This window comes from Streptomyces sp. NPDC091376 (genome assembly GCF_044757085.1).
Lineage (GTDB): Bacteria > Actinomycetota > Actinomycetes > Streptomycetales > Streptomycetaceae > Streptomyces > Streptomyces pratisoli.
Map to the genome: position 1 here is coordinate 83,896 of NZ_JBIVUF010000017.1, position 98,068 is coordinate 181,963.

Annotated in this window: 88 protein-coding genes, 2 tRNA genes, 1 pseudogene and 1 riboswitch (1 of these 92 cut by a window edge); of the genes and pseudogenes, 56 read left to right on the forward strand and 35 right to left on the reverse strand. The window is 71.1% G+C overall.

The genetic code is table 11. The annotated features are described in order from the left end of the window. The 4 genes from ACIQMR_RS30250 to moeZ all read left to right on the forward strand — a co-directional run. Nucleotides 1–1,079, forward strand: the 3' portion of a protein-coding gene (locus ACIQMR_RS30250; RefSeq protein ID WP_401393866.1) for a hypothetical protein. The gene continues 157 nt to the left of window position 1, outside the view; 1,079 of the gene's 1,236 nt are visible here — the last part of the coding sequence; the start codon falls outside the window, past its left edge; its stop codon occupies nt 1,077–1,079. 139 nt (nt 1,080–1,218) lie between these two features. Continuing rightward, on the forward strand, nt 1,219–2,190 hold the full coding sequence (locus ACIQMR_RS30255) for an NAD-dependent epimerase/dehydratase family protein (RefSeq protein WP_385479529.1): 972 nt from the start codon (nt 1,219–1,221) through the stop codon (nt 2,188–2,190). Next, nucleotides 2,178–2,933, forward strand: a complete 756-nt coding sequence (locus ACIQMR_RS30260) for a spherulation-specific family 4 protein (protein ID WP_401393869.1) — start codon at nt 2,178–2,180, stop codon at nt 2,931–2,933. The genes ACIQMR_RS30255 and ACIQMR_RS30260 overlap by 13 nt, the downstream gene beginning before the upstream one ends. A gap of 64 nt (nt 2,934–2,997) precedes the next feature. Further along, nucleotides 2,998–4,176: an adenylyltransferase/sulfurtransferase MoeZ gene (gene moeZ / locus ACIQMR_RS30265; protein ID WP_401393871.1), complete on the forward strand. Its 1,179-nt coding sequence runs from the start codon at nt 2,998–3,000 to the stop codon at nt 4,174–4,176. A 94-nt stretch (nt 4,177–4,270) separates the two neighbouring features. On the opposite strand, the gene ACIQMR_RS30270 is transcribed toward moeZ, so the two are convergent. The 3 genes from ACIQMR_RS30270 to ACIQMR_RS30280 form a co-directional block, all read right to left on the reverse strand. After that, nucleotides 4,271–5,815, reverse strand: a complete 1,545-nt coding sequence (locus ACIQMR_RS30270) for an alpha/beta hydrolase (protein WP_401393874.1) — start codon at nt 5,813–5,815, stop codon at nt 4,271–4,273. 95 nt (nt 5,816–5,910) lie between these two features. Beyond that, nucleotides 5,911–7,554: an alpha/beta hydrolase gene (locus ACIQMR_RS30275; protein WP_401393877.1), complete on the reverse strand. Its 1,644-nt coding sequence runs from the start codon at nt 7,552–7,554 to the stop codon at nt 5,911–5,913. A 117-nt stretch (nt 7,555–7,671) separates the two neighbouring features. After that, complete coding sequence (locus ACIQMR_RS30280) at nt 7,672–10,263, reverse strand: lysylphosphatidylglycerol synthase domain-containing protein (RefSeq protein ID WP_401394063.1); 2,592 nt, start codon at nt 10,261–10,263, stop codon at nt 7,672–7,674. Nucleotides 10,264–10,760: 497 nt separating this feature from the next. Between ACIQMR_RS30280 and ACIQMR_RS30285 the strand changes: the two genes are divergently transcribed. The 7 genes from ACIQMR_RS30285 to ACIQMR_RS30315 all read left to right on the forward strand — a co-directional run bounded on the left by ACIQMR_RS30285 (nt 10,761) and on the right by ACIQMR_RS30315 (nt 23,049). After that, on the forward strand, nt 10,761–11,135 hold the full coding sequence (locus tag ACIQMR_RS30285; RefSeq protein WP_401393879.1) for an MGMT family protein: 375 nt from the start codon (nt 10,761–10,763) through the stop codon (nt 11,133–11,135). 254 nt (nt 11,136–11,389) lie between these two features. Then, on the forward strand, nt 11,390–15,031 hold the full coding sequence (locus ACIQMR_RS30290) for an ATP-dependent helicase (RefSeq protein ID WP_401393882.1): 3,642 nt from the start codon (nt 11,390–11,392) through the stop codon (nt 15,029–15,031). A gap of 157 nt (nt 15,032–15,188) precedes the next feature. Continuing rightward, nucleotides 15,189–15,974 carry a hypothetical protein gene (locus tag ACIQMR_RS30295; protein ID WP_401393885.1) on the forward strand — a complete coding sequence of 262 codons (786 nt, stop codon included), beginning with the start codon at nt 15,189–15,191 and terminating at the stop codon, nt 15,972–15,974. A 71-nt stretch (nt 15,975–16,045) separates the two neighbouring features. Next, complete coding sequence (locus tag ACIQMR_RS30300) at nt 16,046–19,675, forward strand: UvrD-helicase domain-containing protein (protein ID WP_401393888.1); 3,630 nt, start codon at nt 16,046–16,048, stop codon at nt 19,673–19,675. Between the two features lie 10 nt (nt 19,676–19,685). Next, on the forward strand, nt 19,686–21,083 hold the full coding sequence (locus ACIQMR_RS30305) for a dipeptidase (RefSeq protein ID WP_401393891.1): 1,398 nt from the start codon (nt 19,686–19,688) through the stop codon (nt 21,081–21,083). A gap of 90 nt (nt 21,084–21,173) precedes the next feature. Next, nucleotides 21,174–22,121 carry an NAD(+) diphosphatase gene (gene nudC / locus ACIQMR_RS30310; RefSeq protein WP_401393893.1) on the forward strand — a complete coding sequence of 316 codons (948 nt, stop codon included), beginning with the start codon at nt 21,174–21,176 and terminating at the stop codon, nt 22,119–22,121. A 148-nt stretch (nt 22,122–22,269) separates the two neighbouring features. Next, nucleotides 22,270–23,049: an oxidoreductase gene (locus tag ACIQMR_RS30315; RefSeq protein ID WP_401393896.1), complete on the forward strand. Its 780-nt coding sequence runs from the start codon at nt 22,270–22,272 to the stop codon at nt 23,047–23,049. Between the two features lie 121 nt (nt 23,050–23,170). Here ACIQMR_RS30315 and ACIQMR_RS30320 read toward each other — a convergent pair whose 3' ends face one another. After that, a complete protein-coding gene (locus tag ACIQMR_RS30320; protein WP_266384426.1) occupies nt 23,171–23,428 on the reverse strand; it encodes a mycoredoxin in 258 nt (85 codons plus the stop codon). Between the two features lie 163 nt (nt 23,429–23,591). Between ACIQMR_RS30320 and ACIQMR_RS30325 the strand changes: the two genes are divergently transcribed. From ACIQMR_RS30325 to ACIQMR_RS30345, 5 genes are all read left to right on the forward strand, one after another. Then, on the forward strand, nt 23,592–25,769 hold the full coding sequence (locus ACIQMR_RS30325; protein ID WP_401393899.1) for an ATP-dependent DNA helicase UvrD2: 2,178 nt from the start codon (nt 23,592–23,594) through the stop codon (nt 25,767–25,769). A 165-nt stretch (nt 25,770–25,934) separates the two neighbouring features. Further along, on the forward strand, nt 25,935–26,267 hold the full coding sequence (locus ACIQMR_RS30330; RefSeq protein ID WP_401393902.1) for a hypothetical protein: 333 nt from the start codon (nt 25,935–25,937) through the stop codon (nt 26,265–26,267). Between the two features lie 170 nt (nt 26,268–26,437). Continuing rightward, nucleotides 26,438–26,806, forward strand: a complete 369-nt coding sequence (locus ACIQMR_RS30335) for a WhiB family transcriptional regulator (RefSeq protein ID WP_362957428.1) — start codon at nt 26,438–26,440, stop codon at nt 26,804–26,806. Beyond that, nucleotides 26,803–27,162 (forward strand): hypothetical protein, encoded by a 360-nt coding sequence (locus ACIQMR_RS30340; RefSeq protein WP_401393905.1) that lies wholly within the window; start codon nt 26,803–26,805, stop codon nt 27,160–27,162. Before ACIQMR_RS30335 ends, ACIQMR_RS30340 begins: the two co-directional genes overlap by 4 nt. A gap of 116 nt (nt 27,163–27,278) precedes the next feature. Beyond that, on the forward strand, nt 27,279–27,476 hold the full coding sequence (locus ACIQMR_RS30345) for a hypothetical protein (RefSeq protein ID WP_401393908.1): 198 nt from the start codon (nt 27,279–27,281) through the stop codon (nt 27,474–27,476). A gap of 10 nt (nt 27,477–27,486) precedes the next feature. Here ACIQMR_RS30345 and ACIQMR_RS30350 read toward each other — a convergent pair whose 3' ends face one another. Continuing rightward, nucleotides 27,487–28,860: an ABC1 kinase family protein gene (locus ACIQMR_RS30350; protein WP_401393911.1), complete on the reverse strand. Its 1,374-nt coding sequence runs from the start codon at nt 28,858–28,860 to the stop codon at nt 27,487–27,489. Beyond that, nucleotides 28,853–30,070 carry a ThiF family adenylyltransferase gene (locus tag ACIQMR_RS30355; protein WP_401393914.1) on the reverse strand — a complete coding sequence of 406 codons (1,218 nt, stop codon included), beginning with the start codon at nt 30,068–30,070 and terminating at the stop codon, nt 28,853–28,855. Before ACIQMR_RS30355 ends, ACIQMR_RS30350 begins: the two co-directional genes overlap by 8 nt. Before the next feature lie 235 nt (nt 30,071–30,305). Between ACIQMR_RS30355 and ACIQMR_RS30360 the strand changes: the two genes are divergently transcribed. From ACIQMR_RS30360 to ACIQMR_RS30375, 4 genes are all read left to right on the forward strand, one after another. Next, nucleotides 30,306–30,902 (forward strand): M48 family metallopeptidase, encoded by a 597-nt coding sequence (locus tag ACIQMR_RS30360; protein WP_401393917.1) that lies wholly within the window; start codon nt 30,306–30,308, stop codon nt 30,900–30,902. A gap of 113 nt (nt 30,903–31,015) precedes the next feature. Then, the gene (locus tag ACIQMR_RS30365) at nt 31,016–32,626 is read left to right on the forward strand and encodes a TerD family protein (protein WP_401393920.1); all 1,611 of its coding nucleotides are present in this window, start codon (nt 31,016–31,018) and stop codon (nt 32,624–32,626) included. Between the two features lie 13 nt (nt 32,627–32,639). Continuing rightward, nucleotides 32,640–33,320, forward strand: a complete 681-nt coding sequence (locus ACIQMR_RS30370) for an AIM24 family protein (RefSeq protein ID WP_401393922.1) — start codon at nt 32,640–32,642, stop codon at nt 33,318–33,320. Between the two features lie 19 nt (nt 33,321–33,339). Further along, nucleotides 33,340–34,095 carry an AIM24 family protein gene (locus ACIQMR_RS30375; RefSeq protein ID WP_266382745.1) on the forward strand — a complete coding sequence of 252 codons (756 nt, stop codon included), beginning with the start codon at nt 33,340–33,342 and terminating at the stop codon, nt 34,093–34,095. A gap of 91 nt (nt 34,096–34,186) precedes the next feature. Here ACIQMR_RS30375 and ACIQMR_RS30380 read toward each other — a convergent pair whose 3' ends face one another. Further along, the gene (locus ACIQMR_RS30380) at nt 34,187–34,729 is read right to left on the reverse strand and encodes an NUDIX hydrolase (protein ID WP_401393925.1); all 543 of its coding nucleotides are present in this window, start codon (nt 34,727–34,729) and stop codon (nt 34,187–34,189) included. Further along, on the reverse strand, nt 34,726–36,147 hold the full coding sequence (locus tag ACIQMR_RS30385) for a zinc-dependent metalloprotease (protein ID WP_401393928.1): 1,422 nt from the start codon (nt 36,145–36,147) through the stop codon (nt 34,726–34,728). Before ACIQMR_RS30385 ends, ACIQMR_RS30380 begins: the two co-directional genes overlap by 4 nt. A 222-nt stretch (nt 36,148–36,369) precedes the next feature. Between ACIQMR_RS30385 and ACIQMR_RS30390 the strand changes: the two genes are divergently transcribed. From ACIQMR_RS30390 to ACIQMR_RS30405, 4 genes are all read left to right on the forward strand, one after another. Beyond that, nucleotides 36,370–37,482: an SDR family oxidoreductase gene (locus ACIQMR_RS30390; protein WP_401393931.1), complete on the forward strand. Its 1,113-nt coding sequence runs from the start codon at nt 36,370–36,372 to the stop codon at nt 37,480–37,482. A gap of 78 nt (nt 37,483–37,560) precedes the next feature. Then, complete coding sequence (locus tag ACIQMR_RS30395) at nt 37,561–38,022, forward strand: molybdenum cofactor biosynthesis protein MoaE (protein WP_401393934.1); 462 nt, start codon at nt 37,561–37,563, stop codon at nt 38,020–38,022. Nucleotides 38,023–38,172: 150 nt separating this feature from the next. Beyond that, nucleotides 38,173–38,343: a hypothetical protein gene (locus tag ACIQMR_RS30400; protein ID WP_401393936.1), complete on the forward strand. Its 171-nt coding sequence runs from the start codon at nt 38,173–38,175 to the stop codon at nt 38,341–38,343. Nucleotides 38,344–38,416: 73 nt separating this feature from the next. Next, the gene (locus ACIQMR_RS30405) at nt 38,417–39,505 is read left to right on the forward strand and encodes a PDZ domain-containing protein (RefSeq protein ID WP_401393939.1); all 1,089 of its coding nucleotides are present in this window, start codon (nt 38,417–38,419) and stop codon (nt 39,503–39,505) included. Nucleotides 39,506–39,597: 92 nt separating this feature from the next. On the opposite strand, the gene ACIQMR_RS30410 is transcribed toward ACIQMR_RS30405, so the two are convergent. After that, nucleotides 39,598–40,155, reverse strand: a complete 558-nt coding sequence (locus tag ACIQMR_RS30410; protein ID WP_401393942.1) for a PPA1309 family protein — start codon at nt 40,153–40,155, stop codon at nt 39,598–39,600. Nucleotides 40,156–40,355: 200 nt separating this feature from the next. Here ACIQMR_RS30410 and ACIQMR_RS30415 point away from each other — a divergent pair, with 200 nt between their 5' ends. The 4 genes from ACIQMR_RS30415 to ACIQMR_RS30430 all read left to right on the forward strand — a co-directional run bounded on the left by ACIQMR_RS30415 (nt 40,356) and on the right by ACIQMR_RS30430 (nt 45,821). Continuing rightward, complete coding sequence (locus tag ACIQMR_RS30415; protein ID WP_401394066.1) at nt 40,356–43,235, forward strand: UPF0182 family protein; 2,880 nt, start codon at nt 40,356–40,358, stop codon at nt 43,233–43,235. 58 nt (nt 43,236–43,293) lie between these two features. Continuing rightward, nucleotides 43,294–43,367, forward strand: a tRNA-Met gene (locus tag ACIQMR_RS30420). A 215-nt stretch (nt 43,368–43,582) separates the two neighbouring features. Continuing rightward, nucleotides 43,583–45,625 carry a sel1 repeat family protein gene (locus ACIQMR_RS30425; protein ID WP_401393945.1) on the forward strand — a complete coding sequence of 681 codons (2,043 nt, stop codon included), beginning with the start codon at nt 43,583–43,585 and terminating at the stop codon, nt 45,623–45,625. A 119-nt stretch (nt 45,626–45,744) separates the two neighbouring features. Then, nucleotides 45,745–45,821, forward strand: a tRNA-Met gene (locus tag ACIQMR_RS30430). 116 nt (nt 45,822–45,937) lie between these two features. Here the strand turns inward: ACIQMR_RS30430 and ACIQMR_RS30435 are convergent. Beyond that, entirely contained in the window at nt 45,938–46,354 is a 417-nt protein-coding gene (locus tag ACIQMR_RS30435) for a Fur family transcriptional regulator (protein ID WP_401393948.1), read from the reverse strand. A 126-nt stretch (nt 46,355–46,480) separates the two neighbouring features. Here ACIQMR_RS30435 and ACIQMR_RS30440 point away from each other — a divergent pair, with 126 nt between their 5' ends. Beyond that, on the forward strand, nt 46,481–47,959 hold the full coding sequence (locus ACIQMR_RS30440) for a catalase (RefSeq protein WP_385479566.1): 1,479 nt from the start codon (nt 46,481–46,483) through the stop codon (nt 47,957–47,959). Nucleotides 47,960–48,107: 148 nt separating this feature from the next. On the opposite strand, the gene ACIQMR_RS30445 is transcribed toward ACIQMR_RS30440, so the two are convergent. Continuing rightward, complete coding sequence (locus ACIQMR_RS30445) at nt 48,108–48,515, reverse strand: cyclic nucleotide-binding/CBS domain-containing protein (RefSeq protein ID WP_401393951.1); 408 nt, start codon at nt 48,513–48,515, stop codon at nt 48,108–48,110. 207 nt (nt 48,516–48,722) lie between these two features. Continuing rightward, nucleotides 48,723–49,523 (reverse strand): histidinol-phosphatase, encoded by an 801-nt coding sequence (gene hisN / locus ACIQMR_RS30450; RefSeq protein ID WP_266382782.1) that lies wholly within the window; start codon nt 49,521–49,523, stop codon nt 48,723–48,725. Between the two features lie 146 nt (nt 49,524–49,669). Between hisN and ACIQMR_RS30455 the strand changes: the two genes are divergently transcribed. Beyond that, complete coding sequence (locus ACIQMR_RS30455; RefSeq protein ID WP_401393954.1) at nt 49,670–50,296, forward strand: TetR/AcrR family transcriptional regulator; 627 nt, start codon at nt 49,670–49,672, stop codon at nt 50,294–50,296. Here ACIQMR_RS30455 and ACIQMR_RS30460 read toward each other — a convergent pair. From ACIQMR_RS30460 to ACIQMR_RS30475, 4 genes are all read right to left on the reverse strand, one after another. Then, entirely contained in the window at nt 50,262–50,585 is a 324-nt protein-coding gene (locus ACIQMR_RS30460) for a multidrug efflux SMR transporter (protein WP_266382788.1), read from the reverse strand. The genes ACIQMR_RS30455 and ACIQMR_RS30460 overlap by 35 nt on opposite strands. Before the next feature lie 115 nt (nt 50,586–50,700). Then, nucleotides 50,701–51,711 carry a ribosome small subunit-dependent GTPase A gene (gene rsgA, locus ACIQMR_RS30465; RefSeq protein WP_401393958.1) on the reverse strand — a complete coding sequence of 337 codons (1,011 nt, stop codon included), beginning with the start codon at nt 51,709–51,711 and terminating at the stop codon, nt 50,701–50,703. 15 nt (nt 51,712–51,726) lie between these two features. Beyond that, a complete protein-coding gene (gene aroA, locus ACIQMR_RS30470; protein ID WP_266382794.1) occupies nt 51,727–53,067 on the reverse strand; it encodes a 3-phosphoshikimate 1-carboxyvinyltransferase in 1,341 nt (446 codons plus the stop codon). Between the two features lie 68 nt (nt 53,068–53,135). Beyond that, on the reverse strand, nt 53,136–53,828 hold the full coding sequence (locus ACIQMR_RS30475) for a M50 family metallopeptidase (protein ID WP_401393961.1): 693 nt from the start codon (nt 53,826–53,828) through the stop codon (nt 53,136–53,138). 48 nt (nt 53,829–53,876) lie between these two features. Between ACIQMR_RS30475 and ACIQMR_RS30480 the strand changes: the two genes are divergently transcribed. From ACIQMR_RS30480 to ACIQMR_RS30520, 9 genes are all read left to right on the forward strand, one after another. Then, nucleotides 53,877–54,692, forward strand: a complete 816-nt coding sequence (locus ACIQMR_RS30480; protein WP_401393964.1) for an SOS response-associated peptidase — start codon at nt 53,877–53,879, stop codon at nt 54,690–54,692. 34 nt (nt 54,693–54,726) lie between these two features. Beyond that, the gene (locus tag ACIQMR_RS30485; protein WP_401393967.1) at nt 54,727–55,362 is read left to right on the forward strand and encodes an alpha/beta family hydrolase; all 636 of its coding nucleotides are present in this window, start codon (nt 54,727–54,729) and stop codon (nt 55,360–55,362) included. Nucleotides 55,363–55,717: 355 nt separating this feature from the next. After that, nucleotides 55,718–56,365, forward strand: a complete 648-nt coding sequence (locus tag ACIQMR_RS30490; RefSeq protein WP_385479579.1) for a sigma-70 family RNA polymerase sigma factor — start codon at nt 55,718–55,720, stop codon at nt 56,363–56,365. Then, entirely contained in the window at nt 56,362–56,679 is a 318-nt protein-coding gene (gene rsrA, locus ACIQMR_RS30495) for a mycothiol system anti-sigma-R factor (RefSeq protein ID WP_401393970.1), read from the forward strand. The genes ACIQMR_RS30490 and rsrA overlap by 4 nt, the downstream gene beginning before the upstream one ends. Before the next feature lie 257 nt (nt 56,680–56,936). After that, the gene (locus ACIQMR_RS30500) at nt 56,937–58,322 is read left to right on the forward strand and encodes an HD-GYP domain-containing protein (protein WP_401393973.1); all 1,386 of its coding nucleotides are present in this window, start codon (nt 56,937–56,939) and stop codon (nt 58,320–58,322) included. Then, a complete protein-coding gene (locus tag ACIQMR_RS30505; RefSeq protein WP_401393975.1) occupies nt 58,319–59,569 on the forward strand; it encodes an HD-GYP domain-containing protein in 1,251 nt (416 codons plus the stop codon). Before ACIQMR_RS30500 ends, ACIQMR_RS30505 begins: the two co-directional genes overlap by 4 nt. A 132-nt stretch (nt 59,570–59,701) precedes the next feature. Then, on the forward strand, nt 59,702–60,706 hold the full coding sequence (locus ACIQMR_RS30510) for a tetratricopeptide repeat protein (RefSeq protein ID WP_401394069.1): 1,005 nt from the start codon (nt 59,702–59,704) through the stop codon (nt 60,704–60,706). Nucleotides 60,707–60,772: 66 nt separating this feature from the next. Then, nucleotides 60,773–61,402 carry a peptide deformylase gene (def, locus tag ACIQMR_RS30515; RefSeq protein WP_401393978.1) on the forward strand — a complete coding sequence of 210 codons (630 nt, stop codon included), beginning with the start codon at nt 60,773–60,775 and terminating at the stop codon, nt 61,400–61,402. 198 nt (nt 61,403–61,600) lie between these two features. Continuing rightward, nucleotides 61,601–62,338 carry a D-Ala-D-Ala carboxypeptidase family metallohydrolase gene (locus ACIQMR_RS30520; protein WP_401393981.1) on the forward strand — a complete coding sequence of 246 codons (738 nt, stop codon included), beginning with the start codon at nt 61,601–61,603 and terminating at the stop codon, nt 62,336–62,338. Between the two features lie 77 nt (nt 62,339–62,415). Here the strand turns inward: ACIQMR_RS30520 and ACIQMR_RS30525 are convergent, their stop codons facing one another. The 5 genes from ACIQMR_RS30525 to ACIQMR_RS30545 form a co-directional block, all read right to left on the reverse strand. After that, nucleotides 62,416–63,429, reverse strand: a complete 1,014-nt coding sequence (locus ACIQMR_RS30525; protein WP_401393983.1) for a ribonucleotide-diphosphate reductase subunit beta — start codon at nt 63,427–63,429, stop codon at nt 62,416–62,418. A 58-nt stretch (nt 63,430–63,487) separates the two neighbouring features. Next, nucleotides 63,488–65,842 carry a ribonucleoside-diphosphate reductase subunit alpha gene (locus ACIQMR_RS30530; RefSeq protein WP_401393985.1) on the reverse strand — a complete coding sequence of 785 codons (2,355 nt, stop codon included), beginning with the start codon at nt 65,840–65,842 and terminating at the stop codon, nt 63,488–63,490. Between the two features lie 151 nt (nt 65,843–65,993). Next, nucleotides 65,994–66,081, reverse strand: a riboswitch (cobalamin riboswitch). A gap of 281 nt (nt 66,082–66,362) precedes the next feature. Beyond that, nucleotides 66,363–66,569 (reverse strand): YbdD/YjiX family protein, encoded by a 207-nt coding sequence (locus ACIQMR_RS30535; RefSeq protein ID WP_401393987.1) that lies wholly within the window; start codon nt 66,567–66,569, stop codon nt 66,363–66,365. Nucleotides 66,570–66,583: 14 nt separating this feature from the next. Beyond that, nucleotides 66,584–68,779: a carbon starvation CstA family protein gene (locus ACIQMR_RS30540; RefSeq protein WP_401393989.1), complete on the reverse strand. Its 2,196-nt coding sequence runs from the start codon at nt 68,777–68,779 to the stop codon at nt 66,584–66,586. A 200-nt stretch (nt 68,780–68,979) separates the two neighbouring features. After that, nucleotides 68,980–69,747: a GntR family transcriptional regulator gene (locus ACIQMR_RS30545; protein ID WP_266384437.1), complete on the reverse strand. Its 768-nt coding sequence runs from the start codon at nt 69,745–69,747 to the stop codon at nt 68,980–68,982. Nucleotides 69,748–70,034: 287 nt separating this feature from the next. Here ACIQMR_RS30545 and ACIQMR_RS30550 point away from each other — a divergent pair, with 287 nt between their 5' ends. The 4 genes from ACIQMR_RS30550 to ACIQMR_RS30565 all read left to right on the forward strand — a co-directional run bounded on the left by ACIQMR_RS30550 (nt 70,035) and on the right by ACIQMR_RS30565 (nt 74,742). After that, the gene (locus ACIQMR_RS30550) at nt 70,035–71,318 is read left to right on the forward strand and encodes an extracellular solute-binding protein (RefSeq protein ID WP_401393992.1); all 1,284 of its coding nucleotides are present in this window, start codon (nt 70,035–70,037) and stop codon (nt 71,316–71,318) included. A gap of 72 nt (nt 71,319–71,390) precedes the next feature. Beyond that, nucleotides 71,391–72,392: a carbohydrate ABC transporter permease gene (locus ACIQMR_RS30555; RefSeq protein ID WP_401393994.1), complete on the forward strand. Its 1,002-nt coding sequence runs from the start codon at nt 71,391–71,393 to the stop codon at nt 72,390–72,392. Beyond that, nucleotides 72,389–73,222: a carbohydrate ABC transporter permease gene (locus ACIQMR_RS30560; protein WP_401393997.1), complete on the forward strand. Its 834-nt coding sequence runs from the start codon at nt 72,389–72,391 to the stop codon at nt 73,220–73,222. Before ACIQMR_RS30555 ends, ACIQMR_RS30560 begins: the two co-directional genes overlap by 4 nt. An 8-nt stretch (nt 73,223–73,230) precedes the next feature. Beyond that, complete coding sequence (locus tag ACIQMR_RS30565) at nt 73,231–74,742, forward strand: glycoside hydrolase family 3 protein (protein ID WP_401394000.1); 1,512 nt, start codon at nt 73,231–73,233, stop codon at nt 74,740–74,742. 220 nt (nt 74,743–74,962) lie between these two features. Here ACIQMR_RS30565 and nagB read toward each other — a convergent pair whose 3' ends face one another. Then, nucleotides 74,963–75,748, reverse strand: coding sequence for a glucosamine-6-phosphate deaminase (nagB, locus tag ACIQMR_RS30570; RefSeq protein WP_401394073.1), 786 nt, complete (start codon nt 75,746–75,748; stop codon nt 74,963–74,965). 151 nt (nt 75,749–75,899) lie between these two features. On the opposite strand from nagB, the gene ACIQMR_RS30575 reads away from it, so the two are divergent. Continuing rightward, nucleotides 75,900–76,979, forward strand: a complete 1,080-nt coding sequence (locus ACIQMR_RS30575; RefSeq protein WP_401394003.1) for an SIS domain-containing protein — start codon at nt 75,900–75,902, stop codon at nt 76,977–76,979. Nucleotides 76,980–77,332: 353 nt separating this feature from the next. Further along, nucleotides 77,333–78,799, forward strand: coding sequence for a sensor histidine kinase (locus tag ACIQMR_RS30580; protein WP_401394076.1), 1,467 nt, complete (start codon nt 77,333–77,335; stop codon nt 78,797–78,799). A gap of 147 nt (nt 78,800–78,946) precedes the next feature. Here the strand turns inward: ACIQMR_RS30580 and ACIQMR_RS30585 are convergent, their stop codons facing one another. Next, nucleotides 78,947–79,204 (reverse strand): WhiB family transcriptional regulator, encoded by a 258-nt coding sequence (locus ACIQMR_RS30585; RefSeq protein ID WP_003953983.1) that lies wholly within the window; start codon nt 79,202–79,204, stop codon nt 78,947–78,949. A gap of 317 nt (nt 79,205–79,521) precedes the next feature. After that, nucleotides 79,522–80,490 carry a diacylglycerol/lipid kinase family protein gene (locus ACIQMR_RS30590; protein WP_401394006.1) on the reverse strand — a complete coding sequence of 323 codons (969 nt, stop codon included), beginning with the start codon at nt 80,488–80,490 and terminating at the stop codon, nt 79,522–79,524. Nucleotides 80,491–80,561: 71 nt separating this feature from the next. Here ACIQMR_RS30590 and ACIQMR_RS30595 point away from each other — a divergent pair, with 71 nt between their 5' ends. After that, on the forward strand, nt 80,562–80,996 hold the full coding sequence (locus ACIQMR_RS30595; RefSeq protein WP_401394009.1) for a hypothetical protein: 435 nt from the start codon (nt 80,562–80,564) through the stop codon (nt 80,994–80,996). A 32-nt stretch (nt 80,997–81,028) separates the two neighbouring features. Here ACIQMR_RS30595 and ACIQMR_RS30600 read toward each other — a convergent pair whose 3' ends face one another. From ACIQMR_RS30600 to ACIQMR_RS30610, 3 genes are all read right to left on the reverse strand, one after another. Then, the gene (locus ACIQMR_RS30600) at nt 81,029–82,048 is read right to left on the reverse strand and encodes an RNA polymerase sigma factor SigF (protein ID WP_401394012.1); all 1,020 of its coding nucleotides are present in this window, start codon (nt 82,046–82,048) and stop codon (nt 81,029–81,031) included. Further along, nucleotides 82,045–82,458, reverse strand: a complete 414-nt coding sequence (locus ACIQMR_RS30605) for an anti-sigma regulatory factor (RefSeq protein ID WP_254375657.1) — start codon at nt 82,456–82,458, stop codon at nt 82,045–82,047. The genes ACIQMR_RS30600 and ACIQMR_RS30605 overlap by 4 nt, the downstream gene beginning before the upstream one ends. Before the next feature lie 242 nt (nt 82,459–82,700). Next, complete coding sequence (locus ACIQMR_RS30610; protein ID WP_401394015.1) at nt 82,701–82,961, reverse strand: UBP-type zinc finger domain-containing protein; 261 nt, start codon at nt 82,959–82,961, stop codon at nt 82,701–82,703. A gap of 43 nt (nt 82,962–83,004) precedes the next feature. Here ACIQMR_RS30610 and ACIQMR_RS30615 point away from each other — a divergent pair, with 43 nt between their 5' ends. Continuing rightward, nucleotides 83,005–84,603, forward strand: a complete 1,599-nt coding sequence (locus ACIQMR_RS30615; protein ID WP_401394018.1) for a Na+/H+ antiporter — start codon at nt 83,005–83,007, stop codon at nt 84,601–84,603. Here the strand turns inward: ACIQMR_RS30615 and ACIQMR_RS30620 are convergent. Together ACIQMR_RS30620 and ACIQMR_RS30625 are read right to left on the reverse strand one after the other, a co-directional pair. After that, nucleotides 84,582–85,499 (reverse strand): 1-aminocyclopropane-1-carboxylate deaminase/D-cysteine desulfhydrase, encoded by a 918-nt coding sequence (locus ACIQMR_RS30620; protein ID WP_401394021.1) that lies wholly within the window; start codon nt 85,497–85,499, stop codon nt 84,582–84,584. The two genes, ACIQMR_RS30615 and ACIQMR_RS30620, sit on opposite strands and share 22 nt — an antisense overlap. 29 nt (nt 85,500–85,528) lie before the next feature. Continuing rightward, complete coding sequence (locus ACIQMR_RS30625) at nt 85,529–86,119, reverse strand: N-acetylmuramoyl-L-alanine amidase (RefSeq protein ID WP_401394023.1); 591 nt, start codon at nt 86,117–86,119, stop codon at nt 85,529–85,531. 239 nt (nt 86,120–86,358) lie between these two features. On the opposite strand from ACIQMR_RS30625, the gene ACIQMR_RS30630 reads away from it, so the two are divergent. The 6 genes from ACIQMR_RS30630 (at nt 86,359) to ACIQMR_RS30655 (ending at nt 91,383) form a co-directional block, all read left to right on the forward strand. Continuing rightward, on the forward strand, nt 86,359–87,774 hold the full coding sequence (locus tag ACIQMR_RS30630; RefSeq protein ID WP_401394026.1) for a family 2B encapsulin nanocompartment shell protein: 1,416 nt from the start codon (nt 86,359–86,361) through the stop codon (nt 87,772–87,774). Between the two features lie 102 nt (nt 87,775–87,876). Then, entirely contained in the window at nt 87,877–88,920 is a 1,044-nt protein-coding gene (locus tag ACIQMR_RS30635) for a family 2 encapsulin nanocompartment cargo protein polyprenyl transferase (RefSeq protein WP_401394079.1), read from the forward strand. Between the two features lie 197 nt (nt 88,921–89,117). Next, nucleotides 89,118–89,726, forward strand: coding sequence for a GNAT family N-acetyltransferase (locus ACIQMR_RS30640; protein ID WP_401394029.1), 609 nt, complete (start codon nt 89,118–89,120; stop codon nt 89,724–89,726). A gap of 149 nt (nt 89,727–89,875) precedes the next feature. Then, nucleotides 89,876–90,460: a dihydrofolate reductase family protein gene (locus ACIQMR_RS30645; protein WP_401394032.1), complete on the forward strand. Its 585-nt coding sequence runs from the start codon at nt 89,876–89,878 to the stop codon at nt 90,458–90,460. A gap of 112 nt (nt 90,461–90,572) precedes the next feature. Further along, nucleotides 90,573–90,851, forward strand: a complete 279-nt coding sequence (locus tag ACIQMR_RS30650) for a hypothetical protein (RefSeq protein ID WP_401394035.1) — start codon at nt 90,573–90,575, stop codon at nt 90,849–90,851. Between the two features lie 85 nt (nt 90,852–90,936). Beyond that, nucleotides 90,937–91,383 (forward strand): DUF6304 family protein, encoded by a 447-nt coding sequence (locus ACIQMR_RS30655; protein ID WP_401394037.1) that lies wholly within the window; start codon nt 90,937–90,939, stop codon nt 91,381–91,383. Nucleotides 91,384–91,396: 13 nt separating this feature from the next. Here the strand turns inward: ACIQMR_RS30655 and ACIQMR_RS30660 are convergent, their stop codons facing one another. Next, nucleotides 91,397–92,137 (reverse strand): hypothetical protein, encoded by a 741-nt coding sequence (locus ACIQMR_RS30660; RefSeq protein ID WP_401394040.1) that lies wholly within the window; start codon nt 92,135–92,137, stop codon nt 91,397–91,399. An 88-nt stretch (nt 92,138–92,225) separates the two neighbouring features. Further along, nucleotides 92,226–92,906, reverse strand: coding sequence for a snapalysin (gene snpA / locus ACIQMR_RS30665; RefSeq protein ID WP_401394043.1), 681 nt, complete (start codon nt 92,904–92,906; stop codon nt 92,226–92,228). 194 nt (nt 92,907–93,100) lie between these two features. Between snpA and ACIQMR_RS30670 the strand changes: the two genes are divergently transcribed. Further along, on the forward strand, nt 93,101–94,069 hold the full coding sequence (locus ACIQMR_RS30670; protein ID WP_401394046.1) for a LysR family transcriptional regulator: 969 nt from the start codon (nt 93,101–93,103) through the stop codon (nt 94,067–94,069). A gap of 144 nt (nt 94,070–94,213) precedes the next feature. On the opposite strand, the gene ACIQMR_RS30675 is transcribed toward ACIQMR_RS30670, so the two are convergent. Next, nucleotides 94,214–95,284 (reverse strand): amidohydrolase family protein, encoded by a 1,071-nt coding sequence (locus ACIQMR_RS30675; RefSeq protein WP_401394049.1) that lies wholly within the window; start codon nt 95,282–95,284, stop codon nt 94,214–94,216. Nucleotides 95,285–95,533: 249 nt separating this feature from the next. Beyond that, on the reverse strand, nt 95,534–95,929 hold the full coding sequence (sodN, locus tag ACIQMR_RS30680) for a superoxide dismutase, Ni (RefSeq protein ID WP_093652587.1): 396 nt from the start codon (nt 95,927–95,929) through the stop codon (nt 95,534–95,536). Between the two features lie 150 nt (nt 95,930–96,079). On the opposite strand from sodN, the gene sodX reads away from it, so the two are divergent. After that, nucleotides 96,080–96,499, forward strand: a complete 420-nt coding sequence (sodX, locus tag ACIQMR_RS30685) for a nickel-type superoxide dismutase maturation protease (RefSeq protein ID WP_401394053.1) — start codon at nt 96,080–96,082, stop codon at nt 96,497–96,499. Here the strand turns inward: sodX and ACIQMR_RS30690 are convergent. Next, on the reverse strand, nt 96,403–97,032 hold the full coding sequence (locus ACIQMR_RS30690; RefSeq protein ID WP_401394056.1) for a CGNR zinc finger domain-containing protein: 630 nt from the start codon (nt 97,030–97,032) through the stop codon (nt 96,403–96,405). The genes sodX and ACIQMR_RS30690 overlap by 97 nt on opposite strands. A gap of 91 nt (nt 97,033–97,123) precedes the next feature. Between ACIQMR_RS30690 and ACIQMR_RS30695 the strand changes: the two genes are divergently transcribed. After that, entirely contained in the window at nt 97,124–97,891 is a 768-nt protein-coding gene (locus ACIQMR_RS30695; protein ID WP_401394059.1) for a class I SAM-dependent methyltransferase, read from the forward strand. A 78-nt stretch (nt 97,892–97,969) separates the two neighbouring features. Here ACIQMR_RS30695 and ACIQMR_RS30700 read toward each other — a convergent pair. Beyond that, nucleotides 97,970–98,068, reverse strand: a pseudogene (locus ACIQMR_RS30700) (ectoine/hydroxyectoine ABC transporter ATP-binding protein EhuA); the annotation flags it as partial.

Here is a 98,068-nt window from a genome sequence, read left to right on the forward strand (position 1 = left end):
CCGCGTCCGCCGGGTCCGGGCGTGACCGGAACAAGGCAGGGCGCCGCGGCCCCGCCGACCCGGTGAAGGCGCTCATACACCGCCACCGCGAACTGTGCGAACGAGCCGTCGACCCCCTGGAGATCGCCGCCGGGCTGGAGGCCCACGGCGTCACCGACCGCACCGCCGCCAGGTTCCGGCACCGCGATGTCTTCTCGCTCGCCGAGGAGTTGTACGCCCGGGTGCCCCGCGGCGAGGCGAGCCCGCGGCCCGCCGCGGACGAGACGCCCGCCGAGCGCCCCGCGCACACCGCGGCCGTGCTGCTGCCGGGCGCCGTGGCCGTCCTCGCCGCAGCGGGCCTGCGGTTCACCGACGGAGGCGCGTGGATCGCGGTGGGCGCCGTCGGCGCGACAGGGCTCGCCCTGGCGCTGGCGTGGAGCCTGCGGCGCGGGCCCCTTCGCGCCCCGGGGCGCACCGTGCCCGCCGCACGCCCTCTGGTGTGCTGGCTGGTGGCGTACGCGCTCCTCGGCGACGGGCTGCTGACCCAGCTCCTCGGCGGCGGCCCCGAAGGCCCCTGGCCCCTGACGCCCGGCCCGCTCGTGGGCCTCGCCCTCGCCGTCGCCCCCGCGGCCTGGAGCGCCGGGTTCTTCTCCGCACGGGCCCGGCGCAGGCTCGACGGCAGCCGGGGACTCGAGGAGTTCGCCGCCGGCGCACGCCCCCTGCTGTTCGCGAGCGTCGCGCTCCACGCCGGCGCCCTCACCGGTCTGCTCGTGCTGACGTCCCTGCTGCTGCCCGTGGCACTCGCCCCGGCCGTCGCCCTCGGACTGCTGCTCTTCCTCGCCCGGCTGCTCACCGTGCACGGCTTCCCCCACGCCGCGGCGGCCGGCCTGGCCGCCGCCTGCGCCGGCGAAGCACTCGCCCTGGCCACCGTCGTCGGCGGCCGCCTCCCCGGCTGCGGCTTCCTCGCCCGGCCCGTCGAGGCCGTGGTCACCCACTGGGGCGTCGCCGCAGTGCCCGCCCTCTTCTGCGGCGCCGCCGCGCTCGGGCTGCTGGTCCATGCGGCGGCAGCGCTCTCCCGGGCCTCGGCCCACACCACATGACGCCCCCACGCGCCCCCCACACGCACCCGCGGAGCCGACGCCGCGGGCGTACCCACCACAGCCCCATCCCATCGAGGAGACGAACGACAATGACCCCGCACCACCCAGCACCGGCCCGTCGGCCCCGAGGAGCCGCGCGATGAGGGTGCTGCTGCTCGGAGCCAATGGCTTCCTCGGCCGGTTCGTCGCCGACCGGTTGCTGGCCGACCCGGCCGTGCACCTCACCGCGTTGGGGCGCGGCGACGACGCCGACGTACGGTTCGACCTCGCGGGCGGCAGCCCCGGAGCCCTCACGCGGTTCCTGGACGCCGTCCATCCCGGAGTGGTGATCAACTGCGCCGGTGCCACCCGCGGTGGCGCCCGCGACCTCACCCGGCACAACACCGTGGCCGTCGCCACCGTGTGCGAGGCCCTGCGCCGCAGCGGCTGCGAGGCCCGGCTCGTCCAGGTCGGCTGCGCCTCCGAGTACGGGCCCTCGCAGCCCGGCTCGTCGACCGCCGAGGACGCCGTGCCCCGCCCCGGAGGCCCGTACGGGGTCTCCAAGCTCGCCGCGACGGAGCTGGTGCTCGGCTCGGGACTGGACGCCGTCGTGCTGCGGGTCTTCTCGCCCGTCGGCCCCGGCACCCCCGCCGGATCGCCGCTGGGCCGGCTCGCCGAGGCCATGCGCCGTGCCATGCAGTCCGGCGACGCCGAGCTGAAGCTCAGCGGCCTCGGGGTCCAGCGCGACTTCGTCGACGTACGGGACGTGGCGCGCGCGGTGCACGCCGCCTCGCTCTCCGCCGCCCAGGGCGTTGTCAACATCGGCACCGGCCGCGCGGTCCGGCTGCGTGACGCCGCCGCCGTACTCGCCAGGGTCGCCGGCTACGCGGGCGCGCTCCATGAACTCGACAGCTCCCCGGTCCGCCCCGGCCACCCGGTCATCGGCGCCCCCCGCGGCCCCGAGTCCCTCACCGAGCAGCTGGGCGCCACGCCGTACCCGTACCCCGACGGCTGCGGCAGCTGGCAGCAGGCCGACGTACGCACTGCCCGGGACCGGCTCGGCTGGCGGCCCCGGATCAACCTGGAGGAGTCCCTCGCGGACATCTGGATGGAGGCGGCATGCCGCATCTGATCAGCACGGACCTCGCACTCTCCGCCACGGGCGCCGACCGGCTCGGCTTCGGTGTCCCCGGCTACGCCCACCCCCTGCTCGCCCCGGTCGAATGGGCCGAGCTGACCCGGCCGGGCACTTCGCTGCACTGGGCCGTCCTCAATGTCGCGAACGGACCCGGCAGCCGGCCCGACCCGCACTGTCTCGAAGCGGCGGGCAGGCTCACCAACGCCGGTGTCCGGGTGCTGGGCCACATCGATCTGGCGCACGGCACCCGCACCTTCGGCGAGATCGTCTCCGACGCCCACCGCTACCTGGACTGGTACAAGGTCGGGGGGTTCCTGCTGGACAACTGCCCGGTCGAGCGCGAGGACCTGCACCACGTACGGCGCGCCACGGCCACGCTGGAGGCCGTCCTGGACGGCGGTCACCTCGTCCTGGGGCACGGCAGCCACCCCTATCCCGGGTACGCGGAAGTGGCCGACCAGCTCGTCACCTTCTCCGGGCACTGGACCGACTACCGCTGGTCCCAGGTGGCGGAGTGGACCGCCGACCTTCCGCCCGAGCGCTTCGCGCACTTCGTGTACGGAGTGCCGCGGACGCATCTGGACGAGGCGATGCGGATCGCCCGCTGGCAGGGAGCGGGAACGATCTTCTTCACCGACCGCAAGGGAAGAGGGCCGGGGCAAAGCGGAGCATTCGACGCGTTGCCCGGCTACTGGGACGAAATCGTCTCGCGGATTGGACCGGGTGTCTCGGAATGAGAAGGCGCGTGGCAGTGTTACAGCGAGAACACCCGTACTGACGTAACCCACCAACGGAGTCCCCGTGTCGCTGCCACCCCTGGTCGAGCCGGCTGCCGAGCTCACCGTAGACGAGGTCCGCAGGTACTCCCGCCACCTGATCATCCCGGATGTCGGGATGGACGGGCAGAAGCGGCTGAAGAACGCCAAGGTGCTCTGTGTGGGCGCCGGTGGCCTCGGCTCGCCGGCGCTGATGTACCTGGCCGCGGCCGGTGTCGGCACCCTCGGCATCGTGGAGTTCGACGAGGTCGACGAGTCGAACCTGCAGCGGCAGATCATCCACAGCCAGTCGGACATCGGCCGCTCCAAGGCCGAGTCCGCGCGTGACAGCGTCAAGGGCATCAACCCGTACGTCAACGTGGTCCTTCACGAAGAGCGGCTCGAGGCCGAGAACGTGATGGACATCTTCAGCCAGTACGACCTCATCGTCGACGGCACGGACAACTTCGCCACCCGCTACCTGGTGAACGACGCGTGCGTGCTGCTGAACAAGCCCTATGTGTGGGGCTCGATCTACCGGTTCGACGGCCAGGCGTCCGTCTTCTGGTCCGAGCACGGTCCCTGCTACCGCTGCCTGTACCCGGAGCCCCCGCCGCCCGGCATGGTCCCCTCCTGCGCCGAGGGCGGCGTGCTGGGCGTGCTCTGCGCCTCCATCGGCTCCATCCAGGTCAACGAGGCCATCAAGCTGCTCGCCGGCATCGGGGACCCGCTGGTCGGGCGACTGATGATCTACGACGCCCTGGAGATGCAGTACCGCCAGGTCAAGGTCCGCAAGGACCCGAACTGCGCGGTCTGCGGTGAGAACCCGACCGTCACCGAGCTCATCGACTACGAGGCCTTCTGCGGCGTCGTGTCCGAGGAGGCACAGGAGGCGGCCCTCGGCTCGACGATCACTCCCAAGCAGCTCAAGGAGTGGATCGACGACGGAGAGAGCATCGACATCATCGATGTCCGTGAGCCCAACGAGTACGAGATCGTCTCCATCCCGGGCGCCCGGCTGATCCCGAAGAACGAGTTCCTGATGGGCAACGCCCTCCAGGGCCTGCCGCAGGACAAGAAGATCGTCCTGCACTGCAAGACAGGTGTCCGCAGTGCGGAAGTCCTTGCCGTGCTCAAGTCGGCGGGCTTCGCGGACGCGGTGCACGTCGGCGGTGGAGTGATCGGCTGGGTCAACCAGATCGAACCGGACAAGCCGGTCTACTAGACCCGCAGCGCTTCGGAAGCAGGGGCCGGCCCGGCAGGGGCCGGCCCCTTCGCGTACGCCCGCGAAGAGGCGCGCACCGCGTGCCGGAGCGGATCTAACCGCACGTCCCGCCGTCCGCCGGAACCTTGCCGTCCAGCAGGTAGTCGTCCACGATCTTCGCGACGCACGTGTTGGACGGGCTGTAACCGCCGTGGCCCTCGCCCTTGTTGGTGAGCAGGATGCCGACGCCCTTGCCGAGGGCGTCCGCCATGCGGCGTGCCCCCTCGTACGGCGTCGCCGGGTCGCCGGTCGTGCCCACGACCAGGATCGGCCCCGCGCCCTTCGCGCTCGCGTCGGTCGTGTCCCGCTCTCCGGGCACCGGCCACTGCGCGCACCAGCCCGCCGTGTCCCAGGCCAGGAACGGGCCGAACACCGGGGATATCTTGCTGAACTGCGGCAGCAGCGCCTTCGCCTGCGCAGGCGTCGGGCGCTGTTTGGTGTCCGCACAGGAGATGGCCCGCTGCGAGTGGCTCTGCGTGCCGTAACTGCCGCTCTCGGTGCGGTCGTTGTAGGCATCGGCCAGGGCCAGCAGCTTGCTGCCGCGGCCACGCCGCTCCGCCTCCTCGAGGCCCTCGGTGAGATCGGGCCACATGCTCTCCGAGTAGAGCGACAGGACGATGCCGGTGAGCGCGAGGCTCTGATTCAGCTCACGGTCGTCGTCGGCGGGCAACGGCTTCCTGTCGATCCGCGCCAGCAGCGCCGCTATGCGCGCTGTGCCTGCCGCGGGGTCCTCACCTCTGCTCTTGAGGTAGTTGTCCAGGGCGCGCTGGAAGCCGGTGGTCTGGTTGCGCGCGTGACCGAACGCGTCCGCCGTCGGATCGACCACCGCGTCCAGCACCGTCCGCCCCACGTTGCCCGGGAACAGATGGGCGTAGGTGCCGCCGAGCTGCGTGCCGTACGAGATGCCGAAGTAGTTGAGCTTGCGGTCGCCCAGGACATGGCGGACGAGGTCCATGTCACGTGCGGCGTTCGCCGTGCCGACGTGTGCGAGGAGCTTGCCGGCGCGTTGCTCGCAGCCCTGCCCGAAGTCCTTGGCGTCCGCGAAGTAGGCCGCTTCCTCGGCGGTGGTGTCGGGGGTGAGATCGACCCGGGTCGCGGCATCCTCCATGCCCGCGTCGTTGCGGCAGATGACGCCCGAACTCAACGACACCCCCCGGGGGTCGAAACTGACGAGGTCGTAGCGGGAGTTGAGCTTCTCGTACTCCACGGAGGCGCGGGGGAGCGTACCGACGCCGGAGGCGCCGGGGCCGCCGAAGTTGAACAGCAGGGAGCCGAGGCGCTTGCCCTTGCCCTGTGCCGGGCGGCGGATCAGCGCGATGGAGATCGTCTCGCCGTCCGGGGCGCCGTAGTCGAGCGGCACCTTCACCGAGGCGCAGGTCCAGCCGTCCTCGCCCTCGCAGGGCTTCCAGTCGGGCCGCTGCTTCGCGAGCGCGTCGGGCAGCCCCTGCGCGGCGTCGCCCTTCTGCACCGGAGTGGCCGGCGGTGTGTCCCCGCCCTTGCCGCCCGCCTCTGGACCGCCGCCCGTGGCACAGGCCGTCAGCGCCCCGCCGGCCAGTGCCAGCGCGACGGCTGCCGCCACCGACCTCGTACGCAAGGACATCCCGGCCCCCCTGGAGAATCAACCGACCCGTTCCACTGATCCGCCATCCTAGGTGCCGCAACCGACAGTGACTCCGGGCCCCTGTGGAAGCGCGGCTACCGGCAGACGGTCCCGGCGGCCGGAACCTTTCCTTCCAGGAGGTACTGGTCCACCGCGCTCTGCACACAGGTGCTTCCGCCGTTGTAGGCGCCGTGCCCCTCGCCCTCGTACGTCAGCTCGATGCCGACGCCCTTGCCGAGTTCCTCCGCCATCGCCTTGGCGCCCGCGTACGGGGTCGCCGGATCCCCGGTGTTGCCGATCACGACGATCGGGGCCGCCCCCGGCGCGCTGACATCGGGCGTCTCCCACTCTCCGGCCACGGGCCACTGGCTGCAGCCCAGCAGGCCCCAGCCGAGGTAGTCGCCGAAGACCGGCGAGGTCTTGCGGAACTCGGGGAGCTGGGCCTTCGTCTGCTCCAGCGTGTACCTCTCCTTGAAGTCGACGCAGTTGATCGCCGCGTTGGCCGCCTGGAGGTTGCTGTACTGGCCCTCCCTGTTGCGGCCGTTCATCGCGTCGGACAGGGCGAGGAGCAGCGCGCCGTTGCCGCCGTCGGCCTCGTCGAGTCCCTGCTCCAGCAGCGGCCAGTACTCCTTCGAGTAGAGGGCCTGGGCGATGCCGTTGGTCGCCTGGGTCTGGGTGAGCATGCGGTCGCCCATCCCGGGGATCGGCTTCTTCTCCAGCCGGTTCTGGAGATCGATGATGAAGTCCTGGATCTCCTCGGGTGTGCTGCCCGGCAGCTGGCAGGCGTCGCCGCGCGCGATGCAGTCCTTGGCGAAGTTGGTGAGCGCAAGCTGGAAGCCCCTGGCCTGGCCGAGCGAGCCCTCCTCGGAGCTGCTGGTGGGGTCGACCACGGCGTCGAAGACGGCCCGTCCCACGTTCTTCGGGAACAGGTGCGCGTAGACGCCGCCGAGTTCCGTGCCGTAGGAGATGCCGAAGTAGTGGAGTTTGTCGTCGCCGAGGACCTGGCGCATCAGGTCCATGTCCCGGGCGGCGTTGACGGTGCCGACGTGCGGCAGGTCCACGCCCGAGTTCTCCTCGCAGCCGGAGTCGTAGGTACGGAGGTTGTCGGTGTACGCCTTCTCCTCCGCGGGGGTGTCCGGGGTGGCGTCCTGGGCGTAGTACGTGTCGAGCTCCCGGTCGCCGAGGCATTCCACGGGCTGGCTGCGGCCGACCCCGCGCGGGTCGAAGCTCACCAGGTCGTAGCGGGCGCGCAGCTTCTCGAAGTCGCCCGCCGCGGCGGGCAGGGTGCTGACGCCGGAGCCGCCGGGACCGCCGAAGTTGAAGATCAGCGAGCCGATCCGCCGGGCCTGGTCACGGGCCTTCGCCCGGATGAGGGCCAGTTCGATGGTGTCCCCGTCCGGCTGCGCGTAGTCGCGCGGCACTTCCATGAACGAGCACTCCCACTTGGTGCCGCCGGGCAGCGGCGAGGGAGCGGTGCCGCCGCCCTCCGCCTCCGAAGGGGCCGGGCACGGCTGCCAGTCCAGGGTCTGGGCGCCGAGGTCCCGGTCCCGTTCCTCGCCGCCGCTGTCGGCGTCGCCGTGGGAGCAGCCGGCGGTGACGAGGATCATGGAGGCGGTCGCGGCGGCGAGTACGGTGCCGGCGCGCCGGACGACGCCGCCGCGGCGCCACACGGCGTCTCGGCCGTCGTCGTCGCCCGCGGCGGTGCTGCCCTCGGGGCGGCCGGTGGGGGAGGTCGGCATGACCCCATCCTGCGGCGCGGCGCTGCGGTCCGCCTGTCGGCGGCGGACCGGACGGGTGAACGGCGCCCCGGACCTGCGGGACCGCCGGTCACGGGCGCCGTCGCGGAAGGACGCTTGCTACAGGGACCCCTTGCGGGTGAGCTGGTTGAAGCACACCCACCCCGGCAGCACCGGCAGCCACAGCGTCATCAGCCGGTACAGCAGCACGGCCGGAGCCGCGACCTCGAACGGCAGACCCACCGCGAGCAGACCGAACGTCAGCGCGCTCTCGACCGCGCCCACACCACCCGGCGTCGGCGCCGCCGACCCGAGCGCGTTGCCCGCCAGGAAGACGACGGCGATGCTGGCGTAGCTGAGCTGCTGGTTGCCGTTGTCGAAGGCCCGGATGGACGCGTCCAGACACATCACGAACGCACCGGTCAGCAGCAGCATCCCGCCGATGCCCGTGACCAGCTTCACCGGGCGCTGGAGCACGTCCAGCATGCGCGGCACCACCCCGACGAACAGCGACCTGAGCCGCGTCGCCACGAACTTCCGCATGAACGGAATGGCGGTCACCACCAGCACCAGGACCGCCACGGTCAGCAGGCCCGCGATGACCGTCCTCGACGGCGTGAGCGACGACGTCTTCTCCGTACCCGTGAGGTAGCCGAAGGACAGCAGCAGCAGGATGTGCGCGCCGAGACCGAAGAGCTGGGAGGCCCCGACGCTCGCCACGGCCAGTCCGGGCCGGACACCGGAGCGCTGGAGGAAGCGGGTGTTCAGCGCGACACCGCCGACCGCCGCCGGGGCGACGATCTTCACGAACGATCCGGCGATCTGCGCGACGACGGTCCGCACGAAGGACACCCGCTCCGGCACGAAGCCCAGCAGGCTCATCGCGGCCGCGAGGTAGCTCAGCGCCGAGAAGAGAACGGCGGCGGCGACCCAGCCCCAGTGGGCCTGCATGACCACGCTGAGATCGGTCTTGGAGAGCTGCGACAGCAGGAAGTAGGCGGCGAAGGCTCCGGCGATCAGACTGACCAGGGTGCGGGGCCTGATCCGTTCGAGCCGGGCCGGCTCGACCGGTGCCTGCGGCCGGATCAGCAGTATCTGGTGCCGGATCTGGGCGAGCAGATCCTCCTCGCGGGCCTCGTCGAGCGCCTCGTCCATGGCCCGCTTCTCGGCCTGCTTCTCCGCGCGCACGGACTTGCGGGCCGCCTTCCTGTCGGCCGCGGCGCCGGTGACGGTCTCCTCCGCCCTCGCCTGCCTGGTCGATTCCGTGGCCGCCAGCACCGCCTCGCGCTCGCGCTGCGAACGCTCCCGGGCGAGCCGTCGCAGCGTCGCCCGGGTGGAGCGGCTGAGCGCGATCGGCTGGAGCAGCGGAAGACAGTCCGCGACCGCGTCGGGACCCAGCACGTCGACCGCCGCGGCCACCGCGCGCTGGGCCCCCACCCGCAGGCCCAGGGTGGTCAGCAGCTGTGCGATGTCCATCCGCAGCACCACGTCACCGGCCGCGATCTCGCCACCGCGCAGATCGGTCAGCACGACGGTGCCGGAACGATCCACCAGAATCGCGTCCCCGGTGAGCCTGCGGTGGGCGATACGGCGCGACTGCAGCGCCCGCATCTGCCGGAACGCCCCGTGGACCACGTCGTCGGTGATCTCCTCGTCCGCCATGGAGTCCAGGGAGCGGCCCCCGAGGTGCTCGTACACGAGCATGACGGCGTCCGGTCCGAGCTCGGACGTGGCGATCAGCCTGGGCGCGTTGGCGCCGGCGGCGATCGCCGCGTACGCGAGCAGCGCCTCCTGCTCAAGGGCCTGGCGCAGCGACTGGATGGAACGGCGCGTGGTGATGCCTCGCAGCGTCAGCCTGCGCCACACCCGGTAGAAGTAGCCGTGCGCCTGCTGTTCACGGTCGACGACGGTGACGTCGAGCGGAGGGCCGTCCTCCAGGGTGACGAGGTAGCGGCGGCCGCGATCGCCCTGGTCGGCCGAGTCCGGTACGTCCTCGGCCCGCATCGCGGTGACCGGGCGGAAACCGACGTGGCGCAGGCCCGCCAGGAGGGTCTGGCCGGTCGGCCGTACATTAGGGGAGCCGACGGCGTAGAGCGTGCCGTAGGCGACGGTCCAGCCGATCAGCACGGTCAGGACGATCGAGAAGGGTGTGGTGTAGCCGGCGACGAGCATCGCGAAGGCGTCGAGCAGCAGCACGCCCCACAGCGCGACGCGCCAGCGGGGCCGTCTCGCCATGCCGACCGCGGTCATGTAGGCGATCACGGGGGCGAGGTAGCCGTGGACGGGGTCCGTGAGGCCGCCGCCCGCGGCGGGCTGGGTCAGCGCGTCCTGGATCTGGCCCGGCGCGGCCTTGGCGACCCAGAGGTCGGTGGCGAGGGTGACTCCGTGGGCCAGCACGGCGGCGAGGACGCCGTCCGCGATCCGCAGTCCGTCCCGTTTGATCAGCCGCTCGATGGCGAAGGCGACGGGGACCAGCAGGACGGCGATGCTGGACATCAGGCCGGCGACCTTGACCAGCAGGTCGGGGGCCTGGCCGGTGCCCTTGGAGATGTCCGATTCGAGACCGGTCGTGGTGCCATGGGCGAAGGCGGCGAGGGCGAGGACGACGGCGATCGCCAGGGTGCCGGTGAGCAGCCGGGTCAGGTCGGAGGGGCGGTGGACACGGGCGGGGAGGAGGGGCTCGTCCCTGGAGACGCGGTCGATGTGGGCCACGTCGTCTTCTCCGCCGTCGCAGGCTCCCTCGCCGTGCCGCCGGTCACGCTCTCCGTGCCGGTGCCCGGTGTCCGCGTGGCCGTGCTCGGGGTCCGCCTGCTCGGGGTCCGCCTGCTCGGGGTCCGCCTGCTCGGGGTTCGCCTGCCGGTGCTCGGTGTCCTCGGCGTCCTTGGGGTGCGAGGGGGCGGCGGGCGCCGTGCGATCCGGGTGATCCGAACGCTCACTGTGCGGTTCGGCGGCTTCCGGGCGTGACTCGGAGCCGGAGGTGCTCGCCGCCGCGGCGGGCTGCACGCCCAGTTCGTTCGTCGTGTCCGTCTCTTCTTGATCTCGTATCACCAGTCACCGCCCGGACGATGGTGGCACGGCGAACCGGCGGAGGGTGGCATCAGGGTGCGACGCGGGAGTGCATGGTGTACACGATGCACCTCTTTGTCCAGATGTGTCCCTTGAGTGGCTCTCGCGGTCCGCTGTCCGTGCCATGGTGCAAGATGGGCCGGATGAGCGAGGAAGTGCCGGAACTGCCGGAGTACGCGGAGCGGGTGCTCGAAGTCGCCGAGCACATCCCGCCGGGCCGGGTCATGACGTACGGGGACGTCGCGGAGTGGCTCGGTGAGGGCGGGCCGCGCCAGGTCGGCCGGGTGATGGCGCTCTACGGAGGAGCGGTTCCGTGGTGGCGCGTGGTCCGCTCGGACGGCGTGCTGCTCTCCGGCCACGAACTGAGCGCGCTGCAGCACTACCGCACGGAGGGCACCCCGCTGCGGCAGGCTCCGCGCGGCGCCGAGGACCATGTGCCGCGCCTCGACATGAGGCGGGCACGCTGGGACGGCGGCGCGCCCGCGGCGGCCACGACGGACGGAAGGGCTCACACCTGACAGCTTCCGCCATTCGGCGGTGCGATGAGTCGTCCGGGACTCGCTCGCGGCTTCCGGCCCGGTCCTGAGCGGACCGTCTGCGACGCGGTCGCCCGCGGGCGTAGCGTCGTCACCAACGCCGGCGGCGCCCTCCGCGCCACCGGCTCCGTCGACCACCGGCCGTCCAGGCAGCCACCGTCGTCCCGGCCGTCCGCGCCTTCGCGCCGGCCCCGTCGTCACCACCGTCAGCACACCCACCAGGACCGGCGATCCACGTGAGCTCCTCCTCTTCCACCGGGCGAACCCCGCACCGACGGGTACGGCAAGGGGCTTCCCCGCGCCCGCAGGAGCACAGGGGGAGGATCCCGGGCGCGTACCGACTGGTGCGTACCTCGCCGGGCCCGGTGGATCCCCCTCTCCTGGACGCGTCCCAGCGCGCGGTGGTTGACCATGAACACGGGCCGCTTCTCGTGCTCGCGGGGCCCGGGACGGGGAAGACCACGACGCTGGTGGAGGCGGTGGCGTCACGGATCGCGCGCGGCGCGGATCCGGAGCGGCTCCTGGTGCTGACCTTCAGCCGCAAGGCGGCGGTCGAGCTGCGCGACCGTACGGCGGTGCGGCTCGGCGGCGCCCGGGCGCCGCAGGCCACCACCTTCCACTCGTTCTGCTACGCCCTGGTCCGCGCGCACCAGGACGCGGATCTGTTCGCCGAGCCTCTGCGGCTGCTGTCCGGTCCCGAGCAGGACGTGGCGGTACGCGACCTGCTGGCGGGCCAGCTCGACCTGGAACGGGAAGGCCGCGCGGCGGCGGGCTGGCCCGCCGAGCTGCGGGCCTGCCTGACCACACGCGGCTTCGCGGACGAGGTACGCGCCGTACTCGCCCGGAGCCGTGAGCTGGGCCTCGGCCCGGACGCGCTGGCGGCCTTCGCCAGGCGTACCGGACGGCCCGACTGGAAGGCGGCCGCGGCGTTCCTCGCCGAGTATCTGGACGTCCTGGACCTGCAGGGCGTCCTCGACTACGCCGAACTCGTCCACCGCGCCGCGCTCCTCGCCGAAGGGCCGGGGACGGGGGAGCGGCTCGCCGAGCGGTACGACGCCGTCTTCGTCGACGAGTACCAGGACACCGACCCGGCCCAGGTCCGGCTGCTGCGGGCACTGGCCGGGGGCGGCCGCACGCTGGTCGCCTTCGGCGACCCCGATCAGTCGATCTACACGTTCCGAGGCGCCGATGTGAACGGCATCCTCGACTTCCCGGGAACCTTCCGCCGCGCCGACGGGCGCCCGTCCCCGGTCGCGGTCCTCACGACGTCCCGCCGCTCGGGGGCCGAGCTGCTGTCCGCGACCCGCGTGCTCACCCGGCGCATGCCGCTGACCCGGCTGCCCTCGGACAAGGTCCGCGCGCACCGGGAGCTGGCCGCGGTCCGCGCGGGCGGCCGCGTCGAGGCGTACACGTACCCCACCGCTTCCACGGAACTCGACAACATCGCGGACATCCTCCGCCGCGCCCACCTGGAGGAGGGCGTCCCGTGGAACGAGATGGCGGTCCTCGTCCGCGCGGGCAACCGCAGCCTCCCCGCGACCCGCCGCGCCCTCACCTCGGCCGGCGTACCGGTCGAGGCGGACGGCGACGACATCCCCCTGCGTCACGAGCCGGCGGTCACACCCCTGCTGACCGCACTCCGCGTGGCCGCCACGCCGACGGCGCCGGCCGCTGCGGGGGACGGTGCCGGATCCGGCGGGCAGCCGGTGGCCGCGGGGGATGGTGCCGGATCCGCCGGGCAGTCGACGGCCGCGGGGGATGGTGCCGGATCCGCCGGGCAGCCGGTGGCCGTGGTGGATGGTGCCGGGCAGTCGGTGGCCGCGGGGGACGCCCCCGGTTCGGCGGGGCAGCCACCCGAGGAAGGGCAGCACGCGGGTTCCGCCGGGCAGCCGGTGGACGCGGCGGTGCCGGAGCCGTCGCCGACCGTGGAGCCCACGGGCCCGACCGCCCCAGGTGCCGTGGGGTCCGCCCCCCGGACTCCCGGGGGCGCACCGGAGCAGGAGACCCAGCTCGGTCCCGACACCGCCATCGCCCTGCTCACCTCTCCCCTCGGCGGCATGGACACGGCCGACCTACGGCGTCTCGGACGCGCCCTCCGCGACGAGGAGCGGGCCGCGGGCAACCGCGTGCCGCCACCCTCGGACGTGCTCATCGCCCGCGCTCTCGCCGAACCCGAGCGGTTCACCGCCCACGACCCCGCCTACGCCCGCGGTGCCCAGCGGCTGGGCGTGCTGCTGCGCAAGGCGCGCGAGCTCCTCGACGGCGGGGGGACCGCGGAGGAGGCACTCTGGGAGCTGTGGACCGGCACCCCCTGGCCGCAGCGCCTGGAGCGGGCCGCCCTCCGCGGTGGCGCGGCCGGCCGCAACGCCGACCGCGACCTCGACGCCGTCTGCGCCCTGTTCGACACCGCCGCCCGCGCGGAGGAGCGCACCGGCGGCCGCGGCGCCCTCAACTTCCTGGAGGAGCTGGAGGCCCAGGACATCGCCGCCGACACCCTCAGCCGCCGCCCCGAACGCCCGGCCGCCGTCCGCCTGATGACCGCCCACCGGTCCAAGGGCCTCGAATGGGGCCTCGTCGTGGTCGCCGGCGTGCAGGAAGGGCTCTGGCCCGACCTTCGCCGCCGCGGCTCCCTCCTCGAAGCCGACCGCATCGGCCACGACGGGCTCGCCGAACCCCTCACCCCGGGCGCGCTCCTCGCCGAGGAACGCCGACTGTTCTACGTCGCCGCGACCCGTGCCCGGGACCGCCTCGTCGTCACCGCCGTCAAGGCACCCGCCGACGACGGTGACCAGCCCTCCCGTTTCCTCACCGAACTCGGCGTCGAGACGCGCGACGTCACCGGCCGCCCACGCCGCCCGCTCGCCGTGGCACCCCTCGTCGCGGAACTGCGCGCCACCACGGTCGACCCCGACGCCTCCGCCGCGCTCCGCGACGCCGCCGCCCGCCGGCTCGCCCGGCTCGCCGCGCTCACCGACGACGAGGGCCAGTCCCTCGTGCCCGCCGCCCACCCCTCCCGCTGGTGGGGCCTGTACGACCCGACGCACAGCGGTGTGCCCCTCCGCGACCGCGACCACCCCGTCACCCTCTCCGGCAGCGCCCTCGACCAGCTCGCCAACACCTGCGCGCTCCAGTGGTTCCTGGGACGCGAGGTCAAGGCGGACGCTCCCGCCACGGCCGCCCAGGGCTTCGGCAATGTCGTCCACGTCCTCGCCGACGAGGTCGCCTCCGGCCGTACCCCCGCCGATCTCGACGTCCTCATGGAACGTCTCGACTCGGTCTGGGACGCGCTCGCCTTCGACGCCCCCTGGAAGTCCCAGCAGGAGAAGGGGCAGGCGCGCGTGGCGCTCGAACGCTTCCTCCGCTGGCACGTCATGGACCGCGGCGGCCGCACGCCCGCCGCGACCGAGCACGACTTCGACGTGACCCTCGAAGCGGGCGCCTACGAAGTACGGATCCGCGGCTCCATGGACCGCGTCGAACAGGACGAGCAGGGCCGCGCGTACGTCGTCGACTTCAAGACCGGCAAGCAGGCGCCGACCAGGGACGAGGTCGCGCACCACCCCCAGCTCGCCGTCTACCAGCTCGCCGTCCGCGAGGGCGCCGTCGACGAGGTCTTCGACGGCCGCCGCCCGGCTCCCGGCGGCGCCGAACTCGTCCAGCTGCGCCGGCCCGCCCCTCAGAAGGAGGGCGGGGAGAGCCTCCCGCGCGTCCAGTCGCAGGAGCCGCTCAGCGGCGAATGGGTCGGCGAGCTGCTCGCCACGGCCGCGGGCCGCGTCCTCGACGAACGCTTCACACCGAGCACCGGATCGCAGTGCGACCACTGCGCGTTCCGCTCCTCGTGCAGTGCCCGGCCCGAGGGGCGTCACGTCGTCGAATGACGGCGGACACGTCGTCGGACGACGGCGGACCGGCCGAGGAGAGCACCGCTTCGCCATATGGCGTGAATCACGCTCTTGCCGTGCATCCATTCGGGTGCTTGGTGAGTCCCACGGTCGGCATAAGCGAGAGATAAAGCTCAGAGGAAATGGGGACACGGTGACCAACCGGAAGATTCTGGTCACGGCGGTGCTGTGCGCGACCGTCGCCGTCGGTCTGACTGCCTGTGGTGGCGAGAAGGACAAGGGCGGCGCCGACAAGCCGGCGAGTTCCGCCCCGTCGCCCAAGGCGCCGGTGGACCCGTTCGCGGGCCTCACGGCGGACCAGATCGCCGACAAGTCGCTGGACATCACCAAGGCCGCCGACTCCGTCAAGGTCAAGGGTCTCGACTCCTCGGAGAAGGACCCGATGGAGTTCGACCTCGCCATCTCCGAGAAGGGGGACTGCGGGGGCACCATGGGCTCCAAGGGCGCCAAGGCGGAGATGCGCAAGGTAGGCGGCCCCATGTACATGAAGGGCGACGACAAGTTCTGGGAGCAGTCGCTCAAGGAGGACGGCTCCTCGGCCGAGGAGATCGCCGCCGTGAAGGAGCTGTTCAAGGGCCGCTGGATCAAGATCCCCGCCGAGGAGGTCGACAAGGAGGAGATGGGCGTCCTGTGTGACTTCGACGCCCTCCTGGAACCTGCGGACAGTGCCAAGACCGGCCTTACCAAGGGCGCGGACGCGGATGTCGACGGCAAGAAGGCCGTCGTCCTGACCAAGAAGGACGGCGCCGAGACGTTCACCTTCTACGTGGCCAAGGAAGGCGAGCCCTACCTGCTGAAGTTCACCAGCGAGGGCGGCAAGGAGCCCAAGTCGGCGGCCTTCTCCGACTTCAACGCCCCCATCACGGTGACGGTTCCGCCCGCCGACCAGGTCGTCGACCCCTCGAAGCTGGGCGGCTGACCCCGCGGGCCGGCACGGACGGGGACCACGGGCGGCAGGCGCTGTCAGCGGTCCCCGTTAGCCTCTCTGGGGTGTCCGCACGCATCACCGACCCCGAGCAGCTCAAGGAGCTCCTCGGCATCCCGTTCACCCCGGAGCAGACGGCCTGCATCACCGCACCGCCCGCCCCGCAGGTCATCGTCGCCGGAGCCGGTTCGGGCAAGACGACGGTGATGGCCGCACGAGTGGTGTGGCTCGTGGGCACCGGGCGGGTCGCCCCCGAGCAGGTCCTCGGTCTGACCTTCACCAACAAGGCCGCCGGAGAGCTCGCCGAGCGCGTCCGAACGGCCCTGGTACGGGCCGGAGTCACCGACCCGGACACGATCGACCCCGACAACCCGCCGGGCGAGCCCCGAATCTCGACCTACCACGCCTTCGCCGGACAGCTCCTCACCGACCACGGCCTGCGCATCGGCCTGGAGCCGACCGCGCGGCTCCTCGCCGACGCCACCCGCTTCCAGCTCGCCGCGCGAACGCTGCGCGAGGCCCCGGGGCCGTACCCCGCGCTGACCAAATCGTTCCCCACCCTGGTCAGCGAACTGCTCGCGCTCGACGCCGAGCTGGCCGAGCATCTCGTGGCCCCCGAGGACCTGCTCGCCCACGACTCCGGGCTCCTGCGCACCCTGGAGTCCGCCAAGCTCACCAACGCGGATCTGAGGAAGGTCCCCGAGGCCGCGGCCGCCCGCCGTGAGCTGCTCGACCTCGTCGTCCGCTACCGCGCGGCCAAACGCTCGCGCGACCTCCTCGACTTCGGCGACCAGATCGCCCTCTCCGCGGAGCTCGCGCGCACCCGCCCCGAGGTGGGCCGCATCCTGCGCGACGAGTTCCGGGTGGTCCTGCTCGACGAGTACCAGGACACGTCCGTGGCCCAGCGGCTCCTGCTGTCAGGACTGTTCGGCGGGGGCAGTGGCCATCCCGTCACCGCCGTCGGCGACCCCTGCCAGGCGATCTACGGCTGGCGCGGCGCGTCCGTGGCCAACCTGGACGACTTCCCCGACCACTTCCCCTACGCGGACGGCGGCCCCGCCACCCGCTACTCGCTCAGCGAGAACCGGCGCAGCGGCGGCCGCCTCCTCGGCCTCGCGAACGGCCTCGCCGAACCCCTGCGCGCACGGCACGAAGGCGTCGAGGCCCTGCGCCCCGCGCCGGGCGCCGAGCGCGACGGCTCCGTACGGATCGCGCTGCTGCCCACCCACGCCGAGGAGATCGAGTGGCTCGCCGACTCGATCGCCCATCTCGTCCGCACCGGCAAGGAGCCGGGCGAGATCGCGGTCCTGTGCCGTACGGCGGGGGACTTCGCGGGGATCCAGGGCGCCCTCGTGGCCCGGGACATCCCGGTCGAGGTCGTCGGGCTCTCCGGGCTGCTCCATCTCCCCGAGGTCGCCGACCTGGTCGCCGTCTGCGAAGTCCTCCAGGACCCGGGCGCCAACGCCTCGCTCGTGCGGCTCCTCACCGGACCGCGCTGGCGCATCGGCGCCCGCGACCTGGCCCTGCTGGGGCGCCGCGCCCGTCTCCTCGTCCACCGCGCCAAGGACGACGGGGCGGATCCAGACGAGCGGCTCGCCGCGGCCGTCGAAGGCACCGACCCGGCCGAGGTGATCTCGCTCGCCGACGCGCTCGACACCTTCCTGGAGCAGGCCGGAGCGGACGACGGGCTGCCGTTCTCCGCCGAGGCCCGGATCCGCTTCGCCCGCCTCGCCACCGAACTGCGCGAGCTGCGGCGCTCGCTCGCCGACCCGCTGATGGACGTACTCCACCGCGTCCTGGGCGCCACCGGCCTGGACGTGGAGCTGTCCGCCTCACCGCACGCCCTGGCCGCCCGCCGCCGTGAGACGCTCGCCAACTTCCTGGACATCGCGGCCTCCTTCGCCTCGCTGGACGGCGAGGCGACCCTGCTCGCCTTCCTCGGCTTCCTGCGCACGGCCGCGCAGTACGAGAAGGGCCTCGACAACGCCCTGCCCGGTGGGGAGAACACGGTGAAGGTGCTCACCGCCCACAAGTCCAAGGGACTGGAATGGGACGTCGTCGCGGTCCCCGGACTGGTCGCCGACCAGTTCCCCAGCACCCGCTCCCGGGAATCCTGGACCTCCCAGGCGAAGGTCCTGCCCCATGTGCTGCGCGGTGACGCCGACACCCTCCCGGACGTCACCTCCTGGGACGCCAGGGGCCTCAAGGCGTTCAAGGAGGACATGAGGGACCATCAGCACACGGAGGAGCTCCGACTGGGCTATGTGACCTTCACCCGCCCGCGCTCCCTCCTCCTCGGCTCGGCCCACTGGTGGGGTCCCACCCAGAAGCGCCGCCGCGGCCCCTCCGCCTTCCTGCACGCCCTGTACGACCACTGCGCGGCGGGTTACGGCGAGATCGAGGCCTGGACCGAGGAGCCGGAGGAGGACGCGGAGAACCCGGCCCTCCAGGAGAAGGCGGCCGAGCAGGCCTGGCCGCTGCCCCTTGACCCGGCGGCGCTGGCCCGCCGCCGCGCGGCCGCCGACCTGGTGCTCGCGCACCTGGACTCCGCCGCGGCGCAGGCGCCGGGCCGGCTGCACGAGCCGGAGCGACGGGGCGACGGGGAGCGGTTGCACGAGCCGGAGCCGTCGCACGAGCCGGAGCCGTCGCACGAGCCGGAGCCGCCCCTGGACGATCTCTGGCCGGAGGACGAACAGGCGTGGGCGGACGAGCAGGCGGCCTGGTCGGAGGAAGAGACGTGGGCGGGCGAAGAGCCGTGGGAGACCGAGCCGGCCTCCGGTGTGGACCATCCTGACGCCGAGGACGCCGAGGACGCCGAGGACGCCGAGGACGCCGAGGACGCCGAGGACGCCGAGGACGCCGAGGACGCCGTGGACGGTGCAGGCGCGTTCGCGCGGTCCGGTGAGGCCGGTGCCCGGCCCCGCCTGCCCGCGCAGCGCGCCGAGCCCCTCGCGCCCGAGGACGCCAGGGCCATCGCCTCCTGGGACCGCGATCTCGAAGCCCTCGCCGGAGAGCTCCGCCGTGTCCGCGCGTCCGTGCGCGACGTGCCCGTACCGGCGTCGCTGTCCGCCTCCCAGCTGCTGCGGCTCGCCGCCGACCCGGACGGCTTCGCGCAGGAACTGGCGCGCCCCATGCCCCGCCCGCCGCAGCGGGCCGCCCGCCGTGGCACCCGCTTCCACGCCTGGGTCGAGTCGCGCTTCGAGGAGCTGCCGCTGCCCATGCTGGGGCCCGACGAGCTGCCCGGGGGCGATCCGGACGAGGCGGGGATCGCCGACGAGCGCGACCTCGCCGTGCTCAAGGAGGCCTTCGAGCGCACCCCGTACGCCCACCGCGTCCCCTACCGGCTCGAGGCGCCCGTCCAGCTCACCCTCGCGGGCCGCGTCATCAGGGGCCGTATCGACGCCGTCTATCGCGACGAGGCCACGGGGGCGTTCGAGATCGTGGACTGGAAGACCAGTCGTGCGCGCGACGCGGACCCGCTCCAGCTCGCCGTCTACCGCCTCGCATGGGCCGAGCAGCACGGCCTCCCGCCCGATTCCGTCGCCGCCGCCTTCGTCTACGTGCGCACAGGAGAGGTCGTCCGCCCCGACGGCCTGCCCGGCAGGGCGGCCCTGGAGCGCGTTCTCCTGGCGGACCGCGTGCCCGAGCCGGTCCCCGACCGGGCGGCCGGAGGACCCGCCCCCGGAGCCGGATAGGCTCAAGGCCATGAGCGTCACCCCGGACAACGCCGTCCGTACGTACCTGGAGCAACATCGCGAGGGCTTCCTCGACGACCTCGCGCAGTGGCTGCGCATCCCGTCGGTCTCCGCCCAGCCCGAGCACGACGCGGACGTACGGCGCAGTGCGGAATGGCTTGCTGCGAAGCTCAAGGAGACCGGTTTCCCGACCACCGAGATCTGGCCGACCGACGGCGCGCCGGCGGTCTTCGCCGAATGGCCGTCGGCCGACCCGGACGCTCCCACCGTGCTCGTCTACGGCCACCACGACGTGCAGCCGGCAGCGCTCGCGGACGGCTGGCACACCGATCCGTTCGAGCCGGTCGTCAAGGACGGCCGGATGTACGGCCGCGGCGCCGCCGACGACAAGGGCCAGGTCCTCTTCCACACCCTCGGGGTGCGGGCCCATCTCGCCGCCACCGGCCGCACGACGCCCGCCGTCAGTCTGAAGCTCCTGGTCGAGGGCGAGGAGGAGTCCGGCTCGCCGCACTTCCGCGACCTCGTCGAGCGGCACCGGGACCGCCTCAGCGCCGACGCCGTCATCGTCTCCGACACCGGCATGTGGTCCGAGACGACCCCCACCGTCTGCACCGGCATGCGCGGCCTCGCCGACTGCGAGATCGAGCTGTACGGACCGGACCAGGACATCCACTCCGGCTCCTTCGGCGGGGCGGTTCCCAACCCGGCCACCGTCGCCGCCCGGATCGTCGCGGCGCTGCACGACGAGCACGAGCGAGTCACCGTCCCCGGGTTCTACGACGGTGTCACCGAGCTGACGGCGGCCGAGCGCGAGCTCCTCGCCGAGCTGCCGTTCGACGAGGCGGAGTGGCTGCGTACGGCCAAGTCGTACGGGACGTCCGGCGAGGCCGGACACTCCACCCTGGAACGCATCTGGGCCCGCCCGACCGCCGAGGTCAACGGCATCGGCGGCGGCTACCAGGGGCCCGGAGGCAAGACGATCATCCCGTCCTCCGCCCTGCTGAAGCTCTCCTTCCGGCTGGTCGCGGGCCAGGACCCGGACCGGATCGAGGAAGCGGTCCGCGGCTGGGTCGCCTCCCTGATCCCCGTGGGCATCCGCCACGAGATCACCTTCGGCGCGGCGACCCGGCCCTGCCTCACCCCGCTGGACCACCCCGCCCTGCAGGCGGTCACCCGGTCGATGAGCCGCGCCTTCGACGGGCAGAAGATCCGCTTCACCCGTGAGGGCGGCTCGGGACCCGCCGCCGACCTCCAGGACGTACTCGACGCACCCGTGCTGTTCCTGGGCATCTCCGTACCCTCCGACGGGTGGCACGCGCCCAACGAGAAGATCGAGCTGGCGCTGCTGCTCAAGGGCGTCGAAACCGCCGCCTACCTGTGGGGCGACCTGGCCGGCGCCCTCCACTGACAGACAGCCGGTACTGACAGACAACCGCCACTGACAGACATCCGGTCCATCCGCAGACAACCGGTCATCCCGGGGGAGTGGGAAGCACCTGTGAGCACCTTCGACCATGTCGCCGACGGCCGTCCCATCGGCCTCACCGCGCCGAGCGGCATCGACCGCGCCGCGCACCACCGACTCGACGAGGCATGGCTGGCGGCGGCGTGGAGCCACCCGTCGACCCGGGTGTTCGTCGTCTCGGAGGGACAGGTACTGATCGACGACACCCCCGACGGCCGTACCGAACTCGTGATGACGCCGGCCTTCGAGGCTCCTGTCACCGAGACCCACCGGTACTTCCTGGGCACCGACGAGGACGGCGTCAGCTACTTCGCCCTCCAGAAGGACGCCCTGCCCGGACGCATGGACCAGTCCGCCCGCCCCGCCGGGCTGCGCGAGGCCGGACTGCTGCTGTCCCCGCGCGACGCGGGACTCATGGTCCACGCGGTCGCCCTGGAGAACTGGCAGCGGCTCCACCGCTTCTGCTCCCGCTGCGGTGAGCGCACCGTCATCGCGGCCGCCGGTCACATCCGCCGCTGCCCGGCCTGCGGCGCCGAGCACTACCCGCGGACCGACCCCGCCGTGATCATGCTCGTCACGGACGAGGACGACCGCGCCCTGCTCGGCCGGCAGGTCCACTGGCCGGAAGGCCGCTTCTCCACGCTCGCCGGCTTCGTCGAACCGGGCGAGTCCATCGAGCAGTCCGTGATCCGCGAGGTGTACGAGGAGGCGGGCGTCACGGTCGGCGAGGTCGAGTACGTCGCCAGCCAGCCCTGGCCCTTCCCGTACAGCCTGATGCTGGGCTTCATGGCACGCGCCACCTCGTCCGAGATCACCGTGGACGGCGAGGAGATCCACGAGGCCCGCTGGTTCTCCCGGGAGGACCTGCGGGTGGCCTTCGAGTCCGGCGAGGTGCTGCCTCCGTACGGGATCTCGATCGCGGCCCGTCTCATCGAGCTCTGGTACGGAAAGCCCCTGCCGAAGCCGGGTTCGCTCGCCTGACGTCCTCGCGTCCTGAGCCCTGCCCACCTGGGTCGGCCGGTGTTCCCCGGCGGGCGGTGACGCGCCGCGCGGTGCAGTGTGTGGAGAGCGGCACACGGTGCCCTGCTGTGCCGCACGGCCGTGGCGCAGCAGAGACGGGAGACACGGTATGGATCTCGGACTGGAAGGACGCGTGGCGCTGGTCACCGGCGCGAGCCGGGGGATCGGGCTCGCGATCGTGCAGGCCCTGACCGACGAAGGCGTGCAGGTGGTGGCCGCGGCACGGCACTCCTCCGACGAACTCGACGCGCTCATCGGCACCGGCCGGGTGCGGCTGGTGCGGGTGGACCTGGGCGGCGCCGGGGCTGCGGATCTGCTGGTCGATGCGGCCGGGGACCGGATCGACATCCTCGTGAACAACGTGGGATCGGCGCCCGCCCGCCCCGGCGGCTTCCTCAGCGTCACCGACGAGGAGTGGGAGGCGGCCTTCAACCTCAATCTGTTCGCCGCCGTGCGCGTCACCCGCCGGGTCCTGCCGCTGATGCTGGTCCGGGGCAGCGGCTCGGTCGTCAACATCGGCTCGATCAACGCGGTGTTCCCCGACCCGCATGTGATCGACTACTGCGCCGCCAAGGCCGCTCTCGCGAACTTCTCCAAGGCCGTGTCCAAGGAGGTGGGCGGTCGCGGAATCCGGGTGAACACCGTCAGCCCCGGACCTGTCGAGACCGATCTGTGGCTGGGCGGCGAGGGAGTCGCTGCCACCGTGTCGGAGGCGACCGGGGCGACTCCGGAAGAGGTCGTCGCCCGGGCCGCCGGGGTCGCGGTCACCGGCCGGTTCTCCAAGCCGTCCGAGGTCGCGGACGCGGTGCTGCTGCTGGCGAGCGACCGGTCGGGCAACATCACCGGATCGGACATCACCGTCGACGGCGGTTTCGTCAGCACCTGGTAGGCGCACGGGCCGTCCGACGCGGCCCCTGGAACGACGCCGCCCCTGGAACGGCGCGGCCCCTGGAACGACGCCGCCCCCACCGGTACTCGACCGGAGGGGGCGCAGCGCAGAGGGGGGTGCGTCAGATGGCCAGGGCCTGCTTCACCTGGGCCAGGCTGGGGTTCGTCATGACGATGTTCTCGCCACCGTTCGGCGGAACCACGAGTACGGTCGGCACGGTCTGGTTGCCGTTGTTCGCCTTCTCGACGAACGCCGCGGACTGCGGGTCCTCCTCGATGTTGACCTCGACGTACGAGATGCCCTCGCGGTCGAGCTGGCTCTTCAGCCGACGGCAGTACCCGCACCAGGTCGTGCTGTACATCGTCAGGGATCCCTGCATGTTCTTCTCCCGCTCCTCTGAGCTCGTGGGGTGGGTGCCCCATGGGGTGTGCCAGTAGTCGAACGTACGCGACCCGTCCCCCATTCCCGTATTGGTACGACCAATCCTGTCCCCCTGTGGACAACCGTGCCGGTGATCTCGCGGGACCTGGCAGCATGGCGGGGTGACAGCAGCAACGCACTCCACTCTCTTCCCTCAGGTCCCCGAGTCGGCGGACGCGGTGCTCGCCGGGCTCGACCCCGAGCAGCGCGAGGTCGCGACCGCCCTGACCGGCCCGGTGTGTGTCCTGGCGGGCGCCGGTACGGGCAAGACGCGTGCGATCACCCATCGCATCGCCTACGGAGTGCGGGCCGGGATACTCCAGCCGTCGAGTGTGCTGGCCGTCACCTTCACCAACCGCGCCGCGGGAGAGATGCGCGGCCGGCTGCGCCAGCTCGGCGCGGGCGGAGTGCAGGCCCGCACCTTCCACTCGGCAGCGCTGCGCCAGCTCCAGTACTTCTGGCCGAAAGCCGTCGGCGGTGAGCTGCCGAGGCTGCTGGAGCGCAAGATCCAGCTGGTCGCCGAGGCCGGAGCGCGCTGCCGGATCCGGCTCGACCGCAATGAGCTCAGGGACGTGACCAGCGAGATCGAATGGGCCAAGGTCACCCAGACCGTTCCTGCCGACTATCCCGCGGCCGTCGCCAAGTCCCTCCGCGACGCCCCCCGCGACCCGTCGGAGATCGGCCAGATCTATGCGCTGTACGAGCAGCTGAAGCGCGATCGCTCGGTGATCGATTTCGAGGACGTCCTCCTGCTCACGGTCGGCATCCTCCAGGACCGCCACGACATCGCCGACCAGATCCGCCGCCAGTACCAGCACTTCGTGGTGGACGAGTACCAGGACGTGTCGCCGCTCCAGCAGCGGCTGCTGGAGCTCTGGCTCGGCGACCGGGACAGCCTGTGCGTCGTCGGCGACGCCAGCCAGACGATCTACTCCTTCACCGGGGCCACCCCGGACCATCTGCTCAGCTTCCGCGCCCGCCATCCCCACGCGACCGTGGTGAAGCTCGTCCGCGACTACCGCTCGACCCCGCAGGTCGTCCACCTCGCCAACGGTCTGCTGGGTCAGGCCAGGGGCCGTGCCGCCGAGCACCGGCTCGAGCTGATCTCGCAGCGCGACCCCGGCCCCGAGCCGGTCTACACGGAGTACGGGGACGAGCCCGCCGAGGCCGAGGGCACGGCCCGGCGCATCCGCGATCTGATCGCCGCGGGTGTCCCGGCCGGCGAGATCGCCGTCCTGTACCGGGTCAACGCGCAGTCCGAGGTGTACGAGCAGGCGCTCGCCGACGCGGGCGTGTCCTACCAGCTGCGTGGCGCCGAGCGGTTCTTCGAGCGTGCCGAGGTACGGGAAGCGGGCGTCGCGCTGCGCGGTGCCGCCCGGGCCGGGGGGAACGACGCCCTGCTGGACGACGCGGACGACCTGCCGTCCCAGGTCCGGGCGGTCCTGTCCACGAAGGGCTGGACCACCGAACCTCCGGCCGGCTCCGGTGCCGTGCGGGACCGCTGGGAATCCCTGGCCTCGCTCGTCCGGCTCGCCGAGGACTTCGCACGCGTCAAGCCGGAGGCGGGCCTGGCCGATCTCGTCACCGAGCTCGACGAGCGCGCGGCCGCCCAGCACGCCCCGACCGTCCAGGGCGTCACCCTCGCCTCGCTCCACTCCGCGAAGGGCCTGGAGTGGGACGCCGTGTTCCTGGTCGGTCTGACCGAGGGCATGATGCCGATCACCTACGCCAAGACCGACGAGCAGGTGGAGGAGGAGCGCCGGCTCCTCTACGTCGGGGTCACCCGCGCCCGGCTCCATCTGTCCCTCTCGTGGGCGCTGTCCCGTTCGCCCGGCGGCCGTGCCTCCCGCCGCCCCACGCGCTTCCTGAACGGGCTGCGGCCCGGCTCGGCCGCCCACGGCACCCGAACGGCGGGCGGTGGCGGCGGGATCGAGCGCGGAGGTGCAGGCGGCCGGCGCAAGCGGCGTGGGCCCGTGCTGTGCCGGGTGTGCGGCAAGACGCTCACCGACGCCGGCGAGATGAAACTGATGCGCTGTGAGGACTGCCCCTCCGACATGGACGAGGCGCTGTACGAGCGGCTGCGCGAGTGGCGCTCCGAGCAGGCCAGGGAGCTGGGCCAGCCGGCGTACTGCGTCTTCACCGACAAGACCCTGATGGCGATCGCCGAGACCGTGCCCGACAGCGAGGGGGAGCTCGCCGGGATCTCCGGCGTCGGCGGCCGCAAGCTGGAGCGTTTCGGCGCCGATGTCCTGGCCATCTGCGCAGGCCAGGAGCTTGGTGAGGGCGATGAGGACGACTGATACAAACTCGTCGAGAAAATAGTTTGCGCCCGCCCCAGTCATCCCCATAGGTTCTTAACCACGGGAACGGCGGCTTCTCCGAAGCCCTGTTGTCGTGCTGTACTTATCCGAATACGCGTGATCGGCCCCGGCCGGTCCCAGAGACGCCGAGAGGAGGCGATTCCAGTGATCAGCATCAACACAAGCTTCGTCCGCAACACCGTCAAAATGACCGATCGCTCGGTCGTCTCCGCCTGCTCGCTCGGCCTCTCCGGTTCGGCGTTCATTGGCACCGGTCTGTCTGGCTTCGCAGCCCTGCGTCCGGTCTCTCTCCCTGCGGGCCTGCCCGTCCGGGAGCGCAATGAGCGACCGACCAAGGCACTGGAAGCAGGAGTAGTGGCGGCAGAGGCCAAGGCCTATGCCCTCGCGGCGACCGGTGCCGGAACCCAGCAGCAGACGACGCAGCACCACACGATGTGGGCCTTCCGTGGGCTCGAACCCTGGAGTGATCCAGCCTGATCCAGGATCAGGCCGGCGCCTTCAGGGCCGCGGAACCCCACCAGGGATCCGCGGCCCTTCTGTTTTCCCCGATGAGGAAACGGAGCGAAGGGGCCTCGGGACCAGCAAGACCCGGTACCAGCCGAAGCCCGGTCAACAGACCGGACCGACCAGACGAGGAAGACACCACCGTGCAACTCGAAGCGCACGCCCCGTCCGTACCGCCTTCCGAAACGATCCCCCCGCCCGGCCTCACGGAGGACTCCACCTTGACCCCGCTCACGGCGCTGACCGCGCTCGACGACGCCATCGAGAACCTCGGCGTACCCGTCCCCTGCCGCTCCTACGACCCGGAGGTCTTCTTCGCCGAGTCGCCGGCCGATGTCGAGTACGCCAAGTCCCTCTGCCGCACCTGCCCGCTGGTCGAGGCCTGCCTCGCCGGGGCGAAGGAGCGGCGTGAGCCCTGGGGTGTCTGGGGTGGCGAGCTCTTCATCCAGGGTGTCGTCGTCGCCCGGAAGCGGCCGCGTGGCCGCCCGCGCAAGAACCCGGTCGCGGCATGACCGAGATCTCCTGGGGGACGACCCCCAAGCTCCCGAAGCACGCGGGAACCATTGACCGCCCCCACACGCACGATCCCCAGAAGCAGGCCCCGATGACCTCTTCCGCCGCTGAGCCCTCCGGCTCCGCCACACCAGCTGTCACCACCATCGGCGCGAACGCCTCGCGTCAGAACAGGACCCGTGAAATGCAACTCATCCCAGAAGCCCTGGCTCGTGCGCATATGCACGAGCGCCTGCGGGAAGCCGACGTGGAGCGCCAGGCCATGAGCCTGGCCACCGCTCGGCGGATGCAGCGGCGTGCCGAGCGCGCGTCGATGCGCGCCCGCCGTGCGCTGGCCATGGCCGTCATGCAGTAGCCGACGACTGTTGGCCGCAGACCACAACAGTGCCTCTCGCGGGGGCCGGTCCGAAGGGACCGGCCCCCGCGGTGCGTTGTCCTGCCGTACATCACCCACGGGGTTATCGTCACGAGGTGGACCAGCAGACTCATCACCCTGCCCCGCCGGGTGCCGAGAACGTCGTGTGTTCCCGGTGCGGTGCGGTCGCCGAGGGCACTCCGCCGACCTGGACCTGCTCCGTGGAGAACGGCCGCCGCCACTACTTCTGCGAGGAGTGCGCGCGGGCCAACATCAGGGCCATCGAAGGCCGGCTCGACTCGTCCTGGTGGTGACGGCCGGGCGTCAGGCCTCCACCGCCACGCCGTCCGCGTCGGCGAGGAAGCCGGGCACCCAGGACTCCAGTTCGTGGCGGAGCCGCACCGTCGCGTTCAGCTGGCACAGCACACCTATCGTGCTCAGCGTCACCCGATGGATCAGCAGATAGGCCGGCGGCAGATTGAGCTGCTTGCCCAACTGGTGTGCCGGAGAGCGAGGGTCCGCGATCCGCGCCGCCTGGGCCCGCATCCAGCCGCGGGTGAACGTGAACCGGTCGGCCTGCGCGGGCTCGATGATCGGCAGCAGATACTCCAGCACCGCATCCGGGTCGAGGTCGATCGACTCCTTGACGAAGCCCTCCTCGCACAGCACCCCGTACACCTCTTCGGCCCGGCCCTCCAGTGTCATCCGGAGCGAGTCACCGATCGTCCTGGGCAGTCCGCCGGGAAGCCGGTCGACGGTGCCGAAGTCCAGCACCCCCAGCCGCCACTCACCGGGATCCTCCCCGCCCTCCGCCGCGCCGGGGGCGGGGAGCAGCCGGAAGTTCCCCGGGTGGGGGTCCGCGTGCAGCAGCCCCGTGCGCGCGGGACCGGAGAACAGGAAACGCGCCAGCAGCTGCCCCGCACGGTCCCGCTGCTCCTGCGTGCCGTCGCTGATCACCTCGGCCAGCGGTATCCCGTCGATCCACTCGCTGACCAGCACCTGGTCGGCCTGGTGCACCACATCGGGCACCAGCACATCGGGGTCGTCGGCGAACTCCGCGGCGTGCTCCCGCTGGGCCCGGGCCTCCAGCGAATAGTCCAGCTCCTCCGACACGCGGTCGCGGAGCTCGGTGATCAGCGGTTTGATGTCCATCCCCGGGATCAGCGGCCCCAACAGCCTGGCGAAGCGGCTCAGCTGGGACAGGTCCGACAGCAGTGCCTCCCCGGCGCCCGGGTACTGGACCTTCACCGCGACCTCGCGTCCGTCGTGCCAGACGGCACGGTGGACCTGGCCGATGGACGCGGCCGCCGCGGGTTTGTCCTCGAACTCCAGGAAGAGCTCCCGCCAGTCCTCGCCGAGCCGCTCCGCCAGCGCTTCGTGCACCGTACGCGTCGGCATCGGGGGAGCGGCGTCCTGGAGCTTGGTCAACGCGGCCCGGTAGGGGCCGGCCACCTCCTCGGGCAGGGCGGACTCGAAGACGGACATGGCCTGCCCGAACTTCATCGCACCACCCTTCAGCTCACCCAGCACCTTGAACAGCTGCTCCGCCGTGCGCTGTTGCAGCTCGCGAGCCACGATCTCCGCGGACTTGCCGCCGATCCGCTTGCCCAGGCCCCAGGTGGCACGGCCGGCGAAGCTCAGTGGCAGAGCGGCCAACTTGGCGGTACGGGTGACCGCCTTCCGGGGAAGATCAGACATGCGCCCCTCCAAATCCCAGCCGCCGTGCCGCGTCTGCGTTGTGGCATTGCTCCGTCGACGCCGTTACCCCGGCCATTGTGTCGTGCGGCGTCCCGGCCTTCGAGGCGCGCTCCCCCTGAGTCTGCCCAGCGGCCCCACAAGAACAGTCGCGATGTGCCCTGAAGTGCTCCGATCGCCAGTCGAGCAGCGGCGACGACACTTCCCAGCGCGCTCCGGTACTCGCCGGCAGTTCGCCGTCCAGGAAGGACAGCGCATGCGCCGCGGCCGTACCGGCGACCGCGGTGGCCAGTGAGAGATCGCAGGCTGCCGGGCCCGTGGCGCGGCGCCCCGGCGTGCTCCACTGCGCCATCATCCGCGGCCACACCGGATCGCGGTCCGCCCGGTGGAGCGCCAGGCAGCCCGCGCAGGCCGTGCCGCCGGGCAGCACCAGCGGTCCCACCACACCGGTCGCCTCGACAACGCCCGCATAGAGATGGGGTGTTCCGGTGGTCACCCAGTCCTCGGCCGCCCCAGGATCGGGGGCGTACGCCGCGAGACCGTCCCGTGGAGCGACGATCACCAGCGTGAGAGGGGGCTCGACCGGCGGCGGGCTCCCGGCGGTCCGCCGCACCGCCCGGCCCGGGGCGGACTGCAGCACCAGCTGCCGGGCGGCCGCCGCCCTGCGCTCACCGACCGCCTTCGCCGGCAGCCCACCGGGTGCCACGTCCCACGGCTCCACACGCCCTCCGTCCAGCACCTCGATCTCGCCCACCCCCGCGGCGGACAGTGCGGCCGCGAGCGCCGCCCCGACCCGGCCCGCGCCCCGGACCTGGACCCGTATGGCGCTGCGGGCCGCCAACCGCCCCATCCCGCCGCCCGGTTCGGGGTGGACGACGGAGAGCGACGCGAGGTCGGAGCGCAGGCGGTCGAACGCCCCCGTCCGCTTGCGCAACGCGTCCGCCGCCGGACCGCCGCCCGTCGCGTCGTCCACCAGACCCGCTTTCGCCAGCCGGCCGAGCAGCGCGTCCACCTGGCCGTCGGGCAGCCCTATGGCCCGGGCCTCGTCGCGGAGCCGGGGCAGACCCCGGGTCCCGTCGAAGAGCGACAGCAGACATCCGGTCGCCGTGTCCACCGGCCCCATCACCACGGCATGAGCCGCTGTCGTCCCGAACTGCACATGGCGCAGGTCCCGCCAGGCCTGCCGCAGCGCAGGCTTCACCACCGGATGCATGCTCGCCCCCGTTCGCACGGCGTTTCTTCCGTGTTCGTTCCTGGTCCACCCGTCGGTCGTGCGGGTGGATCGCTCTGTCACGGCATCAGAATGCACGGACCCGGCGGCGAGTGCGGAAAGTTATCCACAGCCTTGGGGCATTAGTCGTTCTTATTGGTGCACGCCGTCGAGTGGATCAAGGTAGAACCGCCTCGGAGGCGGGACTTCTCCCATGGGCAGCGGGTAACGTCGGGGCGTGTCCGCCGACCGACCGCACAGCGCCGAAAGCCAGCAGCGCAGCGTGATCAGACATTCGCCCCGCCCCTCCGCGACGAGCGCGGTCGAGGTCCGCCGAAGTGCCCGGCGCCGCAGAACGGTCTCCGCGTACCGGGAAGGTGACCGCACCATCGTTCTCATCCCGGCCCGGATGTCCGAGGCGGAGGAGCGGCGCTGGGTGACGGTCATGCTCGACAAGCTCGCCGCGCAGGAGAGCAAGCGGACTCTCGGTGACGCGGAACTGGCGGAGCGCGCGGAGCGTTTGTCCGAGCAGTACTTCGACGGCCGGGCCAGACCGACGTCGGTGCGCTGGGTGACGAATCAGAACACCCGCTGGGGGTCGTGCACTCCGGCTGAGGGCAGCATCCGTCTCTCGCACCGTCTGCAGGGCATGCCTGAGTACGTCGTCGACTACGTGCTCGTCCACGAGCTGGCCCACCTGCTCGTACCGGGTCACGGGCCGCGCTTCTGGCGGCTGCTGGAGGCGTATCCGCGCACCGAGCGGGCCCGTGGGTACCTCGAAGGAGTGGTCGCCGTGGAGCGGCTTCCGCACCTGCCGACCGCGCGCGGTGAGTGACTTCTTCTGATCCTGTACCGAATGTGTACCGGCTTGGCTCGATGTCACCGATAACGGTTAGCCTGGCGCGACGCAGTCAGATTTTTCGTCGGGATGGGGGACGGTCGTTACGCATGGCCAGGGAATTCCAACGAGGCCACAAGGCCAAGATCAGTGACCTGACACCGGGGACCGACCTGTACGTGGGCGTGCAGATCGCCGCTCCCGGGCTGACCTTCGACATCAGCTGCTTCGCCCTCGACGCGAACGAGCAGCTCTCGGACGACCGCTATTTCATCTTCTTCAACCAGCCGAAATCGCCGGAGGAGTCCATTCAGCTCCTCGGTGCGCAGGCCGGTGACACCGAGTCGTTCCGTGTCACGCTCGATCGCGTGCCGGCGCACATCCACAAGCTGTCTTTCACCGCGACGGTCGACGGTGCGGGCCAGATGTCGCAGATCGGCCCCGGGTACATCCGGATCGTCGCCGGCGGCGAGGAGGTCGTCCGGTACGCCTTCACGGGCTCGGAGTTCTCCACGGAACGTGCCGTGATGCTCGGCGACTTCTACCTCAAGGACGTGTGGCGGTTCGCCGCCGTCGGCCAGGGCTTCGACGGCGGCCTCGACGCGCTGCTGAAGAACTTCGGCGGAGAGGTGGCCGAGGAGGAGCCTGCCCCGCAGCAGGGCGTGCCCGGGTTCGCCCCGCCGGCCGCCGCCGCTCCCGCACCGGCCCCCGCGTTCGGTGCCCCCGCAGCGCCTCCGGCTGCGGTCCCTCCGCAGGTGCCTCAAGCTCCGCAGCCCGCCCCCGCGTTCGGGGCGCCCCCCGCGCCTGCCCCTGCGCCGGCGCCCGCGCAGGTCGACCCGCAGATTCACGCGGCGCCGACCATCGCCGCCCCGATAACGCCTCCCGGCGGGACGGTGCCGCCTCCGGCGCCGCCGTCCCCGTACGGCCAGCCGCCGCCGCAGTTCGGGCAGGTCCCGGGCCAGCAGTCGCCGGGCGCTCCCGCCCCCTTCGGCCAGCAGCCCGCCCCGTACGGTCAGCCGGGCATGCCGCAGGGAGTCCCCCAGGGCGCCCCGCAGGCCGGCGCGGGTCTCCAGGCAGCCCTCCAGCCGTACAAGGAACTGCCCACCGGCCAGCGGTGGACCCCGCAGAACCAGCAGCTGATGCGCGTCGACCTGGGTATGGGCGGCACACCGGTGCTGGCCCGTCAGGGCAGCATGGTGATGTACCAGGGCAAGGTCGACTTCGGCTACAAGAGCGCCGGCTTCTCCGGCCGGATCGTCGGCAACGCCACGGGCCAGGAGATGCAGCTGATGCGCTGCACGGGCCGCGGCCAGGTGTTCCTCGCCGAGAACGGCGCACATCTGCACCCCATCGAGCTCCAGGGCGACGGAATCTGCGTCTCCGCTGAGAACGTCCTGGCGTTCGACGAGTCGCTGCAGCACGAGGTCCGCCGTATCGAGGGCCACGGCATTCCCGGCGGCGCCCTGTTCACGATGCAGTTCCAGGGCACCGGCACCGTCGTGGTCAAGACCCACGGCATCCCGGTGGTCCTGCCGGTCACACCCACCACCTTCGCCGACTCCAACGCCATCGTGGCCTGGTCGTCCGCGTCCCAGGTGATCCTCTCCAGCCAGGTACGGCTGCGCCGCAACGCGTACCCCGGCCACAGCGGAGAGACCGTGAATCTGCAGTTCCGGGGCGCCCCCGGCAACTTCATCGTCGTCCAGCCCTACGAGGTCTGAGGGAGCCCGGAAAGTGAATCAGCAACTCGCGGGCTACGCCCCGACCCCCGTCGTGGCCCGGATGGAGAACCACGGCCGCACGATGCTCAAGGTGGCCATGACCAGCGGCCAGGACCTGTACGCGCGTACGGGCTCGATGGTCGCCTACGAAGGCTTCGTTCAGTACGAGCCCAATCCGCCGGCCGTTCGGCAGATCGCCTCCCAGTGGGTCACCGGCGAGGGCGCGCCCATCATGAAGTGCTCCGGCGACGGGCTGCTCTACCTCGCCGACTACGGCGCCGACGTCGTCGTCATCAACCTCAACAACGACTCCCTGTCCGTCAACAGCACCAACCTCCTCGCCTTCGACGCGCACCTCCAGTGGGGCGTCGAGCGGGTCAAGGGACTCGCCAAGTTCGCCGGGCAGGGCCTGTGGAACGTCGAGGTCGCGGGCACCGGATGGGTCGCGCTGACCTCGCGCGGCACGCCCATCGTCGTCGACTGCGGCCGCGGGGAGGACGAGACCTACGTCGACCCGGACGCCCTCGTCGCCTGGTCGCCGAACCTGAAGGTGAAGGGCAAGCGCAGCTTCAAGGCCTCCTCCCTCATCGGGCGGGGCAGCGGAGAGGCGTACCAGATGGCCTTCTCGGGCCAGGGCATCGTCGTCGTACAGCCGAGCGAGGACAGCACCGACCGTCTGCGGATCCGGGGCTGAGGGGGAGCGAGAACACACCATGCAGAGCCCGCTTTTCAGTCACGCGGAACAGCAGTCCCAGGAGCGGTACGCCGTACAGAACCCGCAGCTCCTGCGGGTCGCGCTCACCGGGCACGACGACGTCCTCGCCCGCAAGGGCGCGATGGTCGCCTATCAGGGGCTGATCGACTTCGACGGTGAGTACCAGACGAGCGGTCAGCGCCGCGCCCGCGCCCGCACCGGCGAGGGTCTCGACCTGATGCGCTGCTCCGGCCAGGGCACGGTCTACTTCGCCAACCTCGCGCAGTACGTGCACGTGGTGGACGTCGACCAGGACGGTATGACCGTCGACAGTGCCTATGTGCTGGCGCTGGACTCCGCGCTGCACACCGAAGTCATCGCCGTGGACAGCCAGTACGGAATCTCCGGTTCCGGCAAGTACCAGCTCAACATCTCCGGGCGGGGCAAGGTCGCCTTGATGACCTCGGGCCAGCCGCTGATGATGCAGGTCACGCCCGACAAGTACGTCAATGTGGACGCCGACGCGATCGTCGCCTGGTCGTCCTCGCTGCGGGTGCAGATGCAGGCCCAGACGCACTCCACGGGCGTCTGGCGGCGCCGGGGCAACACGGGAGAGGGCTGGGAACTGAGCTTCCTCGGTCAGGGCTTCGCGCTGGTCCAGCCCAGTGAGGTCCTTCCCCCGCAGAACGCGCAGGTCGGCCAGGGAGCGCGGGCCCAGTACGGCATGGGCCAGCACGGCTCCCACGCCCAGAACCAGAACAACGTCTGGAGCTGAGCGCGAAGCAGGCTGTGCGAGAAGCCGGTTGTGCAGGGGCGGACGCCCATGAGCGTCCGCCCCTCACACACAAGGCGCTCCCCGGATCGCGCTACAGCCGCGCGCGGGTCCGCTCCAGCAGCCGCACCACCGACGCGTCGGCGACATCGGCCACCTCGGCATAGCCGAACCAGCGCAGGTCCAGTGACTCGTCGCTCATCGCCGGGGCCGCGTCCGGCGCCGCCAGAGCGGCGTACTGCACATCGAGATGCCAGTGGCACGGCGCCGGGATCGCATGCCTGTCCAGCGTCACCGGGCCGCCCGGAAGCAGCGTGAGTCCGTCGATGCCGGACTCCTCTGTGGCCTCGCGCAGCGCCGCGTCGGCGAGCGTGGCGTCCCCCTGCTCGCAGTGGCCGCCCATCTGCAGCCACATGCCCAGCTTTCTGTGCAGGGTCAGCAGCACCCGGTCGCGAGAGGGGTCGACGACCAGCGCGCTGGCCGTCAGATGCCCGGCCTCGCAGGCCTTCCACATGCCGTCGGGGTACGCCGCCAGATGGCCGAGGTAGGTCTGGCGCAACTCCTCCTGGCCCTCGCGTCCCTCCCGGACGCCCTCGTACTCCTTCAGTACCCGGACGGCGTCGTCGTACAGGCTCACTTGTCGGTGTCGTCCTTGCCGTTCTGGTCACGGCCCTCGGCCGCCTCGCCGAGCATCTTGTCCAGCTCGGAGAAGTCGAGGTGCTCACGGTGGACGAAGCCGTCCGGGTCGTCGAGATCGGAGGCGGTCGGCAGCATGTCCGGGTGCTCCCACAGACCGTCGCGCCCGTCCAGACCGCGCGCGTCGGTGAGCGACGCCCACAGCCGGGAGGCGTCCCGCAGCCGGCGCGGACGCAGCTGGAGGCCGATGAGCGTAGCGAAGGTCTGCTCGGCGGGACCGCCCGAGGCACGGCGCCGGCGGAGGGTCTCGCGCAGGGCGTCCGCGGACGTCAGCCTGTTCTTCGCGGCATCGTGCACCACGGCGTCCACCCAGCCCTCGACCAGCGCGAGCGCGGTCTCCAGCCGGGCGAGCGCCGCCTTCTGCTCCGCGGTCTCCTCGGGCTGGAACATGCCCTGCTGGAGCGCCTCCTGCAGCTGCTCGGGGTGCGTCGGGTCGAACTGGCCGACCACGTCCTCCAGCTTGGTCGTGTCGACCTTGATCCCGCGTGCGTACCCCTCGACCGCGCCGAAGAGATGCGAGCGCAGCCAGGGCACATGCGCGAAGAGCCGCTGATGGGCGGCCTCGCGCAGGGCCAGATACAGCCGGACCTCGTCCTTGGCGACACCCAGGTCCTTGCCGAACGCCTCGACGTTCAGCGGAAGGAGCGCGGCCTTGCCTGCCGGGCCCAGCGGCAGCCCGATGTCGGTCGAACCGACGACCTCACCCGCCAGCACGCCGATGGCCTGCCCGATCTGCTGGCCGAACATGGCGCCGCCCATGGAGCGCATCATGCCGATCAGCGGGCCCGCCATGGCCTGCATCTCCTCGGGCAGCACATCGCCCATCGCCACGCCCACGCGCTCGGCGACCGGGTCGACGAGCTGCTGCCAGGCCGGGAGGGTCGCCTCGACCCACTCCGCGCGGCTCCACGCCACGGACGTACCGGCACCGGAGGGCAGGGACGTCGCACCGTCCAGCCACAGGTCGGCCAGGCGCACGGCCTCCTCGACCGCGGCACGCTCGGCCGGACCGATGCTCGCGTCCTTCGTGCCGTCCTGGGTGCCCTGGGAAACCGTCTGGCGGGCGATCTGCTTCGCCATGTCCCAGTTCACCGGGCCGCCCTCATAGCTCAGCATCTGCCCGAGCTGCTGGAAGGCCGCTCCGAGATCGGTCGGGTTCAGCGAACCGAACATCGCGGCGAACGGATTGTCCGCCCCGCCCGCCCCGGCGCCCGGGAACCCGTACCCGAAGGGGTTTGCCGGGCCGCCCTGGCCGCCGCCGGAACCCTGCCCACCTCCGGCGGGGTCCTTCTTCTTGCCCTCGTCGCCGTTCTCCGGCTCCTCCGGCGGAAGGCCGAATCCGAATGGGGTGTCACTCACGGGTTTCCTCGGCTCGTAGGGCCACCGGCTTTCCGCCGGCGGCGACTGCCCGACTACACCACCAGCCTAAGCGGCGCCCGGCTGGCCGCGGCGGCGTCGACATGTCGGGTCCGGACATGGGCTCGATGCTTCACTGGCTCATGGCCTGCGGCAGGATGGACGCCACCTGGTACGTACGCGTTCATCCGCGCCCGTACTGAAGACAACCGCTGGAGACGCCCGGTGAGTTCCCCAGATCCGCAGGTTCGCGCAGCGCGAAACCATTCGGCCCCGGCCGCGGGGCGCGGCCCCGTCGTCGCGGTGACCGGCGCCGCCTCCGGCGTCGGCGACCTGCTGACCAGGCGCCTCGTCGCCTCGGACGAGATCAGACAGGTCATCGCCGTCGACGAGCGCCGCGGCGAGGTTCCCGAGGCGCACTGGCACATTCTGGACGTGCGCGACCCCGCGATCGCGGAGAAGCTCCGCGGCGCCGACGTCGTCGTGCACCTGGCGCTCGACCTCGACCTGGAGACCGATGGGGCCGCCCGGACCGCGTACAACGTGCGCGGCACCCAGACCGTGCTCACCGCGGCCGCCGCCGCGGGCGTCCACCGGGTCGTCCTGTGCACCTCGGCGATGGTCTACGGAGCGCTGCCGGACAACGACATCCCGCTCTCCGAGGACGCGGAACTGCGCGCCACCGCCGAGGCCACCGGCGTCGGCGACCTGCTGGAGATCGAGCGCCTGGGCCGGCGGGCGCCCCGGGCCCACCCCGGGCTCAACGTCACGGTGGTCAGGCCCGCCATCCTGGTCGGCGGTACGGACACGGCTCTCACCCGCTACTTCGAGTCGCCGCGGCTGCTCGTCGTCGCCGGATCCCGCCCCACCTGGCAGTTCTGCCATGTCGAGGACTTGGTGAGCGCCCTGGAGTACGCAGCCCTGGAGAAGGTCGACGGCGAGTTCGCGGTCGGCTGCGACGGCTGGCTGGAGCAGGAGGAGGTCGAGGAGCTCAGCGGCATCCGCCGCATGGAGCTGCCCTCCGCCGTCGCCCTCGGGGCGGCGGCGCGGCTGCACCGGATCGGTCTCACCCCGTCCCCGGCGGGGGACCTCGCGTACACGATGCACCCGTGGGTCGTCAGCGTGGGCAGGCTGCACGACGCCGGGTGGCGGCCGCAGTGGACCAACGAAGAGGTGCTTGCCGCGCTGCTCGAAGAGGTCGAGGGCCGGCACACCGTCGCGGGCCGTCGTCTCGGACGCAAGGACGCGACCGCCGCCGCGGGCGCCGCGGGCGCGACCGTGGCCCTGCTCGGCACGGCCGCGCTCGTACGCCGTGCCCGTAAGCGCCGGGGCCTGTAGGACGCTCCAACCGCCGCGGTGTCCGCCCGGTCGAAAGCGCTATTCCTCGTCGTCGGTGGCGTACGGCACGATGGGGCCATGGCACGCATGAACGACCACCCCGGTGAGCAGCCCGCAGCGGACCCGATCCGGCTGCTGGCGATCCGTGACACCCCTCTCTCCGTCGATGAGGTGTTCGGCGCCGTCGGCGACTCCGCGGCCGGGGGCACGGCGCTCTTCGTGGGCACGGTGCGCGATCACGACGGCGGCGCGGACGTCGACGCGCTCGGCTATTCGTGCCACCCCTCCGCCGAGGCGGAGCTGCGTCGTGTCGCGGAGAAGGTCGCCGCGCAGTTTCCGGTGCGAGCCCTCGCGGCCGTCCACCGTGTGGGTGACCTGGAGGTCGGGGATCTGGCGGTGGTCGTCGCCGTTTCGTGCCCGCACCGGGGGGAGGCGTTCGAGGCCTGCCGGAAGCTGATCGACGACCTGAAGCACGAGGTCCCGATCTGGAAGCACCAGACGTTCTCGGACGGTACGGAGGAGTGGGTCGGCGCCTGCTGAGTGGCGCAGTGAGCCCGCACCCGGACGGTGGCCCATGGCCCGATTTGCGTAACCGCCCCCCTGGCACCAGCGTTGAAGCGGCGAATGGTTAATCTGCTGATCGGTCAGCTGCACGAGCAGTTGTCCAGCTCATGGGGTTGGGAGGTCGTGATGGCGGCACTCGCTTGGTTGCTGATTCCGTTCTTCGCTGCCATCGGCGCGGCGATATGGGGAAGCTGGGCCTCACGTAACCGAACCACGGGAGACGTCGCCGAGCTCGCCGGCTACGCGCGATTCCGCGACGCGATGGAGAAGTCCCACTCCGGTACGGACCCCGTCTGACCGCCCGCTGCACCGCCCCCGTACGGACCGGCCCGGCAGGTGCACTCACAGGCCGGTCCCGTACTGTCGTTCCATGCCACGCCGCACAGCGACGATGCTCGCCTCCACCTTGGTCCTCATTGTGCTGCTCTGCGTGGGCGTGTTCCTGACCCCGCCCTATTCCGAGATGTCGCCCGGGCCGACCGTGAACACCCTCGGTGACTCCGGCGGCGAGCCGGTGCTCCAGATCTCCGGCCGCAAGACCTACCCGACGACCGGTCACCTCAATATGACGACGGTCCGGGTCACCGGCGCGGAGTACCGGATGAACCTGGCGGAGGTCGTCTACGGCTGGCTGGCTCATGACAACGTCGTGGTGCCGCACGAGACCCTCTATCCGGACGGCAAGACGGAACAGCAGTCCAACCAGGAGAACGCCGAGGAGTTCAGCCAGTCCCAGGAGAGCGCCAAGGTCGCCGCCCTGCGCGAGCTGGGGATCCCGGTGAAGTCGCGGGTCGTCGTCTCCTCGATCCGCAAGGAGAGCCCCGCGCAGGGGGCGCTGCACGCCGGCGACGTGATCAAGGCCGTCGACGGCACGCCGGTGGACAAGCCGGACGATGTCTCCAAGGCCGTCGTCAAGCACGCCCCCGGTTCGAAGGTGAACTTCACCATCGTGCCGGCGAAGGAGGCGGCAGCGGCGGAGAAGGCCGGCAAGGAAGTCTCCGGTGGCAAGGACGTGCAGGTCGGCACCGTCAGGTCGGAGGAGGCCAAGCGGACCGTCGTGGGCATCACGGCCGGGACGGACCACACCTTCCCCTTCCACATCGACATCAAGCTCGCCGACGTGGGCGGCCCCAGCGCCGGACTGATGTTCGCGCTCGGCATCGTCGACAAGCTCACCCCGGGCGATCTGACGGGCGGCAAGTTCGTCGCGGGCACCGGCACCATCGACGACCAGGGCGTCGTCGGGCCGATCGGCGGGATCGAGATGAAGCTCGTCGGCGCGCGGAAGGCGGGAGCGGAGTACTTCCTGACGCCCAGCGACAACTGCGCGTCCGCGGCCTCCGATATCCCCGAGGGGCTGACCCTGGTCAGGGTCAAGACCATCGACGACGCCACGAAGGCGCTGGAGAAGATCCGCAGCGGAAAGACCGCGGGACTGCCCAGCTGCTCCAAGAGCTGAAACCGGCAGGGCAGGTTTCCCGCAGCTGACAGGATTCCCGCGACGGAGGGGCGCACCGCGACGGCGGAGCGCCCCCTTTCCGTCGCCGGTCGCTAGGCCTCGAACGTCGCGGAGAGCGCTTCCGCCAGCCCCGGCACCAGGTCGGAGCCGGTGAGCACCTCGGTCGGGGAGTCCTTCTCCCGCAGGCGCAGTGCCGACTCGCGCGCGCCGTCGCGGAGTACGGCGACCGTCATCCGGACCTCCTGCCGGCCCGGGTGGGCGGCGACCCACTTGGCCAGGCCGGGCTCGTCGAGGCCCTCGGGGACGGACGCCTCCGCGGACGGCGGCAGCATCAGCCGCTCGACGGTCAGCGCACAGCCCGCCACCGCGTCGGGCCAGGCGATCGTGCCGAGGAACTCGTCCAGCGGGGTGCCGGACGGGATCTCGTCCTGCTCGACCGGGGTGAGCGGAGCGCCCGCGTCCCCTTCGTCGAGACCGAGCTGGGCGGCGAGGCCCGGCTCCTGGGTGCGCAGCTGCGCGGTGTCGACGAGGGCGAAGAGCCGGGCCGGCTGGTCCCAGCCGAGGCCGGACGCGTACTCGTCGATTTCGAGCACTGCTCGTGTGAGCGGGCTCGCGGCCATCGGAGGGCCGCCGGGGGAAACGTTGGACATGCTCAACATCCTGCCTCCTTCGGCCCCGAAGTCGGGAACTAGGTAAAGCCTCAGTAAGTTGCATGAGTGGGCTCTACGATCGCGTGGACCCACCGAACACGCGCCGGACGCCTGCAGGACGCTTGTACGACGCGTGGACAACGCTTTACCCGACGCTTTACACGACCGCGAACTTCGAGGGGCGCACGTTGGCTTTCCAGATGCCGGACCGCGGCGGAGGCCCGACCGGGCCACGGATCAGAGTGGGTCGGCCGTCCCGGCGCGTCCGGACGCTGCTGATGACACTCGGCGTGCTGGCCGTGCTCGCCATGGCCTTTGTCATGTTCGCCGGGTTCTGGACCGACTGGCTCTGGTACCGCTCGGTCAAGTACTCGTCGGTGTTCACCACGACCCTGTGGACCAAGATCGGTCTGTTCGCGGTCTTCGGCCTGCTGATGGCGGGCGCGGTGGGGCTGAACATCTGGCTGGCGCACCGGCTGCGGCCGCCGCTCAGCGCGATGTCGCTGGAGCAGCAGAGCCTCGACCGGTACCGGATGGGCATCGCCCCGTACAAGAAGTGGGTGCTCCTCGGGATCACCGCGCTGGTCGGGCTGATCGCCGGAGCCTCCGCGTCCTCCCAGTGGCGCACCTGGCTGATGTGGGTCAACGGAGTGCCGTTCGGCCAGAAGGACCCGCAGTTCCAGATGGACGTGGCCTTCTACGCGTTCGATCTGCCCTGGTACCGGTTCCTGCTCGGCTTCGGCTTCGCCGCCGCCGTGCTCTCGCTGATCGCCGCCGCGCTCACCCACTATCTGTACGGCGGGCTGCGCGTCACCAGCCCGGGCGCCCGGGCGACCGCCGCGGCCACCGGCCATCTGTCCGTGCTGCTCGGCATCTTCGTCGCGCTCAAGGCCGTTGCCTACTGGCTCGACCGGTACGGCCTGGCCGTGAAGTCCAGTGACTTCAAGGCGGCCGGAAACTGGACGGGCCTGCGCTACGTCGACGCGAACGCGTATCTGCCGGCCAAGACCATCCTCTTCTGCATCGCGGTCATCTGCGCCGTGCTGTTCTTCGCGACGCTGTGGCGGCGCACCTGGCAGCTGCCCGTGATCGGCTTCGGCCTGATGGTGCTGTCGGCGATCCTCATCGGCGGGCTGTACCCGGCGATCGTGCAGAAGTTCCAGGTCCAGCCGAACGAGCAGGCCAAGGAAGCGCCGTACATCCAGAAGAACATCGACGCGACGCGCGAGGCCTACGGCATCGCGGCGGCCAAGGCGGAGGACTACCCGGGCAAGGGCGACCCGAAGCGCAAGGCGCAGCAGCGCGAGGACGCCACCACGGCCGCCAGCTACCGGGTCGTCGACTCCAATGTGGTCTCGCCCGCGTTCCAGCAGCTCCAGCAGGAGCGGAAGTACTACCAGTTCCCCGCGACCCTGGACGTCGACCGGTACACCGGGCCGGACGGAAAGCCGCAGGACACGGTCATCGGTCTGCGCGAGCTCAACATCAAGGGCATCCCCAAGCGCAACTGGATCAACGACCACTTCACCTACACCCACGGCTACGGAGCGATCGCGGCCAAGGGCACGAGCGTGATCGACGATCCCGACAAGGGCACGGTCGGCGCTCCCGACTTCACCGAGTCCGGTCTGCCCACCACCGGCCAGCTCGGCAGGTACGAGCAGCGGATCTACTACGGCGAGAAGACCGAGCAGTACTCGATCGTGGGCGGCCCGCAGAAGGAGCTCGACTACGAGAAGAACGGTGAGGAGACCACCAGCTACAAGGGCAAGAGCGGGGTCAACCTCTCCAACGCGTTCAACAGGGCCGCGTACGCGGTGTCGTTCAGCGAGCCGCAGATCCTCTACTCGGGAGCGATCGGCGAGGGCTCGCGGATCCTGTACAACCGCACGCCCAAGGAGCGCGTCGAGGCGGTGGCCCCCTGGCTCACCATCGACGGCGACGCCTACCCGGCGGTGGTCGACGGCCGCATCAAGTGGATCGTCGACGCCTACACCACGACGAACGGGTACCCCTACGCATCCCGTACGACGCTGGGGGACACCACGGCCGACTCGCTGACCGACAGCCAGCGGGCCGTGGTCGCGCAGCAGAACCAGGTCAACTACATCCGCAACTCGGTGAAGGCCACCGTCGACGCCTACGACGGCACGGTCGACCTGTACCAGTGGGACACCAAGGATCCGGTTCTGAAGACCTGGATGAAGGCCTTCCCCGGCACGGTCAAGGAGAAGAGCGAGATCGAGCCGGGGCTGCTGGCCCATCTCCGCTACCCGCAGGACATGTTCAAGGTCCAGCGGGAGCTGCTCACGCGGTACCACGTGACGGACCCCGAGCAGTTCTACAGCGGCAGTGACGCCTGGCAGGTCCCGGACGACCCGACGCAGAAGGACGGCAGCGCGGTTCCGCCGTACTACCTGAGCCTGAAGATGCCGGGCGAGAAGGACCAGAAGTTCTCGCTGACGACGACGTTCACGCCCAGCGGGCGGCCCAACCTCGGTGCGTTCATGGCGATCGACGCCGATGCGACCGGCAAGGGCTACGGCACGATCAGGCTGTTGAGAGTCACCTCGACCGTGCAGGGCCCCTCGCAGGTGCAGAGCGAGCTCAACAGTGTGCCGGAGGTCGCGACGTTCGTCCGCGACCTCAGAGGCACCGACTCGGAGATCGACTACGGCAATCTGCTCACGGTGCCGCTGGACGGCGGGTTCCTCTACATCGAGCCGGTCTACGCACGAGGCGGCGCGGCGAACTACCCGCTGCTGAAGAAGGTGGCCGTGTCCTACGGCGGCAAGCCGGTCTTCAAGGACAGCCTGGCGGAGGCGCTGAACGCGGTGTTCGGGGTGGACGGGGCACAGCCGCCCACGACGACTCCACCACCGCCGACCGACACGCCACAGCCGCCGGCGACGGGCAGCGCGGCGCTGAAGCAGGCCATCGCGGACGCCCAGAAGGCGTACGACGAGGGTCAGGCGGCGCTCAAGAAGAACGACTGGGCGGCGTACGGCAAGGCGCAGGCGGATCTCCAGGCGGCGCTCGAGCGAGCCGCCGCGGCACAGCCGGGGACGCCGAGCGGCTGACCCGAGGGCCCGCTGAGCTGGGTCCACTCCGCACCGTGGTACTGTAGGTACACAACGGCGCGGGGTGGAGCAGCTCGGTAGCTCGCTGGGCTCATAACCCAGAGGTCGCAGGTTCAAATCCTGTCCCCGCTACTGAAGTCGAGGGCCCGGATCCTTTTGGATCCGGGCCCTCGACGTATGTCATGGACCGGCGCGTCCGAAGTGTGTGCCGAACGGGGCGAGTTGAGTCCGGCGTGTTGGGGTGAGACGTGTTTGACTTATCTCTCTGTGGGCATGTCGACAAAACGCTGAAGTGACCTCACTGGCTGCGATATACCAGGTGTACGCGGGTTGCAGGTGGTGCGACGATGGAATTTATGGGGGACAGGGCAACTCTGTTGGAGACAGGGCGGTTTGTGCACGAACACGCCGGTACCGCGGTGGCCGCGGTGGGCGTGGCCGCCGTGATGGCCGTCGACGCCGTGGATCCGCTCGAGTCCCTGACTCCTGTGGAGCCCATGGCCGCTTCTGATTCGGAGGCGGAGACCGAGGCCAGGCACCGTCGCGCGGCCGAGACCGGGGATGTCGCGTCCATCAGCGCCCTCGGTGCGATGCTGCTGCGCCGCGGCGACCTCGATGGTGCGGAGCCGCATCTGCGCACGGCCACCGCCGAGGGCGACCGGGCCGCCGCGAACAATCTGGGTGTGCTGCTGCACCAGCGCGGTTACGCCGACGAGGCGGCCGGCTGGTGGCGTATCGCCGCCGTCGCCGGCTCCGCCGCCGCGGCGCACGCGCTCGGCCGGCACTTCCGGGAGCGCGGCGACGAGCCCGCCGCCGAGTACTGGCTGCGCCAGTCCGCCGAGCAGGGCCATGCGCTCGGTGCGTACGCGCTGGCCGACCTGCTGGAGCACCGCAGCGAGCCGGGTGCGGAGCGCTGGCTTCGCGCGGCCGCCGAACAGGGCCATCGCGAGGCCGCCTACCGTCTGGCCCGTGCGCTGGAGCGGCAGGCGCTCACCACGGACGTAGCAGCGGACAGGGACAGGGACAGGACCAGGGACACGGATGCGGACGCCGGTTCCGGCGCTGTGGCCGTGGTCCGGGACGACGACAGCCATGCGGCGGGGAGTGCGGCATCGGATCCGTCCGGCGGTCCGGACGCGTCCGAGGCGGTCGCCGGGAGTGGGACGGCCGGAGCACCGGGAGCGCTGCGGGAGACCGAGCAGTGGTACCGGCAGGCCGCCGCGCGCGGGCACCGGCGGGCCGCGCTGCATCTCGGCGGCATCCTCGAGCGGAGGGGCGAGCTGAAGGAGGCCGCGCGCTGGTACCTCACGTCCGCGAAGGACGGAGAGGCACGCGCCGCGTGTGCGCTGGGATTCCTGCTGAGGGACGCGGGCGACGAGGAGAGCGCCGCCGTGTGGTGGCTCCGGGCCGCCCAGGACGGCGATGGCAACGCTGCCAACGCGCTGGGCGCACTGCACGCCGCACGCGGTGAGCAGCAGTCCGCGGAGCGCTGGTACCGCACCGCCATGGACGCGGGCGACGTCAACGGTGCGTACAACCTGGGTCTGCTCTGCGCGGCCCAGGGCCGTACGAGCCAGGCCGAGCAGTGGTACCGCCGTGCCGCCTACGCCGGGCACCGCGAGGCCGCCAACGCGCTCGCCGTACTGCTGCTGCAGGCCGGGGACGCGACGGGCGCCGAGCCCTGGTTCTCCAAGGCCGCGGAGTCGGGGAGCGTGGACGCCGCGTTCAACCTCGGCATCCTGTACGCGGGCCGGGACGACGACCGTACGGCCCTGCGCTGGTACGAGCGCGCCGCCGCCGCCGGACACACCGAGGCCGCCCTCCAGGTCGGCATGGCCAGTCTGCGCGACGGGGACGAGCAGAGCGCCGAGCGCCATCTGCGGTGCGCGGCGGGCGGCGGCAGTGCCGAGGCCGCGTTCAGGCTCGCGACGCTGCTGGACGCCCGTCAGCCGCTGCCGGGCCCGCCGGCGCTCGGTGAGCCCGTGGGCGAGAAGACCGAGTGCGAGGAGTGGTACGAGCGTGCGGCCGAGCAGGGGCACCGGCGTGCCCAGGTGCGCGTCGGCATGCTCGCGGCGGCTCGCGGTGACATCGCCGACGCGGCCCGCTGGTACCGGGAGGCCGCCGACGCGGGCAGCCGTAACGGTGCGTTCAACCTCGGGCTGCTGCTCGCCCGCGAGGGCAACGAGCGTGAGGCCGCCCTGTGGTGGACCCGCGCCGCACGGGCCGGTCACGGCCGCGCGGCGCTACGGCTCGCGCTGCTCGCCGCGCGCCGCGGCGAGCTCACCGAGGGTCAGCGCTGGTGTGCCCGCGCCGTGGAGCTGGGGCCCGCCGAGGTCGCCAAGCGGGCCGAGGCGCTGCGGGAGGCGCTGCACCAGGAACTCACGGCGTGAGCGGACGGCCGGCGTGCGGCGATCGGGACGGCGATCGGGACGGTGAACGGGTGGGCGAACAGGGGAACGGTTACTGATTTGCTCTGGTCAGCGCGGTGACGTACTGTTGGGTTCACCGACGCGGGGTGGAGCAGCTCGGTAGCTCGCTGGGCTCATAACCCAGAGGTCGCAGGTTCAAATCCTGTCCCCGCTACCACGTACTCAGGGCCCGGATCCCATGGATCCGGGCCCTGAGTCCTTTTGTCGACGTTGTCGGCGGCCCGTGCCGCCGAGGTGCGCGCTGCCGAGAGGCGCGCGCGAGGCGCCCGAAAGCTAGGCGCTCGCGCAGTCCGGGCACAGGCCCCGGTACGTGACCTCGACGTCGGAGATCGTGAAGCCGAAGCGCTCCGTCGCTGGAAGGTCCGAGAGCGGATTGCCGGTCGGGTGGACGTCGCGGATCGAGCCGCAGCGGGCGCAGACCAGGTGCTGGTGCGGCTGGTGGGCATTCGGGTCGTAGCGCTTGGCGCGACGGTCCGTGGACACCTCCAGGACCTCGCCCAGCGAGACCAGCTCACCCAGCGTGTTGTACACCGTTGCCCGGGAGATCTCGGGCAGCCGCTCAACGGCGCGTGCGTGCACCTCGTCGGCGGTCAGATGGACGTGCTCACCGTCGAGAACTTCGGCCACGACGCGCCGCTGCGCGGTCATACGCCAGCCGCGTCCGCGCAGTCGTTCCAACAGGTCGCTCATACGTATCAGCCTAACAGCAGGGGACGTCTGTTCCGAACGGGTGTGAGTTTGGAAGCTAGCTTGACTTAGACAATGTCTATCGTAGGATCTGGAACGGCATTGGCCAAAGGACAGGACTTGCACGCAATGAGGCAGGATTCGCAGGAGGCGCACGTGACGCAGGGACCGCTCACCACGGAGGCCGGCGCGCCGGTCGCCGACAACCAGAACAGCGAGACCGCGGGCGTCGGCGGGCCGGTGCTGGTCCAGGACCAGCTGCTGCTGGAGAAGCTCGCGCACTTCAACCGTGAGCGCATCCCGGAGCGCGTCGTCCACGCGCGTGGTGCGGGCGCCTACGGCACGTTCACCGTGACCGCGGACGTCACCAGGTACACCCGTGCGAAGTTCCTCTCCGAGGTCGGCAAGCAGACCGAGACGTTCCTGCGCTTCTCCACCGTCGCGGGCAACCTCGGTGCGGCCGACGCGGTGCGCGACCCCCGCGGCTGGGCGCTGAAGTTCTACACCGAGGAGGGCAACTACGACCTCGTCGGCAACAACACCCCGGTGTTCTTCATCAAGGACGCCATCAAGTTCCCGGACTTCATCCACACGCAGAAGCGCGACCCGTACACGGGCAGCCAGGAAGCGGACAACGTGTGGGACTTCTGGGGCCTGAGCCCCGAGTCGACCCACCAGGTGACCTGGCTCTTCGGTGACCGCGGCATCCCCGCCTCGTACCGCCACATGAACGGCTACGGCTCGCACACGTACCAGTGGAACAACGAGGCCGGCGAGGTCTTCTGGGTCAAGTACCACTTCAAGACCGACCAGGGCATCGAGAACCTCACCCAGGCCGAGGCCAACAGGCTCGCGGGCGAGGACCCGGACAGCCACCAGCGCGATCTGCGCGAGTCCATCGAGCGCGGTGACTTCCCGTCCTGGACCGTGCAGGTCCAGATCATGCCGGCGGCCGAGGCGGCGAACTACCGCTTCAACCCGTTCGACCTCACCAAGGTGTGGCCGCACGAGGACTATCCGCCGATCGAGATCGGCAAGCTGGAGCTCAACCGCAATCCGGAGAACGTCTTCGCCGAGGTCGAGCAGTCGATCTTCAGCCCCGCCCACTTCGTGCCGGGCATCGGCCCCTCCCCGGACAAGATGCTCCAGGGCCGTCTCTTCGCGTACGGCGACGCCCACCGCTACCGCGTCGGCATCAACGCCGACCACCTGCCGGTGAACCGCCCGCACGCCACCGAGGCGCGCACCAACTCCCGTGACGGCTTCCTCTACGACGGCCGCCACAAGGGCGCGAAGAACTACGAGCCGAACAGCTTCGGCGGACCGTTCCAGACGGACAGGCCCCTGTGGCAGCCGACGGCCGTCGCCGGCGCCACCGGTGACCACGCGGCCCCGTCGCACTCCGAGGACAGCGATTTCGTCCAGGCGGGCAACTTGTACCGCCTGATGTCCGAGGACGAGAAGGGCCGTCTGATCGAGAACCTGGCGGGCTTCATCGCCAAGGTCTCCCGCGACGACATCGCCGAGCGTGCCGTCGACAACTTCCGTCGGGCCGACGGTGACTTCGGCAAGCGGCTGGAGGCCGCGGTCCAGGCCCTGCGCGGCTGACAACCAGCACTGGATCGCTTGCCGTAAGAGGGAGGGCCGGATCTCCGCGGAGGAGATCCGGCCCTCTCGCATGCGCGCGGTCGGCGGTCGGCGGTCGGCGGTCGGTGATCGGCGGTTGGCGTCGCGGTCGGTCGGGGTCCGGTCGGGATCAGCCCGCGAGCGTCGTCGCCGCGGCCGGGTGCCGGGCAGGCGCCCAGCAGCGGATGATGTCGCGTACGGAGACGATGCCGACGGGTCCGTGGGCGTCGAGCACGATGAGGTGGCGGAAGCCGCCGTGCGTCATGGCCTCGGCGGCCTCCTCCAGCGTCCAGGCCGGTGCGGCGAAGACGACGTCGGTGGTGGTGTGGGTGCCTGCCGTCTCACGATCCGGGTCCTGGCCCGCGCCGAGAGAGTTCAGGATGTCGCGCTCGGTGAGGATGCCGAGACCGCTGGTGTCGGGGTCGAGGACGACGGCCGCCCCGACCCGGCGCGCGGCCATCAGCCGGGCGGCCTGCCGGAGGGTGTGTGCGGGCCCGATGGTGAGGACCACCGTGCTCATGGCGTCACGGACGAGCATGGATGGAGCCACCTCCTTGGTGAACCGTTCAACGAGAACTGATTCACAAGTTCACAAGTGGGGGGACTCTCAGAGTCGCAGTGATTCCGGAAGCCAACAAGAGGGGGCGCGTCGTCCTTTGACGCACTCCGGGGGCACGCCCCCGGAGTGCGTCACCAGGAACAAGCAGGCCACCGAGCTGACGCGCAGGTCACGCGCCAGGCGGCTTCAGTAGCGCTGGTTGAGATAGCCCAGCAGTTCCTCGTGCAGCAGTCCGTTCGACGCCGCCGCGTTGCCGCTGTGCGGCCCCGGCGTCCCGTCGAGGCCGGTGAAGCTGCCGCCCGCCTCCTGCACGATGATCGCGTTCGCAGCCATGTCCCAGAGGGACAGCTCCGGCTCCGCGCAGATGTCCACCGAACCCTCGGCGACCATCATGTACGGCCAGAAGTCTCCGTACGCGCGGGTGCGCCAGACCTCACGCGTCAGGTCCAGGAAGCCGTCGAGCCGACCCCGCTCCTCCCAGCCGCTCAGGGACGAGTACGCGAACGAGGCGTCGGACAGCTGCTCGACCTTCGAGACGTTCATCCGGGTCGCGGAGGACAGGCTGCGGCCCGTGTACGCGCCCGCCCCCTTCGCCGCCCACCAGCGGCGGCCCAGTGCCGGAGCGGACACGACGCCCACGACCGGCTGGTAGCCGCCTTCGCCGGCCTCCATCAGGGAGATCAGCGTCGCCCAGACCGGCACCCCGCGGACGTAGTTCTTCGTGCCGTCGATCGGGTCGATGACCCAGCGCCGCGGGCCCGTGCCCTCGATGCCGTATTCCTCGCCCAGGATCGCGTCCCGCGGCCTGGCGCGCTGGAGCTGGGACCGGATCAGCTCCTCGGACGCCTTGTCGGCCTCGCTCACCGGAGTCATGTCCGGTTTGGTCTCGACCTTGAGATCGAGTGCCTTGAACCGGCCCATCGTCGCCGCGTCGGCGGCGTCCGCGAGGACATGGGCGAGACGCAGATCATCGTGATAACCGGCCATGGTCGCACTCTATCGCCGGGTGTCGCGGCGAAAGCCTGCGGCCCTGGCACCCCAGGCCGGCGCAGGCGGTATTGACAGCGGGTGCCCGGCCGTCAACTCTGAGCGAAGAGCCGCTGGGCCGCGAAGGCCCCGCCCGGGAGGCCCCGATGCCCACAGCGCGAGAAGCCCTGCTGAACGCCGCTCTCACCGCTCTCTCCGGTCTGCCCTGGTCCGGGATCCGCATGGTCGACGTCGCGTCGGCCGCCGGGGTCTCCCGGCAGACGCTCTACAACGAGTTCGGCAGCAAGGACGGCCTCGCCCGCGCGCTCGTGCGGCGCGAGGCCGACGCGTATCTCCACGGCGTGGACCGGATCCTCGCCGAGCAGACCGGCATCGCCGAGCAGTTGGTGTCGCTCGCCGAGTGGACCGTGGGCGAAGCCCGTGCCCGCCCGCTGCTGCGTGCGCTGCTCACCGGCGCGTGGGGTGAGCGGCTGCCCGCCCCCCGGCCCGCGCGACCGTCCGTCGCCGGAGCCGCGGTCCCGGCCCAGCGGCGCGCGGACGCGGGGCACCCGGCACCGGCCGAGCTGGTCGCGGCGGTACGGGACCGCTCGCTCGCGGTGCTGGGGCAGGCCGGCGTACGTCGTGCCGAGGAGGAGGCCGTCCTGCTCGCCCATCGCTGCGAGCTGGCCGTGCGGCTGGCGCTCTCCTGTGTGGTCGCGCCGGCGCCCGAAGGAGTCGGTCAGCTGGTCCGGACCGCGCTCAGTGCGCCGGGCTCGAGAGCTGCAGGCCGATGACGCCGGCGATCACGAGGCCGATCGAGACGATCTTCAGGGTCGAGGCCACCTCGCCGAGGAAGATCATTCCGTAGATCGCGGTGCCCGACGCTCCGATGCCCGTCCACACCGCGTACGCCGGACCGACGTCGAGCTTGCGCAGGGACAGCGTCAGCAGCCCGAAGCTGCTCATGGCGAAGGCGGCGAACGCGATGGTCGGCCAGAGACGGGTGAAGCCGTGCGACAGCTTCAGACAGATCGCGAACCCCGTCTCCAGAAGTCCGGCGACGACTACGAGCAGCCACGCCATGTCAGTGCCTCCCGCGTCGCCAGTTCCGCGCCCAGTGACTGATTCAGTGACTGCTTCGTCTCGCTTGGTGCGATTATGCACTTACCAACCGTGGTCGCCCGCAAACGTGCGCGGCTCAGTCGCCTTCGCGTCGCTCGCGCGTCGCCAGCAGCCGTCTCAACGAGTACAGACGCGCGGGATCGGCGTGTCCCTGAGCGACCCACTCGTCCAGCGCGCAATCCGGCTCGTCGTGCGAACAGGCACGCGGACAGCCCTCCGTACCCGGCTGCAGATCCGGGAAGGCGTTGATGACCCGGGACGGGTCGACATGATGCAGCCCGAAGGACCGCACGCCCGGCGTGTCGATCACCCAGCCGCCGGTGCCCGCCAGCGGCAGCGCCAGCGCCGAGGTGGTCGTGTGCCGGCCGCGGCCCGTGACCGCGTTGACCACCCCGGTGCTCCGTCGGCGCTCCTCCGGCACCAGCGCGTTGACCAGCGTCGTCTTTCCGACGCCCGAGTGGCCGACGAAGGCGGTGATCCGGCCTCCGATGTGCTCACGCACCCGCTCGGCGGCCTCGCCGTCGTACAGCTCGTCCCGCGACGTGACGACATACGGGATGTCCAGCGCGCCGTACAGCTCCAGCAGCGCCGACGGCGGCGCCAGGTCCGACTTGGTCAGCACCAGCAGCGGCTCCAGACCGCCGTCGAACGCCGCGACCAGGCAGCGGTCGATCAACCGCGGGCGCGGCTCCGGGTCGGCGAGCGCCGTCACGATGGCGAGCTGGTCGGCGTTGGCGACGACGACGCGCTCGTAGGGATCGTCGTCGTCGGCCGTGCGGCGCAGGACGGAGGTGCGCTTGCCGATCCGGACGATGCGGGCCAGCGTGTCCTTCCTGCCGGACAGATCGCCGACCAGTTCGACCCGGTCGCCCACCACGGCAGCCTTGCGGCCCAGCTCACGGGCCTTCATCGCGAGGACCGTACGGTCCTCGACGAGACAGGTGAGGCGGCCGCGGTCCACGGTGAGGACCATGCCCTCGGCCGCGTCCTCGTGCTTCGGGCGGATGCTCGTACGCGGCCGGTTGCCCTTGGGGTTCGGGCGCTGGCGGATGTCGTCCTCGTCGGTGTGCTTGCCGTAGCGGCGCATGTCGTGCCGTCCCGCTCAGTTGCCCGTGAGCATGTCGGTCCACATCCTCGGGAAGTCGGGCAGGGTCTTGGCGGTCGTCGCCACGTTCTCGATCTCCACACCGGGCACGGCGAGGCCGAGGATCGAGCCGGCCGTGGCCATCCGGTGGTCGTCGTACGTGTGGAACACCCCGCCGTGCAGCGGGCGCGGCCGGATGTGCAGCCCGTCCTCGGTCTCGGTGACATCGCCGCCGAGCTCGTTGATCTCCTTGGTGAGCGCGGCGAGGCGGTCGGTCTCGTGGAGCCGCAGATGCGCGACACCGCGCAGCGTCGAGGGGGAGTCGGCCAGGGCGGCCACCGCGGCGATGCCCGGGGTCAGCTCGCCGACCTCGCCCAGGTCGACGTCGATTCCGTGGATACGGCCCGTGCCGGTGAACGTCAGACCGGCGTCGGTGAGCTCACAGGAACCGCCCATCTCGGTGAAGATCTCGCGCAGCGCGTCACCGGGCTGGGTGGTGCGCTCGGGCCAGTCGGGGACGGTGACCCGGCCGCCGGTCACCAGCGCGGCCGCCAGGAACGGCTGGGCGTTGGACAGATCCGGTTCGACGGTCAGATCGCGGCCCAGCAGCGCACCGCTGCGCACCCGCCAGACATCGCGCTCACCGCCGGTCTCCGGCTCGTCCACCTGCGCCCCGACCGTACGGAGCATGTCGACGGTCATGCGGATGTGCGGCATCGACGGCAGGCGGGAGCCCACATGCCGCACCTCCACACCCTGGTTGAAGCGCGGCGCCGAGAGCAGCAGGGCGGACACGAACTGCGACGACGAGGAGGCGTCGATCTCGACCGGTCCGCCGTCGAGGGCCCCGCCGCCGTGCACGGTCATCGGGAGCGCACCCCGGCCGTCGTCGTCGATCCGGGCGCCCAGCGCACGCAGCGCGTTGATCACGCCGCCGAGGGGACGCTCGTACGACCGGGGGTCGCCGTCGAAGCGGATGGGGCCGTCGGCGAGCGCCGCGACCGGCGGGAGGAAGCGCATCACCGTGCCGGCGTTGCCGACGTCGACCGTGGCGGGGCCGTGCAGTCCGGCCGGGATGATCCGCCAGGCCTCGCCGCTGTCGGGGCCGCCGGTGGCGGTGGAGCTGGAGGAGATCTGCTCCTCGATGCCGACGCCCATGGCCCGCAGGGCCTCCGCCATGAGCAGGGTGTCGCGGGAGCGCAGGGGGCGGCGCAGCCAGCCGGGCTCGGCGGCCAGCGCGGCCAGTACGAGCGCGCGGTTGGTGACGGATTTCGACCCGGGAACGGTGACCGTCGCATCGACGGGCCCGCTCGCGTGCGGGGCGGGCCAGAGGGCGGGGTGCACGGGGGTCTCGGTCATGGCCTTCACTTTAGTGGGCCCATGGGGCCGCAGCCGTTCCCCGACCGGTCACGGAGCACCCCGACCGGTCACAGACCGAGCAGCCAGCGGCCTCCGCCGATCAACGAGCACAGCGACACGGCATGGAAGAGGAAGAACCACATCGCGGGCGGCACATGGGTCAGTCGCGCCAGCTGGTCCGCGTCCGAGTCGGGTGCGCCACCGTGGCGCCGCTTGGCCTGCAGCTCGAAGGCCGGGCGGACGCCGCCGAGCAGCAGGAACCACACCGCCGCGTACGCGAACGCCGCCTGCACGGCCGGCTCGGTCAGCCAGGACACCAACAGGAACGCGGCACCTGTGAGGATCACGGTGAGTGCCCCGTACAGGTTGCGGATCATCACCAGCATCGCGATCAGCAGGGCCGTCGCCACCCAGAGCAGCAGCGTGATGCGGTGCGCGGCCAGCAGCCAGGCGCCGCCGAGGCCGAGCAGGGGCGGCGCGGTGTAGCCGGCGGCCGCCGTGAGGATCATGCCGAGGCCGGTCGGCTTTCCGCGGCTGACGGTCAGCCCGCTGGTGTCGGAGTGCAGCCGGATGCCCTGCAGCCGGCGACCGGTGACCAGGGCGATGAGGCCGTGACCGCCCTCGTGGGCGATGGTGATCGCGTTGCGGGACAGCCGCCACAGCGCGTGCGGGACGACCGCGACGAGGGCGAGCGCGGCCGTGACTATGACCAGCCACTGCTCGGGCGCGGGCTGGGTGCCGAAGACTTCGGGTGTGACCATGTCCGGGGTGGCTCCTCGGGAGGCGCGGGGTCTGGCAGTGTGGCACTTATGTGCGGACGGTATGCAGCGAGTCGTAGGCCCGAGGACCTCACCGGACTCTTCCACGTGGAGAAGTGGGAGCCGACGGAGACCCTGGCCCCCGACTGGAACGTGGCCCCGACGAAAGAGGTCTACGCGGTACTGGAGCGTCCTGTGAAGGACGCTGACGACCGTCGTCCGGTTCGCCAGCTGCGGAAACTCAAGTGGGGACTCGTCCCGTCCTTCGCGAAGACGCCCGAAGGCGGGGCCCGGATGATCAACGCCCGTGCGGAGACCGTCCACGAGAAGCCCTCGTTCCGCCGCCCCTTCGTCGCCAGGCGCTGCATCCTGCCCGCCGACGGCTACTACGAGTGGGTCACCGGCGCCGACGAGCGGGAGCTGGAGGTGCAGGGCAGGAAGAAGCGGCCCCGCAAGCAGCCGTACTTCGTCACACCGGCCGACGGCTCGGTCTTCGCGATGGCCGGGCTCTACGAGTTCTGGCGCGACCGGACCCTGCCCGACGACCACCCCCAGTCCTGGTGGGTGACCTGCTCGGTGATCACGACGGAGGCGGAGAGCAGCCCGCTGGCGGTGGCGCCCGCCGAGGGGCCGCATACGCTGGCCGACATCCATCCGCGGATGCCGCTGATGCTCAACGAGGACCGCTGGGACGCCTGGCTGGACCCGGCCCGCACCGATACGGACGAGCTGCGTGCGCTGCTGGCGCCGCCGCCGCCCGGGCTGATGCGCGCGTACCCCGTGGGCACCGCGGTCTCGAACGTCCGCAACAACGGGCCCGAGCTGCTGGAGGAGCTGGCGGCCCCCGAGGTCGGCACGCTGTTCTGAGACTTCGGGGCCGGCTGATGTGACACTGCTGTACGTGACACAGAGCGAGATCATCGCGACACCCGCCGGGGACGCCCGCATCACCTGGCACCCGGCCACGGCCGGGGCCCGGCTCGTGCTGGCGGTCAGCCACGGCGCGGGCGGCGGCATCGGCGCCCGCGACCTGCAGGCACTCGCCGCCGAGCTGCCCGCCGCCGGGGTGACGGTGGCTCTCGTGGAACAGCCCTGGCGGGTGGCCGGCAAGCAGGTGGCACCCGCGCCGAAGACCCTGGACATCGGCTGGCGGGCCCTGTGGCCGGCCCTGGAGAAGAAGGGGCTGCCCGTCGTCGCGGGCGGGCGCAGCGCTGGGGCCCGCGTGGCCTGCCGCACCGCCCGCGAGCTGGGCGCCCGCGCCGTGCTCGCGCTCAGCTTCCCGCTCCACCCGCCCGGGAAGCCGGAGAAGTCCCGCGCCGAGGAGCTGCTCGGCGCGGGCGTGCCCGTCCTCGTCGTCCAGGGAGGCAACGACCCGTTCGGGAAGCCGGCGGAGTTTCCCGGGGGCGAGTACGAGCTGATCGAGGTGGACTCCGCCGACCACGGGCTCTCCGTGCCCAAGCGAGCGGCACTGAGCCAGGAGGAGGCCCTGGCCGCCGTGGTCGACGGCGTACGGAAGTGGATCACCGCGCTCGTCTGACGCCGCCGGGCACGGCACCGCACCGGGCGCCGCACCCGCCACCGAACCCCGGGCAATCCCGGGCACCGCACCCGCCGACCCCAGGTGTCGCACCCGTCACCCCGGTAACGGCCGCGCGGGGAATAGGAGAGGGCGGGTCTTCTGTTGTGGGTGGCGTCAGTACAGGAAGCGTGGAGAGGGAGTCCAGCGCATGGGTTCGACCATCTGCCCGAGCAGGTCGCAGGCCGCCGACCTCGAGTGGACCGTGCTGTCCGCGCCGAAGGCGGCCACGATTCGGGCGGCGGGCGGAGCGGTTGGTCGTCTATCCTCCGATTCGAGCGGGTCCGGTCTCGGCCCCGCCACAGCGTTGGAGGAGGTGGGTCCGGTCACTGGGACCGACGACGGCCGTACCGAAGAGACGGCCGGCGAGCGCAACGCACGCTTCGAGCGGGACGCTCTCGGCTACCTCGACCAGATGTACTCGGCCGCGCTGCGCATGACGCGCAATCCGGCCGACGCCGAGGATCTCGTACAGGAGACGTACGCGAAGGCCTACGGTTCGTTCCACCAGTTCCGCGAGGGCACGAACCTCAAGGCGTGGATGTACCGCATCCTCACGAACACCTTCATCAACTCGTACCGCAAGAAGCAGCGCGAGCCCCAGCGCAGTGCCGCCGAGGAGATCGAGGACTGGCAGCTCGCCCGCGCCGAGTCGCACATGTCGACCGGTCTGCGTTCCGCCGAGTCCCAGGCGCTCGACCATCTGCCCGACTCGGACGTGAAGGAAGCCCTGCAGGCGATCCCCGAGGAGTTCCGCATCGCCGTCTATCTCGCCGATGTAGAGGGCTTTGCCTACAAGGAGATCGCGGACATCATGGGGACACCCATCGGTACGGTGATGTCCCGACTGCACCGGGGCCGCCGCCAGCTGCGCGGCATGCTCGAGGACTACGCCCGCGATCGCGGACTCGTTCCCGCGGGCGCCGGGGAGTCGACGAACGATCGGAAAGGCGCGGGCTCATGAGCTGCGGAGAGCCGCACGAGACTGACTGCGCAGAGGTGCTCGACCATCTTTACGAGTTCCTCGACCGCGAGATGCCCGACGCCGACTGCACGAAGTTCGAGGTGCACTTCGAGGAGTGCTCCCCGTGCCTCGAGAAGTACGGCCTGGAGCAGGCGGTGAAGAAGCTCGTCAAGCGCTGCTGCGGCCATGACGACGTACCGGTGGATCTGCGCGCCAAGGTCATGGGACGGATCGAGCTGATCAGGGCCGGTGAGACCGTGCCCGACCACGATGTGACAGCGGGCCCGGCCGACGCGCCGAGTCCCGCGGAGTAGTCCGGCTCCGCCGGGGGACACGACTCCGCCGGCACGACGGACGAAGGGGCGGGCCCGCCCGGGCCACGCCCCTTCGCCGTACCCGGGCACGCCCTTCGCCGTACCGAGCGCCGTGCCCGGGCACGTCCTTCGCCGGTCCCCCGCACATCACGCTCGTGTCACCCGATGGTGCTAATCGGCCGCTTCCGAACCTCCGGACCCGGCCAACTCGCTAGCCTTGCGCTCGATTTGGGGGCGGCCTAGGAGGCTGAGAGCGGGTGAAAGGCATTCCCGGAACGGCGCGCGTGTACATCGGGTGCGCCGTGGTGGGCGCCGGAGCGTGTGCTCTCCCTGCCGTGCGCCCCGGGGCGGGTACGCCGTGGAGCGCCGTCGCGCTGCTCGCCGGGCTGTACGCAGTCTGCGAGGCGCCCGCGCGCTGTCCCTTCCCCGGGCGGCTGCCCGGCCGGTCCGCACCCATCGGCGCCGGATCGTTCTTCCCCGTGCTGCTCGCCGCCGCGCTGCTGCTGCCGCCCGCGGCCGCCGCGCTGGCCGCGGTACCGGGGGCACTGTTCGCCCACGTCGAGCAGCGTCCACGCGGCGTCCGGCGCGTCTGGCGGGCGGCCCAGCTCGCCCTGGCCGCCTGCGCCGCGTCCCGTGCGGCCGTACTGTTCGATGGCCCCGCCGCGCTGAGCACCCCCGACTTCCCCTACGCCCTGCTGCCCGCGACCGCCGCCGCACTGACGTTCTGCCTCGTCGTGACCGCGCTCGACGGAGCCATCCTCGCCGGCGCCGAACGCGTCCCCTTACGGTCGGCCTGGCGCGGAACGCTGCTGCGCTCGCTCGGCCCGCATGTCGTGCACGGGCTGGCCGGGCTGATGATGGCGGTGCTGTGGCGCAGCCCCTACGGCCCGGTGTCCGCACTCTTCGTCCTGCTGCCGATGTACATCTCCAGCTGGGTCTTCGCGCAGTACCACCGCGAGCAGGGCGCCCACCGGTCCACCATCCGCGCCCTGGTGCAGGCCGTCGACATCAAGGACAGGTACACCCGCGGGCACAGCGAGCGGGTGGGCCGGGCGTCCGTGCTGATCGCCCGCGAGCTGGGCATGGCGCAGGAGCGCCTCGAAGTGCTGCGCTTCGCCGGGATCCTCCACGACGTCGGCAAGCTGGGCGTGCCCACGCGCGTGCTGCGCAAGGACGGCCCGCTCACGCCGGAGGAGCGCCGGATCATCGAGCTGCACCCGGAGTACGGGCACGAGATGGTCCGCGGCATCGGCTTCCTCGGCGAGGCCAGGGCAGCGATCCTGCACCACCACGAACGCCTCGACGGCAGCGGCTACCCGTACGGCCTCGTGGGCCGCCAGATCCCCGAGTTCGCCCGGGTCGTCGCCGTCGCCGACGCCTTCGACGCCATGACCTCGACCCGGTCGTACAGCAGGGCGCGGCCCGTCGCCACCGCCGTCGAGGAGCTCAAACGCTGCGCCGGCACGCAGTTCGACCCCCGGATGGTCCGTGCCCTCGTCCGTGCCCTCGACCGCCACGGCTGGGAGACCAGCGTCACCGCCGACGAACCCGCCGTACCCGCCCAGCCGCGCCGCGAGCGGCCCGCCGCCCCGGCGGTCCCCACGACGGCGCCGGCGCCGGCACGGCACAGGCGGGGCGGATGAGACCGAGGGCGCCGGCCGTCGTCACGGCCGTGTACGCCGCCGCCGCCGTGCTCACCGCGGCCGGGCTCGGCCGGACCGCCTGGACCGGGATCGAGGACCCGGGGATCGCGCTCGCGTTCGGGGTCCTCATCGCCGTCGGGGAGCTGGCCCGCGGGGGCGCGCTGCCCGGAGAGCGGGAACCCGCGCCTCTCGGGTCGGCCGGAGCACTCGCGTACGCGCTGCTCGGCGAAAGCGGCGGGCGGCCCACCACCCATGGTGTCCTCCAGGTCGTCGCGGTCGTCACCGCGGCCGCCCTCGTCGGCGCCGTACCGCACATCGCCCGGGGCCGCGGGCCCGCCCTCGACCATGTGGCACGCAGGGTGCTCACCGTCGCCTTCGCCGCGGTCTGCTTCCAGCCGCTCTACAACTCCGGTGCGCTGGCCGACCATCTCGGCAGGGGGCCGTACCACGCCCTCTACCTGCTGCTCCTGCTGCTCCTCACCGCGCTCTGCGACGCCGTGCTCGCCGCGCTGATGCTCCGCGCCCGTACGCGGCACCCCTACGGTCCGCTGTTGCGCGACGAACTGCGCACGTTGCCCGGCATAGGCTCCGCCGTCTGCGCCACCGGTGCCGTGATGGCGCTCGGCACCGCCGTCGCCGGGCTCTGGGCACTGCCCGTCTTCTGCCTGCCGCTGCTGCTCAGCCAGCTGTCGTTCCGGCGGTACGCGGCGGTCCGCACCACCTACCGGCAGACCATCGCCTCACTCGCCCGGGCGACCGAGATCGCCGGCTACACCCCTCACGGGCACGCCCACAGGGTGGCCGCGCTGAGCACGGCCGTCGGCCGTGAGCTGGGGCTCTCCGGGCCCGAGCTGACCGTTCTGGAGTACGCGGCGCTGATGCACGACATCGGGCAGCTCTCGCTCGTCGACCCGGTCCCGGAAGGCGCCACCGCCCTGCTGCCGGTCGTGGAACAGCGAAGGATCGCTCTCCTGGGCGGTGCCGTCGTCCGTCAGACGGGGGTTCCCGCGGCCGTCGCCGTGGTCGTCGAGCGCCAGGCCGACCCCTACCGGGAACAGCCGCTGCCCGCCCGGATTGTCCGTACCGTCAACGCGTACGACGATCTCACCGGTGAAAGTGCGGGGAGCGCTCTGGCCGCCCTGGAGCAGCTCCGCCTCGGTACCGCCCGCGACTACCAGCCGGAAGTCGTGGAATCCCTGGCCCGCGTCCTGTCGCGTGGTGGTCTCGGTCCCGCCCAGGCTGGGTAACCCATGGGTAATGAGCGGCCGTCCGACCGGGCATGGTTGGATGCGAAAGAAGGACCACTGAGAGATATAGACACACAGACACTCAGACAAGTGTCCGGGGGCAATGACCCGAGCGACCGGCAGGCGGGAATCGTGAGGATCTTCGGGAAGGTACGGCATCGGCCCTCCGCCTCTTGGCGGCAGGCCACCGACCGCGCGTTCACGCTGATCGGCGACGGCCGGTACGAGGACGCGGGCGCGCTGCTCACGCGCGCGGCGGACCTGGAGCCCTGGCTCTCCGAGTCCTGGTTCAACCTGGCGCTGCTGCACAAGTTCCGGCACGACTGGGAGCAGGCGCGCGCCGCGGGCCTGCGGGCCGTCGCGCTGCTGGACAAGGAGACCGGCGCTCCCGACTGGTGGAACGTCGGGATCGCGGCGACCGCCCTGCAGGACTGGCCGCTGGCCCGCCGTGCCTGGCAGGCGTACGGGCTGAAGGTGCCCGGAGGCCCGCGTGCCGCGGGCGGCGGAGGGGCCTCGGCGGGCGTCGAGCCCGTCGGGATGGAGCTGGGCAGTGCCGCCGTACGCCTGTCGCCGGAGGGCGAGGCCGAGGTCGTATGGGGCCGCAGGCTCGACCCGGCGCGCATGGAGGTCCTGTCCATTCCGCTGCCGTCGTCCGGCCGACGCTGGGGCGAGGTCGTCCTGCACGACGGGGTGCCGCACGGCGAGCGGACCACGGCCGCGGGCCACAGCTTCCCCGTCTTCGACGAGATCGAGCTGTGGGCGCCCTCGCCCGTCCCCACCTGGGTGGTGCTGCTTGAGGCCGCCACGGAGGACGACCGGGACGCGCTGGAGCAGCTGGCCGCCGACGCCGGGTTCGCCGCCGAGGACTGGTCCTCGTCGGTGCGGCTGCTGTGCCGGGCCTGTTCCGAGAGCCGGATGCCGAGCGCAGAGGGCGACGGGGAGCACCTGGACCCGCACGACCACAGCGAGCCGGGCCACCCGGGGCCACTCGGCCACCGCACGGCCGGGGATCTGTGGGTGCCGGAGCGTGAGTGCGGTATCGCGGCGCCGGCCGCGCTGGTCCGGGGGCTGCTCGACGGCTGGGTGGCGGACAGTCCGGACAGCCGTGAGTGGCGGGATCTCGAGGAAGTCTGCTGACCACTCCGGCGGGGGCCGTAGGCTGTACGGGTCACCGGGACGGTTTTGAGGAAGGCTTACGGCGGAATGGCGCAGCAGGAGACGGACGAGCAGATCAACGACGGCTTCGTCGTCGACACGGAGGACTGCGAGGAGCGTGAGCGGGCCTACCGCGAGCGTGGCACGGCCCGTCCCATCACCGTCGTCGGCAACCCCGTGCTCCACAAGGAGTGCAAGGACGTCACCGAGTTCGGCGACGGGCTCGCGGCGCTGATCGACGACATGTTCGCCAGCCAGCGGGCGGCCGAGGGTGTGGGCCTGGCCGCCAACCAGATTGGCGTGGACCTGAAGGTCTTCGTCTACGACTGCCCCGACGACGAGGGCGTCCGTCACACGGGCGTCGTCTGCAACCCGGTGCTGCAGGAGCTGCCGCCGGAGCGCCGCGTCCTCGACGACTCCAACGAGGGCTGCCTGTCGGTCCCGACGGCCTACGCGTCGCTGGCCCGCCCCGACTACGCCGAGGTGCACGGCCAGGACGCCGAGGGCAACCCGATCAAGGTCCGCGGCACCGGCTACTTCGCGCGCTGCCTGCAGCACGAGACGGACCACCTGTACGGCTACCTGTACATCGACCGGCTGTCGAAGCGGGACCGCAAGGACGCGCTGCGGCAGATGGCCGAGGGCACGCCGCGCTACGAGACCGTGCCGAACGACTGATCCCTGCGGCTGCCGACCTCGGCCGCCGCTCGCCGTCGTGCGTGTACGCGCCCCGCTCCGTAGACCGGTGCGGGGCGCGGCCGTTACCGCCAGTGGGCCGACAAATGACAGCTGTCCCGGCCCTGTTGACGCGCGTCGACCGTCACGTCAGTCTCTGGCGTGCACTCCCTCATCCGGTGGACTCGTCATGGAGGGCCGATGCCCCGACGCACCGCTCGACTCCTGCTGTCCTTTGTCATGCTCATGGCCGCCTCGCTGGGTGGGGTCGTGGCCACCGCCGGCACGGCGCACGCCGACGGCTGCTACACCTGGTCCCGCACCCTCTCCCAGGGCGCCAACGGCGCCGATGTCACCCAGCTCCAGATCCGCGTCGCCGGATACCCCGGCTCCGGCGCGGTCCTCGCGATCGACGGCGACTACGGTCCCGCGACCACCGCCGCGGTCAAGCGCTTCCAGTCCGCGTACGGACTCGCCGCCGACGGCGTCGCCGGTCCCGGCACCTTCACCAAGCTCTACGCGCTGCAGGACGACGACTGCACGCCGATCCACTTCAGCTACGCCGAGCTCAACGACTGCAACTCCACCTGGGCGGGCGGCGCGGTGAGCGCCGCCACCGCGAAGTCCAACGCCCTGCGCACCATGTGGAAGCTCGAAGCCATGCGGCACGCCCTCGGCGACCAGCCCATCACCGTGACCAGCGGCTTCCGCTCGCACGCGTGCAACGACGCGGTCGGCGGGGCATCGAGCAGCCGCCACCTCTACGGCGACGCCGCCGACCTCGGTGCCGGTCCCCACACCCTGTGCAGACTCGCCCAGCAGGCCCGTAACCACGGCTTCAACGGCATCCTCGGCCCCGGCTACCCGGACCACAACGACCACACCCACCTCGACCACCGTCCCAGCCGCTTCTGGTCGGCGCCGAGCTGCGGGATCTGACCGGCTCGGGCCGCACGGACGGAACGCGCGGGGCCCGGGCCGCAGCCGGCCCGGGCCCCACGAGATCGACGACGCTCCTAGAAGTCCTCGTCCAGGTCCACCGATCCCTCGACGGCCACCTGGTAGGCGGACGGGCGGCGCTCGAAGAAGTTGGTCAGCTCCTGAACGCCCTGCAGCTCCATGAAGGAGAAGGGGTTCTCGGAGCCGAACACCGGAGCGAAGCCCAGCCGGGTAAGCCGCTGGTCGGCGACGCACTGAAGGTACTCGCGCATCGACTCGGTGTTCATGCCGGGCAGCCCGTCACCGCACAGGTCGCGGGCGAACTGCAGCTCCGCCTCGACGGCCTCCGTCAGCATGTCCGTGACCTGCTGCCGGAGTTCGTCGTCGAAGAGCTCCGGCTCCTCCTTGCGGACGGTGTCCACGACCTCGAACGCGAAGTTCATGTGCATCGTCTCGTCCCGGAACACCCAGTTCGTGCCGGTCGCCAGACCGTGCAGCAGTCCCCGCGAGCGGAACCAGTACACGTACGCGAAGGCGCCGTAGAAGAACAGCCCCTCGATGCACGCCGCGAAGCAGATCAGGTTCAGCAGGAACCGGCGGCGGTCCGACCGGGTCTCCAGCCGGTCGATCTTCTCGACCGAGTCCATCCACCGGAAGCAGAACTGGGCCTTCTCCCGGATGGACGGGATGTTCTCCACGGCGTCGAAGGCCGCGGCGCGGTCCGCCGGATCGGGCAGATAGGTGTCCAGAAGCGTCAGATAGAACTGGACGTGCACGGCCTCCTCGAAGAGCTGCCGCGACAGATACAGCCGCGCCTCGGGGGAGTTGATGTGCTTGTACAGCGTCAGCACCAGGTTGTTCGAGACGATCGAGTCACCGGTCGCGAAGAAGGCGACCAGGCGGCCGATCAGATGCTGCTCGCCGGGGGACAGCTTGGCCAGGTCGGCGACGTCCGAGTGGAGGTCGACCTCCTCCACCGTCCAGGTGTTCTTGATGGCGTCCCGGTAGCGGTCGTAGAAGTCCGGGTAGCGCATCGGGCGGAGCGTCAGTTCGAAGCCCGGGTCGAGCAGGTTCTTGGAATTGGCGGTCATAGCAGTCGGCGCGAAGCGCCGTCCTCCAGGGGGGTGTTCGGGTGGTGGCGGGCCGGAACTACTGGCACGCCTCGCAGGACTCGGGGTTCTCGAGGGAGCACGCGATGGCCTCTTCGGGCTTCGCCTGCGCGGGTACGGGGACGGTGGCGCCCGAGGCGGCACGGGCGATCCGCGTCGCCGGGCGCGAGCGCAGGTAGTACGTCGTCTTCAGGCCCTGCTTCCAGGCGTACGCGTACATCGAGGAGAGCTTGCCGATGGTCGGCGTCTCCAGGAAGAGGTTCAGCGACTGGGACTGGTCCAGGAACGGGGTCCGGGCCGCGGCCATGTCGATCAGACCGCGCTGGGGGATCTCCCACGCGGTGCGGTACAGCTCGCGCACCTCGGCCGGGATCCAGTTCAGGCCCTGCACCGAGCCGGCCGACTCGCGCAGCGCCTCACGGGTCTGCGCGTCCCACACGCCCAGGCGCTTCAGCTCCTCGACCAGGTAGGAGTTGACCTGGAGGAACTCACCGGACAGCGTCTCGCGCTTGAAGAGGTTGGAGACCTGCGGCTCGATGCACTCGTACACGCCGGCGATGGACGCGATGGTCGCGGTCGGGGCGATCGCGAGGAGCAGCGAGTTGCGCATACCGGTCGTGGCGACCCGCTCGCGCAGCGCGGCCCAGCGCTCGGGCCAGTTGAGCTCCACGTCGTAGTGGTCCGGGTGCAGCACCCCGCGTGCGGCGCGGGTCTGCTCCCAGGCCGGCAGCGGGCCGCTGCGCTCGGCGAGGTCGCAGGACGCCTCGTACGCGGCTAGCATGATCCGTTCGGCGATCCGCGTCGACAGCGTCTTCGCCTCGGCGGAGTCGAACGGCAGCCGGAGCTTGAAGAAGACGTCCTGAAGGCCCATCGCGCCGAGGCCCACCGGGCGCCACCTGGCGTTGGAACGGCCGGCCTGCTCGGTCGGGTAGAAGTTGATGTCCACCACGCGGTCGAGGAACGTCACGGCGGTGCGGACGGTCTCGTCCAGCCGCTGCCAGTCGATCTCGCCGGCCCCGGTCACGAACGCGCCCAGGTTCACCGAACCGAGGTTGCAGACGGCGGTCTCCCCGTCGTTCGTCACCTCGATGATCTCGGTGCAGAGGTTGGAGGAGTGGACGACCGTGCCGGGCTCGGCGGTCTGGTTCGCGGTCCGGTTGGAGGCGTCCTTGAACGTCATCCAGCCGTTGCCCGTCTGCGCGAGCGTACGCATCATGCGGCCGTACAGTTCGCGGGCCGGGAGGGTCTTGCGGGCCAGCCCGGAGGCTTCCGCCGCGCGGTACGCGGCGTCGAAGTCGTCACCCCACAGGTCCACGAGTTCGGGCACGTCGGCGGGGGAGAAGAGCGACCAGTCGGCGTCCGCGTTCACCCGGCGCATGAACTCGTCGGGGATCCAGTGCGCGAGGTTGAGGTTGTGCGTACGCCGCGCCTCCTCGCCCGTGTTGTCCCGCAGCTCCAGGAATTCCTCGATGTCCGCGTGCCAGGTCTCCAGGTACACGCAGGCCGCGCCCTTGCGGCGGCCGCCCTGGTTGACGGCGGCGACGGACGAGTCGAGGGTCCGCAGGAACGGGACGATGCCGTTGGAGTGGCCGTTGGTACCGCGGATCAGCGAACCGCGGGAGCGGATACGGGAGTACGAGAGCCCGATGCCGCCCGCGTGCTTCGACAGCCGCGCGACCTGGTGGTAGCGGTCGTAGATGGAGTCCAGCTCGTCCAGCGGCGAGTCCAGCAGATAGCAGGACGACATCTGGGGGTGGCGGGTGCCGGAGTTGAACAGGGTGGGCGACGACGGCAGGTAGTCCAGCCGGCTCATCAGGCCGTACAGCGCCGCGACCTCGTCCAGAGCGGGAACGGAGTCGTTCTCGGCGAGACCGGCGGCCACGCGCAGCATGAACTGCTGCGGGGTCTCGATGACCTTGCGGGTGATCGGGTGCCGGAGGAGATAGCGGCTGTAGAGGGTGCGCAGGCCGAAGTAGCCGAAGCGGTCGTCGGCGGCCGGGTCGATGAGCGAGTCGAGGCGGGCGGAGTGGGTCCGTACGAACACGGCGGTGCGGTCCGCGATGAGGCCCTCGCGGTGACCGACGGCGATCGAGCCGGAGAAGACGGCGGCCCCCTGCGAGGCCGCCTCCGCCGCGATCGTGAGGGTGAGCAACCTGGCCGCGAGCCGCGAGTACGCCGGGTCCTCGGAGATCAGACCGGCGGCCGCCTCGGTGGCCAGCTCCCGCAGTTCGGCCTCGTCCGATCCCGCGTGACGGCCCCGGAGGGCGGCGGCGGCGACACGTCCCGGGTCGGTGTCGGGAAGATCGGCGGTGAGGTCGGTCAGGGTCCGCAGAAGCGCGGTACCTGGCTCGTCGACGAGCTGCGTCGAAGCAGGATCGGGCGGCGCGATGGTCACGGGGTGCTCTCCCTCGCTCGGCTCGGGGCCGGCGGGGCGCGGGGCACGGATGCACGCCCTGTCGTGGGGATGCGCCGCGTCCACCGACCTGTTCCGCGAGGCCCGGACGTTCTCGGCACCCGAACCGGACGGTCCGGGCGCACCGTCGGCAGGTCCTCGGACTCGCGGGAGGCACGTGCGTAGGCACGCGCGCACCGGCACACCGTTGCGGGACAGTCCCGGATTCGCACCGGATTCCCCTGCGGCGACAGCGAGATGAGCATACATGTGGGGTGCGGTGGTTGCCGCACCCCCCACATGTTGTGTCGCGAGCCTCCGGCGGTGCGCTGGAGCTCCAGGCCGTGGGCGAGCGGTTCGAGGCCCGGCAGCGGCTCCCGGTCGCGCTCGGGAGTACGGACGAAGCCGCGGCGCCGGTCGATACGGTGGGCGGAACGCAGGGGGCGGTGCGGCCGAGGGACACGGCAGCGGGCCGCCGTTCCTCCCGGGGAGGAACGGCGGCCCGTCGTCGTACCGGTGCCGCTCAGCAGCAGCGGAAGCCCTCCCGGGGATCCGCCTCCCTCGCGTCCATGCGGCAGCGCTCGAACTCGGCGCGCGACATCACCTTCGCGTCCGGGTCGTGCGCCCGGGCGTGGGCGACATACCGGTCGTACACCGACTCGCCCGACACCTCGCGCACGTACCAGCGGACCCAGTCCACCGCGCGGCGTACGCCGCTCACCGCCGTCATACCTGTCACGGTACTCACGGCTTGCCGCTTCCCGCAGCCTCACGGTCCTCGCCGCCGGCGCCGACCGCCGCCAGTTCCGCCTTCTCCGCCTTGGTCGCGATCAGTCCGTCCGGGGCCACGATCTTCGACTCGACGTACGGGACCTCGGTGAGACGGGCGCTCTCCGGCTCGCGGATCGCCTTCATGCACACCCTGGCCGCGTCCAGGAGGACCACCACGATCAGCACGGCGAAGAACGCCGCGAGGAAGCCGTCGACGGTGGAGTTGGTGACGACCGTGTGCATCTCGTCCATCGACTTGGCCGGCGGCAGCACCTGGCCCGCGTCGATGCCCGCCTGGTACTTGTCGCGCTGGGCGAAGAAGCCGACCTTCGGGTCGGCGGAGAAGACCTTCTGCCAGCTCGCGGTCAGGGTGACCGCGGCGTCCCAGGCCAGTGGAACGGCCGTCACCCAGGCCCACTTGAGGCGTCCGGACTTGATCAACAGGGTGGTGCAGACGGCGAGTGCGACGGCCGCCAGCAGCTGGTTGGCGATGCCGAAGAGCGGGAAGAGCTGGTTGATCCCGCCGAGCGGGTCGTGCACGCCGACCCAGAGGAAGTAGCCCCAGCAGCCGACGACGACCGCGCTCGCGAACCAGACTCCGGGCTTCCAGCTGACCTGCTTCATCGGCTTGTAGACGTTGCCGAGGGTGTCCTGGAGCATGAAGCGCCCCACCCTGGTGCCGGCGTCGACCGTCGTGAGGATGAAGAGCGCCTCGAACATGATGGCGAAGTGGTACCAGAACGCCTTCATGCCGGCCCCGCCGACCACCGCCGAGAAGATGTCGGACATGCCCAGCGCGAACGTCGGCGCACCACCGGTGCGGGAGAGCAGGCTCGCTTCCTCGACGTCCTTGGCTGCCTGGGTCAGTTGCTCCGGGCTGATGGTGAAGCCGAGGTTCGCGACCGCCGTGGAGGCCGATTCCACCGTCGTGCCGAGCACGCCGGCGGGAGCGTTGATGGCGAAGTAGAGCCCGGGGTCCAGGATGCAGGCGCAGATCATCGCCATGACCGCGACGAACGACTCGGTCAGCATCGCGCCGTAGCCGATCATCCGGATCTGCGTCTCCTTCTGGATCATCTTCGGGGTGGTTCCCGAGGAGACCAGGGAGTGGAAGCCGGAGAGCGCGCCACAGGCGATGGTGATGAAGACGAACGGGAACAGCGAGCCCGCGAAGACCGGCCCCTGGCCGTTGCTCGCGAACTCGGTGACCGCCGGCATCTTCAGCGTCGGCGCCGCGATCAGCACGCCCACCGCGAGCAGCACGATCGTTCCGACCTTCATGAAGGTCGAGAGGTAGTCGCGGGGTGCCAGCAGCAGCCAGACCGGCAGCACGGAGGCGAAGAATCCGTACACCACCATCCAGATGACCAGCGTGCCCGGCTCCAGCGTGAAGAAGTCCGCGAGCGAGGAGTCGGCGACCCAGCCGCCGGCGACGATCGCGAGCAGCAGCAGCGCGACACCGATGACCGACACCTCGGTGACCTTGCCCGGCCGGAGTGTGCGCAGGTAGATGCCCATGAAGAGCGCGATCGGGATGGTCATGCCGATGGAGAAGACACCCCACGGCGAGTGCGCCAGCGCGTTGACGATGACCAGTGCCAGTACGGCCAGCAGGATGATCATGATCGCGAAGACGGCGATGAGGGCCGCGACGCCGCCGAACGGGCCGATCTCGTCGCGCGCCATCTGGCCGAGCGAGCGGCCGTCGCGGCGTGTGGAGAAGAACAGCGTGACCATGTCCTGGACGGCGCCGGCGAAGATCACGCCGACGATGATCCAGATGGTGCCCGGGAGGTAACCCATCTGGGCGGCCAGGATGGGGCCTACCAGGGGGCCGGCCCCCGCGATCGCCGCGAAGTGGTGGCCGAAGAGCACCCGGCGGTCGGTCGGGTAGAAGTCGACACCGTTGTCGAGCCGCTCGGCGGGAGTGGCGCGGGTCCTGTCGGCCTTGAGCACGCGGTACTGGATGAAGCGCGCGTAGAACCGGTAGCCGATGGCGTAGGAGCCGAGTGCTGCGGCCAGCATCCAGACGGCGGAGATCTCCTCGCCGCGGGAGAGCGCGAGCACGCTCCAGCCGGCCGCGCCCACCAGAGCGACGAGTACCCAGACTGCGATGGATTGCGGAGCCATTCTCCGCTGTGGAGTGTTCGATGGTGCCGGCTCGGCCATGGTGTGGCTCCCGTCCCGTCGTGATCACCTGTAACGCGCAGGCAATCTAGGGGACCGTTGCACCAGCGTCACCCCCAGTCCGCATATCGGTACGGCAACGACTGGTGGGACGGTCTGCTATGAGGCTGCTCCAAAACCCGGGCAGGGGCCACCCCTGGGGGTGACCCGGAGACCCGCGACCCGGCGGTCCGAGGCGCCGGTCAGCCCGCTTCGGGCCGCTGCAGCCGTGCGACGAACTTGTACCGGTCGCCGCGATAGACAGAGCGCACCCACTCCACCGGCTCGCCCTGCGCGTCCAGCGAGTGCCGCGACAGCATCAGCATCGGCAGGCCCACGTCCGTGCCGAGCAGTCCCGCCTCGCGCGGGGTGGCCAGCGAGGTCTCGATCGTCTCCTCGGCCTCCGCGAGGTGGACGTCGTACACCTCGGCCAGTGCCGTGTACAGCGACGTGTACTTGACCAGCGACCTGCGCAGCGCCGGGAAGCGCTTCGCCGACAGATGGGTGGTCTCGATCGCCATCGGTTCACCGCTCGCCAGCCGGAGCCGCTCGATGCGCAGCACCCGTCCGCCCGGTGAGATGTCCAGCAGCCCGGCGAGGGTGTCGTCGGCCGTGACGTACCCGATGTCGAGCAGCTGCGAGGTGGGTTCCAGGCCCTGCGCCTTCATGTCCTCGGTGTACGAGGTGAGTTGCAGTGCCTGGGAGACCTTGGGCTTGGCGACGAATGTGCCCTTGCCCTGGATGCGCTCCAGCCTGCCCTCGACGACGAGTTCCTGCAGGGCCTGCCGCACGGTGGTGCGCGAGGTGTCGAACTCGGCGGCGAGCGTGCGCTCGGGCGGGACGGGCGTGCCGGGCGGCAGAGTCTCCGTCATGTCGAGCAAGTGCCTCTTGAGCCGGTAGTACTTGGGCACGCGCGCGGTACGGGTCGCCGTCCCGTTCTCCGACTCCGTGCCGCCCCCGTCCGTGGCCATGGCCCGCCTTCCCGACTCGTGTGCTGCTGCCGTCACCGGCTCCTCCGTCTGTTGCGGCTCACATGGTGGCACGGTCGGGTCGTCGCCCTCCCTCAGGTGTCGTTCCGATAACGGACACGACAGCCCTTCTTATACACCCTTGACACCCCTAAAGGTCTAGGCCAAGCTCCCGAGTACTGGTCTAAACCATTAAAGACCAGGTCCCAGCCCCACGAGCAGTACTCGGCGTATGGCTCCGTATGTCCTCGCGGTGGGCGGGGGGTTGCAGCATCCCTGAGGAGGGTGGCGTGAAGCGCAAGCTCATCGCGGCGATCGGCGTCGCGGGCATGATGGTCGGCATTGTCGCGTGCGGTTCCGAGAGCGACAAGGGCGGGGACAAGGCGGGGGCGGACGTCAAGGAGCTCACCGTCTGGCTGACGGTCGACGCCCAGAACAACTGGCCCGACCTGGTCAAGGCGGCGGACGCCGCGGTCGCCAAGAAGCACCCCGGCATCAAGATCAAGCACGAGTACTACGGCTGGCCGGACAAGAACGCCAAGCTCGACGCCGTCCTCGCCACCGACAAGGCCCCCGACGTCGTCGAGATGGGCAACACCGAGATGCTCGGCTACATGGTGAAGGGCGCCTTCGCCGAGGTCGACGCGAAGCAGTTCGATCAGTCCGACGCCTGGCTGGACGGCCTCAAGGAGTCGGTCACGTACGACGGCAAGACCTACGGCGTCCCGTACTACGCCGGCGGCCGGGTCGGCCACTGGCGCAAGGACATCGCCGCCGAGGTCGGCGTGAAGGCCACCCCGAAGACCTACGCGGAGCTGACCGCCGCCCTGGACAAGATCCAGAAGAAGAAGGGCGCCAAGTTCAGCGCCTGGTACCAGCCCTCGCCCGACTGGTACGCCGCGATGTCCTTCGTCTACGGCGCCGGCGGCTCCATCGCCAAGGAGGAGGGCGGCCAGTGGAAGTCGAACCTCTCCTCGCCCGAGTCCATCAAGGGCCTCAATGAGTACAAGTCGATCCTCGACAGGTACATGCACGGCGACAAGACGAAGGACGAGTCCGACCGTCACATCGTCTTCGGCCAGGGCAACGCCGCCACCATCTTCGGCGCGGCCTGGGAGGGCGGCGCCGCCGCCGCCCCGGAGACCGACAAGGTCGGCAAGCTCGCCGACAAGCTCGAGACCTTCGTGATGCCCGGCCCGTCCGGCAAGCCGCTCCCCGTCTTCCTCGGCGGTTCGGACCTCGCCATCCCGGTCAAGTCCAAGGCGCAGGGCGCCGCGGCCGAGTGGATCAACGCCTTCACGGGTGCCCAGGGCCAGAAGGGTCTGCTCGCCAAGGGCAACCTGCCCAACAACAAGACGGACCTCGCGACGCTGAAGAACGACCCGAAGACGGTCGTCCCGGCCACCGCCGCGGAGTCCAACTGGTTCGTGCCGATGGCACCGGGCTGGGGTCAGGTCGAGAAGGCCCAGACCCTGAAGACCATGCTCCAGGAGATCGGCACCGGCAAGAAGTCGGTCGAGGAGGCCGCCAAGGCGGCCGACGAGGCGATCGACAAGGTCATCAACACCAAGTGACCTTCCGCAGGGCCTCGTCGGTCACCGACGGGGCCCTGCTCCGTACGAGGAGAGGGACCCTGGGAGCACCCGATGAGTGCCGCAGAGACAACCACTGCCAAGGTGCCGCCGACGCGGCCGTCGAAAGCCCCCGGCGCCGGGGCGGGGACCGGGGGAGCCGGTAACCGGGTCAAGCAGCGACGCACGGGCGGGGCCGCGCTGCCGTGGGGCCTGCTGGCGCCCTGTCTGCTGATCCTGCTGCTGGTCCTCGGCTATCCGCTGGTCCGGCTGGTCACCCTCTCCTTCCAGAAGTTCGGACAGCCGCAGCTGTGGGGCTTCCAGGAGGCCGAGTCGGTCGGCTTCGCGAACTTCACCAAGATCCTCGGTGACGGCGAGTTCTGGGCCGTCGTCGTCCGTACGGTGATCTTCGCCGTCGGCTCGGTCGTCCTCACCATGGTCCTCGGCATGCTCATAGCCCTGCTGCTGCAGCGTGTCTCCGGCTGGGTGAAGACCCTGATCAACATCGCGCTCGTGGCGAGCTGGGGCATGCCGATCATCGTCGCCACCGCCATCTTCAAGTGGCTCTTCGACACCGACTACGGCGTGCTCAACTGGCTGCTCAGCCGACTGCCCGGGGTCGACATGATCGGGCACAACTGGTTCGCCAGCGGCCCGCAGGGTCTCGCCGTCATCATGCTGCTGGTCGTCTGGGGGGCCGTGCCCTTCGTCGTCATCAGCCTCAGCGCCGGACTCACCCAGGTGCCGAAGGAGCTCGAAGAGGCCGCCCGCCTCGACGGCGCCGGCTCGTGGGGCGTGTTCCGCTACGTCACGCTTCCGGTCCTCAAGCCCCTCCTCGTGATGCTCACGACGCTCTCGGTCATCTGGGACATGGGCGTCTTCCCGCAGGTCTTCGTGATGCGCAACGGCCACCCGGAGGCCGAGTTCCAGCTGCTGACGACGTACTCGTACGACAAGGCCTTCGTGGTCAACGACTACGGCGGCGGCTCGGCGATCGCCCTGGTGACGGTCGTCCTGCTGCTCGGGGTGGTCGCCGTCTACATGCGCCAGATGCTCAAGATCGGAGAAGTCGAGTGAGCGCCGCGACAGCACAGAGGAACAGGCTCGGCTGGAACCTGCTCGGCCTGCTGGTCTTCGTCACGGCCGGCTTCCCGGTCTACTGGATGCTCAACACGGCCTTCAAGCCCGCCAAGGACGCGATCGACCCGAACCCGCACTTCTTCCCCGGGACGTTCACCCTGGAGAACTTCTCGCGGGCCTTCGACATCGCCGACTTCTGGGGGCCGGTCGGGCGGAGCCTCGTGGTCTCGCTCGTCGTGGTGCTGATCGGCATCGTGGTCGGCATGCTGGCCGCGCTCGCCATCTCGCGCTTCGCCTTCCGCGGCCGCAAGATCGTGATCGTGGGCATCCTGGCCGTCCAGATGGTGCCGCTGGTCGCCATGATCATCCCGGTCTTCCTGCTGCTCAACGACCTCGGTCAGTACGACAGGCTCACCGGCCTGATCATCACGTACCTCACCTTCATCCTCCCCTTCACGGTGTGGACGCTGCGCGGATTCATCGTCAACATCCCCAAGGAGCTGGAGGAGGCGGCGATGGTCGACGGCTGCACACGCACCGGCGCCTTCATGCGGGTGGTCTTCCCGCTGCTCGCCCCGGGCATGGTGGCCACGTCGGTGTACGGCTTCATCCAGGCGTGGAACGAGTACCTGTACGCGCTGATGCTGATGAGCCAGCAGAACCAGACCGCCACCGTCTGGCTCGGCAACTTCACCACCAAGCACGGCACCGAATACGCGCCGATGATGGCCGGCGCCACGATGATGGCCGTTCCCATCGTGATCCTCTTCCTCCTCGTCCAGCGCAAGATGGCCGCGGGTCTGACGGCCGGCGCAGTGAAGGGATGACGCCTTTCATGACAACGCTCGTGGACCGTATCGACACGCTCACGCGTGACGCCCTCGCCGTCCTTCAACCCGGCTTCGTCGGCACCACCGCACCCGACTGGCTGCTGCGCCGGATCGGGGAAGGGCTGTCCTCCGTCGGACTGTTCGGCCGCAACATCGCCTCGCCCGGCCAGCTGGCCGGGCTCACGGCGCAGTTGCGGGCCGAGCGGGACGACGTACTCGTCGCCATCGACGAGGAGGGCGGCGACGTCACCCGGCTGGAGGTCCGCACCGGCTCCTCCTTCCCCGGCAACCACGCCCTGGGGGCCGTGGACGACGTCGAACTGACCCGCGCGGTGGCGGCCGAACTCGGCCGCCGGCTGGCGGAGTGCGGAGTCGACCTCAACTGGGCTCCGTCCGCCGACGTCAACTCGAATCCGGACAATCCGGTCATCGGGGTACGTTCCTTCGGGTCCGACCCCCGGCTCGTCGCCCGGCACACCGCCGCGTACGTCGAGGGACTCCAGTCCGCCGGGGTCGCTGCATGTACCAAGCATTTCCCGGGACATGGCGACACCGCCGTCGACTCACACCACTCCATGCCCCGGATCGATGTGGAGTTGGCCACTTTGCACGCCCGTGAGCTGCAGCCTTTCCGCGCGGCCATCACAGCGGGTTCCAAGTCGGTCATGAGCGCGCATATCCTGCTACCCGCGCTCGACCCGGACCGCCCGGCAACCCTGAGCCCGCAGATTCTCACCGGTCTGCTGCGCCGGGAACTGGGCTACGACGGACTGATCGTCACCGACGGCATGGAGATGCAGGCCATCTCCTCGACGTACGGGATCGAGCGCGGCAGTGTCCTCGCGATCGCCGCCGGTGCCGACGCGATCTGTGTCGGCGGCGGCCTGGCCGACGAGGACACCGTGCTGCGGCTGCGCGACGCGCTGGTCACCGCGGTACGCAAGGGCGAGCTGCCCGAGGAGCGACTGGCCGACGCGGCCGCGCGCGTGCGCGCGCTCGCGGACTGGACCAGGGGGGCCAGGGGGGCGGCATCGGAGCCGGGCGCGGCTTCACAGGAGGGGACCGCGCCCGGCACCGACATCGGGCTGACGGCGGCGCGCCGGGCGGTGCGCGTGACGGCGGGGGAGCGGCCCTACGAGCCGCTGACCTCCGCGCCGTACGTCGCCGCGTTCACGCCCGTGGCCAACATCGCCGTCGGTGACGAGACCCCGTGGGGCGTCGCGGCCGAACTGGCCCGCATGCTGCCGGGCACCGAGACCGGTACGTACGCGGACGCCGCGGTCGACGACGTCCTCCTGGCGGCAGGTGACCGTCGCATCGTGGCCGTCGTCCGTGACGCCCACCGCCACACGTGGATGTCCCAGTCCCTGGACGCCCTGCTTGCGGCCCGGCCGGACACGATCGTCGTGGAGATGGGCCTCAACCAGGCCCCGCCGCGCGGCGCCCTGCACGTGGCGACGTTCGGCGCGGCGAGGGTCTGCGGCCTGGCCGCGGCGGAGGCGATCACCCGCGCGTAGCGCCTCCGGCGCACCCCACGGACCGAGGCCCGGGCCGCCCCAAGCGGGGGGCGCCCCGGGCCTCAACCGCGCCCGAGGAGCAGCCGGGCACGCGGTGCGCGTGCGTGGTGCCGGCGGCCGCCGGCCGGCGGGCTCCGAACGGCGACGGTGCCGGGCCGTTCCCCCGTGGGGGCGGCCCGGCACCGTCTCGTGCTTGCGGGGCGGGTCTGGACGTATTGACCTAGAGGCCCTGCCACTGCGGCTTGTTCGCGTACGTGTGGCGGAAGTAGTGCGCCAGCTTCAGCTTCGACGCCGCGGCCTCGTCCACCACCACCGTCGCGTGCGGGTGCAGCTGCAGCGCCGACGCGGGGCACACCGCGGCGACGGGTCCCTCCACGGTCGCCGCGACCGCCTCCGCCTTGCCCTCGCCCGTCGCCAGCAGCACCAGGTGCCGCGCCTCCAGGATCGTGCCGATCCCCTGTGTGATCACGTGATGCGGCACCTGCTCGATGTCGCCCCCGAAGAACCGCGCGTTGTCCACCCGGGTCTGCTGCGTCAGCGTCTTGATCCGCGTGCGCGACGCGAGCGACGAGCACGGCTCGTTGAACCCGATGTGCCCGTCCGTGCCGATCCCGAGCAGCTGCAGGTCCACCCCGCCCGCCGCCGCCAGCGCCGCGTCGTACGCCTCGCAGGCGCCCTGTACGTCCTCGGCCGACCCGTCGGGGCCCATGAACGCGTCCGCGTCCAGCCCGAGCGGTTCGACGACCTCGCGCAGCACGACGGAGCGGTAGGACTCGGGGTGCCCGGCGGGCAGGCCCACGTACTCGTCCAGCTGCGCGATCCGCGCCCGGGAGGCGTCCACCCGCCCCGCGAGGACCTTCGCCGTCAGTGCCTCGTAGATGGGCAGCGGCGTCGATCCCGTGGCCACCCCGAGCAGCGCGTCGGGCCTGCGGCGGAGCAGCTCCGCGATGCCCTGCGCGATGAGCTCCCCGCCTGCCTTGGCGTCCTGGACGATGACAACTTCCACGCTGGGCCCGCCGATCGGTTGAAAGGTCATGTGGTATAGACCAATCTAGCAGAAGGGGGTGGCGCCCCGGTGAATCCCGGCTGGCGGGGGTGTGGTCCCCCGTGGTCGACTGAGCCGGACGGCGCCCGGACCGTATGGGAGGCAACGAGACATGGCCGCCACGACGCCCACCGGGCCCGGCGAGCACAGCGAGCACGCGGGCAGGATCATGTCCGCCGAGATGGCCGAGCAGCCCGCCGTGCTGCGCCGGATCCTCGACCAGGGGGCACCGGGGATCCGCGAGGTCGCGGCCGCGATCGCCGCGAGGAAGCCCCGCTTCGTCCTGCTGACCGCCCGCGGGACGTCCGACAACGCCGCGCTCTACGCGAAGTACCTGCTGGAGATCCGGCTCGGGCTGCCGTGCGGGCTCGCCTCGATGTCGACGACGACGGCGTACGGGGCGAAGCCCGATCTCACCGACGTGCTGGTGATCACGGTCAGCCAGTCGGGCGGGTCGCCTGACCTGGTGGCCTCCACCAGGGCCGCGCGGGAGGCCGGCGCGGTGACCCTCGCCGTGACGAACAACCCGGACTCCCCGCTGGCCGCGGTCTCCGAGTTCCACATCGACATCCTGGCCGGCCCGGAGAAGGCCCTTCCGGCGACCAAGACGTACACGGCGTCACTGCTGTCGCTCTATCTCTTCGTCGAGGGGCTGCGCGGCGGCGACGGCGCCGCGGCGCACGTCCTGCCGGGGCTCGCGGAGGAGATCCTGGCCCGCCGGGCCGAGGTGCGGCAGCTGGCCGCGCGCTACCGCTTCGCCGAGCGCATGGTCATCACCTCCCGGGGCTACGGCTACCCGACGGCCAAGGAGGCGGCCCTGAAGCTGATGGAGACGAGCTACATCCCGGCTCTGTCGTACTCGGGCGCGGACCTGCTGCACGGCCCGCTGGCCATGGTCGACAACATCTCCCCGGTGATCGCCGTGGTGCCGGAGGGGCATGGGGGCGAGGCCCTCCAGCCCGTCCTGGACCGTCTGCGCGGCCGCGGTGCCGATCTCTTCGTGGTCGGGCCGAAGCCCCAGGTCGAAGCGGCGTCCGCGGGTTTCGTGCTGCCCACGGAAGGGGTGGCGGAGGAGGTCCAGCCGGTCCCGGAGATCCTCCCGCTCCAGCTCCTCGCGTACGAGGTGACCATCGCCCGCGGTCAGGACCCGGACGCGCCCCGCGCCCTCGCCAAGGTCACCGAGACCCACTGAGAGCGCGCCGGGGCCCGTCCGCGGCGGCGAACCGGTCCCGAAAACACCCGCGGGCCGCGGCGCCGGGACGGGACCCTCAGCCCGTCCGGCACCGCAGCCCGGAGTTGCCCGGCCGGTGGGTGTGCGGTTCCCGCTCGGCCGTGTGGAGGGCTCGGCGCAGTCAGGGCAGAGAGCGCCGGGTCCTCGGTTCCACCTTCCTGTGCGGGGAGGGTGGAGGTCTTTACCTGGTCATTGTGGACTAGACCATTCTGGTCTGTCCATCCATCGGCAGGCATGTGTTCCGGGCCCATCCTCCACCACGGAGGGCCGTCCCGTCAGGTTCATAGCGAAGGTACGCTCACAGCGTGCCCTCCATGAACGACCTCGTACGCCAGCACACCGCTCTGAGTGAGTCCGACCTCGAGTGGCTCCACCTGCTGGTCTCGGAGTGGCAGCTGCTCTCCGACCTCTCCTTCGCCGACCTCGTCCTCTGGGTCCCCACCCTGGACGGCACGCGCTATGTCTCCGTCGCCCAGATGCGGCCGAACACCGGTCCCACCTCCTATCAGGACGACATGGTCGGCCATTTGGTTCCCCGCGGCCGCCGGCCGATGCTCGACGCCGCGCTCGACGAGGGCCGGATCGTGCGCGAGGGCGACCCGGAATGGCGCGAGGAGGTGCCGGTACGGGTCGAGTCCATCCCCGTACGCCGCGAGGGCCGCGTCCTCGGGGTCATCGCCAGGAACACCAATCTGCTCACCGTCCGCACGCCGAGCCGGCTCGAACTGACGTATCTGCAGTCCGCCTCGGACCTCGCCCAGATGATCGCCGCCGGGACATTCCCCTTCCCGGAGCAGCAGGTCGACATGGACGCCTCCCCGCGCGCCGGAGACGGCCTGATCCGCCTCGACGCGGACGGCGTCGTCCAGTACGCGTCCCCCAACGCCCTCTCCGCTTACCACCGGCTCGGCCTCGCCGCCGACCTGGTCGGCCAGCACCTCGGACAGATCACCGCCGAACTCGCCCCGTCCCGCGGTCCGGTCGACGAGGCACTGGTCAAGCTCGCCAGCGGATACGCCCCGCGCGAGGCCGAGGTCGAGGGCAACGGCGGCGTCATCCAGCTCCGGGCCATCCCGCTCAAGCCGAAGGGAGCCCGCATCGGTTCCCTCGTGCTTCTGCGCGACGTCACCGAACTCCGGCGCCGTGAGCGCGAGTTGATCACCAAGGACGCCACCATCCGGGAGATTCACCACCGGGTGAAGAACAACCTCCAGACGGTCGCCGCCCTGCTGCGGCTGCAGTCCCGCCGGATGGACTCGGTGCGCGGCCGGGAAGCCCTCAACGAGGCCGTCCGACGGGTCGGGTCCATCGCGATCGTTCATGAGACGCTGTCCCAGAACCTGGACGAGCGGGTGGAGTTCGACGACATCGCCGACCGGGTCCTCGCCATGGTGGCCGAGATCTCCCCGGGCAAGGTGGTGTGCCGGCGCAGCGGCCGCTGCGGAATCCTCGATGCGGAGGTCGCCACGCCGCTGTCCATGGTCCTCACCGAGGTCCTGCAGAACGCGCTGGAGCACGCGTTCGCACCGGGGGAGCACGGCACGGTCGAGGTCTCGGCGGTACGCGGAGGCCCCCGTTCCGACGAGCGGCTGCTGATCACCGTGCAGGACGACGGCCGTGGCCTGCCCGAGGGCTTCGATCCGCAGCGGGCCGGGAATCTGGGTCTGCAGATCGTGAGGACTCTGGTCGAGGGTGAGTTGGGCGGCTCGTTCGACATGAAGCCGGCCGCCGGGCGCGGTACGCGTGTGGTCCTCGACATCCCCGTATGCAGCCAGAAGTAGCGGGCCCCGCACAGCAGTGAGCCCCGGACCGTATCAACACGGTCCGGGGCTCGAACGCTTGGGTTACTGCTGCGCGCTGCGGCTCGGGGGCGGTGAGTGCGTACTCGCCGTACGCGCCGCCGGGCTCAGGCTCGTAACAGGGGGCCGTCAGGCGCTGGCGTTGCGCGCCCGGTTGCGAGCGGCGCGGCGCTTCATGGCGCGACGCTCGTCCTCGCTGAGGCCACCCCAGACGCCGGAGTCCTGACCGGACTCGAGCGCCCACTGCAGGCACTGCTCCATGACGGGGCAGCGACGGCAGACGGCCTTGGCTTCCTCGATCTGCAGCAGCGCAGGACCGGTGTTGCCGATGGGGAAGAACAGCTCGGGGTCTTCCTCGCGGCAAACGGCGTTGTGACGCCAGTCCATGGCTGCTACCTCTCTTGGTATTACGTGCAGGTTGCTTGTGAATGTGAACGCTTTCACGAATCCCCCCGCACCGGAAGTGCCAACGCCCAGATGAACTGGTTGCGGTCCAGGTGTGAGGAGGGGTTCTGGCTCTCAGTGGAGGCCGGTCCTGCGGGCCGTCCCGATCGCCATGTAGAGATTCGCAAACCTCGGCGGCGGATACAACCCCTTCCGGAAAGTTTTTTTTGATTCCTCGGTGTCGACTAGGTCACAGCCGTACTTCCATGGGGTGGACCCACGCCTAAACGTTCGAGTGGAAGGACTTTTGCCCCTTCCGCTCACACAATCACACGCAGTGCACGGCGTACGCCTGTGAACGTCACGCTACTGCGGAGCCCGAGGTGGTCTCCGTCCATCTGGAAGGGCAGTGGAGCCTTCGAATGCAAGGTGAAGTCGGTCAGGTCGTGAAGGGAGACGACATGCTTTCCGCGCGGCCCGCGGTCGGGGGTCGACGTGAGCAGCTGGGTCGAATAGCGGGCCAGCGCGGCGGCCGAGAGCCGGCCGAGCGCGAGGACGTCCAGGGCCGAGTCGAAGGACGCCGCCGGAGCGGCGTAGACCGGACGATTGCCCAGGTAGGTCCAGGGAGAGGTGTTGCAGACTATCGACAGCGCGAGGCCCTTCACGGGCTCGGCTCCGGGGCGTTCCAGCGTGATCGAACCGCGCCGGCGGTGCGGGTCCCCGAGGAACTGGCGCGCCGCCTGGCGTATGTAGAGGGAGTGCGTCGACGTCCTGCCGCGCTCTCGCTGTTGTTCGACCCGGCCGACGACACCGGCGTCGAATCCGAAGCCGGCGCAGAACGTGAACCAGCGGGGCGGAACGGCCTCGTCCTCCGTACCCGGAGTGCCGGCCGCCACTCCCAGACCGACCGTCCGTTCGCTGCGCAGGCTGAGCGCGTCCAGGATCGCCCCGGTCGCCTCGACGGCATCGTTCGGCAGCCCGAGGGCGCGGGCGAAGACATTGGTGGAGCCGCCGGGCACGACCGCGAGACGGGGGAGGGCGTCAGGGTCCGGGCCGGCGTGGAGAAGTCCGTTCACGACCTCGTTCACTGTGCCGTCGCCGCCGAGCGCCACGACCAGGTCGATGTCGTCGGAGTCGGCCGCGCGCCGGCCGAGGTCCCGGGCGTGGCCGCGGTACTCCGTGGTGACGGCCTCCAGCTTCATCTCGCTGGCGAGGGCGTGGATGAGGACGTCACGGGTGCGGGCACTGGTGGTGGTTGCTGCCGGGTTGACCACGAGGAGTGCGCGCATGGCCGCCAGGGTACCTACCGCGGGGTACCCGGCCCAGTCCGGGGCGGAGCGGGCCCGGCTACCCTGCAGGGGTGAGCAGTGCTGAGCAGACCCCTGACGCGACCTCCGCGGCGCCCGGACCGCGCCCCGGACGGCTGACCGCCGCGGCGGCCCTGTGCGGCCTGGAGGCCCTGGCCCTGATCGCCGGCGGCGTCTGCATGCTGGTGCTGGGGCTCACCGGTGACCCCGACAGTACGTCGCAGGCCGAGACGGGCGGCGCGACGCTGATCGCGCTGGGTGTGATCCCGCTGCTGGCGGCGCGCGGACTGCTGCTGCGGCGCGGCTGGAGTCGTGGCCCCGCGATCATCACCCAGATCATGGCGCTGCCGGTCGCCTGGACCCTGCTGCGCTCGTCGGGCGCGCTGATTCCCGCCGGGATCGTGCTCGCTGTCGTCGCCGTGACGGGGCTGGTCCTGCTGATCAACGCGGCGACGACGGAAGCACTGGGCATCCGCGGCCGGGCATAGCCCTCCGGCCGGTCCGCACCGCCTGGCCCGTCCTACTCCTCGACCAGGAGCTTCTCGCGCAGTTGCGCGAGCGTGCGAGCCAGCAGGCGGGAGACGTGCATCTGGGAGATGCCGACCTCCTGCGCGATCTGCGACTGCGTCATGTTGCCGAAGAAGCGAAGCAGCAGAATCCGCTTCTCCCTCGGCGGCAGGTCCTCCAGCAGCGGCTTGAGCGACTCCCGGTACTCGACGCCCTCGAGCGCCTCGTCCTCCGCGCCCAGCGTGTCCGCGACGGCCGGGGACTCGTCGTCGGTGTCGGGGACGTCCAGGGAGAGCGTCGAGTACGCGTTGGCGGACTCAAGGCCCTCCAGGACCTCCTCCTCGGAGATGCCGAGGCGCTCGGCCAGTTCATGGACGGTCGGCGAGCGGCCGTGCTGCTGGGACAGCTCCGCGGTCGCCGTGGTCAGCGCGAGGCGCAGCTCCTGGAGCCGGCGGGGCACGCGCACCGCCCAGCCCTTGTCGCGGAAGTGGCGCTTGATCTCGCCGACCACCGTCGGCGTCGCGTACGTGGAGAACTCGACGCCGCGCTCCGGGTCGAACCGGTCCACGGACTTGATCAGACCGATCGTCGCGACCTGGGTCAGATCGTCCAGCGGCTCACCACGGTTGCGGAAGCGGCGGGCCAGGTGCTCGACCAGGGGCAGATGCATCCGGACCAGCTGATTCCGGAGCTCTGCCCGCTCGGGGGAGCCCTCCGGAAGTTTGCGCAGCTCGATGAACATCGCGCGCGCCCCGCTCCGGTCGTTCGGATCGTGGTGCTCGCGTTCCCTGGAGTCCTGCTGTTGCTCGCTCATGGCCGCCCTACCCCGGTGCTTCGCCTGGGAGGTACCCCCAGCCTGCTTCTGCTCCGCCGCGGCCGGAAGGCCGTCACGCTCGTCCTCCGGGTGCGGCCTGGCCTGCTGCTCCGGGATGCCCGCCGGTGCGAACACCGGCTCCGCCGGAGCCGCACGGCCGCCGTCCGGCGCTCCGGGAATGCGCTCCTCGTCCCGCACCGGACCGTCCCCGTCCCTCACGCCGGCCCGGGTCCCGCGCCGCGCTGTTTGTACAGGCTGATGGAGACCGTACGGTCGTCCGCCACGGTGGAGTCGACCTTGCCGGCCAGCGCGGAGAGCACCGTCCAGGCGAAGGTGTCGCGCTCCGGGGCGCGGCCGTCGGTCGTCGGAGCCGAGACCGTGACCTCCAGGGAGTCGTCGACGAGCCGGAAGACGCAGCTGAGGACGGATCCCGGGACGGCCTGCTGCAGCAAGATCGCACAGGCCTCGTCGACCGCGATGCGCAGGTCCTCGATCTCGTCGAGGGTGAAGTCCAAGCGTGCCGCGAGGCCGGCCGTGGCCGTACGCAGCACGGAAAGGTAGGCACCCGCAGCGGGCAGCCGGACTTCCACGAAGTCCTGAGTCCCGGGCTCGCCTGCGATCTGGGACACCCTCACCTCCAAGGTGGCACAAGGTCGATCGAGGCTCCGGGAGGGCGATCCCGGAGCCGAGTGCTACGCATCGGTGCGCAGCCCGTACCTGGACTGGCGACGCTATCGCGATCCATGGTGCCGTGTCGCCGGGACCCCTACCCGACGCTGTCACTCATGGTAAGCCCATGAGTACGCACAGTGGCTAGTGTTCTGCGGACCTCAATTACGAAGAACCGGCGGAGCTTTGACGTACCCAGGCGTCAGACGATCGAACCGTCCGGGAAACACCATCGCCAGCCCTCTCCCTGCTCAAGGGTACGCAGCACCGGATGCCCCTCCTCCTCGAAGTGGCGAGTGGCGTGCCGGTTCGGCGACGAGTCGCAGCATCCGACGTGTCCACAGGTCAGGCAGAGTCGCAGTTGCACCGGATGCGTGCCGTCGGACTCGCACTCCAGGCAGGTGTCGCTCAGCGGGGAGGGTTCGGGGCGCGGCAGGTCGAGAACATGGGGACACTCGCTCATGATTGCCAGGTTACGACGCAGGTGACCTTGCAAGGGGCGGATCATGGACGCATTGCCACTGGTGGCGCTGATCGCGGCGAGCGCCGTGATCGCCGGGGCGGCCCGCAGGACGGCGGTGCCCGCACCGCTGCTGCTCGTCGCGGCGGGGCTGATCGCCTCGTACGTGCCCGGGGTCCCGGACTACACCCTCGACCCGCACATCGTGCTGCCGCTGATCCTTCCCCCGCTGCTGCACATCGCGGCCGTCGACAGCTCTTACCTCGATCTGCGGGCCAACATCCGGCCGATCGCCCTGCTGTCGTTCGGCTACGTGCTCTTCGCGACGGTCGTCGTGGGGTACGTCGCCTATCTGCTGGTGCCCGACCTCCCGCTGCCCGCGGCGCTCGTGCTCGGGGCCGTGGTGGCACCGCCGGACGCCGTGGCCGCCACGGCGATCGCCCGCCGGCTCGGTCTGCCGAACCGCATCACCACGATCCTCCAGGGCGAGTCCCTGGTGAACGACGCCACCGCCATCACCGCCTACCGGGTGGCACTGGCGGCGGCGCTCGGCGAGGGCCTGAGCTGGGCCGAGGGCGCCTGGGAGTTCCTCCTGGCGTCGGTCGGCGGCATCGCCGTCGGGCTGGTGCTGATGGTGCCGATCCACTGGCTGCGCACGCACCTGAAGGAGGCCCTCCTGCAGAACACCCTCTCCCTGCTGATCCCCTTCGTCGCGTATGCCGCAGCCGAGCAGGTCGGGGCCTCCGGTGTGCTCGCCGTCGTGGTCGTCGCCCTCTACCTGGGGCACCATTCCTGGCAGGTCGACTTCGCCACCCGGCTCCAGGAGGAGGCTGTCTGGAGGATGGTCGCCTTCATCCTCGAGTCCGCGGTCTTCGCGCTCATCGGACTGCAGCTGTCGTACGTCGTCGGCAAGCTCGGCGCCTACTCGATGGCGGAGGCCGCCATGTACGCGGCTGGGGTGTTCGTCGCCGTCGTCGTGGTCCGCTTCATCTGGCTCTTTCCGGCGACCTTCCTGCCGCGGGCGCTGTCGAAGCGGATCAGGGAGCGCGAACCGAGCGTGACCTGGAAGTCGCCGGTGATCATCGGCTGGGCCGGCATGCGAGGAGTGGTCTCCCTGGCGATCGCCTTCTCCATTCCGCTCGCCACGCACAGCGGCGAGCCCTTCCCGGCGCGCAATCTCGTCCTGTTCCTCACCTTCACCACGGTGATCGGCACGCTGGTCGTGCAGGGGCTGACCCTGCCGACGCTGATCCGGGCCCTGAAGCTGCCGCAGCGCGACGCACAGATCAGCACCCTGGCGGAGGCGCAGGCGCAGAGCGAGGCGTCCAGGGCTGCGGACGAGCGCCTGGAGGAGCTTCTGGCCGATGAGCGCAATGCCCTTCCGGGGCCGCTCGCCGACCGGTTGCGCGCGGTCCTGGAGCGCCGCAGGAACTCTCCCTGGGAGCGGCTCGGGGCGGTCAATCCGGTGACCGGAGAGTCCGCGGACGACATCTACCGGCGCCTCTCCCGGGAGGTCATCCAGACCGAGCGCGAGGTCTTCGTGCGGCTGCGTGACGCGCGGCGGATCGACGACGAGATGATGCGCACGCTGCTGCGGAGGCTGGATCTGGAGGAGGCCGCCGCCTACCGGGAGGGAGCGGAGTGAGGCCTGCCGGTGATCACCGCGGCGACGGTGGTCCCGGGTGCGAACGCGCCCTCCTCGGCGAGGGTGACGAGTCCGTACAGCATTTTGGCGACATAGAGACGCTCGACGGCCAGCCCGTGCCGTGACCCGAAGTCCGCCGCGAACGCGTCGAGGGCGGGGGCGGTACGGGCGTAGCCGCCGAAGTGGAACCGCTCGTCCAGCCACCAGTCGCCCGCCGGGCCGCCGAAGGCCTGCTCCTGGAGGGCGCGGATCTCCTCGCCGAGGAAGCCTCCCTTGAGCACCGGGACGCCGAGCGCCCGCCCCCGGCCGGGCGGGAGTCCGGCGGCGAGCCCCGCGAGCGTCCCGCCGGTCCCGCACGCCACGGCGACCACATCAGCCATGCCGCTCAGCTCGCGGCCGAGCTCGGTGCAGCCGCGTACGGCAGACGCGTTGCTGCCGCCTTCGGGAACGACGTGGCACTCCTCCGTGCCGCCGAAGCGACGGACGAGCTCCGCGAGCACCTCGGGGTCGGCCTTGCGGCGGTACGTCGCACGGTCGACGAACCGCAGCCGCATTCCGTCGGCCGCGCACGCGGCGAGCGTCGCGTTGAGGGGCCGCCCGGCGAGCTCGTCGCCGCGTACGACCCCGATGGTCGGGAAGCCGAGCAGCCGGCCGGCGGCGGCCGTGGCGCGCAGATGGTTGGAGTAGGCGCCCCCGAACGTGAGCACCGTGCGCCCGGCGGCCGCACGCAGGTTCGGTGCCAGCTTGCGCCATTTGTTGCCCGGGAGGTCCGGATGGATCAGATCGTCCCGCTTGAGCAGCAGCCGTACCCCGTGCCGTGCGAAGCGCTCGTCGGCCACCGGCTCCAGGGGGGAGGGGAGCCGGGGCCGCAGGATGCCGGGGTCGAACGCGTTCACCCCGCCATTCTCGCCGCCCCGGGACCGTCCTACTTGAGCCGCTCCGCGATACGGGCCCGCATCGCGTTCATGGTGAAGCCCCTCGGGTCGACCTTGCCGGGCTGCCACTCGAGATGGCCGATGACGGACGGGGCCGTCCACCCGTGCCGGCGGCAGACGGCGGCCGCGGCCTTCTCGATGGCCTCCAGCTGGACCTCCGGCCAGGGGTCCTTGCCGTCGCCGAGGTTCTCGCACTCGAAGCCGTAGAAGTGCCGGTTCCCGTCGGTGTTCGCCTCGTTGTCCGGCGGGAGCAGCTTCTCGGCGATGACGGCGCGCAGGACGTCGTCGTCGCCGAGACCGGCGTGGTTGGCCCTGCCGTAGCCGACGAGATGGACCGTGCCGTCCTTGGCGATGACGCCGTGGCAGAGCGGGCCCGGCAGGCTCTCGTAGCCGTCGCGGCAGATGCGTACGGTGTTGGCGGTGCCCCTGGTGACGGTGTGATGGATCATCACCCCGTGCACGGGGCCCCAGGGGCCTTTGTGGTTGCGGTTGTGTGTGCGCCAGTCGCCGACCTGGACGACCGTCAGCCCTTCGTCGCGCAGGGCGTCGAGGAAGCTGCTCGCGGACATGGGTGGGGCCATGGCCCACTCCTTCGCGGCTTGTCGTGGTCCGTACCGGGCTTCTACCCCAACCCTCGGGATCGGGCCATCTGTTCGGGCGGTGTGCGATCCGATCCGGCCATGGCGCCGATCGGGCGGAAAGCGCGTGACATGCCCCGCACGTCCCCGACTAGTCCCACTCATTTGTGTAATGGCGCGCCTACTCACCGTGCTGGAAGGCTCTCTTCTCGCAGGTCAACCCATGATTGCGAAGGAGTCCCATGTCGGTTGGTTCGGTTGGTGACGAGGTGCGCGAGGACCAGGCGTCGCCGCAGCAGAGTCTCGGTACGGCCGCCGCGCGGAACCTGGCGACCACCACCAAGTCGGCGCCGCAGATGCAGGAGATCACCTCGAGGTGGCTGCTGCGGATGATGCCCTGGGTCCAGGTCCAGGGCGGTACGTACCGGGTGAACCGTCGGCTCAGCTATTCCGTGGGTGACGGGCGGGTCACCTTCGTCCAGACCGGCAGCCAGGTCGAGGTCATCCCCGCCGAGCTCGGCGAGCTGCCACCACTGCGGGGGTTCGGCGACGAGGCGGTGCTGGCCGAGCTGGCGCAGCGCTGCCGGCAGGTGCGGTTCGCGCCCGGCGACGTGCTGGCCGCGAAGGGCGAGACGGCGGACCGGGTGTTCCTCCTCGCGCACGGCCGGGTGGAGCAGATCGGCACCGGTCCGTACGGCGACGAGGCCGTGCTCGGAGTCCTGGCCGACGGCGCCTACTTCGGGGAGAGGTCCCTGGTCGACGGCGACGCCGTATGGGAGTCCACGGTCCGGGCGGACACCGCGTGCGTCGCGCTGGAGCTCACCCGCCAGGACGTGCTGGCCCTCGCGGACCGAGCGGAGTCGCTCGGCGCGCATCTCCTCTCGGTGCTGTCGATCCCTCACCAGCGGACCAACAAGTACGGCGAGGCCGAAATCGATCTGTCCGCCGGCCATGTCGGCGAGGCCCTCGTGCCGCACACCTATGTGGACTACGAGGCGGCCCCGCGCGAGTACGAGCTGAGCGTCGCCCAGACCGTGCTGAAGGTCCACAGCCGGGTCGCGGACCTCTACAACCAGCCGATGAACCAGACCGAGCAGCAGTTGCGGCTGACCGTCGAGGCGCTGCGGGAGCGCCAGGAGGACGAGCTCATCAACAACCGGGAGTTCGGGCTCCTGGCCAACTGCGACTACGGGCAGCGGCTGCAGCCGCACGACGGCGTGCCCGGCCCGGACGACATGGACGAGCTGTTGTCCCGGCGGCGCGGATCCAAGCTGTTCCTCGCCCATCCGCGGGCCATCGCCGCCTTCGGCCGCGAGTGCAGCAGGCGCGGCATTTATCCGGACACCGTCGACATCGGCGGGCACCGCATCCCCGCCTGGCGCGGAGTGCCGATCTTCCCGTGCAACAAGATCCCGGTCTCGGATGCCAGGACCACCTCGATCCTCTGTATGCGTACGGGCGAGGAGGACCAGGGCGTGATCGGTCTCCAGCAGTCCGGCATCCCCGACGAGATCGAGCCCAGCCTCTCGGTCCGCTTCATGGGCATCGACGAACAGGCGATCATCTCCTACCTGGTCACGGCCTACTACTCGGCGGCGATCCTCGTGCCCGACGCGCTCGGGGTGCTGGAGAACGTGGAGGTGAGCCGCTGGCGCTGACGCCCGGCGCCGTTCCGCCGGCTCGGATCCGGCAGGGGCGGCCCGGCGCCGCCCCTGCCCCACCACCTTTCACCAGCTTCACCAGAGGACGTGACCGTGACCATGACCAGCACGGACGCCACAGCCACCGAAGGCCACGAGGCGGCGGCGCTCCTGGAACGCACCCGTAGTGCCGTCAATCCCCGTCTGCGGTCCACCGTCGAGTCCCTGCCCGGCTCCATACGCCGTGTCGCGATGTACCACTTCGGCTGGGAGCACGCCGACGGCACCCCGGCCGGAGGGTCGGCGGGCAAGGCGATCCGGCCCGCGCTGGTGCTCGCCGCGGCGCGGGCGCTCGGCGGGGACCCACGGCACGCCGTGCGCGCCGCGGCCGCGGTGGAGCTCGCGCACAACTTCACGCTCCTCCACGACGACGTCATCGACGAGGACCCGACGCGCAGACACCGGCCCACCGCCTGGACGGTGTTCGGTACCCCGGACGCCATCATCGCCGGTGACGCCATGCTGGCCCTCGCGCTGCGGCTGCTGGCCGAGGACCGGCATCCCGCGTCCGCGGCGGCCTCGGCCCGGCTCGCCGCCTGTGTGATCGAGCTCTGCGCCGGTCAGCAGGCGGACTGTGCCTTCGAGCAGCGCGGGCCGCACGAGGTCTCGCTCGACGAGTGCCTCGCCATGGCGACGGCCAAGACCGGGGCGCTGCTGGGCTGCGCCTGTGCCCTCGGCGCGCTGTACGCGGGCGCGGGAGAGGAGGAGATCGCGGCGATGGACGCCTTCGGCCGGGAGGCGGGACTGGCCTTCCAGCTCATCGACGATCTGATCGGGATCTGGGGCGACCCGGACCGTACCGGTAAACCGGCCGGCGCCGATCTGGCCGCGCACAAGAAGTCGCTGCCGGTGGTGGCGGCCCTCGCTTCCGGCACGGGGGCCGCGGCGGAGCTGGCCGAGCTGTACGGCGGCCCGATGGACTCCAGGGCCGTCCGTCGCGCAGCCGAGGCGGTGGAGCGGGCCGGTGGCCGGGACTGGGCGCAGCTCCAGGCGGCCGACCGGATGTCCCGGGCCGTGCAGCAGCTGTCGCGCGCGGTCCCGGATCTCGGGGCGGCAGGGGATCTGCTCTCGCTGGCGGAGTTCGTCACCCGACGCTCTCGCTGAGCCCGGGCAGCCTGAATCCTGGACAGTCCGAATCCGGGGGGCCCGAATCGGGGGGGCCCGAATGCGGGGCAGCCCGGCTCCGGGTGGCCTGCATCGGGGCCGCCTGAGTCCGGGCGTCCGGATCACGTGCGCGAGCCCGGGCCCCAACTCTAAGATCACAGCGGCCGGTTGGCGATCACGGAGAGGCGGGCCCGGACATGGGTGTACGGATACGACAGGCGGGCGAGAGCGACCGGGAGACGGTGGTGCGGCTCCTCGACGAGGCCTTCATGCACGATCCGGTCAGCAGCTGGGTCTTCCCCGACGAGGCGCACCGCCGCCGGGTGCACGGTGTCTTCCTCGGGGTCTTCCTGGAGGCGGCGCTCGCCGAGGGCCGGGTCGACATGGCCGAGGACGGCACGGCCGCGGCGCTCTGGCTCCAAGTGCCGGCCGACGCGCCCGAGGAGGAGGACGACACCCCCGCAAGGATGCGGGAGATCGCCGACCCGGACAACGAACGTGCCGAGCTCGTCGGCCGGCTGACCGGTGCGGCCCATCCGACGGGCAGGGCGCACGAGTATCTGCTGCTGATCGCCGTCTCCCCGGAGCGGCAGGGTGAGGGCCTCGGCACGGCGCTGCTCGCGCCCGCGCTGGAGCGCTGCGACCGGGAGGGCCTGCCCGCCTATCTGGAGGCGAGCAACGCCCGCAGCAGCAAGCTGTACGAGCGGCTGGGCTTCGCGTTCACGGACCGTACGGTGGAGCTGCCCGACGGGCCGACGATGTGGCCCATGTGGCGGGAGCCCGCATCGGGGCCTGTCGCGGAGTAGCGGAGTAGTCGGCCTTGCCCGGTCGCACCGCGGGGACGGTGGAGGGCCTTCCATCAACATGGCTTCCGGGAAAGACTCTTGCGCAACCACTACACATGGAGCACTATGGCCGAAGTGGTTCAGCTTCCCGACAGAAACAGAGGACCGGTTTGCGCAAGCTCACCTATTTCATCGCCTGCTCGATCGACGGCTTCATCGGAGACCCGAACGGCGATGCCTCGTCCATGCTCGGCCTTCTGGACGAGGAGTACCTGGAGTTCCTGAAGACGGAGTACCCGGAGACCATCCCGGTCCACGGCCGGGAGGCGCTGGGGATCCAGGACGCCGTGAACGGACACTTCGACACCCTGATCCAGGGTCGCGCCAGCTACCAGCTGGCGCTGGACATGGGCATCACCAGCCCGTACGCGCATCTACGGGAGTACGTCCCCTCGCGCACCCTGGAGAAGTCCCCCGATCCCCGTGTCGAGATCATCTCCGAGGACCTGGTCGGCAGGGTCCGCGAGCTCAAGGCCGAGGAGGGCGGACTCGACATCTACCTCTGCGGCGGCGCGCAGGTCGCAGGTGAGCTGCTCGACGAGATCGACGAACTGGTGATCAAGACGTATCCGCAGGTGTACGGGGCCGGCATGCCGATGTTCGGCACCGATTTCGCCGTCACCGACTTCGCCCTGGACTGGGTGCGCACCTTCGGCAACGGCGTGCTCGTACGGAAGTACACCAGGAAGCGGTAGCGGCAGCCGCCGCGGGCGACAGCGAGGCCGACGCGGCGACGGGCGGGCGGGAGCGGGGCCCGGCGCCGCGCGAGCGCTGTTCGTCCTGGGTGCGCGGATCTATCCTGGACGTATGGGCAGCGAAGGACGTCGGACCGTCCGCCGCCCGCAGGGCGAGTACGTGTGCTCGACCTGTGGACAGCCTGTCGGCTCCGTCATCAAACGGCGCAAGGTACTCGGGGTGTTCGTTCCCGAGTGGGATCCCGGACCCTGTCACAACCCCGACTGCGCGCGCGGCAGCGACGACGCGCCGGGCGCGGGGCGTGAGGCGGGGCGTGAAAGGGAAGCGGACGGCACGAAGGGCACGAGCGAGGAGCCGGCCGACGGCTCGGCCAAGGGTTCGTCCGCGTAGCCCGATCCGTGCCCAATCCACGCAGAACCGTTCGAGAGCCGACCGGATGTACGGCGGAGCCGGTCGTACCGCTACAGTCCGCGCCATGTCATCGGAGTCGACGGAAGTCTGGACCGGCTGGTACCGGGACCGCCAGGGTGCTGAAGCGATAGCCCTCACGGTCGCGGCGAGCGGGCACAAAGTACGCACCCGTATCAGGGGAGTTGAGTACGAGGGTCCGAGTTTCGGCGCCCTGGGCGCGGCGGACTCGGGCGGGGCGCTCGCCGGCTGCGTACTGGAATGGGACATGCCGTTGCCCGTCACCCTGGACGGTACGGCGGGGCGGGCCACGCTCAGCTGCCTCCTGGCGATCGGCGGACCCGGGCCGGACGGGGCGCCGGACCGGGTGGACCTGAGTCTGACCCTGCACTTCGGCGGAGCGGTGTACGAGTCCGGAATCGCCGGCGGCGACTTCGACGAGGCGCTCGGACGGATCCGGCGGCAGCTACCGGAGGGCGCGGAATTCGGGCAGCGGCTGGCGACCAGCGCCTGACCCGCGCGGCAGGTCACTGGTGATTCGACGCGAGCCAGCCCGCGTCCACGCCCGGATTGTCGTCCTCCACGACGAACTCCTCCTCGGTCTCGGCGGGTTCGAAGCCGGCCGCGGTGAGTGCCGCCAGCAGTCCTTCCAGAGCGGCGCGGGCTGCGGTCCGGCCGCTGCCGTGGACCCGCTGGGTGACGAAGCGTTCCTGGACGCCGTCGGCGTGGACACGGCGGGCGTTGCGTGAGACATGGGCGTTGTGCCGCTCGGACACGGCGGCCAGCAACCCCGCGTCGTGCCCGTAGGGCAGCCGCAGCTTGACGTGGTGCTCGAAGTGGCAGTGGCCGGGCAGCCCCCGGGCGTCCTCGGCGGTGCGCGGCACGCCGTCGTTCCACGGCGCGGCCTCGATCTTCGTCCGTACGACGGGGAACCCGGCCGCCGTGAGCCGCTCCGCCAAGGCCCGTGCCGTGCGCCGCTGCCCGGCGAGCGTGCCCGTGCCCGAGAGGGTGAGCATGGGCTGGGAGGGGGTACGGCCGCGGGCCAGCAGGATGTGGGTGAACTTGATCCCGTGGCTCTCCGCCCAGCGGGCCAATGCCTCGACGCTCCGTGGATCGTCCTGAGGCGTCCCGATCGTCACGTGCGTCTCGAACTCACCGGCGAAGTAGCGCGTGCCGTCGGGTCCGGCGGGTCCGGCGCGGCCGTCGCCTCTGTCAGGTCCGTCGGGTCCGTCGTGTCGGTCGGGTCTGTCGGGCCTGTCGTGATCCACCGCCCGACGCTACCAAGGGCGCGGGACGGGAGCGCCCCGTGCCCGGGTTGCGGAACCCGGGCACGGGGCGCCGTGAGGTCGCGGCGGGTCAGGAGACCTTGGCGAGGGCGGCGGCGAGACCGTTCGCCCAGAGCTGGTCGACGCGGGCGCGCTCGGCCGCGTCGGGGTTCGCGTTCTGGCAGGACGTGCCGGGGCCGCCGCCCGACATCAGCTCGCTGCACGGGCCGGAGTAGTGGTCGGGAAGCCCGAGCACATGGCCGGTCTCGTGAGCGGTGACGCGGGTGGAGTTGTACTGCTGGTTCTGCTGGTAGTCGAGGAAGATGTAGCCGTTGCCGTGCCCGTCCGTGCTGGCGTACGAGCCGCGCGGGTCATTGCCCTCGTAGTACCGGAAGTCGGGGTTGCTGCCCTCCTGCAGCCGTACGTTGGAGACGGAGCCGTTCCATATCTGAGTGCTGCTCGATATCTGCGAGCGGAAGCTCGGCGCGTTGCTCGCGTTGTAGACGACGGTGACGGCCTGGGCGCCCGGGTTCTCGGCGCGCTTCTCGGCGACCGACTTCACGACCGCGTCGAAGAAGGCCTTGGTCGCCCTGGCGTCCTCCGACGAGCCGGCGTACGCGACGGCCGAGGAGAGCGTGCCGGTGGGGACGGCAGCGCTCGTGGTGGCGGGGCTCGCGGTGGCGGGGACGGCGGCGGTCAGCGCGGCGGCGATGCCGAGGCCGAGGGCGGCGGAGAGTAGCGCCCTGGGACGGCGTCGCTCGGGGTGCTTCATGGGGGGTTCTCCTCGTCCGAGTGGGGGTTCGGTTGGGGAGAGTGTCGAGGAACGCGACTGCGCGCGGATGATGCCAACTGCCGATAGCACCAGGGCATCACGGCGGCGACCAGCGCCAACTAGCAAGAATTTCAGGGATATTACTGCGACACAGGTGCCTGGTGTGACTCGGGGTGCCGTTCTAGGCTCGTGGTATGGAACTGGAGGTGAGGCACCTGCGAGTGCTGTGCGCGATCGCCGACGCGGGCAGCCTGCACCGGGCGGCCCGGCAACTGGGGATGAGCCAGCCCTCTCTGACGACCCAGCTGCGCCGCATCGAGAACACCCTCGGCGGGGAGCTGTTCCTGCGCGAACGCACCGGCTGCCGGCCCACACCGCTCGGCCGCTCGGTCCTCAGCCGCGCCCGTCCTCTCATCGACGAGATGTCGGCGCTCCTGACGGAGACCAGGGCGGCCGTGGCCCGCGGCCTGGACGACCGCCGGCTGCGGATCGGTTCCACGGCGAGCCGCGCCCTCGCCGGCTGGCTGCGCCGCCTCAGACAGCGGCTGCCCGACGGCATGGACCTGTCCCTCCATATGAACGTGTCCGCCAACGTCCTGTTGCGCATGGTCGCCGCAGGACACCTCGACGTGGCGTTCGTCCACGAGGTCGAGGGCTGCCCGCTGCTCGTCCCCGACGGTCTGCCGCGGCGCGTACTCGTCGAACGCGAACCGCAGTTCATCTCCATGGCGCGCGACCATCCGGCCGCCGCGGACCCCGTCGTCGATCTGACCGACCTCGCCGAGGACCGGTGGATGGTCGATCCGACGGTCGACGGCGAATGGGACGGCCTGCGCCGCGTACTGGCCGCCGCCGGAATCGACCCCCCGGTCCTGCACGCGGACTACCACACCGCCGCGTCCCTCATCGTGGTCGGCGAGGCGATCGCCCCCTGCCAGCCCACCTCCGGCCCGCGCGAGGACATGGCGATACGCCCGCTGCGGGGCGACCCCCTGGCCGTACGCCTGCTGCTCTACAGGCGCCCGGGCGCCGACACGGAGATCCACGGCCTCCTCTACGCCGAACTGGCCGCGGCCTACCGCGAAGCGGCTCTGCGCGCCGCCCCGTACCGGCAGTGGCTGCTGCGCAACAAGAGCCCGCTGCTGCACGCACCCGCCGCGTGAGCCGTCGTCCGCACACACCGGCACCCGCCGCACGGGCGTCCGCCGACGTGGCGCCTGCCCGCCTGCTGCCCGCGTGCTGTCCGCCGAGGTGCCGCGCTCCCGAGGTGACGCCCTCCTGAGGGGTGGCGCCTTCCCGAGGTGGCGTCAGCGGACCACGCGGCCGCGGAGGATGATCCGGGAGGGATGGGCCAGGACCGCGGGGTCGAGGGCCGGGTCCGTGTCGTACGCCACGAGATCGGCGGGCGCGCCGTCCGTCAGCCCCGGTAGCCCCAGCCACTCGCGGGCCGTCCACGACGCCGCGCCCAGCGCCGCCTCGGCGGGCATACCGGCGCGGGCCAGCCAGGCGGACTCCGCCGCGACCGTCCCGCACGGGAAGCTGTCGGTGCCGGCGAGGACGGTGACCCCGGCCTCGTACGCCGAGCGGACGTTCGCGAGCAGGCCCTCCCAGCCGGTGAGGAAGTCGTCACGGTAGGGGCTGCGCTCACGGGCGCGGAAGGCGTCGACCTTCGCGCCGAAGACGCCGAGTGTGGGAACGAGCGCCGTGCCCTGGGCGGCCATCCGGTCGAGCAGTCCCGGATCGAGGTGCATCCCGTGCTCCAGGCTGTCGGCACCGGCGAGCACGGCGTTGCGCGCGCCCTCGGCGGTCTGGCAGTGCACCGAGACCCGGCCGCCGGCATCGTGCACGGCCGTCACGGCCGCGGTCAGCAGATCCAGCGGCACGGCGGGCTCGTCCCACCGCCAGTCACCGATGACCTTGCACCAGCCGGAGGACGCCGAGGCCTCCTCGACCGCCGCCACCGGTAGTTCGTCCTCGCGGATGTCGCGCCCGAACCCGGGGAAGAACCTCCCGGGCGTCGCCAGCCACCGCCCGGCCGACCGGACGCGGGGCAGTTCCTCGTCGACGTCCACCCACGGCGGCATCCGCGCCGCGGTCCCGGGCGTACGGACCAGCAGGACACCGGCGTCCCGGTGCTGCAGCAGATGCTTGCGCAGCACCGAGTCGTCGAAGGGCTCGGTGGTCTTCTCCGTACCCGGATGCGTGTGCACATCGACGAGCCCCGGCAGCAGAAAGCCGCCGTCCACCACGAGCTCGGCGTCGGCCCCCGGCGCGGGATCGGCGCGCAGCCGGTCCCCGTCGATCCAGAACGTGCGCTCCTCCCGCTCGGGTAGGACCACACCCCGCACCAGCCGCAGTCCCGCTCGCTCCCCGCTCATCGGGCGAAGCCGTCCCGTGGGCGGCGCAGATCGTCATCGGCCGGTGATGAGCTCATGGAGCCACTGTACGAAAGCGCTCGGACAGGGAGCGAACTCGCCCAGCTGTCACGGGTGTTGACGTGTCACACGCCGGTGACCGCGCGCCCGCGACGGCCGGCCCCGAGCCGCCACGCCGTCACAGGTTCGGCCCCGCACCGAAGGGTGCGGGGCCGAATCCGTGTTCTGCGTCCGAGTGGGGGACGTGAGGCCTCAGGCCTTCTTCGTCTCCCAGAAGATGCGGTCGATCTCGGCGATGAGCTCCAGCGCCTTCTCGCCCGTCTTCGGGTCGGTCGACGCCTTGGCAGCCGAGAGCGCCTTCAGGGTCTCGTTGACCAGCTGGTGCAGCTCGGGGTACTTCTCGAAGTGCGGGGGCTTGAAGTAGTCGCTCCACAGGACCGACACATGGTGCTTGGCGAGCTCCGCGCGCTGCTCCTTGATCACCGTGGCGCGGGCCTGGAAGTGCGGGTCGTCGTTCGCGGCCATCTTCTCCTGGACGGCCTTGACCGACTCGGCCTCGATACGGGCCTGGGCCGGGTCGTACACGCCACAGGGGAGGTCGCAGTGTGCGCTGACCTTCACCTTGGGGGCAAACAGGCGGGAGAGCATTGAGCTGTCCTTCCTCGTGATCGTCTTCTCAGGTGGGACATTACTCCGTGAGTGACTCGATTTCGCGAGTGCCCCCATGGGCTTAGGACAAAAGTCCAGGGCGAGTATGGGACCGGTGGCCGAACGCACCGAAGGACCCGGAGGTGGCCGATGACGGAGCAGGGGCGGGAGCCGAGGGCGCTCTTCGGGATCGCGGAGGTGACCGGGCCCTCCATGTACCCGACGCTGGCGCACGGCGACCGGCTGCTCGTGCACTACGGGGCCGGTGTCGGGCCCGGGGACGTGGCCGTACTGCGCCATCCGCTGCAGCAGGACCTGCTGATCGTGAAGCGGCTGGTCGAGCGGCGCGAGGGCGGCTGGTGGGTGCTGGGGGACAACCCGCACGCGGAGGGGGACAGCCGGGTCTTCGGCGCGGTCCCCGAGGATCTGCTGCTGGGGCGGGTACGGGCGCGGTACCGGCCGCACCCGCGGGGTCAGGCGTCGGTGACGGGGGTGCTGGCCTGGGCGGTCTCCGCGGTACGGCCCGTGCTGTCGGACCGCTCGGTCTCCAGACGCTTGCGGGCGCGGTAGGCGGCGACGTTGGCGCGGGTGGCGCAGCGGTCGGAGCAGTAGCGGCGCGAGCGGTTGGTGGACGTGTCCAGGTAGGCGTTGCGGCAGGGTGCGGCCTGGCAGAGGCCCAGGCGGTCGACGCCGTACTCCGTGAGGTGGAAGGCGAGTCCCATCGCGGCGGTCGCGGCGTATCCGGCGGTCGCGTTCGACGGGTGGTCGGCGAGGTGCATGTGCCAGCGCGGCCGGCCCTCCTCGTCGAGGTAGTCGTGGCCGGAGATCTGCGGGCTGACCGGGAACTCGAGCAGCAGGGAATTGAGCAGGTCGACGGCCTGGGTCGGGTCGCCGGAGTCCGCCGCGGTGAAGACCGCGCGCAGCCTGCCCCGTACGGAGCGGAACCGGGTGACGTCCGCGTCGGTCGCGCGGCGCGCCATCTGGGAGGAGGCGCCGAAGAGCTCGCGGACGGCCTCGACCGACGTGAGCGTGTCCTTGCCGCGCGCCGGCTCCTCGGTGTTGACCAGGCGCACGGCGTAGTCCGAGTAAGAGGCCAGTTCCACTTGTAGTCCTTACGAATGAGGTCTAGTGTCGGCGATGGATGAAGTAACAGATGCTGTGACTTCGAGGGTATTACGGATAGGGGAGGTTCGGATGGCGGAGACCGCGGCGACGACCGGCACCGACTGGCGCGCCTGGCAGGAGAGCTGGGACCGCCAGCAGGAGTGGTACATGCCCGATCGCGAGGAGCGGTTCCGGGTGATGCTGGACATGGTCGAGGCCTTCGCCGGCCCCGAGCCGAGGATCCTGGATCTCGCGTGCGGTACGGGAAGTATCACGGACAGGCTGCTCGAGCGGTTCCCCGGAGCGCGGAGCGTCGGGGTCGATCTCGACCCCGCCCTGCTGGCCATCGCCGAGGGGTACTTCGCGGGGGACGAGCGCGTCACCTTCGTCACCGCCGACCTCAAGGACCCGGGGTGGACCGAGGCCCTTCCGTCCGGCTCGTACGACGCCGTCCTGACCGCGACCGCGCTGCACTGGCTGCACAGCGAACCGCTGGCCGCGCTCTACCGGCAGATCGCCGGTCTCGTCGTGGACGGCGGCGTCTTCATGAACGCCGACCACATGAAGGACGACACCACTCCCCGGATCAACGCCGCCGAGCGTGCCCACCGCCACACCAAGATGGACGCCGCCAAGGCGGCCGGAGCGCTCGACTGGGCCGACTGGTGGGCCCTGGCGGCCAAGGATCCCGTGCTCGCCGAGCCCACCGCCCGCCGCTTCGAGATCTACGGCGAGCACGCCGACGGCGACACCCCGTCCGCCCGCTGGCACGCCGAGACGCTGCGCGCCGCCGGCTTCGCCGAGGCCCGCCCCGTATGGGCCTCGCCCTCGGACGCGCTGGTGCTCGCCCTGAAGTGACCGGACGAAGGACGAACGCCGGAGGCGGCAGGGCATTCCCTGCCGCCTCCGGCGTTCGGTACGAAAGTCCACCGAGCGTTACAGCACCTTGGAGAGGAAGGCTTTGGTGCGGTCGTGCTGGGGGTTGGTGAGGACGTCGCGGGGGTTGCCGGATTCGACGACGACGCCGCCGTCCAT

What these genes read in the sequence shown, in the direction of transcription:
- ACIQMR_RS30675 (WP_401394049.1), bottom strand. Translation starts at nt 95,284, where the DNA reads ATGAGCGGGGAGCGAGCGGGACTGCGGCTGGTGCGGGGTGTGGTCCTA.
- ACIQMR_RS30460 (WP_266382788.1), bottom strand. Translation starts at nt 50,585, where the DNA reads ATGGCGTGGCTGCTCGTAGTCGTCGCCGGACTTCTGGAGACGGGGTTC.
- ACIQMR_RS30525 (WP_401393983.1), bottom strand. Translation starts at nt 63,429, where the DNA reads ATGACCGCCAATTCCAAGAACCTGCTCGACCCGGGCTTCGAACTGACG.
- ACIQMR_RS30355 (WP_401393914.1), bottom strand. Translation starts at nt 30,070, where the DNA reads ATGCATCCGGTGGTGAAGCCTGCGCTGCGGCAGGCCTGGCGGGACCTG.
- ACIQMR_RS30410 (WP_401393942.1), bottom strand. Translation starts at nt 40,155, where the DNA reads ATGTCCAACGTTTCCCCCGGCGGCCCTCCGATGGCCGCGAGCCCGCTC.
- aroA (WP_266382794.1), bottom strand. Translation starts at nt 53,067, where the DNA reads ATGACCGAGACCCCCGTGCACCCCGCCCTCTGGCCCGCCCCGCACGCG.
- ACIQMR_RS30650 (WP_401394035.1), top strand. Translation starts at nt 90,573, where the DNA reads ATGGGCAGCGAAGGACGTCGGACCGTCCGCCGCCCGCAGGGCGAGTAC.
- ACIQMR_RS30625 (WP_401394023.1), bottom strand. Translation starts at nt 86,119, where the DNA reads ATGGCCCCACCCATGTCCGCGAGCAGCTTCCTCGACGCCCTGCGCGAC.
- ACIQMR_RS30540 (WP_401393989.1), bottom strand. Translation starts at nt 68,779, where the DNA reads ATGGCCGAGCCGGCACCATCGAACACTCCACAGCGGAGAATGGCTCCG.
- ACIQMR_RS30640 (WP_401394029.1), top strand. Translation starts at nt 89,118, where the DNA reads ATGGGTGTACGGATACGACAGGCGGGCGAGAGCGACCGGGAGACGGTG.
- ACIQMR_RS30415 (WP_401394066.1), top strand. Translation starts at nt 40,356, where the DNA reads ATGCCGGACCGCGGCGGAGGCCCGACCGGGCCACGGATCAGAGTGGGT.
- ACIQMR_RS30455 (WP_401393954.1), top strand. Translation starts at nt 49,670, where the DNA reads ATGCCCACAGCGCGAGAAGCCCTGCTGAACGCCGCTCTCACCGCTCTC.
- ACIQMR_RS30445 (WP_401393951.1), bottom strand. Translation starts at nt 48,515, where the DNA reads ATGCTCGTCCGTGACGCCATGAGCACGGTGGTCCTCACCATCGGGCCC.
- ACIQMR_RS30505 (WP_401393975.1), top strand. Translation starts at nt 58,319, where the DNA reads ATGAGACCGAGGGCGCCGGCCGTCGTCACGGCCGTGTACGCCGCCGCC.
- ACIQMR_RS30275 (WP_401393877.1), bottom strand. Translation starts at nt 7,554, where the DNA reads ATGCCGACCTCCCCCACCGGCCGCCCCGAGGGCAGCACCGCCGCGGGC.
- ACIQMR_RS30375 (WP_266382745.1), top strand. Translation starts at nt 33,340, where the DNA reads ATGCAGAGCCCGCTTTTCAGTCACGCGGAACAGCAGTCCCAGGAGCGG.
- ACIQMR_RS30260 (WP_401393869.1), top strand. Translation starts at nt 2,178, where the DNA reads ATGCCGCATCTGATCAGCACGGACCTCGCACTCTCCGCCACGGGCGCC.
- ACIQMR_RS30590 (WP_401394006.1), bottom strand. Translation starts at nt 80,490, where the DNA reads ATGCGCGCACTCCTCGTGGTCAACCCGGCAGCAACCACCACCAGTGCC.
- ACIQMR_RS30405 (WP_401393939.1), top strand. Translation starts at nt 38,417, where the DNA reads ATGCCACGCCGCACAGCGACGATGCTCGCCTCCACCTTGGTCCTCATT.
- ACIQMR_RS30610 (WP_401394015.1), bottom strand. Translation starts at nt 82,961, where the DNA reads ATGAGCGAGTGTCCCCATGTTCTCGACCTGCCGCGCCCCGAACCCTCC.
- sodN (WP_093652587.1), bottom strand. Translation starts at nt 95,929, where the DNA reads ATGCTCTCCCGCCTGTTTGCCCCCAAGGTGAAGGTCAGCGCACACTGC.
- ACIQMR_RS30585 (WP_003953983.1), bottom strand. Translation starts at nt 79,204, where the DNA reads ATGGACTGGCGTCACAACGCCGTTTGCCGCGAGGAAGACCCCGAGCTG.
- ACIQMR_RS30400 (WP_401393936.1), top strand. Translation starts at nt 38,173, where the DNA reads ATGGCGGCACTCGCTTGGTTGCTGATTCCGTTCTTCGCTGCCATCGGC.
- hisN (WP_266382782.1), bottom strand. Translation starts at nt 49,523, where the DNA reads ATGGCCGGTTATCACGATGATCTGCGTCTCGCCCATGTCCTCGCGGAC.
- ACIQMR_RS30535 (WP_401393987.1), bottom strand. Translation starts at nt 66,569, where the DNA reads ATGACGGCGGTGAGCGGCGTACGCCGCGCGGTGGACTGGGTCCGCTGG.
- ACIQMR_RS30580 (WP_401394076.1), top strand. Translation starts at nt 77,333, where the DNA reads ATGAACGACCTCGTACGCCAGCACACCGCTCTGAGTGAGTCCGACCTC.
- ACIQMR_RS30695 (WP_401394059.1), top strand. Translation starts at nt 97,124, where the DNA reads ATGGCGGAGACCGCGGCGACGACCGGCACCGACTGGCGCGCCTGGCAG.
- ACIQMR_RS30270 (WP_401393874.1), bottom strand. Translation starts at nt 5,815, where the DNA reads ATGTCCTTGCGTACGAGGTCGGTGGCGGCAGCCGTCGCGCTGGCACTG.
- def (WP_401393978.1), top strand. Translation starts at nt 60,773, where the DNA reads ATGGCGCAGCAGGAGACGGACGAGCAGATCAACGACGGCTTCGTCGTC.
- ACIQMR_RS30565 (WP_401394000.1), top strand. Translation starts at nt 73,231, where the DNA reads ATGACAACGCTCGTGGACCGTATCGACACGCTCACGCGTGACGCCCTC.
- ACIQMR_RS30425 (WP_401393945.1), top strand. Translation starts at nt 43,583, where the DNA reads ATGGAATTTATGGGGGACAGGGCAACTCTGTTGGAGACAGGGCGGTTT.
- ACIQMR_RS30365 (WP_401393920.1), top strand. Translation starts at nt 31,016, where the DNA reads ATGGCCAGGGAATTCCAACGAGGCCACAAGGCCAAGATCAGTGACCTG.
- ACIQMR_RS30475 (WP_401393961.1), bottom strand. Translation starts at nt 53,828, where the DNA reads ATGGTCACACCCGAAGTCTTCGGCACCCAGCCCGCGCCCGAGCAGTGG.
- ACIQMR_RS30350 (WP_401393911.1), bottom strand. Translation starts at nt 28,860, where the DNA reads ATGTCTGATCTTCCCCGGAAGGCGGTCACCCGTACCGCCAAGTTGGCC.
- ACIQMR_RS30340 (WP_401393905.1), top strand. Translation starts at nt 26,803, where the DNA reads ATGACCGAGATCTCCTGGGGGACGACCCCCAAGCTCCCGAAGCACGCG.
- ACIQMR_RS30255 (WP_385479529.1), top strand. Translation starts at nt 1,219, where the DNA reads ATGAGGGTGCTGCTGCTCGGAGCCAATGGCTTCCTCGGCCGGTTCGTC.
- ACIQMR_RS30480 (WP_401393964.1), top strand. Translation starts at nt 53,877, where the DNA reads ATGTGCGGACGGTATGCAGCGAGTCGTAGGCCCGAGGACCTCACCGGA.
- rsgA (WP_401393958.1), bottom strand. Translation starts at nt 51,711, where the DNA reads ATGCGCCGCTACGGCAAGCACACCGACGAGGACGACATCCGCCAGCGC.
- ACIQMR_RS30395 (WP_401393934.1), top strand. Translation starts at nt 37,561, where the DNA reads ATGGCACGCATGAACGACCACCCCGGTGAGCAGCCCGCAGCGGACCCG.
- ACIQMR_RS30440 (WP_385479566.1), top strand. Translation starts at nt 46,481, where the DNA reads ATGAGGCAGGATTCGCAGGAGGCGCACGTGACGCAGGGACCGCTCACC.
- ACIQMR_RS30630 (WP_401394026.1), top strand. Translation starts at nt 86,359, where the DNA reads ATGTCGGTTGGTTCGGTTGGTGACGAGGTGCGCGAGGACCAGGCGTCG.
- rsrA (WP_401393970.1), top strand. Translation starts at nt 56,362, where the DNA reads ATGAGCTGCGGAGAGCCGCACGAGACTGACTGCGCAGAGGTGCTCGAC.
- ACIQMR_RS30555 (WP_401393994.1), top strand. Translation starts at nt 71,391, where the DNA reads ATGAGTGCCGCAGAGACAACCACTGCCAAGGTGCCGCCGACGCGGCCG.
- ACIQMR_RS30315 (WP_401393896.1), top strand. Translation starts at nt 22,270, where the DNA reads ATGGATCTCGGACTGGAAGGACGCGTGGCGCTGGTCACCGGCGCGAGC.
- snpA (WP_401394043.1), bottom strand. Translation starts at nt 92,906, where the DNA reads ATGAAGCACCCCGAGCGACGCCGTCCCAGGGCGCTACTCTCCGCCGCC.
- ACIQMR_RS30655 (WP_401394037.1), top strand. Translation starts at nt 90,937, where the DNA reads ATGTCATCGGAGTCGACGGAAGTCTGGACCGGCTGGTACCGGGACCGC.
- ACIQMR_RS30320 (WP_266384426.1), bottom strand. Translation starts at nt 23,428, where the DNA reads ATGCAGGGATCCCTGACGATGTACAGCACGACCTGGTGCGGGTACTGC.
- ACIQMR_RS30575 (WP_401394003.1), top strand. Translation starts at nt 75,900, where the DNA reads ATGGCCGCCACGACGCCCACCGGGCCCGGCGAGCACAGCGAGCACGCG.
- ACIQMR_RS30305 (WP_401393891.1), top strand. Translation starts at nt 19,686, where the DNA reads ATGAGCGTCACCCCGGACAACGCCGTCCGTACGTACCTGGAGCAACAT.
- sodX (WP_401394053.1), top strand. Translation starts at nt 96,080, where the DNA reads ATGACGGAGCAGGGGCGGGAGCCGAGGGCGCTCTTCGGGATCGCGGAG.
- ACIQMR_RS30670 (WP_401394046.1), top strand. Translation starts at nt 93,101, where the DNA reads ATGGAACTGGAGGTGAGGCACCTGCGAGTGCTGTGCGCGATCGCCGAC.
- ACIQMR_RS30520 (WP_401393981.1), top strand. Translation starts at nt 61,601, where the DNA reads ATGCCCCGACGCACCGCTCGACTCCTGCTGTCCTTTGTCATGCTCATG.
- ACIQMR_RS30635 (WP_401394079.1), top strand. Translation starts at nt 87,877, where the DNA reads ATGACCAGCACGGACGCCACAGCCACCGAAGGCCACGAGGCGGCGGCG.
- ACIQMR_RS30435 (WP_401393948.1), bottom strand. Translation starts at nt 46,354, where the DNA reads ATGAGCGACCTGTTGGAACGACTGCGCGGACGCGGCTGGCGTATGACC.
- ACIQMR_RS30545 (WP_266384437.1), bottom strand. Translation starts at nt 69,747, where the DNA reads ATGGCCACGGACGGGGGCGGCACGGAGTCGGAGAACGGGACGGCGACC.
- ACIQMR_RS30285 (WP_401393879.1), top strand. Translation starts at nt 10,761, where the DNA reads ATGAGCGAGGAAGTGCCGGAACTGCCGGAGTACGCGGAGCGGGTGCTC.
- ACIQMR_RS30615 (WP_401394018.1), top strand. Translation starts at nt 83,005, where the DNA reads ATGGACGCATTGCCACTGGTGGCGCTGATCGCGGCGAGCGCCGTGATC.